Genomic DNA, 114,524 nt, shown 5'->3' with positions numbered 1-114,524 from the left:
GCATCGACGTAGAGCGTCACCGCAGTCCCGCCGGGAAGCGCTCCTCGAAGTCGGCCATGATTTCGCGGGCGTACTTCGACGCCCCCTCCACGAACCGCTGCTTCTGCCGCCGGCGCACCACGTCCTCGGTCAGTATGTCGTGCGCGAGCCGTTTGATCGCGACGCCCTGCTCCTTGGCCTCCGCGCGCAGCTCGGCCAGCTCTTCCTCGGTGAACTCGATCGTGATCCCAGGCATATGAGCACCTTAGCGGGACCACAACCGTGAGCACTACCACCTTCACTACCAAGAGGGAAGTCTCGAACTACCGAACCGGGTGCCCCGCCCCCCGCAGCGTCTCCTTCACCTGCCCGATCCGCAGGTCGCCGAAGTGGAAGACGGACGCCGCCAGGACCGCGTCCGCGCCCGCCTCGACCGCCGGGGCGAAGTGGGCGAGGGTGCCCGCGCCGCCCGAGGCGATGACCGGGACGGTCACGTGCTTACGGACCGCCGCCAGCATCTCCAGGTCGTAGCCGTCCTTCGTGCCGTCCGCGTCCATCGAGTTGAGCAGGATCTCGCCCGCGCCCAGTTCGGCGGCGCGGTGCGCCCACTCCACCGCGTCGATGCCGGTGCCGCGCCGGCCGCCGTGCGTGGTCACCTCGAAGGTGCCGGCCTCGGTGCGGCGGGCGTCGACGGACAGGACGAGGACCTGGCGGCCGAAGCGCTCGGCGATCTCGCGGATCAGGTCGGGGCGGGCGATGGCGGCCGTGTTCACGCCCACCTTGTCCGCACCGGCCCGCAGCAGCTTGTCGACGTCCTCGGCGGTGCGCACACCGCCGCCGACGGTCAGCGGGATGAACACCTGCTCGGCGGTGCGGCGCACCACGTCGTACGTCGTCTCGCGGTCGCCCGACGAGGCGGTGATGTCCAGGAACGTCAGCTCGTCGGCGCCTTCGGCGTCATACACCTTGGCCATCTCGACGGGGTCGCCCGCGTCGCGCAGGTTCTGGAAGTTGACGCCCTTGACGACCCGGCCGTTGTCCACGTCCAGGCAGGGGATGACTCGGACCGCCAGGGTCATGAATCCACGGCTCCTCTATACGCTTCCACTTCGACTGACACCAGAACCCGCGAGTCGATGAAGCCCTCCACGACCAGCAGGGTCGTGACCGGGCGTACGGAGTCGAACAGCTCCTTGTGGGCACGGCCCACCTCATCGACGTCGCGCGAATGTGCCAGGTACATACGGGTCCGGACCACGGACTCGACACCGAGTCCGAATGCGCCGATCGCCTCGACCGCGGTGCCGAAGGCCACCTTCGCCTGTTCGTACGGGTCGCCCTCGCCGTACAGCATGTCGCCCTTGAAGGCGGTCGTGCCCGCCACGACGACTCGATCACCCGCCGCCACGGCACGTGCGAATCCGAAAGAATCTTCCCAGGGACTTCCGCTCTGCACGCGCCGTACGGCTTCGGATGTCATGGCGACACAGCCTCCAAGGCTTCTTCCAGGGTGAACGCCTTCGCGTACAGGGCCTTCCCGACGATGGCCCCCTCGACACCGGCCGGGACGAGAGAGGCGATCGCGCGCAGGTCGTCCAGAGACGACACGCCGCCCGACGCCACGACCGGGCGGTCGGTGGCCGCGCAGACGTTCTTGAGGAGGTCCAGGTTGGGGCCCTGGAGGGTGCCGTCCTTGGCGATGTCGGTGACGACGTAGCGGGCGCAGCCCTCCTTGTTGAGGCGGTCCAGCGTCTCGTACAGGTCACCGCCGTCGCGGGTCCAGCCGCGGCCCCGGAGCGTGGTGCCCCGTACGTCCAGGCCCACCGCGATCTTGTCGCCGTGCTCGGCGATGACCTTGGCGACCCACTCCGGGGTCTCCAGGGCGGCGGTGCCGAGGTTCACGCGGGTGCAGCCGGTGGCGAGGGCGGCGGCGAGGGTGTCGTCGTCGCGGATGCCGCCGGACAGCTCCACCTTGATGTCCATGGCCTTCGCGACCTCGGCGATCAGCTCGCGGTTGTCGCCGGTGCCGAAGGCGGCGTCCAGGTCGACCAGGTGCAGCCACTCGGCGCCGGAGCGCTGCCAGGCGAGGGCGGCGTCCAGCGGGGAGCCGTAGGAGGTCTCGGTGCCGGACTCGCCGTGCACCAGGCGGACGGCCTGGCCGTCGCGGACGTCGACGGCGGGGAGGAGTTCGAGCTTGCTCATCTCTACCGGGCTCATCTCTTCTACCGGGCTCATCTCTACAGGGTCTCGATCCAGTTGGTGAGGAGCTGGGCGCCGGCGTCGCCGGACTTCTCCGGGTGGAACTGCGTGGCCCACAGGGCGCCGTTCTCCACGGCGGCCACGAAGGGCTTGCCGTGGGTGGACCAGGTGACCTTGGGGGCGGCGATCAGCGGGTTGTGCGTCTCCAGCGACCAGTCGTGGACGGCGTAGGAGTGCACGAAGTAGAAGCGGGTGTCCGCGTCGAGGCCGGCGAAGAGCTGGGAGTCGGCCGGTGCCTCGACGGTGTTCCAGCCCATGTGGGGTACGACGTCGGCCTGGAGGGGGCCGACCGTGCCGGGCCACTCGTCCAGGCCCTCGGCCTCGACGCCGTGCTCGATGCCGCGGGCGAACAGGATCTGCATGCCGACGCAGATGCCCATCACCGGACGCCCGCCGGCCAGCCGGCGCTCGACGACCCAGTCGCCGCGGGCGGCCCGGAGGCCGTCCATGCAGGCGGCGAAGGCGCCGACGCCGGGGACCAGCAGCCCGTCGGCGTTCATGGCCTTGTCGTAGTCACGGGTGATCTCGACGTCGGCTCCCGCGCGCGCGAGGGCACGCTCGGCGGAGCGGACGTTGCCGAAGCCGTAGTCGAAGACGACGACCCGCTTGGAGTTCGCAGAGGTCAATTCCACACCTCCAGCCTCAGGACGCCCGCGAGGAGGCACATGCCGGCGCCGATGGACAGCAGCACGATCAGGCCCTTGGGCATCTGCTGCTTCGCGAAGGAGATGATGCCGCCGATGAAGAACAGGCCGACGACGATCAGGACGGTGGACGTGCCGTTCATGGGTTACAGCGCGCCCTTCGTGGAGGGCAGGATGCCGGCCGCGCGCGGGTCGCGCTCGGAGGCGTAGCGCAGGGCGCGGGCCAGCGCCTTGAACTGGCACTCCACGATGTGGTGCGCGTTGCGCCCGTAGGGCACGTGCACGTGCAGGGCGATCTGCGCCTGGGCGACGAAGGACTCCAGGATGTGCCGGGTCATCGTCACGTCGTACTCGCCGATCATCGGCGCCATGTTCTCGGGCTCGGTGTGCACGAGGTAGGGGCGGCCGGACAGGTCGACGGTGACCTGGGCGAGGGACTCGTCCAGCGGGACCGTGCAGTTGCCGAAGCGGTAGATGCCCACCTTGTCGCCGAGGGCCTGCTTGAAGGCGGCGCCCAGCGCGAGGGCGGTGTCCTCGATGGTGTGGTGGGAGTCGATGTGCAGGTCGCCGTCGGTCTTCACGGTCAGGTCGAACAGACCGTGCCGGCCGAGCTGGTCGAGCATGTGGTCGTAGAAACCGACGCCGGTGGCGATGTCGGTCTTGCCGGTGCCGTCGAGGTCGATCTCGACGAGGACCGAGGTCTCCTTGGTCGTGCGCTCCACGCGTCCCACGCGGCTCATGTGTTCTGCTCCTTCTTGACTTCACGGACCGCGTCGAGGAACGCGTCGTTCTCCTCCGGGGTGCCGGCGGTGACCCGCAGCCACCCCGGTACGCCGTTGTCCCGGACCAGGACGCCCCGGTCGAGGATCCGCCGCCACGCCTCGTGGGAGTCCGCGAACCGTCCGAACTGGACGAAGTTGGCGTCGGACTCGGTCACCTCGTAGCCGATGGCGCGCAGTTCGGCGACCAGCCGGTCCCGCTCGGCCTTGAGCTGCTCGACGTACTTCAGCAGCGTGCCGGTGTGTTCCAGGGCGGCCAGCGCGGTCGCCTGGGTGACGGCGGACAGGTGGTACGGCAGCCGGACGAGCTGGACGGCGTCGACGACGGCCGGGTGCGCGGCGAGGTAGCCGAGGCGCAGGCCCGCCGCGCCGAACGCCTTCGACATGGTGCGGGAGACGACGAGGTTCGGGCGGCCGTCCAGCAGCGGCAGCAGCGAGGCGCCGTGGCTGAACTCGATGTAGGCCTCGTCGACCACGACCATGGACGGCTTGGCGGCCTGTGCGGCCTCGTGGAGAGCGAGGACGGTCTCGGCCGGGACCGCGTTGCCCGTGGGGTTGTTGGGGGTGGTGATGAAGACGACGTCCGGGCGGTGCTCGGCGATCGCCTTCTCGGCGGCGGGCACGTCGATCGTGAAGTCCTCGTGGCGCGGGCCGGAGATCCAGCCGGTGCCGGTGCCGCGCGCGATGAGGCCGTGCATCGAGTACGACGGCTCGAAGCCGATCGCGGTGCGGCCGGGCCCGCCGAAGGCCTGGAGCAGCTGCTGGATGACCTCGTTGGAGCCGTTGGCAGCCCAGACGCCCCGGAGGTCCACGGCGTACCCGGAGGTCTCGGTCAGGTACTCGGCGAGCCTGGTGCGCAGCTCGACCGCGTCCCGGTCCGGGTAGCGGTTGAGCCGGCGGGCGGCCTCGCGGACGCGCTCGGTGATCCGCTCGACCAGCGCGTCGGGCAGCGGGTAGGGGTTCTCGTTGGTGTTCAGCCGTACCGGCACGTCCAGCTGGGGCGCGCCGTAGGGGGACTTGCCGCGCAGCTCGTCCCGTACGGGCAGATCGTCGATGCCGAACGTCACTTGCTCTCCGGAACCTTCCACTCGAACCTCGCCTTGATCGCCGCACCGTGCGCGGGCAGGTCCTCCGCCTCCGCCAGCGTCACCACGTGGTGCGCGACCTCGGCGAGGGCGTCGCGCGTGTAGTCGACGATGTGGATGCCGCGCAGGAAGGACTGCACGGACAGGCCCGAGGAGTGGCAGGCGCAGCCGCCGGTGGGCAGGACGTGGTTGGACCCGGCCGCGTAGTCGCCGAGCGAGACGGGCGCCCAGGGGCCGACGAAGACGGCGCCGGCGTTACGGACGCGGTCGGCGACGGCGGCGGCGTCGGCGGTCTGGATCTCCAGGTGCTCCGCGCCGTAGGCGTCGACCACGCGCAGGCCGTCGTCCAGGCCGTCGACCAGGACGATCGCGGACTGGCGGCCCTTGAGGGCCGGGACGATCCGGTCGTCGATGTGCTTGGTGGCGGCGACCTGGGGCTCCAGCTCCCGCTCGACCGCGTCCGCCAGCTCCACGGAGTCCGTGACCAGGACGGCGGCGGCCAGCGGGTCGTGCTCGGCCTGGCTGATCAGGTCGGAGGCGACGTGCGCCGGGTCGGCGGTGGAGTCGGCGAGGATCGCGATCTCGGTCGGGCCGGCCTCGGCGTCGATGCCGATCTTCCCGGTGAAGTAGCGCTTGGCGGCGGCGACCCAGATGTTGCCGGGGCCGGTGACCATGTTGGCGGGCGGGCAGGACTCGGTGCCGTACGCGAACATGGCGACGGCGGTGGCGCCGCCGGCCGCGTACACCTCGTCGACGCCGAGCAGGGCGCAGGCGGCGAGGATCGTGGGGTGCGGGAGGCCGCCGGCTGGGTCATTCTCAAAAGCGGGGGCCTGCGCCGGGGAGGCGAGGGCGATCGACTCGACGCCGGCCTCCTGGGCGGGCACCACGTTCATGATCACGGACGACGGGTAGACCGACCGGCCGCCGGGCGCGTACAGCCCGACCCGGTCGACCGGCACCCACTTCTCGGTGACCGAGCCACCGGGGACGACCTGGGTGGTGTGCGTGGTGCGGCGCTGCTCGCGGTGGACGAGACGGGCGCGGCGGACGGACTCCTCCAGGGCGGCGCGCACGGCCGGGTCGAGCTCCTCCAGCGCGCGGGCGAGCGCGGCGGCGGGGACCCGCACCTGGTCGAGCCTGACCCCGTCGAACTGCTCGGCGAAATCGATCAGCGCCGCGTCGCCACGATGATGCACGGCCTCGCAGATCGGGCGCACCTTGTCCAGGGCGGCCGCGACGTCGAAGTCGGCTCGGGGCAGCAGGTCGCGCAGGGCGGGACCCTCAGGGAGGGCGTCGCCGCGCAGATCGATTCGGGAGATCACGGAACCAATTCTCTCAGACCCGCGTCGGACACCGTCCGCGCGTATCAATGGCTGATACAGAACGCGACGGCTCGGCGCGGACCGTTGCCGGACCCGGCAGTTCGTACTCACTTTGAGTGTTCAGCCGGTCACTCAGTGGGCATGAACGGTTGTACGAAGGGTGAGCGACCGGCGAGTAGTTGGGGAGGGAGTGAAGCGCCGTGACCGAGGGGGCCGGCCACCGTGACGGAGAGCTGCCGGACGACCTGACGGCCGCCGAGGCGGGCATGTGGCAGGCCTTCCGCAACGGCAGCGTGTACGACCTGTCCAGTGGCGACGCGCTCGTGGACGACCCGCACGGCGGGCACCCCTGGGGGCCGGAGCGGACCGTGCGGGCCCGCATCCTGTGCTGGCTGCTCCTCGACGGTCCGCCCGCGCTCGCCGGCCGGGTCTCCTCGCTGCAGCTCGTGGGCGTGCGGATCAGCGACACGATGGACCTCGCGGGCGGCACGGTGGAGCCGTACGTGGAGCTGCGGGCGTGCCGTTTCGACCGGGAGGTGGTGCTGCCGGAGACCCGGTTCACGACGGTGCGGCTGGTGGACTGCTCGGTGCCGCGCCTGGAGGCGGCCCGGCTGCAGACCGAGGGCGACCTGCACCTGCCGCGCTCCCGGTTCCGCAGCGGCATCCGGCTCACCGACGCCCAGATAGGCACCGACCTGCTGCTGAACCAGGCGGTCGTGCACCGGGACCGCAGCGGCCGCTCCATAGCCGCGGACGGCATGACCGTGGGACAGGACCTCCAGGCCGAGATGCTGGAGTCGCACGGCGAGGTGAGCCTGCGCAGCGCCCAGGTCGGCGTCTCGCTGAGCCTGCGCGGCGCCCGGCTCCTCAACCCGTACACCCGGCACGCGCTGAACGCCCCGCAGCTGACGGTGGAGCGCACGCTGTACATGACTCCGGCCGGGCTGGGCAGTCCGCTGCTGCGCGGCACCACCCCCGCCCAGGGCACCCGCATCCAGCGCTTCGAGTGCGAGGGCGGGGTGCGGCTGGACGACGGGCGGTTCGGCGACGCCGTCGACTTCGAGCACGCCCGGTTCACCTTCACCGACGACCAGGAGCTGTCGCTGCGCCGGGTGCAGACGCCCGAGCTGCGCTTCCTCGGCGAGCGGCCGGCGCGCGGGCGGGTGGTGCTGTCGGGGGCGCGGGTGGTGAACCTGATGGACCGGGCGGACAGCTGGCCCGGCCCCGGCCGGCTGCACATGGGCGGCTTCGCCTACGAGAACCTGGTGCCGCGCGGGCCGTTCCCGCTGGAGAAGCGGCTGCGGTGGGTGGGCGCCGCGACCGCCGAGTACAACCCGGAGCCGTACGAGCGGCTCGCCGCCGTGCTGCGGGCGGGCGGCGAGGACGAGGACGCCCGCGAGGTGCTGCTCGCCAAGCACCGCCGACGCCGCGAGAGCCTGCCCGTCGCCGCGAAGCTCGTGGGGTACGCCCAGGACTGGACCGTCGCCTACGGCTACCGGCCGGGCCGGGCGGCGGTGTGGATGGCGGTGCTCTGGGCGGCGGGCTCGCTCGCCTTCGCCCGCGCGGACCCGCCCCCGCTGAAGGCCGGCGAGCACCCGGACTGGAACCCGGCCCTCTTCGCCCTCGACCTGCTCCTGCCGGTCATCGACCTGGGCCAGGTCGGCTTCTGGCAGCTCCGCGACGGCTGGCAGTGGCTGGCGACGGCTCTGATCCTGCTGGGCTGGATCCTGGCGACGACGGTGGCGGCGGGCGCGACACGGCTGCTGCGCAGGAGCTGAGCCCTCCGGGGGTGCGGGGTGGGTCTCCGCGCCGGCCGTGGACGTCGGTCGGCGGATGTCGACGGGCGTCCCGTCCCCGGCTCGACGCCGCGCAGGGAGGGGACTCCGCAGCGCGGCGCCCGCGCGGAGGGGGGCCGACCGTCCGGACGGCGCCCCAGCCTCGCGCGGGGCACCGGCTGTAGGTTCTCGTCATCGGCGACCGTGGGCCGTGCCGGCTTGCGGCTCGGGTGACGCCGTTCGCCGCGGAGGTGGCGGCTCCGCGATACGGCGCGGGATGTGCGGTCCCTGCGGAGCCGGCAGCGGCCGTCCGCACCGTCCGGACGACCGGCACCGCACCCGGCACCAGCCCTGCACCGCCGGCCCGGCCATGGCCGCCCATCCGGCGACGAAAGCCCCGCGCCGGTACGGGCCGCACCCGAACGGCCGAAGGGGGCGCACCACCGCACAACCATCGCGAACCGTCGGCCGTCGTACTGGCCATGCTGCGCGCGTTCCTCCGGACGGCGGCCCGGACCCGCTCGCGGGCGTCCCGGCCCGCCCAAGACGACGACGTGCTCCTCGACGCCCCCGACGACCGTCTCGCCCCCGCCCTGGTCGCGGCGGCCCACGGTGAGCACGCCCCCGCGGCCGCTCTCCTCGCCGCCACCCGCGAGCGGGCCGAGTGGGAGCACCGGGACCACTACGCGACCGGGCTCGCCGCCTTCGCCCGCTCCCGCACCGAGTGGCTGGAGAGCTGGCGCGCCGCCGCCCCGGGCGACCCCGACGCACTGCTGGTCGAGGGCCGGCTGACGGTGGACCGCCACTGGGACTCGCCGGCCCGGGCGGAGCTGCTGCGCCAGGTGGCCCCCGCGGTCACGGCGGCCGCCGAGGCCGCCGGACGCGACCCGGTGCCGTGGCGGACCGCGCTGGACGCCGCGCGGGGCGCCCGCGCCGGACACGCGGAGTTCGAGCGGCTGTGGGCGCAGGCGGTGCGCCGGGCCCCGCACCACTACGGCTGCCACGTGTCCGCCCTGGAGTACCTGGCCGCCGCCTCGCCGGGCGCGCACCGCGAGTGCCTGGACTTCGCCGAGACCGCCGCGCAGGACGCACCAGGGGACTCGCTGCTGCGGGCGCTGCCCCTGCGTGCGGCCTTCGCCTGTCTGACCGCGGGCGGCGCCGACGACCCGGCCGGCGCGCACCGGGACCGCCTGGACGCGGCCGCCGACCGTGCCATCGCCCTCTCGGCGGCCCACCCGGCGGCCGACCCGTGGCCTGCCGGGCTGCGCAACCTCCTGGCGTACGTCCTGCTGCGTCTGGAGCGCCGCCGGGACGCGGCCGAACAACTGCGTCTGACCGGCCCGTACGTCACCTCCTTCCCCTGGGACCAGGACGCGGAGGACCCCCTCGGCCGCTTCCTCCAGGTGCGCGCGGACGTCCGCGCGGCGGCGGCCTCCGCACCGGGTACGGCGGGTTCAGGTCATCCACGAAGTGGGCGCGGCGGGCGCGTCCGCGCGGACGACCATTAGGCTTCTGCGTCGTGACCACCGTCCGGCTTCCGCTCTTCCCCCTGAACTCGGTTCTGTTCCCGGGGCTGGTGCTCCCGCTCAACATCTTCGAGGAGCGCTATCGCGCCATGATGCGCGAGTTGCTGAAGACTCCCGAGGACGAACCGCGCCGGTTCGCCGTCGTGGCGATCCGCGACGGCCACGAGGTGGCCCGGACCGCGCCCGGCCTGCCCGATCCGACGGCGCTGCCCGAAGTCGGCCCGGCGGCCGGGTTCGGGCCCGACCCGCTCAAGGCGTTCCACAAGGTGGGCTGCATCGCGGACGCGGCGACGATCCGCGAGCGCGCCGACGGCACCTTCGAGGTGCTGGCGACCGGCACGACCCGGGTGCGGCTGCGCTCGGTGGAGGCCTCGGGCCCGTTCCTGACGGCCGAGCTGAAGCCGCTGGACGAGGAGCCCGGCGACGAGGCGGGCGCGCTGGCCGAGGGGGTGCTGCGGTCCTTCCGGCAGTACCAGAAGCGGCTGGCGGGGGCCCGCGAGCGGTCGCTGTCGACCGGCGCCGAGCTGCCGGACGAGCCGGGCGTGGTCTCCTACCTGGTCGCCGCCGCGATGATGCTGGACACCCCGACGAAGCAGCGCCTGCTCCAGGCCCCCGACACGGCCTCCCGCCTGCGCGACGAGCTGAAACTCCTTCGCTCGGAGACCGCGATCATCCGTACGCTGCCGTCGTTGCCGTCGTCGGACCTGACGCGCGGCCCGACGAGTCTCAACTGAGGTACCGACCCGGATGGCGAAGAAGTCCAGGAAGCAGCAGCAGTCCGGTGGCACTCCGGCGACGGTGGCGCTGACGGCGGCGGGGGTGGCGTACACGGTCCACGCGTACGACCACGACCCCGCGCACCCGTCCTACGGCGAGGAGGCGGCCGAGGCGATGGGCGTGCGTCCGGAGCGGGTCTTCAAGACGCTGGTGGCGGACGTGGACGGCGCCCTGACGGTCGCGGTGGTGCCGGTGGCGGGCCAGCTGGACCTGAAGGCGCTGGCGGCCGCGGTGGGCGGCAAGCGCGCGGCGATGGCCGACCCTGCCCTGGCCGAGCGGACCACGGGCTACGTGCGGGGCGGCATCTCCCCGCTGGGCCAGCGCAAGCGGCTGCCCACGGTCCTGGACGCGTCGGCGTCGGGCCACACCACGATCTGCGTCTCGGCGGGCCGCCGGGGACTGGAGGTCGAGCTCTCCCCAGAGGACCTGACCGAACTCACGGACGCGATCCTCGCCCCGATCGGCCGCGCGTAGCGCTCGACGGCCGCGCGCAACCCCCTCGACGGACGCGCGGCCCACACCTCGACCGACAGCACACGCCCCTCCGGCGCGACCCCCACCCGATCGACCGCGCACCCCCGTCGACAAGCACGCGGCCCGTCCTCCGACCGACCGCACACACCCCCACGACGAGCACGCGCCGCCACCCGATCAACCACACACAACGTCACGACGAGCACGCGCCCTTCGCCCGATCAACCGCACACACCCCCGCTGACAAGCACGCGGCCCGTCCTCCGACCGACCGCACACACCCCCACGCAAACACGCGCCCCCCACCCGATCGACCCTCACACACCCCCACGACCAGCACGCGCCCCTCACCCGATCGACCGCGCACAACCGTCGACAAACGCGCAGGCCCGCACCTCAATCAACCGCACACGCGCCTCGACGAACACGCGCCCCTCGCCCGATCAACGCGCACAACCCACCTACGAACGCGCGCCCCCGCTCCGACCAACCGCGCACACCCCCTCGACGGACGCGCGATTCTCGGCTAATCAGACAGGACATGTCGAAGCGAACGCGCAAACGCAAGTGGCGCACCAGGAAGGGCAGGGCCAACCACGGCCGCCGCCCCGCGTGACGGTCCGCCCTACGCGGACCTCTCCCCGTACGGCGCGGGCCACGGGTCGGGCTCCGGATCGCGGGGCCCGAACAGCCCGGTCAGGCCCAGGTGGACCACCAGCGCCGCGATCGGCCACGCCAGCAGCGCGCCCTTCGCCCCCAGCTTGAGCGGCGCCGAGAAGGTCACGCCCTTGCCCACGTCCTTCGCGTGCGCGATGACGTCCTGGGTCGGCCCGAGCCAGAGCCCGAACCTCCAGGCCAGCACCGAGCCGAGCAGCCCGCCGGCGCCCAGCGCCACCACCAGCGGCACGCCCCCGCGCCGCCGCAGCAGGAACACGGCCACCGCGCTGAGCGCGCCGAACGCGAGCGCGAGCAGCGAGAAGGTGCCGTCGACGCCGACCGACTGCTCGCCCTCGGACTCCTTGAGGTAGACCAGCCACCGGTCGCCGACCACTTCACCGACCAGCGGCACGCTCGGCGCCAGCTTCCACCACAGCACGCCCAGCAGCAGCCCGGAGAGGGTCACCGCGGCCACGGTCACCGCGGCCTGCCGTACTTCGCTCAGCATTCCGGGGCCGTCCTGTTCTCCGTGCTCGCCGTGAGTGCCGTACGGGGCGCCGGGCGGGGTGCCCACCGCGTGCGCACCGACGGGCGGTGGCACCGGGCCGCCCTGGTACGACGAGCGATCGTTCGGGGGAGGTGGCGGAGTCAGAGGAGCGGTCACCCCGCCATCGTGCCAAACCCGCCTGTGCGGCGCTTCACCGGACGGCGGCCCGGCGGTACGCCCAGGTCGCGACGGCCAGCGAGATCACGCCGACCACGGCGCACACCGCGAGGTCACCGAGGACGAAGGCCCAGTCGGGCCGGTCCCCGAACGTACGCGCGAAGGCCTCCACGCCGTACGTCGAGGGCAGCAGGTCCCGCGCGAGGCGGACCACCTCGGGCATCCTCTCGGCGGGCAGCACGCCCAGCAGCAGCGCCGCCGACATGCCCAGCTGACCGAGGAGGGTGGCGAACTCGGGCCGGGGCGCGAGCAGCCCCAGGGCCGCGCCCAGCCCGGCGAGCGCGGCGCCCGCCAGCGGGATCACGGCCACCAGCACCCACAGGTGCGTCATCGGCAGCCCGAACAGCAGGCAGCCGAACACCGCCGTCACCACGGTCCCCGGCACGGTGAAGGACGCGTACGCGCCCGCCGCGCCCAGCACCACCGCGGCCGGCGGCACCGGCAGCGTCGCGTAGTGGTCGAGACCGCCGCTCGCGCGCAGTTGCCCGAAGTACTGGGCGAGGAGGTTCAGCGCGACGAAGGCCACGACTAGCACCGCCGAACCGGCGACCACGGCCCGCGCCTCGCCGCCGCCGTCCACGACGCCGCGCATCAGGATCATGATGCCGATCGACTGGAAGGTGGCCACGAACAGCAGCGGGATGCGCGCGACCCGGGCCCGGGACAGCTGCGCCCGGTACACGGCCACCAGGGAGGGCCACAGCCGTGCCTTGGGCCCGAGCTCGGCCGCGCCGACGGCGCCCTGCTCCTCGGCGGCCAGGGCACCGCCCGGCAGAACATCGGCGGGTACGACACTCACGTCGCGCTGCTCCCCTTCGTCGGGTCCTTCGAAGCTCGCTGGGGGTCGTAGGTCACGGTCGTCCTGGTGGGTACGGATGCGGCGGGCGGTGTGCTCACCTTGCGCCCGCTGCTCGCCATCGGAGTGCTCAAGCCCTCACCAGCCCCTGCCGCGCGGCGCCGCCCAGCGCCAGGTACACGTCCTCCAGGCTGGGCGTGGCGAGGGTGAAGTCGTCCAGGGCGGCGAAGGCGGCGCCGCCGGTGACGGTGGCGACGACCGCGCGGGCCTCCTCGGGGGCGAGCCGGAGCGTCCAGCGGCGCCCGGACTCGGCGGCGCGGTCGCGCAGGGCGGCGACCTCGGGGACGTTCAGCGGTGCGCGCTCGCGCCACACCAGGTCGACGCGGACCTCGCCGGCGACCCTCTCCTTGAGGCCGGAGGGCGTGTCGCAGGCGATCACGCGTCCCCGGTCGAGGACGGCGACCCGGTCGAGGACGGTCTCGGCCTCGATGACGTTGTGGGTGACGAGCAGGACGGTGCTGCCGGACTCGGCGCGCCGCCGGTCGACGGCCGCCCACACCGCGCGCCGGGCCACCGGGTCCATGCCGGTGGTCGGCTCGTCCAGGACGAGCAGCGGGCGCTCCCCCACCAGCGCGGCGGCGAAGCAGGCCAGGCGGCGCTGGCCGCCGGAGAGCTTCTTGATCGGGCGGGAGGCGAGCGGGGTGAGGCCCAGCTCGTCGAGGACGGCGTCCCGCTCGGCGCGTGCCTGCCGCACCTCCAGGCCGCGCAGCCGTCCGGTGGTCTCGGCGGCGAGCGACACGGTCAGCTCGTCCAGGGCGCTGGACTCCTGCCCGAGGTAGGCGAGGATGCGGGCGGCCCGCTCGGGGTGGCGCACGATGTCGTGGCCGAGGATCTCCACGCTGCCGCTGTCGGGCCGCATCAGGCCGGTGAGCTGGCGTACGAGGGTGGACTTGCCGGCTCCGTTCGGTCCGAGCAGTCCGAAGATCTCACCGCGGCGGATGTCCAGGGTCACGTCGTCGGTGGCCCGGACCTCGGGGGTGGCGGGAACGCCGCGCCGGCCGCGCAGGGCCGGATAGGTCTTGGTCAGTCCGCGCACCGCGCACACGGCATCGCCACGGGGTCGAAGTGCCTGTGCCGCGCGCGTACTCACAAGGGACGAGACTACGGGGTCCGTCCCCCCGCCCCGCCCTCGGGTCCGCCCATAAGTGTCGATTCAGCCGCGGGAGGCACGGGGAGGGCCGGCCGGGCGCCGGAGGGCGTCACTCCGGCGCGGGGGTGCGCTCGGTCGCCGTACGGACGTCCACCTCCCGCCAGAACCCGGCCCGGATCGCGTACCGGTCGTGCTCGTCGATCTGGTCGTCCTTGTGGGCGAGCAGCCCGAAGCGGGCGGCGTAGCGCAGCAGCTCGCCGTCGACGCGGTGCGGGATGCGGGGATACATCCCGGACAGCCGCTGCAGGTGGCCGTGGTCGCCGAGGCGCTCCAGCCAGCGGCGGGCGAAGACCTGGCCGACCTCGTACGGGTCGCCGCCGACCGTGGTGATGTCCTCCTCGCGGTCGGCCCAGCGCTGCTCGGCCGTGGTGAGCTGGGCCAGCGTCGGCATGGAGGCGGCCTCGGCCGGTTCGGCGGCGGGCCGGTCGACCCAGCCCTTGTCGGAGGACCAGCGCAGGGTGGCGGAGGTCGGGGGGTGCGGGGCGGGGTGGGCGCCGGGGGCGCGCAGGGCGGCCAGGTCCTTGGGGGTGGGGACGCCCTTGGGGGGCGCCGCGCGCTCCTCGGTGCCGTTGCGTGCGGGGGCGGGCCTCACGGGGTGCTCGGGCTCCCGGGCGGGCCGCTCGGTGGTCGCGGAGAGGGCGGATTCGGGCAGCGGCGCGGAGAGGATCGCGGCGATCTCGGGGCGGGGCACGGGCGGCGGCGCGCAGATGCCGCCGAGTTCCTTGGCGCGTACGGCCTTGGTGATCCACGTACGGTCCAGGACGCGGCGCTCGTCGGCCTCGGCGACCAGGTCCTCGGACTGGTTGTAGTCGCCGTCGGCGGCCTGGACGGCCCACAGGTGGACGGCGACGCCGTGCTCCTTGGCGGCCATCATGCCGGGCAGCAGGTCGCCGTCGCCGGTGACGAGGACGACGTCGGAGCAGGCGCGGTTGCGGGCCAGTTCGGTGAGCTCGGCGTGCATGGCGGCGTCCACGCCCTTCTGCGCCCAGCGCCCGTCGCTGCGGGTGAGGGCGCCGAGGCGGACGGTGACCCGGGGCATCACGCGCAGTCGGCGGTGCTCGGGCTGCGGGACGCGGTCGGGGGCGCCGTCGAACCAGTAGATGCGCAACAGGGGCTGCTGCGTGTCCGACTCGGCGCGGTCGCGCAGGCCCTGGATGAGGGCGGCGTGATCGACGGTGATACGGGAGCGTGAGGGCTCACCGGCGAGGAGACTGGCGGCGGCCCCCAGCAGATACCCGGCGTCCACCAGGACGATGCAGCGGTCCACGCGATCCACCCTCTTTCCGGGAGGTTTGCTTCGGGCTTCCTTCGAGTCTGCCCGACCACGCGGAGGTTAACGGCGCGAACTCGATCTTCGGCGTGGCGTTTCCGTGCCCCGCTGCGGATGCGACGCCCCGACAGGCCGCGTCACGCACGATAATTGCCCGATATGCGTTCTTTGTTGGGCTGTGTGAATCTGAAATCGGCCCTGGCCCCTAGATCCCCCTCAGGAGGTAGATCACCATGGCCAAGAACAAGAACAACCGTGACCGTAAGCAGCCCCAGTCCGCGCGTACCCCGCAGTCCGCCGAGTCCGCCGTCATGGACCGCGAGGAGCAGCACTCCCCGCAGCTGACGACGCCCGGCGACGCCGCGTCCCGCAAGCGGCAGAAGCGCTTCGGCCACAACTGACACCCGTGCGACGGGCCGTGGCGGCCCCGCACCGACGAGGGGCGCACCCGGAGACCGGGGCGCCCCTCGCTCGTTGCGGCCGCCGTCCCGCTCAACCCGCCAGGCAGGACGGGCCCAGCAGCACCTTCAGGTCGCCGAACAGGGCCGGGTCGGGCTTGACCCGGTGCCGGTCCAGCCGCAGCACGGTCGTCTTCGTCGGCCCCTGGAGCTTGATCCGCACCTCGCTGTCGCCCCGGTGGTGGGTGAGGATCTCGCCGAGGCGGCTGACCATCGGCGGGGTGACCCTGGTCGCCGGGATGGTGAGGACCACGGGCGCGTTGGTGCCCGCGTTGGACAGGTCCGGGACCATCAGCTCCATCGCGACCAGCCGCGGCACGTCCTCGCGCTTGTCCAGGCGCCCCTTGACGAACACCACGGCGTCCTCGACGAGTTGGGTGGACACCAGCTGGTAGGTCGCCGGGAAGAACATGCACTCGATGGAGCCGGCCAGGTCCTCGACGGTGGCGATGGCCCAGGCGTTGCCCTGCTTGGTCATCTTGCGCTGGAGGCCGGAGATGATGCCGCCGATGGTGACGACCGCGCCGTCGCCGAAGTCACCGCCGGTGAGCTGGGAGATGCCCGCGTCGGCCTTGTCGGACAGCACGTGCTCCAGGCCGAAGAGCGGGTGGTCGGAGACGTAGAGGCCGAGCATCTCCCGCTCCTGGGCGAGGAGGTAGGTCTTGTCCCACTCATCCTCGCCGAAGACCACGTCGAGTCCGAAGCCCGGTTCGTCGTTCGTCTCCTCGCCCATGCCGCCGAAGAGGTCGAACTGTCCCTCGGCCTCCTTGCGCTTGACCGCGACCACGTTGTCGATCATCGGCTCGTACTGCGCGGTGAGGCCCTTGCGGGTGTGGCCCATCTCGTCGAAGGCGCCGGCCTTGATCAGCGACTCGGTCGTCCGCTTGTTGCAGACGACCGCCTCCACCTTGTCCAGGTAGTCGGGGAAGGTGGCGTACTTCCCCTTGGCCTTGCGGCACCGGATGATCGACTCGACCACGTTGGTGCCGACGTTGCGCACGGCGGAGAGGCCGAAGAGGATCACGTCGTCGCCCTGCGCGGCGAAGTTCGACATCGACTCGTTGACGTTGGGCGGCAGCACCTTGATGCCCATGCGCCGGCACTCGTTGAGGTAGACGGCCGACTTGTCCTTGTCGTCCTTGACCGAGGTGAGCAGGGCGGCCATGTACTCGGCGGGGTGGTTCGCCTTGAGGTAGGCCGTCCAGTAGGAGACCAGTCCGTACGCGGCCGAGTGCGCCTTGTTGAAGGCGTAGCCGGCGAAGGGGACCAGCACGTCCCACAGGGCCTGGATGGCCTCGTCGCTGTAGCCGTTCTTCCGGGCGCCGGCCTGGAAGATGACGAAGTTCTTCTCCAGTTCCTCGGGCTTCTTCTTGCCCATCACGCGGCGCAGGATGTCGGCCTCGCCGAGCGAGTAGCCCGCGATGATCTGGGCGGCCTTCTGCACCTGCTCCTGGTAGACGATCAGGCCGTAGGTGACCGCCAGGACCTCCTGGAGGGGCTCCTCCAGCTCCTTGTGGATCGGCGTGATCTCCTGGAGGCCGTTCTTGCGCAGCGCGTAGTTGGTGTGCGAGTCCATGCCCATGGGGCCGGGACGGTAGAGCGCGGAGACGGCGGAGATGTCTTCGAAGTTGTCGGGCTTCATCAGCCGCAGCAGGGACCGCATGGGGCCGCCGTCGAACTGGAAGACGCCGAGCGTGTCGCCGCGCTGGAGCAGTTCGAAGGTCGTGGGGTCGTCCAGCGGCAGCGACAGGAGGTCGAGGTCGATGCCCTTGTTGGACTTCACCATCTTGACGGCGTCGTCCATGATCGTGAGGTTGCGCAGGCCGAGGAAGTCCATCTTCAGCAGGCCGAGCGACTCGCACTGCGGGTAGTCCCACTGCGTGATGGTGACGCCGTCGGTGTGCCGGGTCCACAGCGGGGCGTGGTCGACGATCGGCTCGCTGGACATGATCACGCCGGCGGCGTGCACGCCCATCTGCCGCACCAGGCCCTCGACGCCCTTGGCGGTGTCGATGACCTTCTTGACGTCCGGCTCGTTCTCGTACATTCCGCGGATCTCGCCGGCCTCGCTGTAGCGCGGGTGGGCCGGGTCCGTGATGCCGCTGAGGTCGATGCCCTTGCCGAGGACGTCGGCGGGCATCGCCTTGGTGAGGCGGTCGCCCATCGCGTACGGGTAGCCCAGCACGCGCGCGGAGTCCTTGATGGCGTTCTTCGCCTTGATCTTGCCGTAGGTGCCGATCATGGCGACCTTGTCGGCGCCGTACTTCTCCGTCACGTACCTGATCACCTCGACGCGCCTGCGCTCGTCGAAGTCGATGTCGACGTCGGGCATGGAGACGCGCTCGGGGTTGAGGAACCGCTCGAAGATCAGGCCGTGCGGGATGGGGTCGAGGTCGGTGATGCCCATGGCGTACGCCACGATCGAGCCGGCCGCGGAGCCTCGGCCGGGGCCGACCGCGATGCCCTGGTTCTTCGCCCACATGATGAAGTCGGCGACCACGAGGAAGTAGCCGGGGAACCCCATCTGGATGATGACGTCCATCTCGTACTCGGCCTGCTTCTGGCGGTCCTCGGGGACCTGGCCCGAGAAGCGGCGTTCCATGCCGCGGCGGACCTCCTCCTGGAACCAGGTGATCTCCGTGAAGCCCTCGGGGATGTCGAACTTCGGCATGAGGTCGCGCTTCTCGAACATGCCGGTGGTGTCGATCATCTCGGCGATCAGGCGCGTGTTGGCGCAGCCCTCCTGCCAGGCGTCGGAGGAGTCGATGGCGTACATCTCGTCCGTCGACTTCAGGTAGTAGCCCGTGCCGTCGAAGCGGAAGCGGTCCGGGTCGGAGAGGTTCTTGCCGGTCTGGATGCACAGCAGGGCGTCGTGGGCGGTCGCCTCGTGCGCGTAGGTGTAGTGCGAGTCGTTGGTGACCAGCGGCGGGATGCCGAGCTTCTTGCCGATCCGCAGCAGGTCCTCGCGCACCCGGTGCTCGATGTCGATGCCGTGGTCCATCAGCTCCAGGAAGTACCGGTCCTTGCCGAAGATGTCCTGGTAGTCGGCGGCCGCCTTCACGGCCTCGTCGAAGTGGCCGAGGCGCAGCCGGGTCTGCACCTCGCCGGAGGGGCAGCCGGTGGAGGCGACGATGCCCTCGGACCACTGGGAGATGGTCTCCTTGTCCATCCGCGGCCACTTCTGCAGCCAGCCCTCGGCGTACGCGTCGGAGGAGAGGCGGAAGAGGTTGTGCAGGCCGGTGCTGTTCGTCGCCCACATGGTCTTGTGGGTGTAGCCGCCGGAACCCGAGACATCGTCCCGCTTCTGGTGCGGCTGGCCCCACTGGATCTTGCGCTTGTTGCGGCGCGACTCGGGCGCCACGTACGCCTCGATGCCGATGATCGGGGTGACTCCGGCCTTTTCCGCGGAGTGGAAGAAGTCGTACGCCCCGTGCAGGTTGCCGTGGTCGGACATGGCGATGTGTGTCATGCCCATCTCATTGCAGGCGTTGAACATGTCCTTCAGCCGCGCGGCACCGTCCAGCAGCGAGTACTGGGTGTGGACGTGCAGGTGCGTGAACGGCGGCTTGGACACGTTCGGCCTCCTGGGAGAACTGTGGGCGACGGGCTGACGACGGGGTGCGGACAGTCCGGGGGGTCAGCGTCGAAGTCTATGCCTCGCCACTGACACTCCGGGGGCGTGTCCGCGTACCTTCGGGGGCGGGTCCGCGTGTCGGTGCGGACGCCCGGGCGCGGGCACTCCCGCACCCCTTCGAACGTTGGTCCGAGTGGAGATCCGCTCCACCAGTCACAGCACCATCCGCACCAGGAGGCACCCGGCATGTCGGTCCCGCAGCTCAACGAGGAGCACCGCGGCGAGGAGATCCTCGCCGTCTTCGACGCCGCCTTCGGCCGGCTGCTGGCCGCGGATCCCGCGGCGTTCCGCGTGAAGTTCCGGAAGATGGCCGCCTCGGCCTTCGCGTTCTACCGCGGCACCGCATGCCTCTTTTACCACGATTTGACCGAAGACAAGGAGTTCGGCTCCGAGACCGGCGGCGCGTATCTGGACGACCGGACCTCCCGGGTGTGGATCCACGGCGATCTGCACGCGGAGAACTTCGGCACGTACATGGACTCCACCGGCCGGCTGATCTTCAATGTCAACGACTTCGACGAGGCCTACGTCGGCCCCTTCACCTGGGACCTCAAGCGCCTCGCCGCCTCCATCGCGCTGATCGGGTACGCGAAGGCGCTCAGCGACGAGCAGATCACCGAGCTGGTGCGGGTGTACGCGGAGGCGTACCGGGAGCGGATCCACGCCCTGGCCACCGGCGCCAAGAGCGACGAGGTGCCGCCCTTCTCGCTGGACACCGCCGACGGGCCCCTGCTGGGCGCCCTGCGCGTCGCCCGTTCGCTGACCCGGTTCGGACTGCTGGAGTCGATGACCGAGATCCGCGACTTCGAGCGCCGATTCGCCCCGGGCGGCGGCTCCATCGAGCTGGACGCGGCCACCCGCTACAAGGTGCTGGCGGCCTTCGACGGCTACCTGGAGACCCTCCCGGAGTCCTCCCTGGCCCGCCCCGACTCCTACCGCGTCAAGGACGTCGTCGGCCGCCGCGGCATCGGCATCGGCTCGGCCGGTCTGCCCTCGTACAACATCCTCCTGGAGGGCAACAGCGACGCCCTGGAGAACGACGTCGTGATCTACATCAAGCAGGCCCAGACCCCGGCGGTCTCCCGGTACATCACCGACCAGGCCATCCGGGACTACTTCCAGCACGAGGGCCACCGCACGGTGATCTCCCAGCGCGCCCTCCAGGCGCACGCCGACCCGTGGCTGGGTTGGACCGAGCTGGACGGCGCGGGTCAGCTGGTCGCCGAGGTCTCGCCGTACGCCGTCGACCTGGACTGGGGGGACATCGACGACCCGGAGGAGATCGCCGAGGTCGTCGCCGACCTGGGCCGGGCCACGGCCGCCATGCACGCGGCGGCGGACGACCAGTCCGGGGAGTCCCTGGTGCCGTTCTCCACGGAGCGGGCCATCGACGCGGCGATCGCGGCCGACGAGGAGGGCTTCGCGCCCCTGCTGATCGACTTCGCGCACCGGTACGGGGCACGCGCGCGTGCCGACCACCAGACCTTCGTGGACCTCTTCCGCAACGGCCGGATCCCGGGTCTGTGACCATTCCGGTTCGGTAACCGTCACCCCTCTCACAGGAACCCTTTAGCGGTCCCTTACCGGACCCCGTGACACACTCTTCTATCGCTATGGACATATCCGGAACCCCGCTCAGAGCCGTACGCGCGGCGCTGTTCACGGCACTCGTCGTGACGCTCAGCACCGCGTCGCACGTGCTGCTGTCCGGGGTTCCGCTGCCGCTGCCCACGGTGGCGGCCGTCGGCGCCGCCGTGTTCCTGATCGCGTACGCCCTGGCCGGGCGGCGCGAGCGCGGCTTCGGGCGGATCGCCGCCCTGCTGATCCCGCTGGAGCTGGCCGCCGACACGGTCTTCACCACCGGCCAGCACGTCTGCTACGGCAGGGCGGGCGGCCCGGTCGCGGGTCCGCTGCGCTCGGTCGGCTTCGACGTGCTGTGCGGCGACGGAACCGGCGTCCACGCCGGCGTCGCCGCCCCGCTGACCCGGGTGACCGGCGCCGAGACCGACCGGCTGGCGACCGCGCTCGCCGACGCCGACCCCCGGACCGCCTGGCTGCTGCTCGGCGCGCACGTCGGGGTCGGGCTGCTGGCGGCGGCCTGGCTGCGGCGCGGCGAACGCGCGCTGGCCCAGCTGCTGAGCGCGGTGGCCGCGACCACCTTCCGGCCGCTGCTGCTGGCCGTCGCGGCGGTGAACGTCCGCCGGACCCCGGCGGTGCGCCGCCCGGCGGCCCTGGCCCACCGCACCGCCGACGCCCGCGAGGCGATCCTCACGCACTCCCTGGGACGGCGCGGACCGCCGTGCCCGGTCGCCCTCGTGTGACCCGCGCGCCTTCGCGCGACACACGACCGAGCACCGGCAGCCCCCCGTACACATCCCGCACACCTCCGTGTGCGCGTCCCCGGAGAGATCACCACCATGAGCAAGCGGAACAGTCAGGCGGCGAAGTCGGCGGCCCGTGAGCGGCTGCGCGTGGAGCGCGAGCGCCAGGCCAAGCGCGACAAGGTCAAGCGGCAGGTCATCGTGGCCTGCTCGATCGTCGGCGTGCTGGCGATAGCCGGCGGCATCAGCTACGCCGTCGTCCAGAGCAACCAGCCCTCGAAGTGGGAGAAGGCCGCCGACGCCAAGGTGGTGGCCCCCGCCAACACCTCCGGCAAGAACGGCACCACGGTCACCCTCGGCGAGTCCAAGAGCGACCACGTCGTCCACCTCTACGAGGACCCGCGCTGCCCGGGCTGCGCAAACTTCGAGCAGACCGTCGGCGAGGCAGTCAACAAGGGCATGGAGGACGGCACCTACAAGCTCTCCTTCACCATCGGCACCTTCCTCGACGGCAACCTCGGCGGCGAGGGCTCCAAGAACGCCCTCAGCGCCCTCGGCGCCGCGCTGAACGTCTCCCCCGAGGCGTTCATCGACTACAAGACCGCGCTGTACTCCTCCGAGTACCACCCGTCGGAGTCGACCGACGAGTTCGCCAAGGACGACTACCTGATCAAGGTCGCCAACTCGGTCGACGCCCTGAAGAACAACAAGAAGTTCCAGGACGCCGTGGAGAAGGGCACCTACGACGCCTGGGCGATGAAGATGAGCGACGCCTTCCAGAAGGCCGACGACGTCCAGTCGACCCCGACCGTCAAGATCAACGACAAGGTGATCGAGACGCCGGGCACGGACGCCGAGTGGCAGAAGGCGCTCAAGGACGCGGGCGTCACCAAGTAGCCGCGCCGAGCGGCAGGCACCAGTAGTACGCACGTCAACGAGTGGGCGAACTTTTGCGAGTTCGCCCACTCGGGCGCATACCGATCAGTAACCTGATCGTCCGTGACCAGTCGACACAGATCGTCCGAGACCCCCGTCCCGTCGTCCGCCAAGCGCACGGGCACCCGTTCACCGAGCCGCCGTACGGTCGTCAAGGCCGCGGCGGCCGGCGCCGTTCTGGCGGCCCCGCTCGCCGCCGCCCTGCCGGCCGGTGCCGCCGGCGCCGCCCCCGCCTTCCTGCACGGCGTCGCCTCCGGCGACCCACTGCCCGACGGCGTCCTGCTGTGGACCAGGGTGACGCCGGTCCCCGACGCCGTGCCGGGCTCCGGAACCGGCCCGGACACCGAGGTGAGCTGGGTCGTCGCCAAGGACAAGGACTTCACGAACGCCGTCGCCAAGGGCTCGGTCACCGCGACGGCCGCCTCCGACCACACCGTGAAGGCCGACGTCCGGGGCCTGGCGCCCGCCACGGACTACTGGTTCCGCTTCTCCGCCGGTCCCACCGACTCCCCCGCCGCCCGCACCCGCACCGCACCCGCGGCCGACGCCGCGGTGCCGGGCCTGCGCTTCGGCGTGGTCTCCTGCGCCAACTGGGAGGCCGGCCACTTCTCCTCGTACCGCCATCTCGCGGCCCGCGGCGACCTCGACGCCTGGCTGCACCTGGGCGACTACATCTACGAGTACGGCACCGGCGAGTACGGCACCCGCGACACCGTCGTACGGCCGCACGCGCCCGCCCACGAGATTCTCACCCTCGCCGACTACCGCGTCCGGCACGGCCGTTACAAGACCGACCCCGACCTCCAGGCGCTGCACGCCGCCGCGCCGGTCGTCGCGATATGGGACGACCACGAGATCGCCAACGACACCTGGTCGGGCGGCGCCGAGAACCACACGGAGGGCGCCGAGGGGGCCTGGGCGGCGCGTCGGGCCGCCGGCAAGCAGGCCTACTTCGAGTGGATGCCGGTCCGCCCCGCGATCGCCGGCACCACCTACCGCCGGCTGCGCTTCGGCAAGCTGGCCGACCTGTCGCTGCTGGACCTGCGCTCCTTCCGCTCCCAGCAGGTGGCGCTCGGCGACGGGGAGGTCGACGACCCGGACCGCAGCATCACGGGCCGGGCCCAGATGGACTGGCTGAAGACCTCACTCGCCTCCTCCGACACCACCTGGCGGCTGGTGGGCAACCCGGTGATGATCTCGCCGTTCGCCATCGGCTCGATCCCCGCCTGGCTGCTGAAGCCGCTGGCCGAGCTGCTGGGGCTGCCCAAGGAGGGCCTCGCCCTCAACACCGACCAGTGGGACGGCTACACCGACGACCGCCGCGAGCTGCTGGCCCACCTGCGCGCGAACGCCGTCCGCAACACGGTCTTCCTGACCGGCGACATCCACATGTCCTGGGCCAACGACGTGCCGCACAACGCCGCCACGTACCCGCTGTCCGCCTCGGCCGCCACGGAGTTCGTCGTCACCTCGGTGACCTCCGACAACCTCGACGACATCGTGAAGGTCCCCGAGGGCACCGTCTCGGCGATCGCGGCGCCGGTGATCCGGGCCGCCAACCGGCACGTGCACTGGGTCGACACCGACCGGCACGGCTACGGCGTGCTGGACGTCACGGCGGAGCGGACGCAGATGGACTACTACGTAGTCTCCGACCGCACCGACCCGGACGCCACGTCGAAGTGGGCCCGTTCGTACCGCACGCGCAGCGGCACGCAGCGGGTGGAGCGGGTCTACTCGCCCGTCTGAGCCGCGCTCGGGTCCGCCTCCTGGGTCTCCTGGAGCGAGTCGAGGAAGCCGAGTGCCACCCGCCAGGTGGCCTCGGCGGCCTCCGCGTCGTAGTCCGGCAGCTCGGGGTCGGTGTAGAGGTGGCCCGCCCCGGCGTATCTGTGCACCTCGACATCGGCGCCGATGCGGCCCATCTGGAGGTACCAGGCGCTGAGCCAGTCGTCGGTCTCGAAGGCGTCCGGCTCGGCGACGTGCAACTGGACCGGCAGCTCGTCGACCGAGGCGTTGGGCGCGATGTCCGACGTGCCGTGCAGCAGGAGCAGGCCGTGCGCCCGGTGGTCGCCGAGGGCGAGGGTCTGGGCGATGGAGGCGCCGAGCGAGAAGCCCGCGTACACCAGTCCCCGCTCGGAGTAGGGCGCCGCGGCCAGCACCGCGCGCTTGAGCAGCTCCTCCCGGCCGATCCCGTCCTGGTGGGCCATGCCCTCCTCGACCGTGTCGAAGGTACGGCCCTCGAAGAGGTCCGGGGTCCACACCTGGTGCCCGGCGTCGCGCAGCCGGTCGGCGGCCTGCCGCACCGCGGGCCTCGGGCCGAGGGTCGAGTGAAAGAGCACGATGTTCATGAGGCCATGGTGCCAGCCGGGTATGACAACGCGACCGGCGGCGATACCCGGGGCGGGACGGAAGTCACAGGTTCACCGCACGGCGGGTCCGGTTACGTTCGAGGGATGGAGACAATACTCCGCCCGCTGACCGTGGTCGGCGGCTCGATCCTGCTGACCCTCGTCATCGGATGGGCCACCGACCTGCTGCTGCGCAAGGCCGACGCGCGGCATCCCGAGACGCCCCTGTGGGGGCTGCTGCGCCGTGCCCGCATCCCGTACCAGGTCATGCTGTGCGCCGCGCTGCTGAGAGGGTCGTACGTCGAGGCGCAGGTGTTCCCGGAGCACCGGTCGGCGGTCGGCCGGGTGCTGACGCTGCTGCTGATCGGTTCGGTGGCCTGGCTGGTGACCCGGATCGCCGCCGCGGTCGTCGAGACGTCGTACTCCCGCTACGCCCAGGCGCACGCCCAGAGCAACCCCGCCCGGGTGCGCCGGGTGCGGACCCAGGTGTCGCTGATCATGCGGGTGGTCACGGCGGTCGTCGGTGTCGTCGCCGTGTCGGCGATGCTGCTGACGTTCCCGGCGATGCGCGCGGCGGGTGCCTCGCTGCTGGCCTCGGCCGGCATCCTCGGCATCGTCGCCGGTGTGGCCGCCCAGTCCACGCTCAGCAACATGTTCGCCGGGTTCCAGATCGCCTTCGGCGACATGGTGCGCATGGGCGACACCGTCGTGGTGGACGGCGAGTGGGGCACCGTCGAGGAGATCACGCTCACGTTCCTGACCGTGCGGACCTGGGACGAGCGCCGGATCACGATGCCGGTGTCGTACTTCACGTCCAAGCCGTTCGAGAACTGGTCGCGCGGCACCCCGCAGATGACCGGGACCGTCTACTGGCACCTCGACCACACGGCGCCCCTCGACGCGATGCGCGAGCGGCTGCGCGACATCCTGCGCGAGTGCCCCGCCTGGGACGGCCGCGACTACAACCTGACCGTCACGGACACCACCCCGAACACCATGCAGGTGCGGGCCCTGGTGACCGCGAAGGACGCGGACGACATCTGGACGGTACGGGTCACGGTGCGCGAGGGGATGATCCGCTGGCTGGCCGACGAGCACCCGTACGCGCTGCCCCGCGTCAACACGGCCGACGCGGCCCTGCGCGGCGGCCACCGCCCCCGCCGCTCCTCCTCCGACGGCAGCCCCCGCCGCTTCCCGGAACAGCCGGCGAAGACCCTGTGACGACCGGTCCGGGACGGACGCTCCGCTCCCGGCCCGACGGCCCGGACCTGTCCGGCACCGCCCACCCGGGCCACGCCCGGACCGACCGCACGCATCAAGCCGGTCCCTGCGGCACCAGCCCCGACCCGTCCGCCCCGGTAACACAGACCCACGGGCCCCAGAGCCCTTGGCCCGCACGGCACGCGGCAGCCGGTCAGCCCACACCGCATTCGGGGCACGGAGCACCCCCAGACCGACCGCACGCCCGACCCGGCCCGTCCGCCCCAGAACACCCGGCCCGCACAGCACGGCGCAACCGGTCAGCGCGGTTCCGGCGCCGTCCCGGCGGCACGGGCCATGCCCAGACCGACCGCACGGGCCACACCCGAACCGACCGCACGCGTCCCCGAGCCGGCAACACGACCCGACCCGTCCGGCCCTTCCGGCCCGGCACCACGGACTTTCGGGCCAGCCCCCAGGCCCCCCGGCCCGCACGGGACCCCGCAGCCGGTCGGCCCGGTGCCGGGGGTCGGGCCGGCGAGTGCTGCCGGGTCGCTGCGGTCCGGACACACCCCTCCGCCGTCATCCCTCCGGCCCTGCGCCTGCCTTCGCCGCCCCGCGCGAGGGCCGGCCTCACCGCATGCTCCGGACGTCCAGGTGGCGCAGTACCCGGTCGACGATCTCCGGGTCGGCGCCGGGTTCGCTGCGGGCGGCCAGCACCTCGTGGCGGGCCGCGCTCAGCATCTCGCCCTGGATGCGGCGGATCCGCTTCACCCGGCGGGCCCGCTGCTCCTGTGCCTCGCGCCGCTCCTCGTCGCCGACGTCGGGACTGATCCGCAGCCCGATGTCGAAGGCCCGCCGCAGCATCTGCTCGGACAGTTCCTCCGGCAGTTCCTCGACCGACTCGATCTCCCTGAGCCGTTGCTTGGCCGCCTTGGCCGCCCGGACGGCCAGTTCCTTCTCGTACCGTTTCTCCCGTTCGGTGTCCGCGCGGACCCCGAGGCGGCTCACCAGCCACGGCAGCGTCAGGCCCTGCAGCAGCAGCGTGACCATGATCACGCCGAAGGCGATGAAGACGATCTCCTCGCGGTGCGGGAAGGCGGATCCGTCTTCCGTCTCCAGCGGGATCGCGAGCGCCAGCGCGACCGAGGCGACGCCGCGCATCCCCGACCACCACATGACGACGGTCTCGCGCCAGGAGGTGGGGATGTCCTCGTCCTGGTCCCGCCTGCGGTGCAGCCGCTGGGTCAGCCAGGTGGCCGGCAGCAGCCACAGCAGCCGTACGAGGATCACCACGCCCACGACGGCCGCGGACCAGCCGAGCAGTTCGGTCCAGCGTCCGGAGGCCGTGCGGATGGCGTTGTGCAGTTCCAGGCCGACCAGTCCGAAGGCGACGCCGGTGACGAGCGTGTCGACGACGTCCCAGACGGTGTGCCCGGCGAGCCGGGTCATCACGTCGTCGGCGTCGAAGGCGTACTCGGCGAGGAACATCGCGGTGATGAGCACCGCCAGCACCCCGGAGCCGTGCAGTTCCTCGGCCAGCACGTACGCCACGTAGGGCACCAGCAGGGTCATGCCGATCTGCAGCGTGGCGTCGCCCAGCAGGCTCAGCAGCTTGTTGGTGGCCCAGCCCAGCGCGAGGCCGGCCGCGACGGCGACGACGGCGGACAGCACCAGGTCGAGCCCGGCCCGCCACGGCGAGAAGGTGCCGCCGACCGCGGCGGCGATGGCCACGTGGTAGAGGACGATGGCCGTCACGTCGTTGAAGAGCCCCTCGCCCTCCAGGATGGACACCAGGCGGCGCGGCAGCCCCAGTTGACCGGCGACGGCGGTGGCCGCGACCGGGTCGGGCGGCGCCACCAGTGCCCCCAGCGCGAAGGCGGCGGCGATGGGCAGGCCCGGCACGATCGCGTGGGCGACCGCGGCGACGCAGGCCATGGTGACGAAGACCAGCGCCACGGCGAGCAGGAAGATCGGCCGCTTGTTGGCCGCGAACTGCCGCCAGGACGTGCGCCGTACGGCCGCGTAGAGGAGCGGCGGCAGCAGCGCGGGCAGGATCAGCTCGGGCGGGATGTCGACGTTGGGCACGAAGTCGAGCAGCGCCAGGACGATCCCGAGGACCGTCATCAGCACCGGCGCCGGCAGCCCGAGGCGGGCGCCGACGGGGACGCTCAGCAGGGCCCCGAGCAGCAGCACGAACAACAGGCCCAACTGATCCACGGTCACCGCTCCGGTGGGGTCTCGGCGTCACACGGCGGACCACAAGCCTGTCACGTCACCGGTCCCGCCGGCCCGTACGGCACCTCCCGCTACAGGGCGCGCCGCATCGCGCGGTGGGGTATCCCGGCGTCGGGGAACTCGGGTCCGTACGCCTCGTACCCCAGTCGCTCGTAGAAACCCAGGGCGTGGGTCTGCGCGTGCAGGTCCACCGCGGCGAGTCCGCGCGCGCGGGCCGCCTCCTCGACGGCCCGCACCAGGGCGGCCCCGACGCCCAGTCCGCGGGCGTCCCGGGTCACCGCGAGCCGGCCCAGGGAGCCGACGGCCGCCTCGCCGCCGGTCTTCGCCGCGGCCGCCTCGCCGTGCAGCAGCCGGCCGGTGCCCAGCGGTACGCCGTCCGCCCGCACCGCGAGGACGTGCACGGCGACGGCGTCGTAGGCGTCGTACTCGATGTCCTCGGGGACCTGCTGCTCGGCGACGAAGACCTCCTTGCGCACGGCGAAGCACATCTCGCGGTCGGCGGGGTCCTCGGCGACGCGTACCGCGTACGACGGCGGCTGCGACGGCGCGGTCATGCGTAGGTCTCCTCGCGGACCCGGTCCAGAGCCTGCTGGAGGTCCTCGGGGTAGTCGCTGGCGAACTCGGCCCAGTCACCGGTGCCGGGGTGCTCGAAGCCGAGGCGTACGGCGTGCAGCCACTGGCGGGTCAGCCGCAGCCGCTTGGCGAGGGTCGGGTCGGCGCCGTAAGTGAGGTCGCCGACGCAGGGGTGGCGGTGGGCAGCCATGTGGACGCGGATCTGGTGGGTGCGGCCGGTCTCCAGCTTCACGTCGAGCAGGGAGGCGGCGCGGAAGGCCTCGATGAGGTCGTAGTGCGTGACGGAGGGCTTGCCCTCGGCGGTGACGGCCCACTTGTAGTCGTGCTGGGGGTGGCGGCCGATGGGGGCGTCGATGGTGCCGCTGGTCGGGTCGGGGTGGCCCTGCACGAGCGTGTGGTAGCGCTTGTCGACCGTGCGCTCCTTGAACTGGCGCTTGAGCGAGGTGTACGCCCGCTCCGACTTGGCGACCACCATCAGGCCGGAGGTGCCCACGTCGAGGCGGTGCACGATGCCCTGGCGCTCGGCGGCGCCGGAGGTGGAGATGCGGTAGCCGGCGGCGGCCAGTCCGCCGATGACGGTCGGGCCGCTCCAGCCCGGGGACGGGTGGGCGGCGACGCCGACCGGCTTGACGATGACGACCACGTCCTCGTCGTCGTGCACGATCTCCATGCCCTCGACGGGCTCGGCGACCACCTGGACCGGCGCGGGCGCCTGCGGCATCTCGACCTCGAGCCAGGCGCCGCCGTGGACGCGCTCGGACTTGCCGACCACCGATCCGTCGACCTGCACCTTGCCCGCCGCGGCGAGCTCCGCGGCCTTGGTACGGGAGAAGCCGAACATGCGGGAGATGGCGGCGTCGACGCGCTCGCCCTCCAGGCCGTCGGGCACGGGCAGGGTACGGATCTCGGGAATCGTGCTCACCCCGTCGAGTATGCCGGACGGGTCGGACACTCCCGAACGCGCGCTCAGTCCTTGTGGACGGTCCCGTCCGGGTCCAGGCCCCGGAAGGACAGGATCACGATCAGGATGCCGCCGCACACGATCGCCGAGTCGGCGAGATTGAAGACGGCGAAGTGCTTGGGTGCGATGAAGTCCACCACCGCGCCCTCGAAGACGCCGGGCGAGCGGAAGATCCGGTCGGTGAGGTTGCCGAGCGCGCCGCCGAGCAGCATGCCGAGCGCGATCGCCCACGGCAGGCTGTAGAGCTTGCGCGCGAGGCGGGCGATCACGACGATCACGGCCGCCGCGATCACCGTGAAGATCACGGTGAAGGCCTCGCCGAACCCGAACGCGGCGCCCGCGTTGCGGATCGCGACGAACCGCAGCCAGTCCCCGAAGATCTCGATGGGCTCCTGATGCTCCAGTTTGGCGACCACGATCATCTTGCTGACCAGGTCGAGGAGGTACGCGAACGCGGCGACCGCGAACAGCACGGCGATCCGCCGCTTGCCCCGGGGGCGCTCCGGGGCCCGCTCCTGCTCGGCGTCGGGCCGCTCCTGCCCGTCCCCCGCCGCGTCCGGGGTGTCCGGCGTACCGATGATGCGCTCCGCCTCTGCCACGTGAGTCCCTCAGCCTAGGTACCTGACTGAGGACGAGGGTACGGCACGCCCCGGCTCCCGGCTGCGGATCAGTCCCCGATCAGTACCGTCGCTCCTGCTTCTGCTTGCACTCGACGCACAGGGTCGCCCTCGGGAAGGCCTGCATGCGCGCCTTGCCGATGGGGTTGCCGCAGTTCTCGCACAGGCCGTAGGTGCCCGCGTCCAGGCGTTCCAGGGCGCGCTCGGTCTGGGTGAGCACCTCCCGCGCGGTGGCCGCCAGCGCCAGTTCGTGCTCGCGCGTGATGTTCTTGCTGCCGGTGTCCGCCTCGTCGTCGCCCGCGCCGTCGCCGGAGTCCCGCATCATGCCCTGGAGCGAGCGCTCGGAGGAGTCGATCTCGGTGCGCAGCCGGTCGGCCTCGGACTGGAGCTCCCCGCGCGCCTCCTCGACCTCTTCCGGGGTCCAGGGTTCCTCGCCGGGACGTACCGCGAGGTCGCCGGGGTCGGCGGCGGCGCCGCGCGCCTTGGGAACGGCGGTCTTGGCCGCCGTGGCCGTGCCAGGAGTCTTCTTCGCAACCACCGTCGTGGCTCCCGTCTGCTCCGCGGCCTGCGCCGCGCCCACCTTCTCGGACGTGCTCTTCTTCGCCGCGGTCTTCTTCGCCGCGCTCTTCGTGCTCTTCTCGGCCGCGGTCTTCTCGGCCGTGCTCTTCTTGGCCGTCGTCTTCTTGGCCGTCGTCTTCTTGGCTGCTGCTTTCTTGGCCGTCGTCTTCTTGGCGGCGGTCTTCTCCGCAGCCGTCTCCGGCTGCTCCTGGGCGGTCTTCTTCGCCACCATGGCCGCGGCCCCTTCACATATTGTGATCTTGCTCGCGAATCGTGCTGGGACGATAAATCGACTTGGGTCCCGCGGCAACGGGGCACGCCGCCCGATTCGCCCGCCCACCGCGCGCCGCGCGGCGAACATGCATGCGTTGTGCCCAGCTCCCCGCCCGGTAATCCGCCGGACGGGGGCCCGGCCGGGCCCGCCTGGAGCCGAACGCCCGGCGGCGGCATTCGGGTCACTGTCCTCCGTACGAAAACCGGTCGGCCGCTGTCCGCGGGGCGCCGTACACTGGGCGGAGCGAAAAGCTTGGATGGGGACGAGTAGCGGCGTAGGCAGCCCAGAGCGACCCGGGGACGGTGTGAGCCCGGGGGCGAGCGCGATGTGAAGATCACCCCGGAGCCGCCGGAAGAAAGCCCTGGCAGGAGCGCCAGGGCGAGTAGAACCGGCTCGCGACCCCAATGAGGGGGCCGGCCGGCGCACACGACGCACCGGGCGGCCAAGGAGGGTGGTACCGCGGGAGCACGGCTCTCGTCCCTCCGACGGAAGGCAGCACGTCCGCCGGAGGAAGCTCGTTGAATACGCAGCCGCAGTACCGCCAGGTGCCCGCCCAGGTCGACCTGCCCGCGCTCGAACACGCGGTGCTCGACTTCTGGCGTGAGCAGAAGATCTTCGCCAAGAGCCTGGAGCAGTCCGAGGGCCGCCCCGAGTGGGTGTTCTACGAGGGCCCGCCCACCGCCAACGGCATGCCCGGCGCCCACCACATCGAGGCGCGCGTCTTCAAGGACGTCTTCCCCCGCTTCCGCACCATGCGCGGCTACCACGTGGGCCGCAAGGCCGGCTGGGACTGCCACGGCCTGCCGGTGGAGCTGGCGGTGGAGAAGGAGCTGGGCTTCTCCGGCAAGCAGGACATCGAGGCGTACGGCATCGCCGAGTTCAACGCCAAGTGCCGCGAGTCGGTGACCCGCCACACCGACGCCTTCGAAGAACTCACGACACGCATGGGCTACTGGGCCGACCTCCAGAACCCGTACCGCACGATGGACCCGGAGTACATCGAGTCCGTCTGGTGGTCGCTGAAGGAGATCTTCGGCAAGGGCCTGCTGGTCCAGGACCACCGCGTCGCCCCCTGGTGCCCCCGCTGCGGCACCGGGCTGTCCGACCACGAGCTGGCGCAGGGCTACGAGACGGTCGTCGACCCCTCCGTCTTCGTGCGCTTCCCGCTGACCTCCGGCCCGCTCGCCGGCGAGGCCGCGCTCCTGATCTGGACGACCACGCCCTGGACGCTGGTGTCCAACACGGCGGTGGCGGCCCACCCCCAGGTCACCTACGTCGTCGCGACGAACGGCGAGGAGAAGCTGGTCGTCGCCGAGCCGCTGGTGGAGAAGGCCCTCGGCGAGGGCTGGGAGACCACCGGCCAGTCCTTCACCGGCGCCGAGATGGAGCGCTGGACGTACCAGCGGCCCTTCGAGCTGGTGGAGTTCCCGGCGCCCGCGCACTTCGTGGTCAACGCCGACTACGTCACCACCGAGGACGGCACCGGTCTGGTCCACCAGTCCCCCGCCTTCGGTGAGGACGACCTCAAGGTCTGCCGTTCCTACGGCCTGCCCGTGGTCAACCCGGTCCGCCCCGACGGCACCTTCGAGGAGGACCTGCCGCTGGTCGGCGGCGTCTTCTTCAAGAAGGCCGACGAGCAGCTCACCGAGGACCTGGACACCCGGGGCCTGCTCTTCAAGCACATCCCGTACGAGCACAGCTACCCGCACTGCTGGCGCTGCCACACCGCGCTGCTCTACTACGCGCAGCCGTCCTGGTACATCCGCACCACGGAGATCAAGGACCGTCTCCTGACGGAGAACGAGGGCACCAACTGGTTCCCGGACTCGGTCAAGCACGGCCGCTACGGCGACTGGCTCAACAACAACATCGACTGGGCGCTCTCCCGCAACCGCTACTGGGGCACCCCGCTGCCGATCTGGCGCTGCGAGGAGAACCACCTCACCTGCGTCGGCTCCCGCGCGGAGCTCACCGAGCTGTCCGGCACCGACCAGTCGAAGCTGGACCCGCACCGCCCGTACATCGACGACGTCACGTTCACCTGTACCCACGAGGGCTGCTCCCTCGAAGCGGTGCGCGTGCCGGAGGTCATCGACGCCTGGTACGACTCGGGCTCGATGCCGTTCGCGCAGTGGGGCTACCCGTACAAGAACAAGGAGCTGTTCGAGGCCCGCTACCCGGCGCAGTTCATCTGCGAGGCCATCGACCAGACGCGCGGCTGGTTCTACACGCTGATGGCGGTCGGCACCCTGGTCTTCGACAAGTCGTCCTACGAGAACGTGGTCTGCCTCGGTCACATCCTCGCCGAGGACGGCCGCAAGATGTCCAAGCACCTGGGCAACATCCTGCAGCCGATCCCGCTGATGGACCAGCACGGCGCGGACGCGGTCCGCTGGTTCATGGCGGCCGGCGGTTCCCCGTGGGCGGCCCGCCGCGTCGGCCACGGCACCATCCAGGAGGTCGTCCGCAAGACGCTCCTCACCTACTGGAACACGGTGGCCTTCCAGGCCCTGTACGCCCGCACCACGGGCTGGGCGCCCAGCGAGGCCGACCCGGCCCCGGCCGACCGCCCGGTCCTCGACCGCTGGCTGCTGTCCGAGCTGCACGCGCTGACCGACCAGGTCACCCAGGCGCTGGACGCGTACGACACCCAGCGCGCCGGCAAGCTGCTGTCCGCGTTCGTCGACGACCTGTCCAACTGGTACGTCCGCCGCTCGCGCCGCCGCTTCTGGCAGGGCGACAAGGCGGCGCTGCGCACGCTGCACGAGGTGGTCGAGACGGTCACCAAGCTGATGGCTCCGCTGACCCCGTTCATCACCGAGCGGGTCTGGCAGGACCTGGTCGTGCCGGTCACCCCGGGCGCGCCGGAGTCGGTGCACCTGTCGTCGTGGCCGGAGGCCGACCTGTCGGCGATCGACCCCGAACTGTCCAAGCAGATGGTGCTGGTGCGCCGCCTGGTCGAGCTGGGCCGCGCCACGCGCGCCGAGTCGGGCGTCAAGACCCGTCAGCCGCTCAGCCGCGCGCTGATCGGGGTGACCGGCTTCGACGCCCTCTCCCCCGAGTTGCGCACGCAGATCACGGAGGAGCTGAACGTCGAGTCCCTCGCGTCGCTGAGCGAGGTCGGCGGGTCCCTGGTCGACACGACCGCGAAGGCCAACTTCCGGGCGCTGGGCAAGCGGTTCGGCAAGCGGGTCCAGGACGTGGCGAAGGCGGTCGCGGGCGCGGACGCCGCGGCGCTCTCCCTCGCGCTGCGCGAGGGCACGGCGTCGGTGGAGGTCGACGGTGAGACGATCGCCCTCGCACCGGACGAGGTGATCATCACGGAGACGCCGCGCGAGGGCTGGTCGGTCGCCTCCGACTCGGGCGCGACGGTGGCGCTGGACCTGGAGATCACGGAGGAGCTGCGCCGGGCCGGTCTGGCGCGGGACGCGATCCGGCTGATCCAGGAGGCCCGCAAGAACAGCGGGCTGGACGTCGCGGACCGGATCGCGCTGCGGTGGACGGCCACGGACGAGGCGACGGTCGCCGCGCTGACCGAGCACGCGGGTCTGATCTCCGACGAGGTCCTTGCGACGGACTTCGCGCGGGGCGAGGCGGACGACGCGTACGGGGAGCCGTTCTCGGACGAGGGGTTGTCCCTGGTGTTCCGCCTGCGTAAGCAGTAGCCGCCTGGCAGCACCACCTGGGCCCGGCCTCCCTCATGCGAGGGGCGCCGGGCCCAGTGCTGTCCGTTGGTGCGGGCCAAGGGTGGGTGTCGCTCGCCGGCGCTTGCCGGGTGCCGCTGCGCCCACCCGTGCCGCCCCAGCGGCACGACTGCCCGCAGCTAGGGAGACATGCAAAAGGGCGGGCCCCGGGTCAGAAACCCGGGGCCCGCCCTGAACGCTGCCGAAGGCTACGCCGTACTACAGATCAGTTGTCGTCCTCGTCGATCAGAAACCCGCGCATCGGCGAGGGCGCCTGTCCCATCTGCGACGGCCCCTGCGGACGCACCGGCGCCATCGGCTGGGTCATCGCCGGCGACATCTGCTGCTGGCCGCCGTAGGACGGACCGTTCTGGCTCGGACCGCCGCCCATCGACTGGTTGCCGCCGTAGGACGGGGCACTCGCGCCGGCCGGTGCCATCGAGGGCGCCGGGGACGGCGGAAGCGAGGCCGTCGCGGGCGTACGCGGCGGGGCGAGCGAGTCGTCCGCCTGGGTCTCCAGCTGACGCAGCTGCGACTCCAGGTACGACTTCAGTCGCGTCCGGTACTCGCGCTCGAAGCCGCGCAGGTCCTCGACCTTGCGCTCCAGCGTGGCGCGGGCGGACTCCAGGGAGCCCATCGCGACGCGGTGCTTCTCCTGCGCGTCCCGCTCCAGGGCGTCCGCCTTGGCACGGGCGTCCCGCTCCAGACCCTCGGCACGCGAACGCGCCTCGCCGACGATCTTGTTGGCCTCGGAACGGGCCTCGGCGATCGCCTGGTCGGCGGTCTGCTGGGCCAGCGAGAGGACACGCGCGGCGCTGTCGCCGCCGGGGCCGCCCTGACCGGGCATGCCGCCGGGACCACCGGGGCCCTGCGGACCGCCCATGGGGCCGCCCATCGGGCCGGGGCCCATCTGGCCCTGCATCGGACCGGGGCCGCCCTGGCCCATCGGTCCCGGACCCTGACCCATCGGGCCGGGGCCCTGCGGGCCACCCTGACCGCCGGGACCGGCGGGCAGCTGCGGGGCACCGCTCGGCAGCTGGGGCGGACCACCCATGGGGCCACCCATCTGCTGCTGCGGCGGGCCCGATATGCCGGCGGGCACCGGAGCGCCGGGACCTCGCATGCCCTGCTGGGGCATTCCGCCCTGCTGCGGCGGGCCCTGCTGCTGCTGATGTTGCTGCTGATCCTGCGGCGGTTCCGGGGGCTTGCGCATGTTCTGCTGGTTCTGCGCGGCCGCGCGCGTCGCCGCGGCCAGTTTGGCGCGCAGGTCCTCGTTCTCGCGGAGCAGTCGGGTCAGTTCGGCTTCGACCTCGTCGAGGAAGGCATCGACCTCGTCCTCGTCATAGCCTTCTCGGAGGCGGACGGTCGTGAACTGCTTGTTCCGCACGTCCTCGGGGGTCAACGGCATCTCTTCACCTCAACGTTGTCGTCGGCATTCGGCAAGCCCGTGTCTCTCTCATCGCTCACAGCCGGCTCACGATCGCGATCAGGATGTAGACGATGATCATCAGTACGAAGAAGGACAGGTCGAGCGCCACGCCCCCGAGACGCAGCGGCGGAATGAACCGCCGCAGAAGCTTCAGCGGTGGATCGGTGACAGTGTAGGTGGCCTCCAGAACGACCACCATCGCCTTGCCGGGTTGCCACGAGCGGGCGAACTGGAAGACGTAGTCCATGACCAACCGGAAGATGAGCACGATGAGGAAGCACATCAGCGCGATGTAGACGACATCCAGGACCACGCTCATGACCCTTGCTTCCCTCTCCCCTGAACCATCTCTCGGGCCCGTTGTCGGACCCGTGTCTTGCTCACTGCCGGTGTTGCGTCTCAGCTCTGGTTGAAGAACCCGCCCTCTGCGATGCGGGCCTTGTCCTCCGCCGTGACATCGACGTTAGCAGGAGACAGCAGGAACACCTTCTGCGTCACCCGCTCGATACTGCCGTGAAGACCAAACACCAAACCGGCCGCAAAGTCGACAAGTCGCTTCGCATCTGTGTCATCCATCTCAGTGAGATTCATGATCACCGGCGTGCCCTCACGGAAGTGTTCCCCGATGGTACGGGCCTCGTTGTAGGTCCGGGGGTGAAGTGTGGTGATCCGGTAGGGCTCTCGTTCGGACACGACCTTGGGCATGATGACCGGTGCGCTCTTTTCCAGGCTTGCGCGTTCTTGTGTGATGGATGCCACGGGCGCGATACGCGCCGGGCGGCCCGATTCCGCCCCGAGCGAAGCGGATCGGGAGACCGGCTCGCGCGGCGCGGGCGGCTGGACGACTCGTACCTCTTCGTCCCTTTGGGGCTGATGTGAACCGTGCGACTGGTGCGCCGGTTCGTGCCGCCGGTGGTCCCGCTCGGGCTCCGGGTCCAGTTCGGGTTCGAAGTCGTCGTCGGGGTCGAACCCCCGGCCGTCGTACCCATCGTCCTCCACGAGGCCGAGGTAGACCGCCATCTTGCGCATCGCGCCGGCCATGCTCTGAGTCCTCCGCTCTGTGGTGGATCGGCTGACGACTGCCAAGTGCCCGCGATCCACGAGGTCGTTGCGTCCGCCTTTCGGCGGTAATGACCATATTTTCTGCTGTGGTCCGACTTCTTGGCGACGTTACCCGAGCCTGGGGCGGACTCCGAGTACCGCAGTGCCGACGCGTACATGTGTCGCTCCGGCGGCCACGGCCTGTTCGAGGTCCGCACTCATCCCTGCGGAGACCATGTTCGCAGCCGGATGGGCTCGGCGCACGTAGGTCGACAAATCCATGAGGCGCTCGAACGCGGCCTGTTGCCGTCCCGCGTACTCGCCGGTGAGCGGCGCCACCGTCATCAGCCCGTCGAGCCGCAGTCCCTCCGCCCCGGCGACGAGGTCGGCCAACTCTTCGATTCCCGCGGACGACACGCCGCCGCGGTCACCGCGCGCACCCTCCTCGGCGTCGAGGGCGACCTGGAGCAGGCAGCCCACTTCGCGCCCGGCCCGGACGGCCTCCTTCGACAGAGCTGTGACGAGCTTGGGACGGTCCACGGACTGCACGACATCCGCGTAACCGACCACCGAACGCACCTTGTTGGTCTGCAACTGACCCACGAAATGCCATGAAAGGGGCAGATCCGAGCATGCGGCGGCCTTGGGCGCGGCGTCCTGGTCGCGGTTCTCGGCGACGTGGCGCACGCCGAGGTCCGCCAGGACGCGCACGTCGTCGGCGGGGTAGGTCTTGGTGACCACGATGAGGGTCACCTCGTCGCGGGGGCGGCCCGCGGCCGCACAGGCGGCGGCGATGCGCTCCTCCACCTTCGCCAGGTTTCCGGCGAGTTCGCTCTTACGGTCCGTCATGCCCCATCAGTCCAGCCAGACATAGCCCGCGAGCCGCCCGGTGGTGCGGTCGCGTCGGTACGAGAAGTGGTCCTTCGACTCCAGCGTGCACACCGGTGACTGCGCCCGGTCGTGCACCCCGAGGCGTGCGAGCTGCGCGTGCACCCCGGCGCCCACGTCGACCGCCGGTGTGCCCCAGCTGGTCTCGGCGTGCGCCGCCGGTTCGGCGGCGGCCACCTCGGCTCGCATGTCCTCGGGCACCTCGTAGCAGCGGCCGCACACGGCGGGGCCGGTGCGGGCGGTGATCCGGGCCGGGTCGGCGCCGAGTTCGGTCATGGCGCGTACGGCGGCGGGGACGACCCCGGCGACCAGGCCGGGCCGGCCCGCGTGGGCCGCGGCGGCGACGCCGGCGACCGGGTCGGCCAGCAGGACCGGCACGCAGTCGGCGGTGAGGACGGCGAGGGCGAGACCGCGTTCGGCGGTGACGACCGCGTCGACCCGCGGGACCGGCGCGTCCCCCCAGGGGCCGTCGACCACGGCGACGTCGGCGCCGTGCACCTGGTTCATCCAGACCACCCGGGCCGGGTCGACGCCCAGCGACTTGGCCGCGAGCTCCCGGTTGGCCGTGACGGCGGCGGGGTCGTCACCGACGGCGCCGCCGAGATTGAGCTCCTCGTGCGGAACGGCGCTCACTCCGCCCCACCGGTCGGTGAAGCCGAAGTGCGCGCCGTTCACGGTGTCGCGCTGTCCTATCACTTCAGGAAGTCCGGCACGTCCAGTTCCTCGGCCGCGCTGTCCGAGTAGGTGCGGGACGGCGGGACCGGCGGCGGGGCCACCTGCGGCAGGTCGCTCACCGGCTCCGGCGCGGGGACCGGCTCCGGCTCCTCCTTCGGCTTGACGCTGCCGAGCGAGCCGAAGGACGGGCGGTTCTCGGGCTGCCGCACCGGGGTGGGCTCCTCGCGCTTGGCCGAGGAGGAGGCGCCGAGGACGTTGTCCCGCTGCTTGGACGGCGGCTGGCCGCCGTCGAAGCCGGCGGCGATCACGGTGACCCGGACCTCGTCGCCGAGGGCGTCGTCGATGACCGCGCCGAAGATGATGTTGGCCTCGGGGTGGGCGGCCTCGCTGACCAGCTGGGCGGCCTCGTTGATCTCGAACAGGCCGAGGTCGGAGCCGCCGGAGATGGAGAGTAGCACGCCCCGGGCGCCGTCGATGGACGCCTCCAGCAGCGGCGAGGAGATCGCCATCTCGGCGGCGGCCACCGCGCGGTCGTCGCCGCGGGCCGAGCCGATGCCCATGAGGGCCGAACCGGCCTCGGACATGACCGACTTCACGTCGGCGAAGTCCAGGTTGATCAGGCCGGGCGTGGTGATGAGGTCGGTGATGCCCTGCACACCGGACAGCAGCACCTGGTCGGCGGACTTGAACGCGTCGAGCACGCTGACCTGGCGGTCCGAGATGGACAGCAGCCGGTCGTTGGGGATGACGATGAGGGTGTCGACCTCTTCGCGGAGTTCCGCGATGCCGTCCTCGGCCTGGTTGGCCCGGCGCCGTCCCTCGAAGGTGAACGGGCGGGTGACCACGCCGATGGTGAGGGCGCCGAGCGAACGGGCGATGTTGGCCACGACGGGCGCGCCGCCGGTGCCGGTGCCGCCGCCTTCACCGGCCGTCACGAAGACCATGTCGGCCCCCTTGAGGACCTCCTCGATCTCCTCGCGGTGGTCCTCGGCGGCCTTGCGGCCGACGGCCGGGTTGGCTCCGGCGCCGAGTCCGCGGGTGAGTTCGCGGCCGACGTCGAGCTTGACGTCGGCGTCGCTCATCAACAGCGCCTGCGCGTCGGTGTTGATGGCGATGAACTCGACGCCCTTGAGACCGACCTCGATCATCCGGTTGATGGCATTGACACCACCGCCGCCGACACCGATGACTTTGATGACTGCGAGGTAGTTCTGCGGTGCTGCCACGTCGAAGGCCTCTCGCCTCGAGTTACGTGTCGCCGGCCGCCGAAGCACTGATGCCCCCGCGACCCGACGACTGATGCCGATTGGGACGGTCCGTAGTGCCGACCCGAACCCTAACGCTGAAGTTTAGGGTTACCAGTGTGTCTGTTCCTTGGAGTCTTCTGAACAGGACACTAAGTCGACAAGTGGCGCACGTTCAACGAACACGCCGAACCTCCCGTTTTTCTTTTCACCCTATGTGATCAGCCGTAGCGCTGCCCAACCAGGGTGCTGGCCTGCACGTATACCCGTCAACTCCCTGATGACGCAGGCGCGGTGGGAACGCTCACGTCGAAGTGCCGCGCGTCGGGGGTCGCTTTCATCAGCGCGGTGAGCGCCCGCGCTTTCCGTTCGCCCTGCTCCGAGCTGCCCCAGGCCACGGTCCGGTCACCGCTCAACTCGAGTGAGATGGCGTCGTAGGAACGGACCTTGACGGTCCGTACGTCCTTGGCGACCGCGTCCGGAAGACGGCCGGCCACCCCCACCGCCGCGCGCACCAGGCGGTCCTCGTCGAAGCGGCGCAGACTCGCCGCGGCGTTGCCGGAACGGGCGAGGTCCAATTCCAGCTCGGGCACGCCTTTCGGGGCGCGGGAAACCGTGGCGAAACGGACGCCTTCATCGTCCACTTCCACGAACTTTCCGCCCTTTTGGACAATCAGAACCGGGGTACGCTCCGTCACTTTCAGCCCGATTCCGTGCGGCCAGGAACGCTCTGCGCGAACTTCGTCGATGCGGGGCAATTCCCGGGCGAGCCGCGCCTCGATCGCCGCGGTGTCGACGGAGACCAGCGGGTCCCCGACCGGCACGTCGGCGGCCGCACGCACCTGCTCGGGCGTCAGAACACGGGTTCCGGAGACCGACACGCGTTCCACACGCGTCCAGTTCGAGCCGTAGAGCAGCCAGACGGTGCCGCCCGCGAGGAGCACCAGGACGACCGCCGCGACGACGACCGTACGGAGGCGGGGCGGGCGCAGCCGCCGGGTCCGGGGCGGGCCGGACGACTCCTGCTGGCGTTCACCGCGTTCGGCGGTGGTCGGTCCGGCCACGCTCCCTGCCCTCCGTCATACGTGCCTAGCGGCGTGCACGGGCGGCGATCGCCTCGTACACCATGCCGACGAGAAGGTCGTCGGCGTCCCGGCGGCCGAACTCGGCGGCGGCGCGGGACATCTCGTACAGCTTGTGCGGGTCGGCGAGCACGGGCAGGACGTTGTGCTGCACCCACTCGGGGGTGAGGTCCGCGTCGTCGACCAGCAGGCCGCCGCCGGCCTTGACCACCGGCTGGGCGTTGAGCCGCTGTTCGCCGTTGCCGATGGGCAGCGGGACGTAGGCGGCCGGGAGCCCGACGGCGGAGAGTTCGGCGACGGTCATCGCGCCCGCGCGGCAGAGCATCATGTCGGCCGCGGCGTACGCGAGGTCCATCCGGTCCAGGTAACTTACCGGGATGTACGGGGGCATCCCCGGCATCTGCTGGACCTGCGGCAGTTCGTTCTTGGGGCCGACCGCGTGCAGGATCTGGATGCCGGCCTGCTGGAGCCAGGGCGCGACCTGCTGGATCACCTCGTTGAGGCGGCGGGCGCCCTGCGAGCCGCCGGTGACCAGCAGCGTGGGCAGGTTGGGGTCGAGCCCGAACAGCGCGCGGGCCTCGGGGCGGGCGGCGGCCCGGTCGAGGGTGGCGATGGAGCGGCGCAGCGGGATGCCGATGTAGCGGGAGTCGCGCAGCTTGCTGTCCGGCGTGGACACGGCGACCTGGGCCGCGTACCGCGAACCGATCTTGTTGGCCAGGCCGGGGCGGGCGTTGGCCTCGTGGACGATGATCGGCACGCCGAGCCGCTTGGCCGCGAGGTAGCCGGGCAGGGCGACGTAGCCACCGAAGCCGACCACGGCGTCGGCCTTGGTGCGTTCCAGGATCTGCTCGGTCGCCTTGATGGTGCCGCGCAGCCGGCCCGGGACGGTGATCAGCTCGGGGGTGGGCTTGCGCGGCAGCGGTACGGCCGGGATCAGCGCCAGTTCGTACCCGCGCTCGGGTACGAGGCGGGTCTCGAGGCCGCGTTCCGTGCCCAGGGCCGTGATGCCCACGGTCGGATCCTGCCTGCGCAGGGCGTCCGCGAGGGCGAGCGCGGGCTCGATGTGGCCCGCGGTTCCTCCGCCGGCGAGTACGACATGCACCGAAATTCACCGCTCTCCGGACGAGCGCGCCTTCGAGGCACGCCGTCGCATCGTGTTCCAACTCCGGGGGCTCCGCTTGGCCGCGGGTCCCCTGGCTCCCCGCTTTCTACCAAAGCGAGGTTGCCGCAGCGCAAGCGCCGCCCGCGCACCGGGTTCGTCACGCGCGAAGGCGATCAGCAGACCGATGGCGAACATGGTCGGCAGCAGGGCGGAACCGCCGTAGGAGAACAGCGGGAGCGGAACACCGGCGATCGGCAGCAGTCCGAGGACCGCGCCGATGTTGATCACGGCCTGGGCCGTGATCCAGGTGGTCACGCCTCCCGCGGCATACCTCACGAACGGGTCCTCCGTGCGTCCGGCCACGCGGATACCCGCATAGCCTAGAGCCGCGAAGAGGGCGAGCACCGACAGCGTCCCCGCCAGGCCCAGCTCCTCACCGGTGACGGCGAAGATGAAGTCGGTGTGCGCTTCGGGGAGTTGGCCCCATTTCTCCACACTGGCACCCAGCCCCGATCCGAACAGCCCGCCCGAGGCCAGGGCGTAGATGCCGTGCACGGCCTGCCAGCAGGCGTCGCCGGGGCCGGGGTCGGTGGCGCCGAGGCAGCCCAGCCGGGCCATGCGGTTGGGGCTGCTCTTGATGAGGATGAACCCGAGCAGCACGGCGATCGACAGCACACCGGCGAACAGCCGGGTGGGCGCGCCCGCCAGCCACAGCAGGCCGAACAGGATCGCGGTCAGGATGATCGCCGTGCCCATGTCGCCGCCGATCATGATCAGCCCGAGCAGCATGAACGCGGCCGGCACCAGCGGCACCAGCATGTGCTTCCACTGGGTCAGCAGCTTCTTGTCCTGCTTGCGGGCGAGCAGGTCCGCTCCCCACAGGACCAGCGCCAGCTTGCCGAACTCGCTGGGCTGGACCTGGAAGGAGCCGCCGAGCGCGATCCAGTTCTGGTTGCCGTTGACCGCGACTCCTATCCCGGGGACCTGCACCAGGATCATCAGGACGACGGCACCGGCGAGGATCGGGTAGGCCAGCGCCCGGTGCAGCTTCACCGGCATCTTCATCGCGGCCACCAGCAGCCCGGCACCGATCAGGGCGGCCAGGGCCTGCTTGCGGAAGAAGTACGACCCCGGCAGCGAGAGCTGGAGCGCGGTGATCTGGGAGGCCGAGTAGACCATGATCAGGCCGAGCACGGTGATCAGGGCGGCGGGGCCGGAGATCAGGTAGTAGGCGGTCAGCGGCCGGTCCCAGGCGCGGCGGAGACGGCGGTGGACGCGGAGCACGGGATTGTCGTGCGGCGGCTTCGGCGCGGGGGGGCGTCCGGTGGCCCGCTGCACGGGCGGACGTCCGGTACGGCTCTGGGGACTACCGGGCATCACGGCCTCCGCTGTACGTCGGCATGGACCGTCCCACACGTCCTCCCGAGATCACCCGGCGCAGGAGGCGGCCGGGTCAGGCGCCGAGTTCGCGAACGGCCTGTGCGAACGCGTCACCGCGCTTGTTGTAGTTGGTGAACATGTCCATGGAGGCACAGGCCGGGGCCAGCAGCACCGTGTCGCCGGGCCCGGCGAGTCGCTGCGCCTCCTGGACGGCCTGGAGCATCGCACCAGTGTCGGTCCGGTCCAGGTCGACCACGGGTACCTCGGGGGCGTGTCGCGCCAAGGCTTCGCGGATCAGCGCGCGGTCGGCGCCGATGAGTACGGCACCGCGCAGCCGCTTCGCCGCACCCGCGACCAACTCGTCGAAGGTGGCGCCCTTGGCCAGTCCGCCCGCGATCCAGACGATCGACTCGTAGGCGGCCAGGGAGGCCTCGGTGGCGTGGGTGTTGGTGGCCTTGGAGTCGTCCACGTACGCCACCCCGTCGACGTCGGCGACGTGCGCGATGCGGTGGGCGTCGGGGGTGAAGGCCCGCAGTCCGTCCCGTACGGCCGCGGCGGGGACGCCGAAGGCGCGGGCGAGGGCGGCCGCGGCGAGGGCGTTGGCGATGTTGTGCGGGGCCGGCGGGTTCACGTCGGAGACCTCGGCGAGCTCCTGGGCGTTCTTCTGCCGGTCCTCGACGAAGGCGCGGTCGACCAGGATGCCCTCCACGACGCCGAGTTGACCCGGCGCCGGAGTGCCGAGGGTGAAGCCGATGGCCCGGCAGCCCTCCTCGACGTCGGCCTCGCGGACCAGGTCCTCGGTGGCCTTGTCGGCGACGTTGTAGACGCAGGCGACGCGGTTGCCCTCGTAGATGCGGCCCTTGTCGGCGGCGTACGCCTCCATGGAGCCGTGCCAGTCGAGGTGGTCGGGGGCGAGGTTGAGGACGGCGGCCGAGTGGGCGCGCAGGGAGGGCGCCCAGTGGAGCTGGTAGCTGGACAGCTCCACCGCGAGGACGTCGTACTCCTCGTCGCCGGTGACCGCGTCCAGCAGCGAGACGCCGATGTTGCCGACGGCGGCGGTGCGCAGACCGGCCGCCTTCAGGATCGACGCGAGCATCTGGACGGTGGTGGTCTTGCCGTTGGTGCCGGTGACCGCGAGCCAGGGCGCGGAGTCCGGGCGGCGCAGGCGCCAGGCCAGTTCGACGTCGCCCCAGACGGGGACGCCCGCCTCCCCGGCCGCCGTGAACAGCGGCTTGGTGGGCTTCCAGCCGGGCGCGGTGACGATCAGCTCGGTGCCGTCGGGCAGTGTGTCCCCGTCGCCGAGGCGCACGGTGATGCCGAGCGCCTCCAACTCGGCCGCCTGCGCCCGCGCGCGGTCGTCCGCGCCGTCGTTGACGACGGTCACGCGGGCGCCGAGGCCGTGCAGGACCTTGGCCGCCGGGACCCCGGAGACGCCGAGTCCGGCGACGGTGACGTGCTTGCCCTGGAATTCGAAAGGCACCGAGGAGTCGGTCACTTGTCCGCTGCCCATCCCGCGTAGAAGAGGCCCAGTCCGACGATCACACAGATGCCCTGGATGATCCAGAAACGGACCACGACAAGGACCTCGGACCAGCCTTTGAGTTCGAAGTGGTGCTGGAGTGGCGCCATTCTGAAGACGCGCTTGCCGGTGAGGCGGAAGGAGCCGACCTGGATGACCACCGACATGGTGATCAGGACGAACAGGCCGCCCAGGATGGCCATCAGCAGCTCGGTGCGCGAGCAGATCGCCAGACCCGCGAGCACACCGCCGAGCGCGAGCGAACCGGTGTCGCCCATGAAGATCTTGGCCGGCGAGGTGTTCCACCACAGGAAGCCGAGGCAGGCGCCCATCAGGGCGGAGGAGACCACCGCGAGGTCGAGCGGGTCTCTCACCTCGTAGCAGGCGCCCGGGTTGGTCAGGGTCAGCGCGTTGGCGCAGGACTCCTGGAACTGCCAGACGCCGATGAAAGTGTAGGCACCGAAGACCAGGACGGAGGCGCCGGTGGCCAGGCCGTCCAGACCGTCGGTGAGGTTCACGCCGTTCGACATCGCGAGGATCATGAACAGCGCCCAGATGACGAACAGCACCGGGCCGAGCGACCAGCCGAAGTCGGTGATGAACGACAGCTTGTCGGAGGCCGGGGTGTTGCCGCGGTTGTCCGCGAACTGGAGCGAGAGCACCGCGAAGCCGATGCCGACGATGAGCTGGCCGGCCATCTTCGCCTTGGCCCGCAGGCCCAGCGAACGCCTCTTGACGATCTTGATGTAGTCGTCGAGGAAGCCGACCAGGCCCATGCCCACCATCAGGCCGAGCACCAGCAGACCGGAGAAGGTCGGCGCCGCGTCCGCCTCCGGGTCCAGGTAGCTGGTGATCACCTTGGCGAGGAAGTAGGCGGCGACCGTCGCCAGGATGAAGGCGATACCACCCATGGTCGGCGTACCGCGCTTGCTGGCGTGCTCGCGCGGTCCGTCGTCGCGGATGTACTGGCCGTAGCCCTTGCGGGCCAGCAGCTTGATCAGCAGCGGGGTGCCGACCAGCGTCAGGAACAGGCCAATGACTCCCGCGAACAGGATCTGCTTCATCATCGGGCGGCAACCTCACCCTCGGCGCCGGTCTCGAGCAGCGCCGCGGCGACGCTCTCCAGACCCACCGAACGGGACGCCTTCACGAGCACGACGTCCCCCGGGCGCAGCTCGCTGCGCAACAGGTCGACCGCCGCCTGTGCGTCGGACACGTGCACCGACTCCTCACCCCACGAACCCTCGTTATATGCGCCCAGTTGCAGCCATCGGGCTTCCCTGCCCCCGACCGCGACGAGCTTGCTGACGTTGAGCCGGACGGCGAGCCGTCCGACCGCGTCGTGCTCGGCGAGCGCCTCGTCCCCGAGCTCGGCCATCTTGCCGAGCACCGCCCACGTACGGCGTCCCTTGCCCATGGCCACCAACGCACGCAGCGCGGCCTTCATGGACTCGGGGTTCGCGTTGTAGGCGTCGTTGACGACCGTCACGCCGTCCGGGCGCTCGGTGACCTCCATCCGCCAGCGGGAGAGGGAGCCCGCCTCGGAGAGCGCGGTGGCGATCTCGTCTGCGGACATGCCCAACTCGTGGGCGACGGCGGCCGCGGCGAGCGCGTTCGACACGTGGTGCTCACCGTACAGGCGCATGGTCACATCGCTTGCACCGGAGGGTGTGTGAAGCCTGAAGGAGGGCTGTCCGCTGTCCGTGAGTCGCACGTTCTCGGCGCGAACGTCCGCTTCGTCGGACTCTCCGAAAAGGATCACCTTCGCCTTCGTTCGGGAGGCCATGGCCCGTACGAGCGCGTCGTCCGCGTTGAGGATCGCGGTGCCGCCCTCCTCGGCCGGCGGCAGGGCCTCGACGAGTTCGCCCTTGGCCTGGGCGATCTGCTCCCGGCCGCCGAACTCCCCGATGTGCGCGGAGCCGACGTTGAGGACGAGGCCGACCTTCGGCGGGGTCAGTTCGCACAGGTACCGGATGTGGCCGATGCCGCGGGCGCCCATCTCCAGGACGAGGAACCTGGTCTCCTCGGTGGCGGTGAGCGCGGTGAGCGGCAGCCCGACCTCGTTGTTCATGGAACCCGGTGTGAAGACCGTGGGCGCCTTGCGGCGCAGCACCTGGGCGATCAGGTCCTTGGTGCTGGTCTTGCCGGCGGACCCGGTGAGGGCCACGAGGGTGGCGCCGAGGCGTCGTACGACGTGCCGGGCGAGGGCACCGAGGGCGGCCTGGACGTCGTCCACGACGATCGCGGGCACGCCGACGGGGCGGGAGCCGAGCACGGCCACCGCGCCCGCCTCGACGACCGCCGGCGCGAAGTCGTGGCCGTCCACCCGCTCGCCGACGAAGGCGACGAAGAGGCAGCCGGGCCCCGCTTCCCGCGAGTCCCGGACGACCGGCCCGGTGACCTGCGCGGACGCGTCCGGTATGTCGTGCATCCGCCCGCCGACGACTTCTGCGATCTCGGCGAGAGAGAGGGTGATCACAAGTTCGTCCCCTGGATCAGGATCAGGATCGGCTGGATCATTCGGGATCTCATCCCTGGGTCTTCTGGATGGCTTCGCGCAGCACCTGGCGGTCGTCGAAGGGACGCACCACCCCGGCGATGTCCTGGCCCTGCTCGTGGCCCTTGCCCGCGACCAGCACGGTGTCGCCGGGCTCGGCCCGGGCGACGGCGGCGGCGATGGCGGCGGCCCGGTCCTCGAAGACCTGGACCTCGCCGCGCTCGTGGGCGGGCACGGAGGCCGCGCCCTGGAGCATGGTGGCGAGGATCGCGAGGGGGTCCTCGGAGCGAGGGTTGTCGGAGGTCAGTACGGCGGTGTCGGCGAACCGGGCCACGGCGGCGCCCATCGGCTCCCGCTTGGTGGTGTCCCGGTCGCCGCCGCAGCCGAGCACGGCGTGCAGCTTGCCCTCGGTCACCTTGCGCAGGGCGCGCAGGACGGACTCGACGGCGTCGGTCTTGTGGGCGTAGTCGACGACCGCGAGGTACGGCTGGCCCTCGTCCACGCGCTCCAGGCGGCCCGGCACGCCGGGGACGGCGGCGATGCCGTCGGCGGCGGTCTGCGGGTCGAGGCCGGCGGCGGCGAGGGAGACGATCGCGGCGAGGGTGTTCGCCACGTTGAACGGTCCGGCCAGCGGCGACTTGGCGGCGATCCGCTCGCCCTTGGGGCCGAGCACGGTGAACGTCGAGTCCAGCGGGCCGACCTCGACCTCGTCGGCGCGCCAGTCGGCGTCCGGGTGGCCCTCGGCGGAGTAGGTGACGACCGGGACGGTGGCCTCGTTCGCGAGGCGGCGCCCGTACTCGTCGTCCACGTTGACCACGCCGAGCTTGCTGCGTTCCGGTGTGAAGAGCTGCGCCTTGGCCTGGAAGTAGTCCTCCATGCCGGAGTGGAACTCCATGTGCTCCGGGCTGAGGTTGGTGAAGACCGCGATGTCGAAGACGCAGGCGTCGACGCGGCCGAGCACCAGGGCGTGGCTGGAGACCTCCATGGCGACCGCGTCGGTGCCGCGCTCGCGCATCACCGCGAACAGCGCCTGGAGGTCGGTGGCCTCGGGCGTGGTGCGCTCGGACTTGATGCGCTCGTCGCCGATGCGCATCTCGACCGTGCCGATCAGGCCGGTGGACTTCGCCGTGCGCAGACCGCCCTCGACGAGGTACGCGGTGGTGGTCTTGCCGGAGGTGCCGGTGATGCCGATCTGGAGCAGGTCCCGGCCCGGGTGGCCGTAGATCGTGGCCGCCAGCTCGCCCATCCGCGCGCGCGGGCTGTCGACGACCAGCGCCGGCAGACCGGCGGCGGCGACGCGCTCGGCGCCCGACGGGTCGGTCAGCACGGCGACGGCGCCGAGGCCGGCGGCCTGGGTGGCGAAGTCGGCGCCGTGGAGGCGGGCTCCGGGCAGGGCGGCGTACAGGTCACCGGGGCGGACGGCGCGCGAGTCGTGGGTGATGCCCGTGACCCCGGCGGTGCTGTCCGGTGCGGTGACACCCAGCTGGTCGGCGAGTTCCGCGAGGGGTGTGGCGGAGATCCGCACCGGCCTGGGCGGTCCCGGGTAGGTCACGGGGTGGCCCTTCTGGGTGGTTTGGGACTGATCAGCGTGTGGCACGGCGGTGAGCGTACCGGGAGTACCGGCCTGCGGGCGAAGTGAGGTGGGGGCGCTGTTCTGGTTCCCGGGATCGGGGGTGATCGTTGTCACGGGTGATTCCTGGTGGCTCGGTACTGCGTCGGCGCCGGTTCGGTGGGGGCCCGGCGGGGTCAGGGTTTGAAGGTGACCGGGAGGTTCGCCGGGGCGGCCCCGGTCGGCGGGACCTGGAGGGTCTTCAGGGCGAACTCCATGACCTGCTTGTAGATGGGGCCGCAGATCTGGCCGCCGAAGTAGCTGCCCTCCGTGGCGTTCTGGATGGCGCAGTAGACGGTGACCCGCGGCTTGTCGGCGGGGGCGAACCCGGCGAACGACGACGTGTAGCCGTGGTACTTGCCGGTGGCCGGATCCACTCGGTTGGCCGTGCCGGTCTTGCCCGCCACGCGGTAGCCGTCGATCTGCGCCTTGTTGCCGGTGCCCTCCTCGTCGTCGACGACGGACTCCAGCATCCGCGCGAGGGTCTTCGCGGTCTTCTCGCTGATCACGCGGGTCTTCTCGGGCTCGGGGGCCGGGGTGAAGCGGCCGTCCTCTCCTCTGGTGCCGCGCACGAGCGTGGGTTCGACGCGGACGCCGCCGTTGGCGACGGTCGAGTAGATGGAGGCCGCCTGGAGCGCGTTCACGGAGACGCCCTGGCCGAAAGGAATCGTGTACTGCTGCGAGGTCGACCACTGGTCCGGAGGCGCGAGGATGCCCTTGGTCTCGCCGGGGAAGCCGAGTCCGCTGTAGCTTCCGAGGCCGAACTTGCGCATGTAGGAGTAGAGGACCTTGTTCGCCTCGGCCTGCGTCTTGCCGAGCTCGCCGGTGGCCATGATGGTGCCGATGTTGCTGGACTTGGCGAGTACGCCGTTGAGCGTGAGGTACCAGGTCGGGTGGTCGACGTCGTCCTTGAAGAGCCGGTCGCCGCGCTTGAGCCGGTTGGGGATGGTGAGGTGCGTCATCGGCGTGGCGACCTTCTCCTCCAGCACGGCCGCCATCGACAGCACCTTGGCGGTGGAGCCGGGTTCGAAGGCGTCCTGGAGGGCGGCGTTGCCCAGCGCGTCCGGGTCGGCGTGGGCGAGGTCGCCCGGGTCGAAGCCCGGGGAGTTGGCCATGGCGAGGATCTCGCCGGTGGCGGTGTCCTGGACGATGACGTAGCCGCCGTCCGCCTTGGACTTCTCCACCTGCTCGCTGATGGCGTGCTGGGCGGCCCACTGGATGTCGCGGTCGATGGTGAGCTCGACGTCCTTGCCGGGCACGGCGGGCGTCTCGGTGGAGCCGGCGGTGGGCACCTGGCGGCCACCGGACTGGGCGTAGCGGATCTTGCCGTCCTCGCCGGCCAGCGTCTTGTTCAGCTTCCGCTCCAGGCCGCCGCCGCCCTTGCCGTCGGCGCCGACCCAGCCGAGGATGCCGGCGGCGAGGTCGCCGCCCGGGTACACGCGCTTGCTGCTGGGGTCGGCGAAGACGCCCGCGAGGACGTTGACCACGGACTCGTCCGTCTCCGCCTTCTTGTTGAGCGCGGTCTTCAGGTCCTTGATCTGGTTCCAGACCTGCGGGGTCTCCCGCCGGGCGAGGCGGACGTAGCGCAGTTCCTTGTTCTCGGGGCGGAGCTGGGCGACCAGGTCCTTCTGCTCCTCGCCGAGGATCGGCGCGAGGAGCGCCGCGGCCTGCTCGGGGCCGTCGCCGACCTTCAGCTGCTCGCGGGTGAACATCGTGGGGTCGGCGGTGATGTCGTAGGCGTCCACGGTGGTGGCGAGGGCCACGCCGTTGCGGTCGGTGATGCCGCCGCGCTCGGCGGGCAGGGTGTGGACGACGTAGCGGTTCTGCTCGGCCTTGGCGGTGTACGTGCCGGCGTCGACGGCCTGCACCTGGAGCAGCCGTACGACGAAGGCGGTCATCACCAGGGTCAGCGCGAGGCCGATCATGCGCAGGCGCGGGCGCGGGCTGCCCAGCCGGATGGTGCTGGGCGCGGCCGGCCGGGACGGTCCGGGCCTGCGGGCGGGCCGGGCACCGGGACCGGGCTGCCGCCCTGCGCCGGGGCGGACGGGCCTGGCGGGGCCGGGCACACGGCGGCGCGGCGGTTCCCTGTCGGACACTTCCGTCACCTGCCGGTAGTCGGGGTCGGGGTGGGCGTCGCCGCGGCGGTGGGGGTGGCCGCTGGGGTGGGGGTGGCCTCCGTGGTGGGGGCCGGGGCAGACGGGTCGCCGCCGGGAGAGGCGGTGGTGGGCGGCGCGGTCAGCGCCTCGGGGGCGAGGACCAGCGGGGTGGCCGGGGTGGGCGCGGGGCTGGGCGAGCCCTTGACGGTGCCGTCGGGGGCGAGGAAGGCGGGGTCGCCGCCGGGCACCATGCCCAGCTCGCGGGCGCGGCGCTGCAGGGCGCGGGGGGCGGAGTAGGCGTCGATGTCCCGCTGGAGCGCCTGTTCCTCGTCGGTGAGCTCCTTGGTCTGCTGCTTCAGGTCGTCCAGCTGGAACGAGCCCTCGCTCAGCGCGGAGTTGAGGACGAGGAGCCCGATGAGCCCGCCGCCGAGGAGGACGACCACCAGGAGGACGAAGGGGGCCCGGGCGGCCTGGCCGCGTCTGCTCCCGGGCGGGAAGAGCTTGGCCAGCCGGGCCGCCCTCCCCTTCAGTTCGGGTTTCCGGCTCATCGGCCCTCCCCCTGCCTCACTCGTTTCACCCGATGGACTCCCTGATGCGCTCGGCTCCGCGCAGCCGCGCGGGTGCCGCTCGCCGGTTCTCGGCGATCTCCTCCTCGGTGGGAAGTTCGGCACCGCGCGTGAGCAGCTTGAGCCGGGGCGCGTAGCGTTCGGGGACGACCGGGAGTCCGGGCGGCGCGGTGTTGGCGGCGCCGGCCGCGAACACCTGCTTGACCAGGCGGTCCTCCAGGGAGTGGTACGACAGCACGGCGATCCGTCCGCCCACGCCGAGCGCCTCCACGGCGGCCGGGATCGCCCGCTCCAGGACGGACAGCTCGCCGTTGACCTCGATCCGCAGGGCCTGGAAGGTGCGCTTGGCCGGGTTGCCGCCGGTGCGCTTGGCGGCCTGCGGCAGCGCCGCGCGGATCAGCTCCACGAGCCGCGCACTGTTGCTGAACGGCTCCTTCTCGCGTTCCCGGACGATCGCGGACACGATCCTCTTGGCCTGCTTCTCCTCGCCGTACGCCCGCAGGATGCGGACCAGTTCGCCCGGCGGGTAGGTGTTGAGGACCTCGGCGGCGCTCATGCCGGTCGTCTGGTCCATGCGCATGTCGAGCGGGGCGTCCTGGGCGTAGGCGAAGCCGCGGTCGGCCTCGTCGAGCTGCATGGAGGAGACGCCGAGGTCGAAGAGGACGCCTTGGACGCGGGGGACGCCGAGCCGGTCGAGTACGTCGGGCAGCTCGTCGTAGACGGCGTGCACCAGGGTGGCGCGCTCCCCGTACGGGGCGAGCCGCTCGCCGGACAGGCGCAGGGCCTCCTTGTCCCGGTCGAGGGCGACCAGCCGGGCCTCGGGGAAGCGGGCGAGGAGCGCCTCGCTGTGCCCGCCGAGTCCCAGCGTGCAGTCGACGACCACGGCGCCCGGCTCGTTCAGGGCGGGCGCCAGCAGGTCCAGGCACCGCTGGAGCATCACCGGGACGTGTCGACTCTGGCTCAAGTGGGACGGCCTCTCAGGTCCGGCACGGCGTCACGCACCGCCGGGTCCCCTCCCGCTCGCTCGTAAAGGGGAGTCCTGCCGGCGCCGGAAGCGTCGGCCGGCCGGGAGCGGGAGGAGGCCGAGCCGTACGTACGCGCCGCGCACGTGGGGAGATCTGGCGGGACTTCGCCCAGGTCTCCGGGGTTTTCAGTCCAGCAGGGAGAGCCTCGCCTCCCGCTTCGCGTCACTTTAGTCCACCCTGTCGCCCGGTCAATCAACCGGCCTGCGCGTCGCGGAGGCGGGCGCTCACGAATCGCCGCGGGACGGTACTTCACCCGTGTGGCGGCGGCCGTGCGGGTCTGTGGAGTGGCTCACAACAAGCCGCGATGGCGTTCTTTGTCCGTCTTCCCGAGGGGTCCGGGACGACGGTGACCAGTAACGTCATGGTTATGACGACTTCTGCATCGGCTCCCACAGGCTCCGAGTCCACCGCTGCCGGCGGCGGTTCCGTCACCGACCGGCTCGTCGAGGCGAACGGGCGCTACGCCGCCGAGTTCGCCGACGCCGAGCTCGCCGGCCGCCCCGCCCTCCAGACGGCCGTCGTGGCCTGCATGGACGCACGCCTCGACGTGAGTGCCGCACTCGGTCTGCGCAACGGTGACTGCCACGTCATCCGCAACGCGGGCGGCGCCGTCACCGACGACGTGATCCGCTCGCTCGCCATCAGCCAGCGCGCGCTGGGCACCCGCGGCGTGGTCCTCCTCCACCACACGGCGTGCGGCATGGAGACCCTGACCGAGGACTTCCGGCACGAGTTGGAGCTGGAGGTCGGCCAGCGCCCGGTCTGGGCGGTGGAGTCCTTCCAGGACGTGGACCAGGACGTACGGCAGTCGATCGAGCGGGTCCGGACCTCTCCCTTCCTGCCGCACACGGACGACGTGCGCGGTTTTGTCTACGACGTGAAGACGGGCCGGCTGCGCGAGGTCACCCCCTCCTGACCTCCGGCAGCCTTGCCGCGCAAGCGCCGCAAAGGCCGTAAGGCGCGACATATCGCGGCCAGTTGTCCACAGGCGAGTGACACGAATCGGTAACGGCGGCAAGAATGCGGGAAGTGGTGTCGTGCGGAACCTTTTCCGTGCGGCGTCCGTGATGAGGGGTGGGCCGGTCCGCGGTTACGGGCCGGCCCGGCAATTGGGGTACCCCCGCTTCCCAGGGAGCGCGGGGAAAGGCCGAGGAGGGCCGGGTGACGACCTATGACGATCGAGCGAGCCTCACTGACATGACCGCGGTGGTCGAGCGCGTGCGCGGTTCGGTGGAGGACGTGATCGAGGGCAAGCCCGAGGTCGTACGGCTCTCACTGACCGTGCTGCTCGCCGAGGGACACCTGCTGATCGAGGACGTCCCGGGAGTCGGCAAGACCATGCTGGCCAAGGCGCTGGCGCGGTCCATCGACTGCTCCGTGCGCCGGATCCAGTTCACGCCGGACCTGCTTCCCTCGGACATCACCGGGGTGTCCATCTGGGACCAGCAGCGCCGGGACTTCGAGTTCAAGCCGGGCGCGATCTTCGCCCAGGTGGTGATCGGCGACGAGATCAACCGCGCCTCGCCGAAGACGCAGTCGGCGCTGCTGGAGTCGATGGAGGAGCGCCAGGTCACCATCGACGGGCAGACCTACGAGCTGCCCAGCCCCTTCATGGTGGTGGCGACGCAGAACCCGGTCGAGATGGAGGGCACGTACCCGCTGCCGGAGGCCCAGCGCGACCGCTTCATGGCACGGGTCTCCATCGGTTACCCCAGCGCGGACGCCGAGCTGCGGATGCTCGACGTGCACGGCGGGGTGAATCCGCTGGACGACCTGCAGCCGGTGGCGCACGCGGACGAGATCCTCAAGCTGATCGAGGCGGTCCGGGGCGTCCACGTCGCGGAGCCGGTCCGGCGGTACGCCGTCGACCTGGTCGCCGCCACCCGCACCCACCCGGACCTCAGACTCGGTGCCTCGCCGCGCGCCACGCTGCACCTGCTGCGCGCGGCGAAGGCGTCCGCCGCGCTGAGCGGCCGGGAGTACGCGCTGCCGGACGACGTGCAGGCCCTCGCGGTCGCCGTCCTGGCCCACCGCCTGCTGCCCACCGCCCAGGCACAGCTGGGCCGCCGCACCGCCGAGCAGGTCGTGCAGGAGATCCTGCAGCGCACCCCGGTGCCCGCGGCGCCCCAGCAGCAGACGGGCTACGGCATGGGCCGCGGCGCGTCGGCGTACGGTCAGCAGCCGCCGCGGAGGCTGTGATGGACACCGGGGGGACGGACCGGCCGGAGGACGACCGGGACCAGGGCGGCGGCATCCGCACCGCCCTGACCGGTCTGACCACCCGGGGGCGCTCCTTCCTGGCCGCCGGCGTCGCCGCCGCGGTCTGCGCGTACGTCCTCGGGCAGAGCGATCTGCTCCGCGTCGGTCTGCTGCTGGGCGTGCTGCCCCTGGTCTGCGCGACCGTGCTCTACCGCACGCGCTACCGGGTGGCGGGCAGCCGCCGCCTCTCCCCCGGGCGGGTGCCCGCGGGCAGCGAGGCCCGGGTCCACCTGCGCGTCGACAACGTCTCTCGGCTGCCCACCGGCCTGCTGATGCTCCAGGACCGGGTGCCGTACGTGCTCGGCCCGCGCCCCCGCTTCGTCCTCGACCGGGTCGAGCCGGGCGGCCGCCGCGAGGTGTCCTACCGGGTCCGCTCGGACCTGCGCGGCCGCTATCCGCTGGGCCCGCTGCAACTGCGCCTGACCGACCCGTTCGGCCTGTGCGAGCTGACCCGCTCCTTCTCGACGTACGACACCCTGACCGTGACCCCTCGGGTGGAGGCGCTGCCTCCGGTGCGGCTGAGCGGGGAGGCGAAGGGGTACGGCGAGGGGCGGCAGCGCTCGCTCGCCCTCGCCGGCGACGACGACGTGATCCCGCGCGGGTACCGGTACGGCGACGACCTGCGCCGCGTGCACTGGCGGTCCACCGCGCGGTACGGCGAGCTGATGGTGCGCCGCGAGGAGCAGCCGCAGCGCGCCCGCTGCACGGTGCTGCTGGACACCCGGGGCGGGGCCTTCGACGGCGCGGGCCCCGACTCGGCCTTCGAGTGGGCGGTGTCGGGCGCGGCGTCCGTGCTGGTGCACATGCTGGAGCGGGGTTTCTCCGTCCGGCTGCTCACCGACACCGGCGACTCGGTGCCCGGCGAGGGCGCCGACGGTTTCGCGGGCGCGAGCCAGGGCACGGCCGACGCGGCCGGGCTGATGATGGACACCCTCGCGGTGATCGACCACTCCGACGGGACGGGCCTGTCCCTGGCGTACGACGTGCTGCGCGGCGGGAACGAGGGGCTGCTGGTGGCGTTCTTCGGCGACCTGGACGAGGAGCAGGCGACGGTGGCCGCCAAGATGCGGCAGCGCAGCGGCGGCGCGGTCGCCTTCGTGCTGGACCCCGAGAGCTGGGCCCGGGAACCGGGCGGCGCACCCGGCCCGTCGGACAGGAGCGAGGAACGGCTGCGGATGCTCCGCGAGGCCGGCTGGACCGCCGTGCACGTCCCCCGGGGCGCCTCCCTGGAGGACCTGTGGCGCCTGGCGGACCGCGAGCGCACCGGCCTCGCGACGGCGAGCGGCGGGGAGGGGGCGGCGCGATGAGCACGCAGGCACGGGGAAGCCGACGGACGTGGGGGCCACCGCTCCCCGGCGGCGACGAGCGGACACGGCCGGCGCGATGCCACGCGTCACCGACCGGACGACACCACCGCCCGGCAGACCGTGAGTGCGCCGCTGCGGCAGCGGCCGGTGGCGGGGACGGGGACGCGATGAGCGGGCGGGCGCGGGAAAGCCGGCGAACGTGGGGGCCACCGCGCCCCGGCGGCGACGAGCGGACACGGCCGGCGCGATGCGACGCGTCATCGACCGGACCACACCACCGCCTGGCGGACCACGGGTGCGCCGCCGCGGCGACTTCCGGCGGCGGGGAGGGGACGCGATGAGCGGGCGGGCGCGGGTGGCGCTGTGTGCGTGGGCGGCCACCTTGATGACGGCGTGCGCGTTGCTGCCCCTGGTCGATCCGGCCACCTGGATCCTGCAGGCCGCGTTCCTGCTGGCGGTCCAGTCCGGGGTGGGCGCGGCCGCCCGCCGGGTGCCGCTGGCCCGGCCGCTGACCATCGCCGCGCAGGCCCTGGTCACGCTGGTGCTCCTGACCCTGGTCTTCGCCCGGCAGCAGGCGTTCGCCGGGCTGGTCCCCGGCCCGCAGGCCTTCCAGCGCTTCGCCGACCTGCTGCAACAGGGCGGCGACGACATCGCCCGCTACGCGATCCCGGCCCCGCTGGAGTCGGACGGCATCCGGCTGATGCTGGTCGGCGGTGTCCTCGTGATCGGGCTGCTGGTGGACACGCTGGCGGTGACCTTCCGCAGCGCCGCACCGGCCGGACTGCCGCTGCTCGCCCTCTACTCGGTGGCCGCGGGACTGTCCGAGGGCGGCGCCGACTGGCTGTGGTTCCTGGTCGCCGCGGTCGGCTACCTGATGCTGCTCCTGGCCGAGGGGCGTGACCGGCTCTCCCAGTGGGGCAGGGTCTTCGGCGGCGCACAACGCGGCCCGGGCGCGGAGCAGGGCGGCGCGGTCGCCCCGGTCCGCACCGGGCGGCGCATCGGCGCGTTCGCGCTGGGGATCGCCCTGGTGGCACCGCTCGCCCTGCCCACGATGAACGGCGGGCTGCTGGACAGCTCCACCACGGGCGTCGGTTCCGGCACCGGGGGCGGCGGCACGATCTCCGCGGTGAACCCGCTCGTCTCCCTGCGCGACAGCCTCAACGTCGACGAGAACCGGCAGGTCCTCTCCCTCGAGACCGACTCGGGCGACATATCGAACCTGTACCTGCGCATCGTGTCCCTGGACGACTTCGACGGCACCACCTGGAAGCCGTCCAAGCGGCACATCACGGCGGTGCCGGACGGCACGTTCCCGACCCCGGTCGGCCTCGGCCCGGACACCAGGCGCGCGGAGATCCGGACCACGATCACGGCCGCCGACTGGTACGCCCAGGACTGGCTGCCGATGCCGTATCCGCCGAGCGGCGTCCGCGTCCCCGGCAACTGGCGCTACGAACCCGTGGGCATGACCCTGGTCGGCGACCACGGCCAGAACACACGCGGGCTCACCTATCAGGTGCGGAGCCTCGACGTGCAGCCGACGGCGGAACAGCTCGCCGCGGCACCGCCGCCGTCGGCGGCCCTGAAGCGGGAGTACACGGAACTGCCGGACTCGCTGCCCGACGTGGTCTCCCAGACCGCCCGCGACGTCACCGCCGGCGCCGCGAACCCCTACGAGCAGGCGGTCCGGCTCCAGGAGTACTTCGCGATCAACGGCGGTTTCGAGTACGACACCCAGGTGGAGGTCGGCAGCGGCTCGCGGGCGATCGCCCGGTTCCTGAAGGACAAGGAGGGCTTCTGCGTCCACTTCTCCTTCGCCATGGCGGCGATGGCCCGCTCCCTGGACATTCCGGCCAGGGTCGCGGTCGGCTTCGCGCCGGGCTCCCCGCAGGCGGACGGTTCGGTGTCGGTGGGGCTGCGGGACGCGCACGCCTGGCCGGAGGTGTACTTCGAGGGCGTGGGCTGGACCCGCTTCGAGCCGACGCCGACGCGCGGCTCGACGCCGTCGTACACCGTGACCGACACGCCGGGCAGTTCGGTGCCCGACCCGGCCCTGCCGTCCCGGAACCCGCAGACGGAGCCGTCGGCGGCTCCCTCGGTCAGCGAGAGCTGCTCGGCCGAGCTGAAGAAGGTGCAGGGGTGCGCGAGCGAGTCCGCCGCCGCGGCGCCGGTCACGGGTGGCAACGGAACGAAGTGGTACACGGTGCTCGCCTGGGCCGTCGGCGGCCTGGCGGTCCTGCTGGGCCCGCTCGCCCCGCTGCTGTGGCGGCTGCGCACTCGGTCGGTGCGGCTGGGGGCGCACGGCCGGACCGAGGCGGACGCGGGACCGCACATTCTGGCGGTCTGGCAGGAACTGACCGACACGGCGTGGGACCACGGGATCCTGCCGGAGGAGTCGCAGACCCCACGCAAGGCGGCGGCCCGGATCGTGCGGCTCGGACACCTCGACCCGGAGGCAGCCGCCGCGGTGCACCGGGTGGCGGACGCGGTGGAGCAAGTCCTCTACGCTCCCCGCCCGCGCCTGACAGCGGGCCTCACGGAGGACGTCCTCCTGGCGAGCGCCGGTCTGCGGGCCGGGGTCGGGCGCCGCACGCGGTTGCGCGCACGGTTCGCCCCGCGTTCGACCGTACGGGTGGCCTGGGCGGTGTCGGCCCGGTGGGCGGCCGCGAAGCGGCGGGTCGTGGCGGCCCGGCCGACGTTGCGGAAGACCTCGGGGCAGCAGAGCTGAGCTGAGCCGACGGGACAGGTGCCCCGGTCCAGACGATTCCGTCTGGGCCGGGGCATCGGCCCACACGCACGTGTGAGGGGGTGACCACCGATTCGGTGGTCACCCCCTCACACGGATGTCCTGGTGAGCGGTTGCCCGCGGCTACTGGCCGCCCTGCTGCTCATCCCGGCGCCGCTGCCAGCGCTCGTCGATGCGATCCATCATGGAACGCTTCTGTTTTCCCTGGTGGCGCGCCTGCGGTCCGGCGCCTGCCGCGGGCTGCTCGCCCGGCTTCGGGGCCTTGCGCCAGCCGGTCACGGCGAGAACCGCACAGCCCAGCATGACCAGGAAGCCCACCACACTGAGCCAGACCTGCTGGGCGACCATACCGGCCATGAGGAGCGCAATACCTACAAGGAAGCCCGCGACCGCCTGGTAGACCCGTCGCCGGGTGTACGTACGCAGCCCGCTTCCCTCGAGCGCTGTCGCGAACTTGGGATCTTCGGCGTACAGCGCTCGCTCCATCTGCTCGAGCATGCGCTGCTCGTGCTCCGAGAGCGGCACGGAGTCCTCCTCATCGTGCAGTCGCCGGGGCGACCCGGGGGGGTCCCTTCAGGATAGGCAGGGAATCGCCCCCGTGAAACCCGCCCCTCTACGCCAATTGGCCAACCGGTCTCCGTCATGGCCGTGCCGGCTCGCTGAAGTTCCCATTCCCCAGCGGCCGACCCGTCATGCCGGGCGGTCTCCCTCGATCATACGGCGACTGGCCCCCGTTCGGGGGGCCTGTGGCGTACTCCATGTGCAGTCGCGCCCCTGATCAGCGCCGTACCCCACCGGGCGGCTCAGTCCTCCTGGGCCCCTGGCGTCTCACCGAGCACGTGGAGTTGGGTGGCCACGGAGTGGAAGGCGGCGAGTTCGGCCGCCGCGGCCTCCAGTTCCAGGAGCGCGTCCATGGCACCGGGCTCGGTGTCCACCAGCACTCCGGGCACGAGGTCGGCGAAGACGCGGACACCGTGCACGGCGCCCACCTTGAGCCCCGCGGCCTCGACCAGGCCGGTGAGCTGTTCGGCGGTGAACCGGCGCGGCACCGGGTCGCCCTCGCCCCAGCGGCCGTCCGGGTCGCCGAGGGCCTGCCGGGCCTCCGTGAAGTGGCCCGCGAGGGCACGCGCCAGCACGGCTCCACCGAGACCCGCGGCGAGCAGGCTGAGGACGCCCTCGGGACGCAGCGCCGCGACCACGTTGCGCACGCCCTCGGCGGGGTCGTCCACGTACTCCAGGACGCCGTGGCAGAGCACGACGTCGTAGCCGCGGCGTTCGACCACGTCGAAGAGGCCGCGGGCGTCTCCCTGGACGCCTCGCACACGGTCGGCGACGTCGGCCTCGGCGGCCCGGCGTTCCAGGGCGAACAGGGCGTTGGGGCTCGGGTCGACGACGGTGACGCGGTGGCCGAGGCGGGCGGCGGGCACCGCGAAGTTGCCGCTGCCGCCACCGGTGTCCAGGACGTCCAGCGCCTGGCGGCCCGTGGCCTTGACCCGGCGGTCCAGGGCCGCTTGGAGGACGTCCCAGACCACGGCGGTCCTCAGGGCGGCGCGGGAACGGGAGGGCTCGGAGCGCGGCGACGCCGTGTGAGGGCGGTGGGGGGAGACGGGCGGGCGCATCGGGTCCGACACGGCAGTTGACTCCTCGGCGCGGCACCGCCTCGGGCACGGGCGGAGCGAACGGGCTGCCGCCCCGGCCCGGGAGCGGGGCGGGGCAGGCTTCAGGCGTCTCCCACCCTATTGCCTCTGGTGCGGCGACCAGTCACCCCGTACCGTCCCCGGCCTCGCGGACGGGCACGCGCGGCATGGCGGGCACGCACGGCATCACGGGCACGCACGGCACGCGGCCGGGGAACGCCCGGCGGGCCGGGCCGCCCGGCGCAGGCCGCTGCGCGACGGCCCACGGCCGGGTGCCCCGGCGGACGCCCCGATACGCGGCCGGATGGGCACCCTGCGGGCCGTGACTCCGGCGGACGCGCCGACCCCTGGCCGGCGGTGCTCACCCCGCGAGCCGCTCCACGAGTCCAGGCCTGCCCGGCCCCACCCGGCACGGGTATGTGAACCCGACGCCGCGAACGACGAGCCTCGTGCCCCGGCGGACACACCTGACGCGGGCCCGACCGGGCCCACCCGCGAGCCGCCCCACCAGCCCACGCCCGCCCGGCCCGCCCCCGGCACAGACTCGTGAACCCGACGGCCGCGAACGGCGAGCCCCCGTGCCCCGGCGGACACACCCGTCGAGGTGTGAGTCGCGGCCCGGCGGATGCGTCCGGTGTGGGACGGGGACTGCTCAGCCCGCGTCCGGCAGGGAGCGGCCCGGGCCGGTGTCCCCGGCGCGGGGCGGGGGGCCGGAACCCGGCCGGTCCGAACCGGGGGCGTCGGCACCCGTGCCGTCCGGGCCGGGGCCGTCCGTGTCGGGGCGGGGCTGGGGCAGTACCGGCTGGAGGGCCAGCATCCGCTCCACCAGGCGCAGGAACATCGCCGCGTCGCGTATCAGGTCGTCGGCGTCCCGGCTGCCCGCCGCGCCCTGGATGCCCGCCTCGGCCCGCGCGCGGCGTGCGGCGCCGGAGGCGAACAGCGCGCTCCAGTCGGCGAGCTCGGGCGCGATCTCGGGCAGGACTTCCCAGGCGCTCCGGATGCGGGCCCGGGCCCGCGGGGTGGTCTCGGGCCGACCCCGGGCGGCGAGCACGGCGGCTGCCGTGCGCAGGGCGGCGAGGTGGGCGGTCGCATAGCGCTCGTTCGGTGTCTCGAGGACGGTGGCTTCCTCGAGGCCGGCCCGGGCCTGGGCGAGCAGGCCGAGGGCGGCGGGCGGGGCGGACGTCCGGCGGAGCACGGGGTGCACGTCGCTCGCCGGGCCGGTCAGTGAGGGTGCAGGGCCGGCTGCGCGGGGCCGCCGGGCGGCGGCTGCGGACGAGTGGGCCATGACGATCCTCCTGTCGTCTCCGTGACGGCACGCTCTGTGACGAGGTGCCGTATGTGCCCATCGTGAGGTATGCCACTGACAATCCGTTCTGACCTGCGCTTTTGCCTCGATCGTAGGTTCGGGTTAGTTTTTGCACTGACCAGTCAGTTCAAAAATGGTGAGGGGTGAGGCGGCGTGGACGGTCCGCACGGGCTCGCGGTGGAGGCCCGCGACTTCGGGCTGAGGGGACCACGCGGCTGGGTGTTCCGCGGCGTCCGCGTCGACGCGGAGCCCGGCTCGCTGATCGCGGTGGAGGGGCCGTCCGGGTCGGGCCGCACCTGCCTGCTGCTCGCGCTCACCGGACGGATGAGGCCGACCGACGGCACGGCGGTCGTGGGCGGACTGCGACTGCCCCGGCAGATGTCCGCCCTGCGCCGGGCCAGCGCCCTCGCGCACGTACCGGGTGTCACCGATCTGGAGCCGGCCCTGACCGTCGCCGAGCACCTGCGCGAGCGGGCGCTGCTGCAGCGCCGCTTCGGCGACTCGGTGCGCGGCCTGCTGCTCCCGCGCGCGGAGCGGGCGGCGAAGGGACGGCTCCTGACCGACGCGGCACTGGCGGCGGCCGGTCTCGACCTGGAGACGCTGCCCAAGGGGCCGCGTACCGCCGTACGGGACATGGAGCGCACGGAGGCACTGCGGCTGTCGATCGCCCTGGCCTTGATCGGCCGCCCCCGGCTGCTCGGTGTCGACGACACCGATCTCAAGCTGTCGGCCGCGGAGCGGGGCGAGGTCTGGTCCCTGCTGGCATCGATCGCCGCGTCCGGCACGACGGTCGTGGCGGTGTGCAGCGAGGCGCCCGCGGACGCGGTGACCCTCTCCACCGGCCCGGACACCGAGACGGACGGCGACACCGAGACGGACGGCCCCGGGACGGACGACACCGCCGACGACAACGCGACGAAGGAGGACGCCGATGCGCTCGCCGAAGCTGGCCGCGCTTGAGCTCAGGCGCTTCGGGCGCGGACGGCTGCCGCGGGCCGCCCTGGTGGCGCTGCTGTTGCTGCCCCTGCTGTACGGCGCCCTGTACCTGTGGTCGTTCTGGGACCCGTACGGCCGTCTGGACCGCATACCCGTGGCGCTGGTCAACGACGACCGGGGAGCCACCGCGGACGGCCGCACGCTCACGGCGGGTGACGACATCACCGCGGGGCTGCGCGAGAGCGAGGTCTTCGACTGGCACGAGGTGAGCGCCGCCGAGGCCCGGCGCGGCGTCGAGGACGGCACCTACTACCTGTCGCTCACCATGCCCGGGGACTTCAGCCGCCGCATCGCCTCCAGCGGGGGCGACTCGCCCGAGACCGGCGCCCTCCAGGTCCGTACGAACGACGCCAACAACTACATCGTCGGGCAGATCTCGCGGACCGTCTTCGCCGAGGTGCGCGAGGCGGCGTCCAGCAAGGCCTCGCGGTCGTTCCTCGACCGGATCTTCATCTCCTTCTCCGACATCCACGGCGAGACCGTGAAGGCGGCCAAGGGCGCGGACGAGCTGAAGGGCGGCATCGGCAAGGCGGAGAAGGGCGCCCAGGACCTCGCCGACGGTCTCAAGGACGCCGAGGACGGCAGCGGCGACCTGTCCAAGGGGCTGAAGAAGCTCGACACCAAGGCGGGCGACCTGGAGAAGGGCGCCAAACAGGTCGCGGACGGCACCGAGAAGCTCGCCGAGAAGGTCAACGGCGCGGCCGGCCGGGTGGGCCCCTTCCTGGAGGACAACGAGAAGACCATCGGCGAGACCGCCCGGTTCGTCGCCGACTCCTCCGGCGCGCTCCGCGAGAACCTGGACGCCCTGGTCGAGAAGGCCCCCGCCGCGGCGAAGGACGCCCGCGCGGAGTCCGACACGCTGGCCGAGGTGTACCGGACGCGCTGCGAGGACACGGCGCTGCCCGACGCCGCCTGCCCCGACCTCGAGAAGGCCAGGGACGCGGCGGCCGCCGTGGCGACGGTCGCCGAAGACGTCAGCGGCCTGGTCACCGACCGCGAGGAGGAGCTGAAGAAGCTCGACGGGAACCTGTCCGCCCTCGAGAAGCAGGCCCAGGCCCTCGCCGAGCGCGCCCCGAACCTCTCCGAGGACCTCGACGACGCCGTCAAGAAGGTCAACGACCTGAACACGGGCGCGGGGAGGGTCGCCGACGGCGCCGAGAAGCTCCACAAGGGCATCGGCACGGCCAAGACCGGCGCGAAGGACCTGGACGAGGGCGTCGGCAAGCTCCGCACCGGCGCCGACGACCTGAACGGCGGCATGTTCAAGCTGGCCGACGGCTCCGAAAAGCTGGCCGGCGGCCTGCACGACGGTGCCGGGCGGATCCCCGACTACGACGAGAAGGAGCGCGACGAGCGCACCGGGGTGATGGCGGACCCGGTCCGGCTGGCCTCCGAGTCCCTGCACCAGGCGCCCAACTACGGCACCGGTTTCGCCCCGTACTTCATCCCGCTGTCCCTGTGGGTGGGCGCCATGGTGGCGTACATGCTGATCCCGCCGATGAACCGGCGGGCGCTCGCCGCGGGGGCGTCGGCCTGGCGGATCGCCCTGGCGGGCTGGCTGCCGGTGGCGGCGCTCGGGGTGCTGCAGACGGCGGCCCTGATGTCGGTGCTGCACTGGGCGGTCGGTCTGCAGATGGCCCGGGCGGCCGGGACGGTGGGCTTCCTGCTCCTGGTGACGGCGTGTTTCGCGGCGATCGTGCAGTGGCTGAACGCGCGCTTCGGGGCGGCGGGCCGCATCCTGGTGCTCGCGCTGCTGATGCTCCAGCTGACGTCCGCGGGCGGCACGTACCCCGTGCAGACCAGTCCGGGCTTCTTCAACGCGCTGCACCCCTTCCTGCCGATGAGCTACGTCGTCGAGGCCCTCAGGAGGCTCATCACGGGCGGCGGTCTCGAACCGGTGTGGCACGCGTGCGTGGTGCTCGCCGCGTTCACCGCGGCGGCGCTCGCGCTGACCGCCCTGTCGGCCCGCCGCCGTCAGGTGTGGACCGTCGACCGGCTGCACCCGGAGCTGACCCTGTGACCCCGGCGGGCCCTGCGGTGACGTACCGGGGGCGGGTGCTGTGACAATCGGGACCATGGAAAGCAGCAGCGCCACCTCGCACGGCAGCGGCCGCCGCGAGGCCACCCGGCAGAAGCTCTACGAGGCGGCCGTCACCCTCATCGCCGAGCAGGGCTTCTCCGCCACCACCGTGGACGAGATCGCCGAACGCGCCGGGGTCGCGAAGGGCACGGTGTACTACAACTTCGCCAGCAAGTCCGTCCTCTTCGAGGAGCTGCTGCGGCACGGTGTCGGTCTGCTGACCGCATCGCTGCGGGAGGCGGCCGAGCAGGCGGCGCGCGAGGGACGGGGCCGGGTCGACGCCCTGGACGCGATGATCCGCGCGGGGCTCGTCTTCATCGACCGCTACCCGGCCTTCACCCAGCTGTACGTGGCCGAGCTGTGGCGCACCAACCGGGCCTGGCAGTCCACCCTGCTGGTGGTCCGCCAGGAGGCCGTCGCGGTGGTGGAGGGCGTGCTGCGCGACGGCGTGGCGGGCGGAGAGTTCAGCGACGAGATCGACGTGCCGCTGACCGCCGCCGCCCTGGTCGGCATGGTCCTGGTGGCCGCGCTGGACTGGAAGTCGTTCCAGCCGGAGCGCTCCCTGGACGACGTGCACTCGGCCCTGTCCCGGCTGCTCCAGGGGCGGGTGAGCGGCCGCCCCTGAGGCGCCGCGCACGAAGAGCGCCGGTCCGTGGTGGCCGCGTCCCCCGCGGGCCGCCGTCGGACCGGCGCCTTCTCGTACTCCCCCGTACGTCCCCCCGTCGGAACCCCCGTTCTCGGTCGTTCCCCCCGGGCTCCCCCGTGCCTCGCTCCCGCCGACCGCGGCCGGCGGAAGGAGCGGATCGCGGGCCCGGCTCCGTTCCGGCACCCCGTGTCGCCGGTGCCGGAGCCGTGCCCCTCTCCGTGCCTCCACTCTCTCGTTCACGCAGGTCGGCCCCCATCCGCGCGGGTACTCATCTGATGGAGTAGGTACACGTACTCAGACGTGCGCACCCCGGCTCACCGCGGCGGTCCGCCGACCGGTCACGCGCGCGCCCGTACCGCTACTCAGGGGACGGACCCTCGGGCCGGGATTGTCGGTGGCGGCGGATAAAGTCGCCGGCATGGCACGGATTGCGGTGATCGGCGCCGGGATGGGCGCGATGGCGGCCGCCGCCCGGCTGGCCGTCGCGGGCCACCGGGTGGCGGTGTACGAGCGGACGGCGACGTACGGCGGGGCCCTGCGCCGCTTCGAGCGGGACGGGTTCTCCTTCGACACCGGCCCCGGTCTGCTGCCGCTGCCCGCGGTCTGGCGCGATCTGTTCGTCAAGACCGGCAAGGAGCCGCTGGAGTCCCGCGTCGAGCTGGTCCAGGTCGACCCGTCCGCACGTCACGTGTTCGCGGACGGCACGGACGTCTCGCTGCCGAATGCCTCGCGGGCCGGTGTCCTCGCGGCCCTGGACGCCGCGCTCGGCCCGGACGCCGGGCGGCGCTGGGGCGACTTCCTGGTGCGGGCCCGGGAGACCTGGGACCGCACGCGCCGCCCGCTCCTGGAGGAGCCGCTCTGGCCGAACTGGGAGGTGCTGGCCGAGCGCGAGCCCTACCCCGCGGTCCCGCACAAGCGGCTGCTGCGCACCCGCCGGGCCGGCACGCTCGCCGAGGTCGGCGCCTGGGAGCTGCGGGACGCGCGGCTCGCCGCACTGCTGGAGAGCCACGCCCTCGCCCACGGCCTGGACCCCAGGACCGCCCCGGCCAACACCGCGGTGCTGCCGTACATGGAGTACGCGTTCGGCGTGTGGTACGTGCGCGGTGGCGGTCTGCGGGAGCTGGCGCGGGCGGTGTACGAGCGGTGCCTGGCCCGCCGCGTCGAGTTCCACTTCGGCGCCGAGGTCGCCGGAGTCGTCGAGAAGGACGGCCGGGTGGCGGGCGTGGAGCTGGCCGAAGGCGGCGTGGCGGAGGCGGAGTTCGTGGTCGCCGGGGTGGCGCCCGGGGTGCTGGAGAGCCTGTGCGGGGGATCGCCGGTGCGGGGCGACGGGGAGGTGCCGGCGCAGCGCGGCGGGGCGAGCCGGCTGACGGTGCTGCTGGCGCTGCGGGGTGGCCGCCCGGAAGGGACGGCGCACCGGACGGTGCTGCACGCCCCCGACCGCGAGGCCGAGTTGGAGGCGCTGTTCGGCACCACGCCCGGTATGGCCGCGCGGCCGACGGTCACGGTCCTGCGGCCCGAGGACCCGGCGCTGGTGCCGGGCCCGGACCACGAGGCGGTCACCGTGACCTCGGTGGTGCCCGCAGGCACTGGGGCGGACGCGGGCAAGCACCAGGAGCACGCCGAGCGCCTCGTCCAGGCCGCCGAGCGTGCGATACCGGACCTGCGCGACCGCCTCCTGTGGCACGAGGTGCGCACCCCGGCCGACGTGGCGGCGGCCACCGGCGCGGCGGACGGCGCGGTGCCGGTGCCGGCCCTGGCGGGCGTCGGCGGGCGCCTGCTGCACCCGGCGAACAGCACGCGCATCGAGGGCCTGTTCACGGTCGGCGGCTGGTCGCACCCCGGCGGCGGCCTGCCGCACGCGGGCATGTCGGGCGCGCTGGTCGCCGGACTCGTCGTGGAGGGACCGGAGTTCCGGGGCTCCCAGTGAGCGGCCGGCGCCCGGTCGCCGGGCGCCGAAGGCACCGTCAGAAGCGGTACTGCTCGTCGTAGCCCTGGCTCTGGCCCTGACCCTGCGGCTGCTGGCCGTCGCCCTGGTACGGGTACGTCTGCTCCGGCGGGAGTTCGCCGCCGTAGGGGTCGTCGGTGCTGCGCTGCTGCGGCACCCAGACCCCGCCGGCCGGGGTCTCACCGCCGTAGCCGCCGGTCGTGCCGGTGGCGTACGGATCCTGCCCGTAGCCCTGCTGGCCGTACTGCTGCCCGCCCGACGTGTCATAGCCGCCGGTGTCGTACGACGCCTCGCCGTAGGTGTGGGTGCCGATGTACGGGTCGGAATAGGCGGCGTACTGCTGCTGGCCGCCGGTGTCGTACCCGTAACCCTGCTGGGGGTGGCCCGAGTAGTCGTAGGCGTAGGACGGGTCGGCGCCGGGCGCGGCGGCGGCCGGGGTCTGCTGGTCGTGTCGGTAGCCGGTGTCGCCGTACACACCGTAGGAACTGGTGTCGTCCGGCATGGGCAGCGGCTCGTAGACGGCGGTGGTCTCCGCCGCGCTCGGGTCGGCGGGGCGGGCCGGGGTGAAGACGTCGTCGCGGTCGTAGTCGTCGTGGCCGTACGAGGGGCCGCCGTCGCCCTGCGCGTGGTCGTCGTCGTAGGCGTCACGGTCGCCGTAGGCGTCGTGGCCCGGACCGGCCGCCTCGAGGCCGGAGACCTCCAACGTCGGTTCCTGGCGGCCGCGTTCGGGACGGGCGCGCCTGCCGACCAGGCTCGCCGGGGCGTTGACCGCCCAGCCGGCCTCGAAGCCGCGGCGGAAGGACAGGGTCACGTAGGTCTGGCCGACCGCGAAGGCGGCGGCGCCGAGACCGATGACGATCACGTTGGACAGCAGCACACCGGCGACGACGCCGACGAAGCCGCCGAAGGCGAGCAGCCGCCAGCGCAGCCGCGCCTTGTACTGCAGCAGCACCTCACCGAGCAGCCACAGCGCGACGATACCGAACGCGATGTAGAGGACCGTCCAGCCCATGTACGCCCCTCTCCCAGTGGCCGCAAGGCAGTGTGTCGTAAGTATGTGCGGCCGGTCTAGGCCCGCGGTGGGTGGTGCAGGCCCAGGTTCTCGTAGATTTCCAGCGTCGCCGTGGAGTTGTTGAGCGTGATGAAGTGCAGTCCGGGGACACCCTCGGCCAGCAGCCGCGCGCAGAACTCCGTGGCGAAGTCGATCCCGATCGAGCGTACAGCCGCCGGATCGTCCTTGGCTGCGAGGATCCGCTCTTTCAGCTCGGCCGGGAACGAGGCGTTGCTGAGCTTTGGCAACCTCTCCAGCATCTTCACACTGGTCACCGGCATGATCTCGGGGATGACCGGGGTGTCGCAGCCGGCCGCGCCGACGCGGTCGCGCAGGCGCAGGTACGACTCGGGCTGGAAGAACATCTGGGTGATCGCGTAGTCCGCGCCGGCCCGGCACTTGTCGACGAAGCGCGCCACGTCCGTGTCCCAGTCGGCGGAGCGCGGGTGCATCTCCGGGAAGGCCGCGACGCCGACGCAGAAGTCGCCGGACTCCTTGATGAGTTCGACGAGTTCGGCGGCGTAGGTCAGGCCCTCGGGGTGCGGGACCCACTCGCCCATCGGGTCGCCGGGCGGGTCGCCGCGCACGGCCAGCATGTTGCGGATCCCGGCGTCCGCGTACTGGCCGATGATGTTGCGCAGCTCAGCGATGGAGTGGTTGACCGCCGTGAGGTGGGCGACGGGGGTCAGTGTGGTGTCGGCGACGATCTGCTGGGTCTCCTTGACCGTGCCCGCGCGCGTGGAACCGCCGGCGCCGTAGGTGACGGAAACGAAGTCCGGGGCGACCGCCTCGACCCGCCTCAGCGCGCTCCACAGGTTCTTCTCGCCCTTGGGCGTCTTCGGTGCCGAGAACTCGAACGAGTACGTCGTCTTGCCGGTGGCGAGCATGTCACGCACGGTGCGTGCGCGATCAGTCCTGGTGGATGCGGTTCCGAGGGCCATACGGGCAGGTTAGCCAGGGGGTGGCGGTCACCCAACCGGATGCGGGATATTTGTCCGCATTGTCGAGTTGTTGTCCACCCCTTGGACACATGCCCGCGGCACCCACAGCACACCTAGGCCTCCCGCAGCCGCTTGGCGAACTCGGCCGCCGCCGCGCCCGGGTCGTCCGCCGCGGTGAGCGCCCGGACGACGACGACGCGGCGGGCACCGGCCTCCAGCACCTCGTCGAGGTTGCCGAGGTCGATGCCGCCGATGGCGAACCAGGGGCGGTCGGTGCCCAGGGACGCGGTGTACCGGACCAGGTCGAGGCCGGGTGCGTGGCGGCCGGGCTTGGTGGGGGTCGGCCAGCACGGGCCGGTGCAGAAGTAGTCCACACCGTCCTGGACGGCCGCGGCGGCGGCCTCGGACTCGGCGTGGGTGGAGCGGCCGACGAGCACGTCGTCGCCGAGGATCGCGCGGGCGGCGGGCACCGGGAGGTCGCCCTGCCCGAGGTGCAGTACGTCGGCGCGGGCAGCGTGGGCGACGTCCGCGCGGTCGTTGACCGCGAGGAGCTTGCCGTGGCGGGCGCAGGCGTCGGCGAGGACCTTCAGGTGCTCCAGTTCCTCGGCCGCCTCCATGCCCTTGTCGCGCAGCTGCACGATGTCGACGCCGCCGGCCAGCACCGCGTCGAGGAACTCGGGCAGGTCGCCCTGGTCGCGGCGGGCGTCCGTGCACAGGTAGAGCCGGGCGTCGGCGAGCCGGGCGCGTGCGGTCGCGGCGGTGTCGGGCATGCGGGTGTCCCCCCAGGTGTGCGGTGTGCGGCCCGCGGTGGGCCGCACACCTCGGCTAACGGACTGCGACGCCCTGCGACTCCCGGACGGAGCTTCGCAGGGATACGCCGCCCAAGGTACGACGCGGCGGTGGCGCCGCCACGAGGCGGACCCCCGGCGCCCGGGGTATCAGATCAGACGGCGAGCGCCTGGGCGCGGCGCTTCACCTCCGTGCCACGGTTCTCGCTCAGCGCCTGCGCGGGGGTGCCGGGCAGGGACTCGTCGGGCGTGAAGAGCCACTCCAGCATCTCCTCGGCCGTGAAGCCGTCGTCCCGCAGCAGCGTCAGGGTCCCGACCAGGCCCTTGACGACCTTGTCCCCGTCGATGAAGGCCGCCGGGATGTGCAGTGCGCGGTTCTCGCCGCGGCGTACGGCGATGAGCTGGCCTTCCTTGATCAGCTGGCGCACGCGGGTCACCTCGACGCCGAGCATCTCGGCGATGTCGGGAACGGTGAGCCAGGCAGGCACGAGAGCATCGATCTTTGCGTCAATCTCGGTCACGCCTCAAGCCTGCCATCTGGCACTGACAGTCGGAAACCGGACTACGCCGTGGCCGCCTTCAGCGGCTTCGCCGGGTCGGTCAGCAGCCGCGGATCCATCGCCGTGCCCGCCTGGATCAGCCTCCTGCCCTGCGCCAGGTCCCGGGGGCGGCCCACCGCCAGCAGGGCGACCAGGTGGTCCTCGCGCAGCCAGCAGACCGTCCAGGCGGCGGACGCCGGGTCGCCGCGCCACAGGGTCGCGTCGGCGGCCGTGTGGTGACCGGCGTACTGCACGAAGCGGCCGAACTGCTCGGACCAGAAGTACGGCACCGGATCGTAGGCCTCGGGGACCTCGCCGGCGGCGGCGCCGACGATGTCGGCGGCGACCGTGCGCGGGCCCTGGAGGGCGTTGTCCCAGTGGTGCACCAGCAGCCGCTCCCCGTAGCGGCCGGAGGGGAAGGACGCGCAGTCGCCGACCGCGTACACGTCCGTGGCGGACGTGCGCAGGCGGTCGTCGGCCACGACCTCGCCGTGCGCGCCGAGGGCGATCCCGGAGCCGGCCAGCCAGGCGGTGGCGGGCCGGGCGCCGATGCCGACGACGACCGCGCCGGCGGGCAGCCGCGAACCGTCGTCCAGGACCACCACGTGACCGGACTCCCCGGGTCCTTCGCCGGGCTCGACGCGCTCCACGCGCGCGTGCGTGCGCAGGACGGCGCCGGCTTCCGCGTACCACCGCGCCATCGGGGCGGCGACCTCGGCGGGCAGTGCGCCGGCCAGCGGCCGGTCGGCGGCCTCCACCACGGTCACCGCGCAACCCGCCTCCCGCGCGGCGGTCGCGAACTCGGCGCCGATCCAGCCCGCGCCGACGACCACGATGTCGTGCTGCCGGGCGAGCACCGGGCGCAGCCGTTCGGCGTCGTCCAGGGTGCGCAGCAGGTGCACGCCGGGCACGCCCTCGGCGCCGGGCAGCCGCAACGGTTCCGCGCCGGTCGCCAGGACCAGGCAGTCGTACGGCAGGGGTCCCTCGGACGTGTCGAGGACGTGCTCGGCGGGGCGGACGCCCAGGGCCTCGCAGCCGAGCCGCAGGGTGATGCCGAGCGCCTCGAAGTCGACGTCGAAGGCGGAGCCCTCGGCGGTCCCGAGCAGGACGGCCTTGGACAGCGGGGGACGGTCGTAGGGCTGGTGCGGCTCGGCGCCGATCAGCGTGACGGGGCCGGTGAAGCCCTGCTCGCGCAGGGCGACCGCGGTCTGCACCCCCGCCATGCCCGCGCCCACGACGACCACGCGGCGCTCCGGGGTCCGCTCCTGCGTCTGCTCGCTCACCTGATCACCTTAGACACCCGGCACATCGCCGGTCAGTGCTCGTGCGCGGTGACCTGCTCCACAACGCTCGTCCCGCTGCCCCGCTGCGACTCCCACTCCCAGGTCTCGTCCAGCCGCACCCGCCCGTCCGACAGCTCCACGACGGTCGACACGCAGTGCCCCGACGACGTGCTGCCGTCGGCCTTGAGCTGCACGTACCGGAAGTCCAGGCGGTCGCCCTCCCGGGTGCCCACGAGGTGGCCGCGCACGACGTCACCGCCCGCGTACTCGGCCCACACGGCGCCGTCCTGCTCGTGGTAGGTGAAGCGGGTCCGGGTGCCCACCTGGCCGGGCGCCTGGTCGGCGACGGGGGCGAGGACCAGACCGTCGAGCGAGCGTGCCACGGGCGGAGGCTCCCTTACGAGTGCGATGTGCTGCGGGCTAGGGTGGCCAACGTAAGGCACTCGCGGGAGCCCGGACGCACCGGGCTGAGAGGGAGGCTGGCGGCCTCCGACCGTACGAACCTGATCCGGGTCATGCCGGCGAAGGGAGGGGCTGGACGCCCATGTCGTCACCACCGCACTCGTCGTCCCGTACACCTGACGTCCTCGTCGTCGGGGGTGGGATCATCGGCCTGGTCACGGCGTGGCGGGCCGCGCAGCGCGGGCTCGCCACCGCCCTGGTGGACCCCGAACCGGGCGGTGGCGCCGCCCAGGTGGCGGCCGGAATGCTGGCCGCCGTCACGGAACTGCACTACGGCGAGCAGACGCTGCTCGCCCTGAACCTCGCCTCGGCCCGCCGCTACCCGGAGTTCGCCGCCGAGCTGGCGGACGTCACGGGCCATGACCTCGGTTACCGCCGCTGCGGCACCCTCGCCGTGGCGCTGGACGCCGACGACCGCGCCCACCTGCGGGAGCTGCACGCGCTCCAGCAGCGTTCGGGCCTGGAGTCCGAGTGGCTGTCGGGGCGTGAGTGCCGGCGCCTGGAACCGATGCTCGCGCCTGGCGTGCGCGGCGGGCTCCGGGTGGACGGCGACCACCAGATCGACCCGCGGCGCCTGGCCGCCGCGCTGGTCGCCGCCTGCGAACGCGCGGGCGTCGTCCTCCACCGGGTGTGGGCCGACCGGCTCACCGTCGGGCACGGCGGCGAACGGGCCACGGGGATCGTCACCGCCGACGGCACCGTGCTGGCGGCCGGGCAGGTGGTGCTGGCGGGCGGCAGCCTGAGCGGACGGCTCACGGGCGTGCCTCAGGACGTACTGCCGCCGGTGCGGCCGGTGAAGGGGCAGGTGCTGCGGCTGACGATGCCGCGGGCGCACGGGCCGCTGCTGAACCGGACGGTGCGTGCCGTGGTGCGCGGCAACGCCGTCTACCTGGTGCCCCGGGAGAGCGGCGAGCTGGTCGTCGGCGCCACCAGCGAGGAGCTGGGCTGGGACACGACGGTCACCGCGGGCGGCGTCTACGAGTTGCTGCGCGACGCCCACGAGCTGGTCCCCGGCATCACCGAGCTGCCCCTGACGGAGACCCGCGCGGGTCTGCGCCCCGGCTCCCCGGACAACGCCCCGCTGCTCGGCCCGACCGCCCTGGACGGCCTGCTGCTGGCCACCGGCCACTACCGCAACGGCGTCCTGCTGACTCCCGTCACCGGTGACGTCATGGCGCACGCCCTGGCCACGGGGGAGCTCCCGGAGGAGGGCCGTCCCTTCACGCCCCGCCGCTTCGGCGCCGACCCCGCGGTTCCCGCACTCCCGCAACTCTCGGAGCAGTCCGCATGAACATCTCCGTCAACGGCGAGCCGCGCGAGGTGGCTCCCGGCACGGCCCTGGACGCCCTGGTGGGCACGCTCACCACGGCGCCGTCCGGAGTGGCCGCCGCACTCAACGAAACCGTCGTCCCGCGCGCGCGGTGGGCCGCCACCGCGCTGGCCGACGGCGACCGCGTCGAAGTCCTCACCGCTGTGCAAGGAGGCTGACCATGGCCGACGATCCCTTCGTCCTCGGCGGTACGACCTACGGGTCCCGCCTGATCATGGGTACGGGCGGGGCGCCCAGCCTCGACGTCCTGGAGCGGGCGCTGGTGGCGTCCGGCACGGAACTCACGACCGTCGCGATGCGGCGCGTGAACGCCTCGGTGCACGGGTCGGTGCTGTCGGTGCTGGAGAAGCTCGGCATCCGGGTGCTGCCGAACACGGCAGGCTGCTTCACCGCCGGGGAGGCCGTGCTCACCGCGCGGCTCGCGCGCGAAGCGCTCGGGACCGACCTGGTGAAGCTGGAGGTCATCGCCGACGAGCGCACCCTGCTGCCGGACCCGATCGAGCTGCTGGACGCGGCGGAGACGCTGGTCGACGACGGGTTCACGGTGCTGCCGTACACCAACGACGACCCGGTCCTCGCGCGGAAGCTGGAGGACGTCGGGTGCGCGGCGATCATGCCGCTCGGGTCGCCGATCGGGTCGGGGCTGGGCATCCGCAACCCGCACAACTTCGAGCTGATCGTGGAGCACGCGCGCGTGCCGGTGATCCTGGACGCGGGGGCCGGTACGGCGTCGGACGTGGCGCTGGCGATGGAGCTGGGGTGTGCGGGGGTGATGCTGGCGTCGGCGGTGACGCGGGCGCAGGAACCGGTGCTGATGGCGGAGGGGATGCGGTTCGCCGTGGAGGCGGGGCGCTGCGCGCGGCGGGCGGGGCGGATTCCGCGGCGGCGGTTCGCCGAGGCGTCGTCTCCTGCGGAGGGCCTTGCGGTGCTGGATCCGGAGCGGCCCGCTTTTCAGTGAGCCTGCGCTGTCCTGGGGTCTTGGTCTCCCACCCGCGCACCACCCGTTTCCAGTCGGGCAAGAGGTGGGCCTCGCCCGTGGGGGTCGAGCGCCGTCGGCGGCCGACCGTGCGTGGGCGGCTACTCGAGTGCTCGTGCGTGGGAAGCGTCACAGGTGCGCTGCAGTACCGGGGCCGATCGGTGACGGCGGCGTCGGGTGTCCGTGGTGGCTCGTAGACTCGCTGCGTGGACACGACCCTTCAGGACCCTCTCGTCGGGCAGGTGCTCGACGGCCGGTACCGCGTAGAGGCGCGGATCGCGGTCGGTGGGATGGCCACGGTCTACCGGGCCGTGGACACCCGCCTGGACCGCGTGCTCGCGCTGAAGGTGATGCACCCTACGCTCGCGACCGACGCCACCTTCGTGGAGCGCTTCATCCGCGAGGCGAAGTCGGTCGCCCGGCTGGACCATCCCAATGTCGTGCAGGTGTTCGATCAGGGAGCCGAGGGGGCGTACGTCTACCTGGCGATGGAGTACATCGCCGGCTGCACCCTGCGTGACGTGCTGCGCGAGCGCGGGGCGCTCAGGCCGCGGGCCGCGCTGGACATCCTGGAGCCGGTGCTGGCCGCGCTGGGCGCCGCGCACCGGGCCGGCTTCGTGCACCGGGACATGAAGCCGGAGAACGTGCTGATAGGGGACGACGGCCGGGTCAAGGTCGCCGACTTCGGACTGGTCCGGGCCGTGGACACGGTCACCAACACCACCGGCTCCGTCCTCGGCACCGTCTCCTACCTGGCGCCCGAGCAGATCGAGCAGGGCGCGGCCGACCCCCGGGTCGACGTGTACGCGTGCGGCGTCGTGCTGTACGAGATGCTGACCGGCGGCAAGCCGCACGAGGGCGACTCCCCGGCCCAGGTCCTCTACAAGCACCTGCACGAGGACGTGCCGCCGCCGTCGGCCGCGGTGCCGGGGATGGCGTACGAGCTGGACGAGCTGGTCGCCTCAGCGACCGCGCGCAACCCGGAGATCCGGCCGCACGACGCCGTGGCGCTGCTCGCGCAGACCCGTGAGGCCCGAGCCGCGCTCACCGAGGAGCAGCTGGACGCGGTGCCGCCGCAGGCGCTCGCCGGGGAGCACGACAACGCGGAGGACCGCACGAGCGTGATCCCCCGCGCGCTGACGATGCCCCGGCCGCTGCCCGTCAACGAGGACGACGGCGACGGCGACGGCCCGGACGGCGCCTTCCCCGCGGACGCCGACGGGATGCACCGCACCAGTCGGCTGACCGCTCCCCCGGCGGCCCCGCCCGGGCGCCGACGCCCTCAGCTGCGGCGCGGCCCGCTGGCGATCGTCATCGCCGTCCTGCTGGTGCTCGGCGTCGGCACGGGCGTCTGGTACATCAACTCCGGCCAGTTCACCAAGGTGCCGGCGCTGGTGTCCAAGACGGAGGCGCAGGCCCGGGACCGGCTGGAGGACGCCGGGCTGGACGTCGGCAAGGTCGAGCACGCCTACAGCGACACCGTGGAGCGCGGCAAGGTCATCAGCACCGACCCCGGTGTGGGCACCCGCATCCGCAAGAACGACTCGGTGTCGCTCACGGTCTCCGACGGCCCCGACACCGTGAAGCTGCCGGACGTCGAGGGCTACAAGCTGGACCGGGCGCGGACCGTGTTGAAGGACGAGGGGCTGGAGCCGGGCATGGTGACCCGGGCGTTCAGCGGGGAGGTGCCGAAGGGCTTCGTGATCTCCACGAAGCCGAGGACGGGCACCACCGTGCGCGCGGGCTCCGCGGTCGCGCTGGTCGTCAGCAAGGGCAGCCCGATCGACGTCCCGGACGTCACCGGCGACGACCTGGCCGACGCGCGGGCCGAGCTGACCGAGGCCGGGCTGAAGGTGAAGGTCGCCGACGAGCAGGTGAACTCGGAGTACGACAAGGGCCAGGTCGCCCGTCAGACGCCGGGTTCGGGCAGCCGGGCCGCCGAGGGCGACACGGTGACCCTCACGGTCTCCAAGGGCCCCGAGATGATCGAGGTGCCGGACGTGGTCGGCGACAGCGTGGACGACGCCAAACGGAAGCTGAAGGACGCGGGCTTCGACGTGGAGGAGGACCGCGGTCTGCTCGGGCTGTTCGGCGACACGGTGAAGGAGCAGTCCGTGGACGGCGGGGACACCGCTCCCAAGGGATCCACCATCAAGATCACCATCAGGTGACGCACGCAGGTGACGCCCTCAGGTGACGGCACTCACGGTCCGGGGGCGTGACCAGTCATGACACCCTGAATGGGTGAACAGTGAACGGTCCGCCTCCTCCCCCTCCCCCGCCCCCGCGCTCCCCCGCAATCCCGTCGGCGGCCACGTCCCCGTGGCCGGCGGCCTGCACTCGGTCGGCCTGTCCTACGCCCGTGACCTGAAGGCGGAGACCGTGCAGGTCTTCGTCGCCAACCCGCGCGGCTGGGCCACGCCGGCCGGCAACCCGAAGCAGGACGAGGCGTTCCGGGAGGCCTGCGCGGCCGGGTCGATCCCGGCGTACGTGCACGCGCCGTACCTGATCAACTTCGGCTCGCACACCGAGGCGACGGTGGAGCGGTCGGTCGAGTCGCTGCGGCACTCGCTGCGGCGCGGGCGGGCGATCGGGGCGCTCGGCGTGGTCGTGCACACCGGCAGCGCGACCGGTGGGCGGGACCGGGCGGTGGCGCTGAAGCAGGTGCGGGAGCACATGCTGCCGCTGCTCGACGAGCTGACCCACGACGACGCCCCGTACCTGCTGCTGGAGTCGACGGCGGGCCAGGGCGCCTCCCTGTGCTCGCGGACCTGGGACTTCGGGCCGTACTTCGAGGCGCTGGACGCCCACCCGAAGCTGGGCGTGTGCCTGGACACCTGCCACATCTTCGCGGCCGGGCACGACCTGACCGGGCCGTCCGGCATGCACCAGACCCTGGACCTGCTGGTGGACACGGTTGGCGAGGGCCGGCTGAAGCTGATCCACGCCAACGACTCCAAGGACGTGGCCGGCGCACACAAGGACCGGCACGAGAACATCGGCGCCGGACACATCGGCGAGGACCCGTTCCGCGCGCTGATGACCCACCCGGCGACCGAGGGCGTGCCGCTGGTCATCGAGACCCCGGGCGGCAAGGAGGGGCACGCGGCGGACGTGGAGCGGCTGAAGAAGCTGCGCGACGGCTGACCCGGAAGACCGACCGGTCCGACCGTCCGACCGGTCAGAGCCCGGGACCGTCCCCCGGCTCCTCCTGGTAGGAGTAGCGCTGCTCCTTCCAGGGGTCGCCGATGTTGTGGTAGCCGCGCTCCTCCCAGAAGCCGCGGCGGTCGGCGGTCATGTACTCGATGCCGCGGACCCACTTCGGGCCCTTCCAGGCGTACAGGTGCGGCACGACCAGCCGCAGCGGGAAGCCGTGCTCGGCGGTGAGCAGCTCGCCGTCCTTGTGGGTGGCGAAGAGGGTGCGCTCCGCGGCGAAGTCGGACAGCCGGAGGTTGGAGCTGAAGCCGTACTCGGCCCACACCATCACATGGGTGACGGCCGGCCCGGGCGGAGCCAGGTCCAGGATCGTGGCGGCCGGGACGCCGCCCCACTCGGAGCCGAGCATGCTGAACTTGGTGACGCAGTGCAGGTCGGCGACGACCGTGGTGTACGGCAGGGCGGTGAACTCGTCGTGGGTCCAGCCGTGCTTCTCACCGTCGGCGGTGGTCCCGAAGACCCGGAACTCCCAGCGCTCGGGGCGGAACTTGGGGACCGGTCCGTAGTGCGTGACCGGCCAGCCGCGCTGCAGTCGCTGTCCCGGCGGGAGCTCGAACCGCGGCGCTCCTTGCGAACCGCCTTCTCCCGATTCGTGTTCCACCGGCTGACCCATGCCTCCATCCTGACAGACCCGGACCGATGCCCCGGACCCGCCCCACTTACATTCGGGCAATCGACAACAAAATGGACTAAGCCTGTACTTACTTACTAAGTCTAGACTTACTGGACGATCTTGGAAGCCGGTGCAATCATGCGGCGCAACACGCCAGTTCCCGTTCGAAGGAGCGTCAAGCGATGCAGGGCGACCCCGAGGTCATCGAGTTCCTGAATGAGCAGCTCACCGCCGAGCTCACGGCGATCAACCAGTACTTCCTGCACGCGAAGCTGCAGGACCACAAGGGCTGGACCAAGCTCGCGAAGTACACGCGCGCGGAGTCCTTCGACGAGATGCGCCACGCCGAGGTGCTCACCGACCGCATCCTGCTCCTGGACGGCCTGCCGAACTACCAGCGGCTCTTCCACGTGCGGGTCGGCCAGAGCGTGACCGAGATGTTCCAGGCCGACCGGGAGATCGAGGTCGAGGCGATCGACCGGCTGCGCCGGGGCATCGAGGTGATGCGGGCCAAGCACGACATCACGTCGGCGAACGTCTTCGAGGCGATCCTCGCCGACGAGGAGCATCACATCGACTACCTGGACACCCAGCTGGAGCTGATCGAGAAGCTCGGCGAGTCGCTGTACCTGTCCACGGTGATCGAGCAGTCCCAGCCGGACGCGTCCGACCCCGGCTCACTGTAGCCGGGTCTTGCCCTAGGCGGCCTCGGGAAGCTCCGCGAGGACCGGCTCCCCCTGGTCGGCCAGCTGACGGCGGGGGCAGGCGCCCCGGCCGAGCAGCGCCTGGATGCGGCGTACACAGCCGCCGCAGTCGGTGCCGGCCTTGCAGGCGGAGGCGATCTGCCGGGGCGTGCAGGCGCCGGCTTCCGCGTGGCTCTTCACCTGTTCCTCGGTGACACCGAAGCAGCTGCAGACGAACACGCGGTTCACCTCCCGAGCGGGGTACAAGGTCGTGCCGTACCGACGACGACCGGAGGGCCCGACTGATCGGTGAGGCAAACCTAACCTTACCCATCACGCAAGATCGACAAAAGGGAAGGGGGCGCGGATCGAGTGTGACCCGCGCCCCATTCACCGACCCCCAGCGGGGTCGTCCGTCACTGGTCCCGGTACATCTCCGCCACCAGGAACGCCAGGTCGAGCGACTGGCTGCGGTTGAGCCGCGGGTCGCAGGCCGTCTCGTAGCGCTGGTGCAGGTCGTCGACGAAGATCTCGTCGCCGCCGCCCACGCACTCGGTCACGTCGTCGCCGGTCAGCTCCACGTGGATGCCGCCCGGGTGGGTGCCGAGCGCCTTGTGGACCTCGAAGAAGCCCTTGACCTCGTCGAGCACGTCGTCGAAGCGGCGGGTCTTGTGACCGGAGGCCGCCTCGTAGGTGTTGCCGTGCATCGGGTCGGTGATCCAGGCGACGGTCGCGCCGGAGGCGGTGACCTTCTCCACCAGCTCGGGGAGCTTGTCGCGGATCTTGTCCGCGCCCATGCGGACGATGAAGGTCAGCCGGCCGGGCTCGCGCTCCGGGTCGAGGCGCTCGATGTACTGCAGCGCCTCCTCGGCCGTCGTCGTCGGGCCGAGCTTGATGCCGATCGGGTTGCGGATGCGGGAGGCGAACTCGATGTGCGCGTGGTCCAGCTGCCGGGTGCGCTCACCGATCCACACCATGTGCCCGGAGACGTCGTACAGCTGCCCCGTGCGCGAGTCCACGCGGGTGAGCGCCGACTCGTAGTCGAGCAGCAGCGCCTCGTGCGAGGAGAAGAACTCGACGGTCTGGAACTCGGCCGGGTCCGTCCCGCAGGCCCGCATGAAGTTCAGCGCGTTGTCGATCTCCCGGGCGAGCTGCTCGTAGCGCTGGCCCGACGGGGACGACTTCACGAAGTCCTGGTTCCAGGCGTGCACCTGGCGCAGGTCGGCGTAACCGCCGGTGGTGAAGGCGCGCACCAGGTTCAGCGTGGACGCCGACGCGTGGTACATCCGCTTGAGCCGCTCGGGGTCCGGAATCCGGGCCGCCTCGGTGAAGTCGAAGCCGTTGACGGAGTCGCCGCGGTAGGTCGGCAGGGTCACGCCGTCGCGGGTCTCGGTCGGCTTGGAGCGCGGCTTGGAGTACTGGCCGGCGATCCGGCCCACCTTCACCACGGGCACGGAGGCGGCGTACGTGAGCACGGCGCCCATCTGGAGCAGCGTCTTGAGCTTGTTGCGGATGTGGTCCGCGGACACCGCGTCGAAGGCCTCGGCGCAGTCGCCGCCCTGGAGGAGGAACGCCTCTCCCTTGGCGACGGCCGCCATCCGGGCGCGCAGCTGGTCGCACTCGCCCGCGAAGACGAGCGGCGGATACGACTCGAGGTCCGCGATCACTGCGCGCAGAGCCTCGGTGTCGGGGTACTCAGGCTGCTGCGCCGCGGGCAGGTCTCGCCAGGTGTTGCCAGCGCTCGGGCTGGTCTTAGCGTTCACGGTCACGGCCTCAACATTACGGGGTCGGAACGGGGCCCCCGCCCCGTGCCCAGGGAATGAGACGCACGGAATGCTCCGTGGACACCGGGGCGGTGGGGTACGCTGCGCCGTATGTTCGCGCACTCGACCCAGAACTGGTGGTGGACCGCTCATCCGGCGGCCCACTGACTGCGCGTACGCAAGACTTCGCGAAGGCCGCCCGAGGGGCGGCCTTCGGCGTTTGTGCGACCGGGACCGTTCCTCTCCGACGAACCGAGAAGGACACGGATCACCCATGACACCGCTCGACGGCCTCCTGGCCGACTCCCGCCCGTTCGCCCTGCTGCGCCGCCGCACCCCGGGCCACGACCACGACACCGTGGAACTGCTGCTCGGCCCGGTGACGGAGCACGACAGACTGGCCGACCTGCCCGGCGAGGGGCTGGCGCTCGTCCCCTTCCGGCAGATCCGCGAGCGCGGCTTCGACGTCCGCGACGACGGCACGCCGCTGCTGGTGCTGACTCCCGAGGAGCGGTACGACGTGCCGCTCGCCGACGTCCTCGCCGCCCTCCCCGCGCACGACGTCCGCGTCGAAGGCGGTGGCTTCGACGTCGGTGACGAGGAGTACGCGGAGATCGTCGGACGGGTGCTGGACGAGGAGATCGGGGCCGGCGAGGGCGCGAACTTCGTGATCCGGCGGACGTACGAGGGCATGATCCCCGGGTTCGGGCGGGCCGACGCGCTGGCGCTGTTCCGGCGGCTGCTGGAGGGCGAACGGGGTGCGTACTGGACGTTCGTCGTGCACACCGGGGACCGCACGCTGGTCGGGGCCAGCCCCGAGGTGCACGTGCGGATGTCCGGCGGCACGGTCGTCATGAACCCGATCAGCGGGACGTACCGCTATCCCGCCGAGGGGCCGACCCCGGAGCACCTGCTGGGCTTCCTCGCCGACGGCAAGGAGATCGAGGAGCTGTCGATGGTGGTCGACGAGGAGCTCAAGATGATGTGCACCGTCGGCGACATGGGCGGCGTCGTCGTCGGGCCCCGGCTGAAGGAGATGGCGCACCTCGCGCACACCGAGTACGAGCTGCGCGGCAAGTCCTCGCTGGACGTGCGGGAGGTGCTGAAGGAGACGATGTTCGCGGCGACGGTCACCGGATCGCCGGTGCAGAACGCCTGCCGGGTCATCGAGCGGCACGAGACCGGCGGGCGCGGCTACTACGCGGGGGCGCTGGCGCTGCTCGGCCGGGACTCCGGCGGCTCCCAGACCCTCGACTCCCCCATCCTGATCCGTACCGCCGACATCGACGCGGGCGGGCGGCTTCGGGTGCCGGTCGGCGCCACGCTGGTGCGGGGCTCGGACCCGGCGGGCGAGGTCGCGGAGACCCACGCCAAGGCGGCCGGGGTGCTGGCGGCCCTCGGCGTACGACCGTCCCGGCCGCGTACGGAGGCCGGGCGGCCGAAGCTCGCCGACGACCCCCGGGTGCGGGCGGCCCTGGACGGGCGCCGCTCCTCGCTGGCGCCGTTCTGGCTGCGGATGCAGGAGCCGTCCGACGCGCTCACCGGGCACGCCCTGGTCGTCGACGCCGAGGACACCTTCACGGCGATGCTCGCGCACGTACTGCGCTCCTCGGGGCTCGCGGTGAGCGTGCGCCGGTACGACGAGGAGGGGCTGCGCGAGGCGGTGCTCGGGCACGAGGGACCGGTGGTGCTGGGCCCCGGTCCCGGTGATCCGTCCGACCCCGCCGACCCCAAGATGCGTTTCCTGCGCGCCCTGACCGCCGACGTGATCCGGGAGAACCGGCACGGCGTCCTCGGCGTCTGCCTCGGGCACGAGCTGATCGCGGCGGAGCTGGGACTGGACGTCGTCCGCAAGGAGGTGCCGTACCAGGGGGCGCAGACGGAGATCGACCTGTTCGGACGGCGCGAGACGGTGGGCTTCTACAACAGTTTCACGGCGCGCTGCGACGACGAGACGGCCGCCGAGCTGGCCGCGCACGGCGTGGAGGTGAGCCGCTCGGCGGGCGGCGAGGTGCACGCGCTGCGCGGCCCCGGTTTCGCGGGCGTGCAGTTCCACCCCGAGTCCGTGCTGACGCTGAACGGCGCCGCGATCGTGCGGGAGCTGGCCGGTCAGCTGCGGGGCACCAGCACGTTCTCCGAGCGGCGGCCGGCCAGGTAGTCGAGGACGTTCTTCGCCGTGGTGTCGACGATCTGGCCGACGGCGTCCTCGGTGTAGTACGCCTGGTGCGAGCTGACCAGGACGTTCGGGAAGGTGACGAGGCGGGCCAGGGTGTCGTCGGCGATGGCCTCCAGGGACTTGTCGAGGAAGAACAGGCCCGCCTCCGCCTCGTACACGTCCAGGCCCACACCCGTGAAGCGACCCGCGCGCAGCTCGGTGACCAGGGCGGCGCTGTCGATCAGCCCGCCGCGGCTGGAGTTGATCAGGATCGCGTCGTCCCGCATCGACTTCAGGGCGGGCGCGTCGATCAGGTGCCGGGTCTCGGGCATCAGGGGGACGTGCAGGGAGAGCAGGTCGGAGCGGGCGAGCAGCTCGTCCTTGGGGACGTAGCGCATGCCCAGCTCCATGCACGCGGGGTTCTCGGCGACGTCCCAGCCCAGCAGCCGCATGCCGAAGCCGTGGGCGATGCGGGCGAAGGCCTCGCCGATCTTGCCGGTGCCGATCACGCCGGCGGTGCGGCCGTGCATGTCCCGGCCCATCAGACCGTCCAGGCGGAAGTCGAAGTCGCGGGTGCGGGTGGAGGCGCGCACGATCCGCCGGTTGACGGCCATGGCGAGGGTCCAGGCGAACTCGGCGACCGAGTACGGGGAGTAGTACGACACCCGGGCGACGGTCATGCCGAGCCGCCCGGCCGTGTCGAGGTCGATGTTGTTGAAGCCGGTGGAGCGCTGGGCCACCATCCGGGTGCCGCCGGCCGCGAGGATCTCCAGGACGGCCGCGCCGAGGTCGGCGTTGACGGAGGTGGAGACGATCTCGTGGCCGGCCGCGATGGGGGCGGTGTCCTCGTTGAGGAAGACGTCCAGGCAGCGGATCTCGTCGTGGCCGTGGAAGGCCCGCTCGATCAGGGGCCGCTCGTCGGCCTGGACGCCGAAGGCCAGGATCTCCATGACCGCTCCCGTTCTGCTGGGCTCGGGCTTCTGCCGGACTCCGGGCCGAATATACGGCGCGGGGCGCACGGCCGCCGGTCAGCGGTCAGCGGTCAGCGGTCAGCGGTCAGCCGAAGAAGACGCCGACCTCCTCGTACAGCTTCGGGTCGACCGTCTTCAGCCGGGCCGTGGCGTCGGCGATCGGGACGCGGACGATGTCCGTGCCGCGCAGGGCGACCATCTTGCCGAAGTCGCCGTCGCGGACGCAGTCGATGGCGTGCAGCCCGAACCGGGTGGCGAGCCAGCGGTCGAAGGCACTGGGCGTGCCGCCGCGCTGGACATGGCCGAGGACCGTCGTCCGGGCCTCGTTGCCGGTGCGTTTCTCGATCTCCTTCGCCAGCCACTCACCCACGCCGGACAGCCGGACATGGCCGTAGGAGTCCAGCGTCTCGTCCTTGAGCACCATGTCGCCGTCCTTCGGCATCGCCCCCTCGGCGACGACCACGATCGGCGCGTACGACGCCCGGAACCGGGAGGTCACCCAGGCGCACACCTGCTCGGTGTCGAAGCGTTGCTCGGGGATGAGGATGACGTTGGCGCCGCCGGCCAGGCCCGAGTGCAGCGCGATCCAGCCGGCGTGCCGGCCCATGACCTCCACGACCAGGACCCGCATGTGGGACTCGGCGGTGGTGTGCAGCCGGTCGATGGCCTCGGTGGCGATGCCGACGGCCGTGTCGAAGCCGAAGGTGTAGTCGGTGGCGGACAGGTCGTTGTCGATGGTCTTGGGGACGCCGACGCAGGGCACGCCGTACTCGTCGGCGAGGCGGGTGGCGACGCCGAGGGTGTCCTCGCCGCCGATGGTGATGAGGGCCTCGACGCCGAGCTTCGCGAGGTTCTCCTTGATGCGCCGGATGCCGTGTTCGTGTTGGAGCGGGTTGGTGCGCGAGGAGCCGAGGACGGTGCCGCCGCGGGGCAGGATGCCGCGGACGGCCGGGATGTCGAGCGGGACGGAGTCGCCCTCCAGCGGACCGCGCCAGCCGTCCCGGAAGCCGACGAATCCGTAGCCGTACTCCTGTACGCCCTTGCGGACGACGGCCCGGATGACGGCGTTGAGCCCGGGGCAGTCACCGCCTCCGGTCAGTACTCCGACCTTCATCGCGAACTCCCTTGCCACAGCGGGTGGTTCAGGCCACCGCCACTGTCCCGCGCGGACTCACGCGTCGTCCAGACCCCGTTCTATCGCGTACCGCACCAGTTCCACCCGGTTGTGCAGCTGGAGCTTGCCGAGGGTGTTCTGGACGTGGTTCTGCACGGTGCGGTGGGAGATGACGAGGCGTTCGGCGATCTGCTTGTAGCTCAGGCCCTTGGCGACCAGGCGCAGCACCTCGGTCTCGCGGTCGGTGAGCCGAGGCGCCCCGGGGTCGCCGGTCTCCGCCGCCGGCGCCGGCTCGGAGGCTAGGCGGCGGTACTCGCCGAGGACCAGTCCGGCCAGCCCCGGGGTGAACACCGGGTCGCCGACGGCCGTGCGGCGCACCGCGTCCTGCAGTTCCTCCGTGGAGGCCGACTTCAGCAGGTAGCCGGTCGCGCCGGACTTCACGGCTTCCAGTACGTCGGCGTGCTCGCCGCTCGCGGAGAGCACGAGGACGCGCAGCTTGGGATCGGTGCCGACGACCTCCTTGCAGACCTGGACGCCGGGCTTGCCGGGCAGGTTGAGGTCGAGGACGAGGACGTCGGGGGCGGCGGCCCGGGCGCGGCGCACGGCCTGGTCTCCGTCGCCGGCGGTGGCGACCACGTCGAAGCCGGATTCCGCCAGGTCCCGGGCGACGGCGTCGCGCCACATGGGGTGGTCGTCGACCACCATGACCTTGATCATCGGGTCCTGTCGTTCACTCACGGTCGGCCGCCTTCCCCCGTGCGGCGGTGCCGCCGGTTTCCTTCGGTGTCCTCAGTTCGACCTCCGTGCCCTGCCCGGGCACCGAGATCAGTTCGGCCGTGCCGCCGAGGTCGCGCAGCCGGCCCCGGATCGACAGGGCCACGCCGAGCCGTCCCTCGCCCTCGGCCTCGGCGAGCCGCCCTTCGGGGATGCCGGGGCCCTCGTCGCGGACGGTGACGATCACCTCGCCGGGCTCGTCCTCGACGAGGATCCACGCGCGCGCGTCCGCTCCGACGTGCTTGCGTACGTTGTCCAGGGCGGCGCCCACCGCGGCCGCGAGCTCCCGGGCGGCGGGCGGCGCCAGCAGCACCGGGGCGCCCGGCTCGGCGAGGTTCACCAGGGAGCCGGCGTACGGGGTGAGCAGGGCGCGCAGGTCGACCGGGCCGTCGGTGTCCGTGCCCTCCGGTTCGTCCACCGCGCGGACGAGCGCTCCCTCGGCTGCGTCCTCCGACACGCGGGAGACGGGCACCAGGCCGCCGGAGACCAGGGTGCGCAGGGCGACCTCCTGCTCGCCGGCCAGCCGGCCCAGCTCGGCCGCCTCGCCGCCGATCACGGCGCCGCGCCGCTGCACCATGGCGAGCACCTGGAGCACGCTGTCGTGGATGTCGCGGGCGAGCCGCTCCCGTTCCCTGGTCGCCGCCTCGATCTCCAGGGCGCGGGCGAGGGTGCGCTCGGAGGCGCGGGCGACCTCGACGACGTAGCCGATGGCGATGGAGGCGACCCAGACCAGGATGACGTTGTGGACGGTGTCGCGGGCCGGGGAGCCGCGTTCGATGAGGTTGGCGACGGCGACGAGGGTGGAGGCGACGGCCGCCCAGCGCCAGCCGCCCTTGATGGCGAAGGCCAGGACGGAACCGGCGGTCCATATCGACGGCAGGGTCGGGCCGCCGTCCGCGACCCGCTCGGGCGCGTCGGCGAGCGGGGTGATCAGGATTCCGGTGAGCGCGATGGTGAGGTCGGCGGCGAGGAACCGCTTGGTGCAGCTCGCCGCGCCGGAGACCTTGGGCAGGGTCGCCAGGGTCCAGACGAAGAGGACGGCGTAGTAGGCGACGGCGAGCCAGGGGCGGACGAAGCCGGAGTGGGCGGTGGTGAAGAAACCGATCGCGTACACCATGGTGAGCACGCGGTAGCCGGCGAGCGCGCGCCACAGCGGCTGCTCGACCGACATCCTCATGACTCTCTCGCGCCTGGCCATGTCCCCCCGTCCCCGGCCCGTACGTCCGTCCGTCGGACCGGCCCTCGCCGGCCGGTCCGGCCGTTACCGGTCTTCGGCCCGGTCCTGCTCGGCCGCCGCCTTCTCCTTGGCGGCCTGCTCCTTCTCCTTGGCGGCCTGCTCCTTCTCCGCCTGGGCGAGCGCGGCCTTCGCCGCCTTGCCCGCCTCCTTCTCGGCCTTCGCCGCCTCCGCGATCTGCCGCTTCATGGCGGTCGCGTACATGTCGACGTACTCCTGGCCGGAGAGCTTCATGATCTCGTACATGACCTCGTCGGTCACCGCGCGGAGCACGAAGCGGTCGTGCTCCATGCCCTGGTAGCGGGTGAAGTCCAGGGGTTCGCCGATGCGGATGCCGGGCCGCATCAGCTTCGGCATCACCTGGCCGGGCGGCTGGATCTTCTCGGTGTCGATCATGGCGACCGGGATGACGGGCGCGCCGGTGGCGAGCGCCACGCGCGCGAGACCGCCGGGCTTGCCGCGGTAGAGCCGGCCGTCCGGGGAGCGCGTGCCCTCCGGATAGATACCGAACAGCTCACCGCGCTCCAGGACCTCTATGCCGCTCTTGATGGCCGCCTCGCCCGCGCCGCGCGCGCCGGAGCGGTCCACCGGGAGCTGGCCGACGCCCTTGAAGAAGGCCGCGGTGAGCCGCCCCTTCACTCCGGGCGTGTTGAAGTACTCGGCCTTGGCGATGAAGGTCACCTTGCGGTCGAGGACCGCGGGCAGGAAGAACGAGTCGGAGAACGACAGGTGGTTGCTCGCCAGAATGGCGGGGCCGTCGGCCGGGATGTGCTCCAGGCCTTCCACCCAGGGCCGGAAGGCGAGCTTCAGCGACCCTCCGATGGTGAGCTTCATCGTGCCGTACAACAACCGAGTGCCTCCTGGTATCTGTGGCTCTGACCTTAACCCGGGGCACCGTCAATGGCTCCGACGGCCCTGGTCGGTGTCAGTGCGGTCGCGTACGGTGAAGTACCCGCGAGTACCGCACACGCGTCCATCGCATACGACGGTCCGGCTGCGCCGGCCCCCTGACGACAGGAGACCGAGACGTGCCGGTCCTGCCCGGAGCCGAGCCGTTCCGCCATGAGGGCGGGGAGGTCGGCGTCCTCCTCTGTCACGGTTTCACCGGTTCCCCGCAGTCCCTGCGCCCCTGGGCCCGCCACCTCGCCGAGCGGGGTCTGACCGTCGCGCTGCCGCTGCTGCCCGGGCACGGCACCCGCTGGCAGGACATGCAGGTCACCGGCTGGCAGGACTGGTACGCGGAGGTGGACCGCGAGCTGCGTGCCCTGCGGGAGCGCTGCGCGCGCGTCTTCGTGGCCGGCCTGTCCATGGGCGGCGCGCTGGCGCTGCGGCTCGCCGCCAAGCACGGGGACGCGGTGTCGGGCATCGTGGTCGTCAACCCGGCGAACCGGATGCACGGCGTGGCCCAGCACGCCCTGCCGGTCCTGCGCCACCTGGTGCCGGCCACGAAGGGCATCGCCAGCGACATCGCCAAGCCGCTCAGCACCGAGCTGGGGTACGACAGGGTGCCGCTGCACGCGGCGCACTCGCTGCGCGCGTTCTTCCGGCTGGCCGACCGTGATCTGCCCCAGGTGACGCAGCCGCTGCTGCTGCTGCGCAGCCCGCAGGACCACGTGGTGCCGCCGGCCGACTCGGCCCGCATCCTCGGCCGGGTCTCGTCGACGGACGTGACGGAGGTCCTGCTGGAACAGAGCTACCACGTGGCGACGTTGGACCACGACGCGGACCGGATCTTCGCTCAGAGCGTCGAGTTCATCGGCCGGCTCGCGCCCGGTTCCGTCGGGGAGCCGGAACCCGGTCTCGGCAAGGAAGGGACGACCACAGGTGGCTGAGCACGAGTCCGGCCGCGCGGACCGCGAGGAGCACGGCGAGCGCGAGGACCGGGACCTGGAGCGGACGCCGGGTCACGAGGAGGGACGGGAGCGCGCGGCCGAGCGCACTCCCGCGGACGCGGCCGTCCCCCTGGACGAGGACGCCGCCTGGGCCGCGATCGTGGCCGGGTACGGGGACGAGCCGCCGGACCCGCCGGGCGCCAAGCCGTTCAAGTCGGTGGAGGACCTGGCGCTGCTGGAGGCCGAGACCAACGACGACCGGCCCGAGGCCGACCGGACCACGCCGGACCAGCCCGCCTCGGCCCGGCCGCTGGGCAGCTCGGTCGCCTTCGCCCCCGGAGTGGCCGGCCCGCGCGACCACAGCCTGGCCGAGCCCTCGGAGGAAGACCTCGGCGAGGACGACGAGGGCCACTTCGTACCGCCCGAGCCGCCGCCGCTGCCCGAGGGCGACACCACGGCGAAGTTCGCCTGGCTGGGTGTGCTCGGCGGGCCGGTGCTGCTCCTGCTGGCGGTGGTGCTGGGCTGGGACATGACCTGGTGGCTGACGACGGCGAGCGTCGGCGGCTTCCTCGGCGGCTTCGCCACGCTGGTGATGCGGATGCGCACGGGGGACGAGGACGACGACGATCCCGGGCGGGGCGCGGTGGTCTAGTTCCAGGGGCCGTCGTTCGGATCAGGCCTCGGACGCGGGTACGCGGAGGGCGGTCAGGACCGGGAGGTGGTCCGTGGCCGCCCTCAGGTCGTCCTCGGCGACGCCGGTGAGTCCGAGTGGCACTCCGCAGCCCAGCACCTCGACGCCTTCCGTGACGAAGACCGCGTCGATGCGCCGGTCGGGGTCGGTGGCGGGGAAGGTGTACTCGTTGCCCCAGGGCACGGCCGTCCAGCAGTCCCGCAGCCCGTCGCCGAGCCTCCGGAAGGTGCGGCCACCCGGGCGCTCATTGAGGTCGCCGCCCGCCACGGCGTGGGTCACGCCCATGCCGGCCAGTCGGTCGAGGAGCAGGCCGGCCTGCTCGTAGCGCTCTTCCGCCTCGAGGGAGAGGTGGCAGCTCAGGACGCCGAGGCGGGCCCCGCCGATCCGGACGACGGCGGTGGCGAGGCCGCGGCGGTGCCGGCCGGGGGTGAGCGGGAGCAGCACGTCATCGGTGCGCTCGACGGTGGCGCGCAGGGAGCACAGCAGCGCGGGGCCGGCGGCGGTGGCGCCGCCGGAGAGGAGCACGAGGTCCGCGGCGCGGGCCAGGCGGGTGAGCTTCTTGCGCCAGCGGAAGAAGCGGGGGGCTTCCTGGAGGAGGACGAGGTCGGGGTCGCAGGCGGCGATGACGCGGGCGAGGGCGTCGGTGTCGTCGCGCATCGAGCGGATGTTGTAACTGAGGACCCGGATGACGGCGGAACCGTCGGGTTCGGTGCGGGAGTTGGGGAGCGGCTCCATGTGGATCAATGTACGCCCAAGAGCTCGGGGCGCGGGGAGTGTGGGCGACTGCCGGTTCGTCGTGGCTGGTCGCGCAGTTCCCCGCGCCCCTGAGGTCGGCGCAGTCCCCGGCGCCGGGAAGTGATCGTCACATGATCGGGTCGGGCTCCCGGGCCAGGTCGGCGGCGCCGACGAGGCCGGCCTTGTTGCCGAGCTGGGCGGCGACGACGTCGGCGACCGGGCGCCAGTTGCCGCCGACCAGCCACCGCTTGTAGGACTTGCGGATCGGGTCGAGGACCAGGTCGCCCTCGTCGGAGAGGCCGCCGCCGACGATGAAGGCGGACGGGTCGAAGAGCGAGGCCAGGTCGGCGAGTCCGGCGCCGGCCCAACGGGCCAGCTCCCGGTAGGAGTCGACGGCGACCGGGCAGCCCTGGCGGGCGGCGACGGAGATGTGCTTGCCCTCGATGCCGTCGGGGGTGCCGTCGCCGAGCGCGAGCAGCACCTCGGCGCGCTCCGGGGTGGCGTTGGCGCGCTGCTTGGCGTACCTCACCAGTGCCCGGCCCGACGCGTACTGCTCCCAGCAGCCCTGCGAGCCGCAGCCGCACAGCAGGCCGTCCGGCACCATGCGGATGTGGCCGAACTCGGCGGCCACACCGAAGTGGCCGCGGCGCAGCTTGTTGCCGATGATGATGCCGCCGCCGAGGCCGGTGCCGAGGGTGATGCAGATGACGTTGCGGTGGCCCTTGCCGCCGCCGAACTTGTACTCGCCCCAGGCCGCGGCGTTGGCGTCGTTCTCCACGACGACCGGGAGGCCGACGCGGGCCTCGACCTTCTCCTTCAGCGGCTCCTGGCGCCAGTCGATGTTGGGCGCGAAGTAGACCGTGGAGCGCTGGCGGTTGACGTATCCGGCGGCACCGATGCCCACGCCGACGATCTCGTGCCCCACGCGCGCGCCCTCCACCGCCGAGGCGATGGCGTCCACGATGGCCTCGGGCGTGGTGGGGGTCGGCACCTTGTGGGTCGAGAGGATGTTGCCTTCCTCGTCGACCACGCCGGCCGCGATCTTCGTGCCGCCGATGTCGACGCCGATGGTGAGTCCCATGAATCCCTCAGTTCGGTCGAGCCCCGCTATGGCCAACCGTACCCGAGGCAGGGCTCAGTCCAGGTCGATGCGCTGTCCCGGGCCGGTGCCCTCGTCGCCGTCGTCCCGGCCGTCGTCGCGGCGTTCGTCCTGGTCACGGGGGTCGCTCGGGTCCTTCGAGCCGGTGTCCCGGGTGGTCCAGCGGCGCTCCTGGTCCTGGACGGCGGAGCGGTAGGCGGCGAGGAGTTCACAGCCGGCGGCCGCGAGGTGGTCGAAGACGTCCGGGTTGCGCTCGATGACCGGTTCGACGGCGGCCTTCGCCTGCTGGACGACCTGCCGGACCACCTGCTGGGCGGCGGGGCCGGCGACCTGGCCGAGCAGCGGGTTCTGGAGGCCGGACAGCTTGTCCGCGACGGTGTCGACGAGCCGGCGCAGCTCCTCGGCGGCCGAGCCGGGGGGCGGGCCGTACTCGGCGCGGCGGCGGGCCTTCTCCGCCTCCAGGTCCTCGGCGCACGCCGTCGCCCAGGCGTCGGCGTCGGTGGCCCGCACCTCGTCGACCGCGTCGGCCTCGTCGGGGCGGGCGGCCTCGGACGGGGGGAGCTCTTCGCTCATGACGGACTCCTGACTACGGTTCGTCCTTACGACGTTACCCGAACGGGCGGGACGGATCAGCGTCCCTGCGGCCACAGCCTTGGGTCCGGCGCGAACCGTACGGCGAGGGTGCCCTCCCGCAGGGCGGCCCCGTCGACGGTGCAGCGGCGCAGCGCCGACGGCAGCGGGACGATCCGGCGGAACGGTCCGGCGGTGACGACCAGTTCGTCGCCCCGGCGGACCAGGTCCAGCTCTTCGCGTACGGCGCCGGGCAGCGGGATGTGCCAGACGAGGACGCCGTCGTCGGCCAGCCGGTCGGTGACGGGCCACTCGACCGGGGAGGCGTCCTCGTTGACGGCGGGGGCGTCGAGCTCGGCGAGGTCGTCCGTGCCGCGCGGGTCGCGTCCCAGGTGGGCGACGGTGCGGACGTCGTACGCGCCCTGCCACTCCGCCAGCGTCTTGCGCTGCTGGGCGAGGGGTCCGGCGAGCCAGCTGCCGGCCGGCGCCTCCTCCTCGGGCAGGGCTCGGTTGGCGACCAGCAGGTCGGGGCGCAGACCGCGCAGGGCGAGGCCGAGGGCGGCCGTGCGGACGGCGTCGGCGCCGGCGGGGCCGGGCTCGGCGACCAGCCGGACGACGGTGTGCCGGTCGGCGACGACGGCCTCGGCGGCGGCGAGTTCCAGGTCCCAGCGGGCGGCGGCCTCGTACAGCGCCTCGGCGGGCATGGGCACGCCGGCCAACCGGCCGAGGACGGGGCGCAGGGCGCGGGCGGCCTGCCGCTCGGGCGGGAGCAGGCGGCGCAGGTAGCGGCGCAGTTCCTCGGGGAGGGCGAGCAGGGCGAGGGCGCGGGGCGCGGGCGGGAGGTCGACGACGAGGAGGTCGTGGGCCTCGGCCAGGGCGGCGTCGCGCAGGGCACGCAGCAGGGCGAGTTCGTCGGCGCCGGGCAGGGGGGTCAGTTCTTCGGGGTCGAGGCGGGAGGCGCCCAGCAGGTCGAGGGCGGAGGCGGCGCGGTCCTGGAGGGCGGCGAGGTCGTCGCGGAAGCCCTGGGCGGGGTCGGGGCGGCGGGCGGTGAGGCCGGGTTCGACGGTGACCGGTTCCGGGCCGGTGCGCACCCCGAGCGCGGCGCCGAGGGTGTCGTCGCGGTCGGCGCCGAGGAGGAGCGTGCGGGTGCCCTGGCGGGCGGCGGCGAGCGCGGTGGCGGCGGCGACGGTGGTACGGCCACTGCCGCCGGGGCCGGTGATCAGGATGGTGCGCATGGGGGTGAACGGTACCGGTGCCGGCGGCGCTGCGGGGTTGGCGGCGTCTTGGGCACCGCACGGCACTGCGCGGCCCGGCGCTGCGGGGTGCCGCTGCGCCCACCCGTGCCGCCCCAGCGGCACGATTGCCCGCAGCTCAGTGGCTCGACTCGACGCGCTTCTTCAGGCCCGCCAAGGCCCGGTCGATGATGACCTTTTCCGCCTTGCGCTTGATCATGCCGAGCATCGGGATCTTGACGTCGACCGTGAGGCGGTAGGTGACCTCCGTGCCCGTGCCCGCCGGCTTGAGCAGGTAGGAGCCGTCGAGGGAGCGCAGCATCTGGGACTTGACCAGGGTCCAGGAGACCTCGTGCTCACCGGCCCAGGTGTAGGCGAGAGTCTGGTCGTCCTTGATCGCGCCGGCGTCCATGACGAGCCGGACCTGTTCGGCACGTCCCTGCGCGTCCGAGGCGAGCACCTCGGCCTCCTTCACCTCGCCGGTCCAGTCCGGGTAGCGGGCGAAGTCGGCGATCACCGCCATGACGTCGGCCGGTGCCGCCTCGATGGTGATGCTCGAGCTGGTGTGTTCCGCCATCGCCGTGGCTCCTCCGGATGCGGGCCGCTACTGAGGTCGTCGTGCGCCCGTGGCGCGCACGTGTGTGCCGCGTGAAGGCTATCGCGCACGGACGGCGCGGTTGTCACCACCTGCCCGCGCACCGCTGGTCACGGACCCTCACCACTCCAGCGCCCACGGCCTCCCCGTCGAAGCGAAGTGGCCGACGTTCACGCACTCGGTCGCCCCGATCCGCATCCGCCGCGCCAGCGGCTGGTGCACGTGCCCGAAGAGGGCGTACCGGGGCCGGGTGCGGCGGATCGCGTCCAGCAGCGCGCGGCTGCCCCGCTCGAAGCGCCGCGCCACCGTGTCGTAGACCAGTTCCGGGACCTCCGGCGGGATGTGGGTGCACAGCACGTCCACCTCGCCGACCGCCTCTATCTTGGCGGCGTACTCCTCGTCACTGATCTCGTACGGCGTGTGCATCGGGGTGCGCAGTCCGCCGCCGACGAAGCCGAAGACCCGGCCGCCGATCTCCGCCCGTCCGCCGTCGAGCACGGTGGTGCCGGGCCCGGCGTACTCGGGCCACAGGTCCGGCATGTCGACGTTGCCGTAGGTGGCGTACGTCGGTGTGGGGAACGCGGCGAACATCTCGGCGTACTGCCGGCGCACCGCCCCCTCGATCAGCGCCACCCGGTCCCCGCCGACGCCGGCCCACAGCCGCGCCCCGAACTCCCGTGCCTCGGCGAAGCGGCGGGCGGTGCGCAGCTCGACGATGCGGTCGGCGTTCACGACGCCGAAGAGGTCGGGGAAGATGCCGCGCGAGTGGTCGGCGTAGTCGAGGAAGAGGACGAGGTCGCCGAGGCAGATCAGGGCGTCGGCGCCGTCGCCGGCCCTGGCCAGGTCGCGGGCGTTGCCGTGGACGTCGCTGATCACGTGGACGCGTGTCCTCGTGTTACCGGGCGGTGTGGGTGCCATGGCGATCAAGCGTAAGCAGCGCGTGCCTCTTGTGAACAGTGGCGGTCGGACCTGCGGTTACTGGCTGGTCGGTCGGTATGTCGACTACTGTGCGCGAAGGAAACCCCATCCGTGTGACGCAGCGAACATCTCGCGGGGACCCCCTGTCGGAGAGGCCATACCGGCGGGTAACGTCCGGGCAGTCCAGTCGTGCTCTGGATTTCAACATGTGAATTCCGCAAGGAATCCCGCATGAGTCGTCCGGAGCGCTTGCCCGAGCCTTGGACCGCACCGTCGCATCACACAGTGTCGTGGCGCCGGCGCCCTATGAGGAGCAGCAGTCTTGCGCGAGTTCAGCCTTCCGGCTTTGTACGAGGTCCCTTCGGACGGAAACCTGACCGACATCGTCCGCCGAAACGCCGCGCAGCACCCGGACGTCGCCGTCATCTCCCGCAAGGTGGGCGGCGCCTGGCAGGACGTGACCGCCCGCGACTTCCTCGCCGAGGTGCAGTCCGCCGCCAAGGGCCTCATCGCCTCCGGTGTGCAGCCGGGCGACCGGGTCGGGCTGATGTCCCGTACGCGCTACGAGTGGACGCTACTGGACTTCGCGATCTGGAGCGCGGGCGCGATCACCGTGCCGGTGTACGAGACCAGCTCGCCCGAGCAGGTGCAGTGGATCCTCAGCGACTCGGGCGCCACCGCGTGCGTCGTGGAGTCCGTCGGGCACGCCGCCTCCGTCGAGTCGGTGCGCGAGCAACTGCCCGCCCTCAAGAACGTCTGGCAGATCGACGCCGGTGCCGTGGAGGAGCTGGGGCGCCTGGGCCAGGACGTCACGGACCGGGCCGTCGAGGAGCGCGGCTCGATCGCCAAGGCCGACGACCCGGCGACCATCGTCTACACCTCCGGCACCACCGGCCGCCCCAAGGGCTGCGTGCTCACCCACCGCAGCTTCTTCGCCGAGTGCGGCAACGTGGTGGAGCGGCTGCGTCCGCTCTTCCGTACCGGTGAGTGCTCGGTGCTCCTCTTCCTCCCGCTCGCCCACGTCTTCGGGCGCCTCGTACAGGTCGCGCCGATGATCGCGCCGATCAAGCTGGGCTGCGTCCCGGACATCAAGAACCTCACCGACGAACTGGCCGCCTTCCGGCCGACGCTGATCCTCGGTGTGCCGCGCGTCTTCGAGAAGGTCTACAACTCGGCGCGTGCCAAGGCGCAGGCCGACGGCAAGGGCAAGATCTTCGACAAGGCCGCGGACACGGCGATCGCGTACAGCAAGGCGCTGGACACGCCGTCCGGCCCGTCCCTCGGTCTGAAGATCAAGCACAAGGTCTTCGACAAGCTCGTCTACGGCAAGCTCCGCACGGTCCTCGGCGGGCGCGGCGAGTACGCCATCTCCGGCGGCGCCCCGCTCGGCGAGCGGCTCGGTCACTTCTTCCGCGGCATCGGCTTCACGGTGCTGGAGGGCTACGGCCTGACCGAGTCCTGCGCGGCCACCGCCTTCAACCCCTGGGACCGGCAGAAGATCGGCACGGTCGGGCAGCCGCTGCCGGGCTCCGTGGTGCGCATCGCGGACGACGGGGAGGTGCTGCTGCACGGCGAGCACCTGTTCAAGGAGTACTGGAACAACCCGGGCGCGACCGCCGAGGCGCTGGCCGACGGCTGGTTCCACACCGGGGACATCGGCACCCTCGACGAGGACGGCTATCTCTCGATCACCGGGCGCAAGAAGGAGATCATCGTCACCGCCGGCGGCAAGAACGTCGCCCCGGCCGTCATAGAGGACCGCATCCGCGCGCACGCGCTGGTCGCGGAGTGCATGGTCGTCGGCGACGGGCGGCCGTTCGTGGGCGCGCTGGTCACCATCGACGAGGAGTTCCTCGGCCGCTGGTGCGCGGACCACGGGAAGCCGGCCGGTTCGACCGCGGTGTCGCTGCGGGAGGACGCGGAGCTGCTGGCCGCGATCCAGGACGCGATCGACGACGGGAACTCTGCGGTGTCCAAGGCGGAGTCGGTGCGGAAGTTCCGGGTGCTGGGGGCGCAGTTCACGGAGGACTCCGGGCATCTGACGCCTTCGCTGAAGCTGAAGCGGAGTGTTGTGGCGAAGGATTACGCGGACGAGATCGAGGCGATTTACGCCAAGTAGGGGCGCCTTATGGGGTGCCGGGTTCGGTTCGTCGGCGGCTTTCCGTGCGTGGTGGCTGGTCGCGCAGTTCCCCGCGCCCCTGAGGCTCCGCCCAGCCCCCTGCGTCCAAAAGGTGCCCGCGTTACAGCAGTGCCTTCAGGTGCTCTGCGAGCAGGTCCCAGCGCCACTTCTCCTCCACCCAGGTGCGGCCCCGCTCGCCCATCCTGCGGCGCAGTTCCGGGTCGGCGAGGAGGGTGGTGACGCGGTCGGCGGTCTGCTCCTCGGAGTCGCCGCGGACCACCCACCCGGTCTCGCCGTCGAGGACGGCGTCCGGCGCGCCGCCCGAGTCGCCGGCGACGACGGGCAGGCCGGTCGCGGAGGCTTCCAGGTAGACGATGCCCAGGCCCTCCACGTCGAGTCCGTTCCGGCGGGTGCGGCAGGGCATGGCGAAGACGTCCCCGGCGCCGTAGTGCGCGGGGAGTTCGGACCAGGGGACGGCGCCGGTGAAGTGGACGGAGGCGGCGACGCCGGTGTCCTCGGCGAGGCGGCACAGTTCCTTCTCGTAGGGGCCGCCGCCGACGATCAGCAGGACGGCGTCCGGCTCGGCGGCGAGGATGCGCGGCATCGACCGGATCAGGGTGTCCTGGCCCTTGCGGGGGACCAGCCGCGAGACGCAGACGACGACCGGGCGGTCGGTCAGGCCCAGCCGGGCCCGCACCTCGTCGCCGCCGCTGCCGGGGTGGAAGGTCTTCTCGTCCACGCCGGGCGGCAACTGCACCATCCGTGCGGCCGCCTCGGGCGTGAGCGCGCCCGCGATCCGGGAACGCGTGTACTCGCCGAGGTAGGTGATCGTGTCCGTGGACTGGCCGATCCGGCGCAGCAGTTGCCGGGCGGCGGGCAGCTGGGCCCAGCCCGCCTCGTGGCCGTGGGTGGTGGCGACGAGGCGTTCGGCACCGGCCTTGCGCAGTGCCGGGGCCATCAGGCCGAGGGGCGCCGCCGCACCGAACCACACCGAGGTGCACCCGTGCTCGCGCAGCAGCCGGACGGCCGTACGGGTCGCGCCCGGCGTCGGCAGCAGCATCGTCGTGCGGTCGCGTACGACGGTGAAGGGCTGCTCGGCGTCGAAGGCGGCGGTGGCCTCGACGCCCTCGCGGCTCCGTTTCCAGGTGGAGGCGTAGACGACGAGCCGCTCGGGGTCCAGCCGTAGCGCCATGTTGTGCAGGAAGGCCTGGATGCCGCCCGGGCGGGGCGGGAAGTCGTTCGTCACGATCAAGGTCTTGCGCACGCCGCCGACCCTACCGAACCCGCCGGGCGGGCCCGGGCCCGCCCGCGTACTGTGGCATCCGCACAGGTGTCCGGGTCATCATGGCCGCACGGCAGGGCACGCGAAGGACCGGGGACCGGGCAGGGAGCACGTGGAGACGACGGATACGAGGCGGTCCGCGGTGTGGCTGCTCACGGCCTGGGGTGCCACGCGGCTGGTGCTGCTGCTGTTCGTGCTGAAGGTGTGGGTCTTCCCGGGGCCGGACGTCACCAGTGACGTGTCCGTCATCTACCGGAACTGGTACGAGATCCTGCGTACCGGAACGTTTCCTCTGGACGACGTCACCTGGCAGTACCCGCCGGTCGCGGCCCTCGCGATCCTCTCCCCCGCGCTGCTGCCCTTCCTGGAGTACGCGACGGCCTTCTTCGTCCTGGCCTGCCTCGCCGACCTGGCCGTGCTCGCCCTGCTGCGGCACGCGGGCCGTGGGTCCGGGCGTTCGCCGCGCGGGGCGTGGGTGTGGGTGGTGGGCGTACCGCTGCTCGGTCCGACGGTGTACGCCCGCTACGACGTGATGGTGACGGCCGTCGCGGTGGCGGCGCTGCTGGCCGCGGGCCGGCATCCGCGGGCGGCGGGTGTCCTGGTGGGGCTGGGGGCGATGCTGAAGGTGTGGCCGGCGCTGGTGCTGCTCGGGATGCGCGGGCGTGCGCGGTGGGCCGCCGCGGCGCTGAGCGCGGCGGGGCTGGCGGTGGTGTTCGCCGTGTCGATGCCGGGGGCGTTCGCGTTCGTCACGTTCCAGCGCGACCGGGGCACCGAGGTGGAGTCGCTGGGCGCGCTGGTCTTCCACGTGGCCCGGCAGTTCGGCTGGGACGGCGAGGTGCTGCTGAACTACGGCTCCGTCGAGTTCCTGGGCCCGTACGTGGGCACGGTGAGCAAGGTGGCGCTGGCGCTGACCGCCCTGGCGTTCGGCTGGCTGCTGCTGTGGCGGCTGGCGGCCTCGCGGCGCTCGCGGTTCGCGGCGCACACGGCGGCGGACGCGGCGTTCGTGGCGGTGCTGATGTTCACGGTCACGAGTCGGGTGATAAGCCCGCAGTACATGGTGTGGCTGATCGGTCTGGCGGCGGTCTGCCTGTGCTTCCGGGCGAGCCGGATGGCGGTGCCGGTCGTCCTGGTGTTGGTGGCGAGCCTGGTGACGGTGCTGGAGTTCCCGCTGTACTTCGGGGAGGTCGTGGCGAGCGATCCGCTCGGTGTCGCGCTGCTGTTCGTCCGCAACGGCCTGCTGGTGGCCGCCGCGCTCCTCGCGGCCCGCATCCTGTGGCGCGACACGGTGTCGCGCGGGCGGGCCGAGGAGAAGGTCCGGCTCAGCCGAGCTCCGTCCGCAGATACTCCCGCCACCGCGCCGTGAACTCCTCGGGCGTTGTGCCGAGCACCTCGTGCATCGCGTCCTCCACGGCGCCCGCCCGCCGGTCGTGCGCGCCGACGGCGCGGTAGAAGGCGTCCAGCCGGTCCTCGCCCCACTGGTCGGCGATCATCAGGCAGGCCAGCCAGCCGCCCTCGTAGGCGCGGGCCAGTCGGTCGGCGTCGGCGGTGAAGCCGAAGTCCTCGTCGGCCGGCAGGTCCGCGGGCATCCGGCCCTCGGACACCGCGCGGGCCAGTTCGGGGGCGGCCTGGGCGGGGGTGCGGCCGCTGTCGCGGTAGCCGGCCCAGTCGGCGTAGCCCTCGGAGAGCCACAGCGGCGTGGCGGCGGTGGTGTCGGCGCGGGTGGCGACGTGGGTGGTCTCGTGGGTGAGGACGACCTGTTTGCCGAGGGTGCCGAGGAGCCCGTACGCGTCGGGGTTGACGATGATCCGGTCGGCGGGGGCGTGCTCCCGGCCGCCGGTCTCGCCGGTGGTGACCGCGGCGATGCCCCGGTAGGAGGAGGCCGGTGAGCCGAGCAGGCCCGCCATCGCCTCCAGCGAATCGGGGACGAGTACGACGACCCGCCGGGCCCAGTCGCCGTCCCAGGCCTCCGACACGGCCGGTACCGCCCGGTCGGCCAGGTCCGCGAAGCCGCGCAGCGCCTCGGTGGACTGGCCCACGCCGAGTACCAGGCTGTGGGTGCCCCGCACGACCCGGACCGTCCCCTGGTCCCACGGCTGCTGGCCGGACTTCTCCGCGGGCCGGTCGGACTCGACGGACCACCGGTCGTCCGCGCCGTCCCGGTCCAGCCGCACGGTGCGCCGGGTGGTGACGGGGCCCCGGTCGTAGCCGTCGAGCCGGTAGTTCAGCTCGACGTCCGCGGTGGCCGTGTCGCCGGTGCGGTCGACGTCGGTGACGCGGTACGACCACGCGGTGAGCGGCACCGCGGCGAGGTTGTCGAAGGAGTCGGCGGCGCCGGTGCGGGCGTAGGCGGACCGGTCGTGGCCGAGGACGGCGGCGGCCCGCCGGTCCAGCACCCGCTGCACCTCGGTGCGGACCGGGTCGGCGGTGGTCCGGCCGCCGCAGGCCACGAGGGACACGAGCAGCAGGCACAGCGCCACCACCGAGGAACCCGACACCCGCCTGCGACCAGCCACCTGCCCGATCGTACGGGTGGCGGGCCGCGGGGGTCGGGGGGCGAGGGAAATGGACGGACGGTTGCCGCCGGACGCAACACCGCACGGAGCCGCCCCCCGGACGCGACACCGCACGGGCGGTACGGACGCGCGTCACCGAAGCGCCGGTCAGGACGGTGGGTCGCCGAGACGACCGCCCCCGCCCGCGCTCCCGCCGCCTCGGCCGGAGGGCTCTCGGCCGACCAGGCCCCGCGCCCCGGCGCCTCGGACCGGTGGCCCCCGACCCGCTTCACCGGCGCGACCGGCGGAACCGCCAGACCAGTGGCCCGCCGAACCTCCGGTGCCTCCGGCGCAGAAAGCTCCGCCGGCCCGGCCCCGCGGCGTCCGCGGTCCGGACCGGTGGACGCCCGGCCGACCCGGAACGCCACCAGCGGAACCCGCGGCCCGGAACCGTGGCCAGACCGGCCCGCGGCCCCTCGTCCTCGTCGAGACCGGCTCCGCTCCCGCCGGGTCACGCCGCGCCGCCACCGAGGACCGGCCGGTCCGCCGGTACCCGCACACGCGCCGACGCCGGCGCTCGGCGGCGCCGCCCGGCGGACCCGCGGACCGTCCTGGAGCCGGGCTCCGCGCCCGGCCGGACGAGAGCCGGACGTCTCCGCCCGCCCGGATCAGACCCGCGTCACCGAAGACACCGGCATCATGCCCACCGGGTCGTAGCGGACGGGGGCGCCGGGGTAGGGCGCGTGGATGACCTGGCCGTTGCCGACGTACATGCCGATGTGGCTGGCGTCGTCCCGGTAGGCGACGAGGTCGCCGGGGCGGGCCTCGGAGAGGGAGACGCGCTGTCCGGCCCCCGACTGGGCCTGCGAGGTGCGCGGCAGGCCGACGCCCGCCTGGGCGTACGACCACTGGGTCAGGCCGGAGCAGTCGAAGCCGCTGGGCCCGTTGGCGCCCCAGACGTACGGCTTGCCGAGGGCGGAGCGGGCGGCGGCGAGGGCGGCTGCCGCGCGGCCGGAGGCGGGGGCGGCGCCGCCGAGGACGGCCAGGTCGGTGCGGCCGGAGCGGGAGCCGCGGTCGTGGGCGGCACGCTCCTCGTCAGGGAGGGAGTTGAGCAGCTCGCGGGCCTCGGCGAGCTTCCTCTCCACCGTCTTCTTGTGGGCGGCCACGGCCTTGCGGCCCTTCTCCAGCTCGGCGAGCTTGCCGGCGGCCTCGGCGCGGTCCTGGGCGAGGTCGCGCATGGCCTCCTGGAGCTCCTTGAGCTGACCCGCCTGGTGCGTGGTGACCCGGTCGAGCGCGGAGGCCTTGTCCAGGTAGTCGTCCGGGTCCGCGGAGAGCAGCAGCGCCAGCGACGGGTCGATGCCGCCGGAGCGGTACTGGGCGCCGGCCAGCGAACCCAACGCGTCCCGCATGGTGTTGATCCGTCCCTGCTGGCGGGCGATGGCGTCCTGCGCCGTGCTGACCTCCTCGCGCAGCGCGTCGGTGCGCGCGTCGGCCTTGTTGTAGGCCTCGGTCGCCCGCTCCGCCTCCGTGTGGAGCCGGTCCACCTCCGCCCGCCGGTCGTCCTGCGGGGCGGCCGTGGCCGGTACGGCGCCCAGGAGCGCGGCGGCGACGGAGAACAGGCCGACGGCGGCGGTGGCGCCACGGTCGAACCCGGATGGTGCAAGGCGGCGATGGGACCCCACGGGAAGCCGCACTCCTTCCGCTGGCGGACAGGGAAACGCGGCAGACAGTAACCCCGTGGCGGGGCGCCGACCAACGACCTCGAAGGGCGCGCGACGCCGAACCCCGCCGCTGACGCAGGTCAACGGCGGGACGGGGTTCAGAACGCGGTCCCGTGATTCGCCCGAACGGGCGGCACGGCGAGGGTCGCTGGGGGAAGGTGCGGGGCCTCGGTCAGACCCGCACGCCGAACATGAACGGGCCGCCGATGGTGCCCATCGACTCGTAGCGGACGTTCGTGCCGGTGCGCGGGGCGTGCAGGACCTGGCCGTTGCCGGCGTAGAGGCCGACGTGGTGCAGGTCGCTGAAGAAGAAGACCAGGTCGCCGACCTGGAGGTCGCTCATCGAGGAGATGCGGGTGCCCGCGCCGGTCTGCGCCTGGGAGGTGCGCGGGATGCCGACGCCGGCCTGGGCGTACGCCCACGACGTCAGGCCCGAGCAGTCGAAGGACGAGGGACCGGTGGCGCCGTAGACGTAGGGCGTGCCGATCTTGCTCTGGGCGGCGGCGAAGGCGGCGGCGGCCCGGCCGGAGGCGGGGGTGGAGGTGCCGGAGAGGACCTGGCGCTCGCTGCTGCGGGTGGCGCGCTGCTCCTCGGCCTGGAGGGCGGCCTTCTCCTTGGCGGTGAGCGAGTTGAGCAGCTTCTGCGCGGAGGAGAGCTTGCCCTGGACTTCCTTCTTCTTCTTGCCCAGCTCGGTGCGGGTGGCGGAGAGGTCCTTGAGCTTCTCGGACGCCTCGGCGCGCTGCTGGGCGAGGTCGCGCTGCTTCTCCTGGACCTTCTTCAGCGTCTCGACCTGCTGACCGCTGAGCTGGTCGAGGGTGGAGGCCTTGTCCAGGTAGTTGTCCGGGTCGGCGGACAGGAACAGCTGGAGGGAGGGGTCTATCCCGCCGGAGCGGTACTGGGAGCTGGCCATCGAACCGAGGCCGTCGCGCAGGTCGTTGAGCTCCTCCTGGCCGCGGGCGACGTTGTCCTGGATGGTGGAGATCTCCTTCTGGAGCTTCTCCTGCTTCTCCTTGGCCCCGTTGTACTTCTCGGTGGCCTGCTCCGCCTCCTGGTAGAGCTTGTCGACCTTGGCCTTGACCTCGTCCTTGCTCGGCTTCTCGCTCGGGGCGGCGTTGGCGGCCTGGGAGCTGAGAGCGACAGCGGCGGCGGCAGCGGTGGTGAGCACGGTCACGCGCGTGCGGCTCGGCTGCTTGGGACGACGGTGGGACGCCACGGAGACGAGCTCCTTCTTGAGAGGGATCACCCGTTCGAGGGTTCGATGGGTGACCCTAGTGACCCACTCGTGATCAGTTCAAATCCTCCACCCGAAAAACCCTGTTACTCACCGCATTCTTTGCCACAACTCACCTGCTGTGACTCCAGGTTGACGCTACGTTGCGTGACGGTTCCGTCAATACGGGCATACAACTCCGACGTTACGGTTGGCACGAAAGTGGCGCAGGGGCTAGGAAAGCCGCTTCAGGAGCACCACGGACGCCACCGGGCGTGCGCCGGCGCGCGCGACCCCGTCGGCCACCTCGCGGTCGGTGGAGACGACGATGACCGGACGGCCCGGCGGTTCGGCCCGCACCAGCTGGCGGATCAGCTCGTCGGCGGTCACGCCGGGCTTGGAGAACAGCACCCGCACGCCGCGCGGCGGCGCGAGCAGCACCGGCGCCGCCAGTTCCGCCCCGTCGAAGACACAGGTGGTCTCCGCGCCGGTCTGGGCGGCGAGCTGGGAGAGCTGGCCGAGCAGGCGCAGCCGCTGCTTCTCCAGCGGCATCTGGGGATAGCCGGTCTTGGTGACGTTGTAGCCGTCGACGACGAGGTGCGCCTGCGGCAGCGCGAGCAACTGGTCGAGGATGGCGGGATCGTGCTCGGACAGGGCGCGGTTGGCGATGTCCTTCGGCGTCATCCGGCCGGGCTCGACGGCGTCCACCGTCTCGGCGGGCCGCACGGACACCGGCGGCAGCGCCAGCTCGCGGCGCAGCCCCTGGGTGGCGTCCAGCAGGGTGTCCAGGAGCAGCCGTACCCGCATGTCCTCGACGCTGCGGCCCTCGCGGGCCGCCTTGCGGGTGGCCTCCAGCGCGGCCTCGGCCTCGCCGAGCCGGGACTTGAGCCGCCGGGTCTCGCTCTCGGCGGCGGACACCTGGGTGTGCCCCTCGGCGCGCACGGCGTCGATCTCGGCCTGGACCTTGCGCAGCGCCGCCTCGCCGCGCTTGACGTCGCTGAGGGCGGAGCGCAGCTTGCGGTGGAGCGACTCGGTCTCCCGCTTGGCCGCGTCCAGCTCGGCGCGCAGCCGCTCGGTCTCGGCCCTGGTGTGCTCGCGGGCCCGGGCCAGCTCCTCGTGCAGCCGCTCCAGCTCGGCGCGGCTCTCCTCGTCGGCGCGCTCGGCGTCCGCGCGCTGCGCCTCCTCGCCGGCGGAGGTCACCAGCTTCACCCAGCCGTGCGGCCGCAGCACATAGGCCGCCGCCGCCACGTCGAGCGGGTCGGCGGCCGGGGGCGGGGTGCCCGCGTCCAGGGCACCGGCCAGCTCCGGCTGGGCCTCGCGGAACTTCTCGCCGACGCGCTGGCGGAACAGGGCGTCGGTCTCGACGGCGGCGGCCATGGCGTTGCCGGCGAACTTGGCCCGGCGGTTGGGGGCGAAGCGGGCGTACTGTCTCAGCTGTGCGGGCAGTTCGCCCAGGGTGAGCCCGCCGAAGCCGTCGGAGACGATCTGCACGACCCTGCGGCGCACGCCGTCGGGCAGCGGACGGTCGAGCACCTCGGCGGCGCCGTCGCCCGGCCCCCCGCCCTGTGTCTCCGCCATCCGTCACCCCAATGCCTGTGCGTGATCCCGCCCGGGATCACCTCATGCGGGGCCGCTCCCGTGATCAGGAGTCGGCACCCGGCCTGTCCACGAGTTCCACCTGGTCCACGGCGTTGCACCAGCGGCACCGCACCGACTCGATGGTCTCACTGAGCACCTCGCGCTCCTCGACCTTCGGCTCGCCGGCCAGATCGAGGTGCACGTACTCGACGACCTTGGAGGCCCGGGTGACGTCGAAGCGGGTGAGGTTGCCGCACAGGGTGCAGCGCCACCGCGTCGTCTCGGTCGGCAGGGGAACCGTCATCGTGGCTGTCCGCTCTCTTCCAGTGTCGGTGACAGTGTCGGTGACGCGCCGGGCTCCGCCCCGGTGCGTGTGGCTCGTAACCCTACGGCCTGGCGGGTACCCGACGCCCGCGTGTCCACGGCGGCGAGGCGACCTGGGCGGTTGCGTCCCGTTACGTCATGCTCTGTGTTCATGATCCGCAACTGGAGCACGGCGGTCCGCAGAACGGTCGGAGCGGTCAGGGCGCCCGGCACGGCCCGCACCACCCGTGGCCGGGCCGCGCCCGTGACGTACACGCTGATCACGATGTGCTGCCTGTTGTTCCTGCTCAGCCCGGCGGCGGGCCTGAACCCGGTGTACGGCACCGGCGAGGAACTGCTCGCCGCGCAGCGCGCCTACTTCCGGCGCTGGGGCGTGATCCCCGCAGAACTGTTCGAGGACTCCCCCGGCTCCGCGCTCACGCCCGCCACGGCGCTGTTCGTCCACGGCAGCTGGGTGCACCTGCTGGGCAACATGCTCTTCCTGTACGTCTTCGGCGCGCTGACCGAGGAACGGATGGGCCGGCTCCAGTTCGCCCTGTTCTACCTCGGCTGCGGCTACCTGGCCCTGCTCGGCTACGCGGGCGCCAACGCCCACTCCCAGCAGTCCCTGGTCGGCGCCTCCGGGGCGATCTCCGCGATCCTCGGCGCGTTCCTCTTCCTGTTCCCGCGGGCCCGGGTGACCAGCCTGCTGCCGTTCCTCTTCTTCCTGCCGCTGCGCTTCCCCGCCTGGATCGTGCTGCCGTTCTGGGTGTGGTTGCAGTGGACGGCGGCGGGCCGGGCGGGCGACGGACCCGGGGTGGCGTACCTCGCGCACCTGGTGGGCTTCGGGCTGGGCTTCGTCTTCGCGTGGGTGCGGTTCGGGCGTACGACTACAGTTGAGAGCGTTCCAGTGGCGGCGCCCGAGGGAGAGAACCAGCCGTGATCAGCGCGATCGTCCTCATCAAGACCAGCGTGGACCGCATCCCCGAGATCGCGGAGCAGATCGCCGCGCTGGAGAACGTCAGCGAGGTCTTCTCCGTCACCGGCACCTACGACCTGATCGCGATGGTGCGGGTGAACGAGCACGAGGACCTGGCCGAGGTCATCCCCGGCCGGATCAGCAAGATCCCGGGCGTGGAGGGCACGGACACGCACGTGGCGTTCCGGACATACTCGCAGCACGACCTGGAGGCGGCGTTCGCCATCGGGCTGGACAACTGAGGCGCCGAGTCCCGGATGAAGAGTTCTTCATCCCGGGCTCATGGTGAGTGCCGGGTAGCGGGCGCAGTATCGAAGGCATGGTCTTCTCACGCCGGATGGCGGCCCTCGCGGCCGTCGTCCTGATCCCGCTCGGCATCGCCGCGACGAGCTTCGCCCTCACCGACAGTCCGCAGGAACCGAAGGTCCCGTCCAAGGTGGAGCTGGAGAGCGGCTCCCCCACCCCGACGCCCACCTCCTCCTCACCCGAGCCGACGCCCAGCGACCAGGTGGTGACCCGGCCGCCGGTGACCGACAGCCCCGCGGATGACGACGATGACGACGACCGAGGCCAGGGAACCGGGGACGACTCGGGCGCCGACGGAACCGCCGACGACGGACCCGGCGACGACGGCTGACCGTGAGCGCCGCCGGATCTCGGCCCGCGTCCGCATCCTGCTGTGGCTGCTGCTCGTGATGGCGGTCGCCCTCGCCTCGGTGGCCACGACCACCCGCTCGATCCTGCTGCACGACACCGACCAGCGGATCAACGGGCTGCTCGCGCAGGAGGCCGGGGAGTTCGCCAACTTCGAGGAGCAGGGCTTCGACCCGGAGACCGGCCTGCCGTTCACCGACCCGGAGCGGCTGCTGAAGGTCTTCCTGCAACGGCAGTACGCCGACCTGGACGAGGAACTGATCGGCCTGGTGGGCAAGGTGGGCGACCGGCCGGCCAAGTTCTTCCAGCAGCGCGAGATCCCGGTCGCCCTGCCCCTGCACAAGGACGGCGACGCCCTGCGCAGCATCTACGCCTCACCCGACTCCACCGGCACCCTGCACCGGCCCGAGGGCGAGGTCCGCTGGGCCAAGGTCACCGTCGCCCGGTACGGCGGCGAACCGGCGGCGGCGTTCGTGGTCGCGTTCCACCCGGGGCGGGAACAGGAGCGCGCCGACGAGGTGTTCCGCGTGCTGCTCGCCATCTCGGGCGTCGCCCTGCTGATGACGACGGGCATGGCCTGGGTGGTCGCGGGCCGCATCCTCAAGCCGGTGCGGCTGGTGCGCACGACCGCCGCGCAACTCACCGAGCAGGACCTGACCCGGCGCATCCCGGTGCACGGCAACGACGACGTGGCCGCGCTCGCCGAGACCTTCAACGCCATGCTCGACCGGCTGGAGCGCGCCTTCGCCGCCCAGCGCCGGTTCGTCGACGACGCGGGCCACGAGCTGCGCACCCCGATCACCATCGTGCGCGGCCACCTGGAACTGATGGGCGACGACCCGGCGGAACGGGAGGAGACCGTCCGCCTGGTCACCGACGAACTGGACCGGATGAGCCGCATCGTCGAGGACCTGCTGCTGCTCGCCAAGACCGAACGCCCCGACTTCGTCACCCCCGAGCCCGTGCAGCTCGCTGAACTCACCGCCGACGTCTACGTCAAGGCCCGCACCCTCGGCGAGAGGGACTGGGTGCTGGACCAGGTCGCCGACCGCGAGGCCCGCCTCGACCCCCAGCGCATCACGCAGGCCATGGTGCAGCTCGCGCAGAACGCCGTGCAGCACACCACCACCGGCCAGACCATCCGCATCGGCTCCCGCGCCGACGGCACCCGCATCGAGCTGTACGTCGCCGACTCCGGCCCCGGGGTGCAGGCGCAGGACGCCGAGGTCATCTTCGAGCGCTTCCGGCGCGGCACGGCACGGCGCGGTGCGCGCGGGACCGGTGCCGGGCTCGGACTGTCGATCGTGAAGGCGATCGCCGAGGGCCACGGCGGCCGGGTCGGCCTGCGCACCACCGAGGGCGGCGGCGCCACCTTCGTACTCACACTGGACTGATTCCGGAAGAGGCACGTCCATGAACCGCATCCTCATCGTCGAGGACGAGGAGCGCATCGCCTCCTTCGTCGAGAAGGGCCTGCGCGCCAACGGCTTCACCACCACCGCCGTCGCCGACGGCGATTCCGCCTACGAGTACGCCCTCACCGGCGGCTTCGACCTGGTCGTCCTGGACATCGGACTGCCCGGCCGGGACGGCTTCACGGTCCTGCGCGAGCTGCGCGAGTCCCGGGTGACGACCCCCGTGATCGTGCTGACCGCGCGGGACTCCGTACGGGACACGGTGGCCGGCCTGGAGGGCGGCGCCGACGACTGGATGACCAAACCGTTCCGCTTCGAGGAACTGCTCGCCCGGGTGCGGCTCAGGCTGCGTACGGCGGCCAGGGCGCCCGAGGTGACGGTGCTGAAGTCGGGGGCGCTCAGCCTGGACCTGCGCACCCGCCGGGCCCGCGCCGGAGAGCGCACCGTCGACCTGACGGCCCGTGAATTCGTGCTCCTTGAGCTGTTCCTGCGCCACCCGGGCCAGGTACTGTCCCGCGAGCAGATCCTGTCGCACGTGTGGGGCTACGACTTCGACCCCGGTTCGAACATCGTGGACGTGTACGTGCGGGCGCTGCGCAAGAAGCTCGGGGCGCAGCAGGTCGAGACCGTGCGCGGGATGGGATACCGGCTGCCGGCCTGGTGAAGTTTCCTTCATGTGACGCTCATCGATGACTCACCGCCCCCGTGAATCCTCGATGACGTGACGTTGAACCTCCGCCTCGCGGCGGCCCTCTGCGTGGCGCTGTCCCTGTGCGCGCTGCTGGCGGTACCCGGCAACTTCCCGGCCCTCGGCGGCGACGCGCGCCTCACCCTCGCCGTGTTCGCCCTGGCGACCTGCGCCTGGATCGGCACGCCGATCGACGACACGTACATCGCGCTGGGCGCCGGTCTCGCGCTGACCGCGACCGGTGTGATCAGCAGCGACACCCTCTTCGGCACCCTCGGTGACGACACGGTGTGGCTGCTGATCTGCGCTTTCGTGCTGGCGGCGGCGGTGGCCCGGACCGGGCTCGCCGGGCGGGCGGCGGCGTTCTTGGTGGGCGGGGCGCGCAGCGTACGGCAGTTGGTGCACCTGACGACGGCCGCGCTGGTCGTCACCGCGTTCGCGGTGCCGGCCACGTCGGGGCGGGCGGCGCTCGCGCTGCCGGTGTTCCTCGCCCTCGCCAAGGCCCTCGCGGACCGCAAGCGGCTGGTGGTGATGCTGGCGCTGCTGTTCCCGACGGTGATCCTGCTGTCGGCGGTGGCGACCCTGATCGGCGCGGGCGCGCACCTGATCACCGTGTCGGTGCTGTGGGAGGCGACCGGGGACCGGATCGGCTTCACCCAGTGGCTGCTGCTCGGGCTGCCGCTGGCGGTGGCCTCCTCCCATCTGGCCGCCGAGACCGTGCTGCTGACGACCACTCGGCGCGCGGACCGCAAGGGCCCGGTGCACATCACCGCCGAGGAGATACAGCGGCACGCCGAGGACCCGGTCACCGGCCCCTGGACGCAGGCGGAGAAGCGCTGCGCCCTGCTGCTGGCCACGGTGGTGGCACTGTGGTGCAGCGAGCCCCTGCACCACGTCCCGCCCGCGGTGGTGGCGCTGATCGGCGCCGTCGTCGCCTCCTCCCCCGCGCTCGGCACCGTACGCCTCAAGGACGCGCTGAAGACCGTGCCGTGGTCGCTGCTGCTGTTCATGGCGGCGACCATGGCGATGGGCGTCGCGCTCGCCGACTCCGGGGCGGCGAAGTGGCTGGTGTCCGGGCTGCCCGCGGACGTGACGCCGGCCGTTTTCCTCGGGGTCGTGGTCGCGGTGAGCACGGCGGCCCACCTGGTCCTCCAGTCCCGCTCGGCCCGCTCCTCCGTCCTGGTGCCGCTGGTGATCGCCGCGGCCGTGGGCGCGGGCGTCAACCCGGTCGCCGCCGCGCTCGCCTCCACCGCCGCGGCCGGCTTCTGCCACACGCTCCCGGCCTCCGCCAAGCCGGTCACGCTCTTCTCCGACATCCCCGGCACCCCCACCTACACCCCGCGCGACCTGCTGCGGCTGTCCGCCGTCCTGGCACCGCTGACCGCCGCGCTCGTGCTGTTCTTCGCCGCCGCGGTCTGGCCGCTGCTCGGCGTACCCGTGACCCGTTAAGGAGCCTCCTGTGCCGAACGTACCGAACGCACCGAACGTCCTGAACCGGGTCGCCGTGGCCCCCAGCGGCTTCAAGGAGTCCCTGTCCGCCCAGGCCGCCGCCGACGCCATCGCGGCGGGCGTCCGCCGGGTGCTGCCGGACGCCGAGATCGACCGCATCCCGCTCGTCGACGGCGGCGAGGGCACCGCCTGCGCGCTGGCCGCCGCGACCGGCGGGCGGCTGGTCGCGCTGGCCGCCACCGGCCCGGTCGGCGAACCGGTCGGCACTCACTTCGCACTGCTCGGCGGCCAGGACACGGCGGTGGTGGAGATGGCGGCCGTCGCGGGCCTGTCCCTGGTCCCCCGCGCCCTGCGCGATCCGGGCGCCACCACCACGTACGGCGTCGGCGAGCTGATCCGCGCCGCGCTCGACACCGGCGTACGGCGCATCCTGATCGGCTGCGGCGACTCGGGTACGTCCGACGGGGGCGCGGGGGCGCTCCAGGCGCTCGGCGCCCGGCTGCTGGACGCGGACGGCTTCGAACTCCCGCACGGCGGACGGGAACTGGTCCGCCTCGCCCGCATCGATCCGGCAGGCCTCGACCCCCGCCTGAAGGACACCGAGCTGCTGGTCGCCTGCAACCCGTTCAACGTGCTGTGCGGGGAGCGGGGCGTGGCGCGGGTGTTCGGCCCGCAGAAGGGGGCGACGCCCGCGCAGGTCGAGGAGTTGTCGGCCGGGCTGGAGAACTGGGCGCGCGTCCTCACCCGCGACCTGGGTGTGATCGGCGCCGACCTGCGCACGGGCCCCGGTACCGGCGCCTCCGGCGGGCTGGGCGCGGGTCTGGCCGCCGTCGGGGCCCGGCTGCTGCCCCGCTTCGACGTCCTCCTCGACCACCTCGACCTGGACGCCCGGCTGGCCCGCGCCGACCTCGTGCTCACCGCCGAGGGCGCCCTCGACCACCAGACGCCGCGCGGCAAGGTCCCGGCCGAGGTGGCCCGGCGTGCCAAGCTGCACGGCCGTCCCGTCCTGGCGCTGGCCGGCACGCTCGGCGAGGGCGCGCACGAGGTGCCCGGGGTGGACGCCTTCCACGGCATCATGCCGGCGCCGATGGCGTTGGCGGACGCGCTGGTGCGCGCCGCGGAACTCCTCACGGACGCCACCGAGCGGGCCCTGCGGATGGTCCTGCTCGGCTCGCGGCTGCCGGGCCGGGCGGCTCAGACCGTGGAGGTCCCGGCGGCGGTGTCGGCGGTGGACGTGTCGGGCACGCAACGGCCGTCCTCGGTGCGGTAGTTCCAGCGGGCGCCGTCGCTCACCAGCTCCTTGACGGCGTCCACGAACCGCTCGACGTGCTCGTCCGGGGTGCCGGCGCCGAAGCTGACGCGGATGGCGTTGAGGGACTTCTCGCCGGGCGCCGCCTCGGGGGCGCCGCACTCGCCCTGCGTCTCGGGGTCGCTGCCGAGCAGGGTGCGCACCAGCGGGTGGGCGCAGAAGAGACCGTCGCGCACGCCGATGCCGTACTCGGCGGAGAGCGCGGCGGCGAAGTGGGAGCTGTTCCAGCCCTCGACGACGAAGGAGAGCACGCCGACGCGGGGGGCGTCGTCGCCGAAGAGGGACAGCACCCGCACCTCGGGCACCTCGGCGAGCCCTTCACGCACCTTCCCGATCAGGTACTCCTCGCGCGCGACCAGTGTGTCGAACCCGGCCTCGGTGAGCGCCTTGCAGGCGGAGGCGATCGCGTAGGCGCCGATGACGTTGGGCGAGCCCGCCTCGTGCCGGGCGGCGCTGTCGTGCCACCGCACGTCCACGCCGCCGTCGGCGCGCCGGGAGACGCTGCGGCTGGCGCCGCCGCCCGCGAGGTACGGCTCCGCCTCGCGCAGCCAGTCGGCGCGGCCGGCCAGCACGCCGGAGCCGAAGGGGGCGTACAGCTTGTGCCCGGAGAAGGCGACCCAGTCCACGTCCAGGTCGGCCACCGAGACGGGGTGGTGCGGGGCGAGCTGGGCGGCGTCGAGCACGATCCGGGCGCCGTGGGCGTGCGCGGCGGCGGCCAGTTCCCGCACCGGCCACAGCTCGCCGGTGACGTTGGAGGCGCCGGTGACGCAGACCAGCGCGGGTCCGTAGGGCTCACGGGCGGCGAGGGCGCGCTCCAGGGTCTCGACGGCCTGCGCCGGGGTGCGCGGGGCGTCGAGGTAGGTCACGTCCGCGTCCCGCCAGGGCAGCAGCGAGGCATGGTGCTCGGTCTCGAAGACGAAGACCCGGCAGCCGGCCGGCAGCGCGGCGGCGAGCAGGTTGAGGGAGTCGGTGGTGGACCGGGTGAAGACCACCTGGTCGGTGTCCCGACAGCCGAGGAACTCGGTGACGGACCTGCGGGCGTTCTCGAACAGGTCGGTCGACAGCTGCGACAGGTACCCGGCCCCGCGGTGCACGCTGCCGTAGTAGGGGGCGTAGGCCGCCACGTCGTCCCAGACCCGCTGGAGGGCGGGCGCGCTGGCGGCGTAGTCGAGCGCGGCGTAGGTGACCTCTCCGCCGGTGACGAGCGGGACGGTGACATCGCGGCCGAGAACGGGCAGCGGGGTGGCGACAGCGGTGGGTACGGACATGGCGGACTCCCGTGAGGACCAGCGCGCAGCAGGGCGCTGTGAAAGAGAAGAAGGTGTGTGCGGAAGCGGGGCTCTGCGGCCCTATCGCATTCGCTGGTTCACGGAAGACTCCCTCGGACGACCCAGGACCCCTGGTTTCGCGAGGGGTCCGCGCTTGCCGTGAACCTTGCTGTCCACGGCCTGGTCTTCACCCGGGGCACCCCGCCACGGACGGAGGGTTGCCGGACAGTCGGCCGGGGCCTCATGACTGTCACTCATGACCTGTCGAAAAACCTATGGGAAGTGATCGGCGCCCCGCAACCCGAGTCCGGATCGCGGGACGCACGTCACACGTCGCAC

105 protein-coding genes and 2 riboswitches (1 of these 107 cut by a window edge) are annotated in these 114,524 nt (G+C 72.4%); of the genes, 38 read left to right on the top strand and 67 right to left on the bottom strand.

Annotated features, from left to right (window positions below; all coding sequences use genetic code 11):
* The 10 genes from KUM03_RS28930 to hisD form a co-directional block, all read right to left on the bottom strand.
* Positions 1-20, bottom strand: partial view of a hypothetical protein gene (locus KUM03_RS28930; RefSeq protein WP_217252921.1) — the 5' end (the start) only. Its footprint begins 355 nt before the window's first position; 20 of the gene's 375 nt are visible here — the first part of the coding sequence; it begins with the start codon at positions 18-20; the stop codon falls past the left edge of the window.
* The gene (locus KUM03_RS28925; RefSeq protein WP_030186025.1) at positions 17-235 is read right to left on the bottom strand and encodes a hypothetical protein; all 219 of its coding nucleotides are present in this window, start codon (positions 233-235) and stop codon (positions 17-19) included. Before KUM03_RS28925 ends, KUM03_RS28930 begins: the two co-directional genes overlap by 4 nt.
* 67 nt (positions 236-302) lie before the next feature.
* Positions 303-1,058, bottom strand: a complete 756-nt coding sequence (gene hisF / locus KUM03_RS28920) for an imidazole glycerol phosphate synthase subunit HisF (RefSeq protein WP_073721899.1) — start codon at positions 1,056-1,058, stop codon at positions 303-305.
* Positions 1,055-1,459 (bottom strand): RidA family protein, encoded by a 405-nt coding sequence (locus KUM03_RS28915; protein ID WP_073721900.1) that lies wholly within the window; start codon positions 1,457-1,459, stop codon positions 1,055-1,057. Before KUM03_RS28915 ends, hisF begins: the two co-directional genes overlap by 4 nt.
* Positions 1,456-2,181 carry a bifunctional 1-(5-phosphoribosyl)-5-((5-phosphoribosylamino)methylideneamino)imidazole-4-carboxamide isomerase/phosphoribosylanthranilate isomerase PriA gene (gene priA, locus KUM03_RS28910; RefSeq protein WP_073721901.1) on the bottom strand — a complete coding sequence of 242 codons (726 nt, stop codon included), beginning with the start codon at positions 2,179-2,181 and terminating at the stop codon, positions 1,456-1,458. Before priA ends, KUM03_RS28915 begins: the two co-directional genes overlap by 4 nt.
* A gap of 35 nt (positions 2,182-2,216) precedes the next feature.
* The gene (gene hisH, locus KUM03_RS28905; RefSeq protein ID WP_217252919.1) at positions 2,217-2,870 is read right to left on the bottom strand and encodes an imidazole glycerol phosphate synthase subunit HisH; all 654 of its coding nucleotides are present in this window, start codon (positions 2,868-2,870) and stop codon (positions 2,217-2,219) included.
* A complete protein-coding gene (locus tag KUM03_RS28900; protein ID WP_217252917.1) occupies positions 2,861-3,025 on the bottom strand; it encodes a hypothetical protein in 165 nt (54 codons plus the stop codon). Before KUM03_RS28900 ends, hisH begins: the two co-directional genes overlap by 10 nt.
* Before the next feature lie 3 nt (positions 3,026-3,028).
* Positions 3,029-3,622, bottom strand: a complete 594-nt coding sequence (gene hisB, locus KUM03_RS28895; RefSeq protein WP_007448566.1) for an imidazoleglycerol-phosphate dehydratase HisB — start codon at positions 3,620-3,622, stop codon at positions 3,029-3,031.
* Positions 3,619-4,728, bottom strand: coding sequence for a histidinol-phosphate transaminase (locus KUM03_RS28890; protein ID WP_217252915.1), 1,110 nt, complete (start codon positions 4,726-4,728; stop codon positions 3,619-3,621). The genes hisB and KUM03_RS28890 overlap by 4 nt, the downstream gene beginning before the upstream one ends.
* The gene (gene hisD, locus KUM03_RS28885; protein ID WP_217252914.1) at positions 4,725-6,068 is read right to left on the bottom strand and encodes a histidinol dehydrogenase; all 1,344 of its coding nucleotides are present in this window, start codon (positions 6,066-6,068) and stop codon (positions 4,725-4,727) included. Before hisD ends, KUM03_RS28890 begins: the two co-directional genes overlap by 4 nt.
* 200 nt (positions 6,069-6,268) lie before the next feature.
* Between hisD and KUM03_RS28880 the strand changes: the two genes are divergently transcribed.
* The 4 genes from KUM03_RS28880 (at position 6,269) to ybaK (ending at position 10,620) form a co-directional block, all read left to right on the top strand.
* Positions 6,269-7,846, top strand: a complete 1,578-nt coding sequence (locus KUM03_RS28880) for an oxidoreductase (protein ID WP_217252912.1) — start codon at positions 6,269-6,271, stop codon at positions 7,844-7,846.
* Positions 7,847-8,325: 479 nt separating this feature from the next.
* Positions 8,326-9,351 carry a hypothetical protein gene (locus KUM03_RS28875; protein WP_217252910.1) on the top strand — a complete coding sequence of 342 codons (1,026 nt, stop codon included), beginning with the start codon at positions 8,326-8,328 and terminating at the stop codon, positions 9,349-9,351.
* Positions 9,352-9,362: 11 nt separating this feature from the next.
* Complete coding sequence (locus tag KUM03_RS28870) at positions 9,363-10,103, top strand: LON peptidase substrate-binding domain-containing protein (RefSeq protein ID WP_217252908.1); 741 nt, start codon at positions 9,363-9,365, stop codon at positions 10,101-10,103.
* A 13-nt stretch (positions 10,104-10,116) separates the two neighbouring features.
* On the top strand, positions 10,117-10,620 hold the full coding sequence (ybaK, locus tag KUM03_RS28865; protein ID WP_217252905.1) for a Cys-tRNA(Pro) deacylase: 504 nt from the start codon (positions 10,117-10,119) through the stop codon (positions 10,618-10,620).
* Positions 10,621-11,245: 625 nt separating this feature from the next.
* Here the strand turns inward: ybaK and KUM03_RS28860 are convergent.
* The 4 genes from KUM03_RS28860 to KUM03_RS28845 form a co-directional block, all read right to left on the bottom strand.
* Entirely contained in the window at positions 11,246-11,941 is a 696-nt protein-coding gene (locus KUM03_RS28860; RefSeq protein ID WP_217252903.1) for an AAA family ATPase, read from the bottom strand.
* Between the two features lie 34 nt (positions 11,942-11,975).
* Complete coding sequence (locus KUM03_RS28855) at positions 11,976-12,800, bottom strand: ABC transporter permease (protein ID WP_217252901.1); 825 nt, start codon at positions 12,798-12,800, stop codon at positions 11,976-11,978.
* A 127-nt stretch (positions 12,801-12,927) separates the two neighbouring features.
* Entirely contained in the window at positions 12,928-13,902 is a 975-nt protein-coding gene (locus tag KUM03_RS28850) for an ABC transporter ATP-binding protein (protein WP_217253066.1), read from the bottom strand.
* 154 nt (positions 13,903-14,056) lie between these two features.
* Positions 14,057-15,274, bottom strand: a complete 1,218-nt coding sequence (locus KUM03_RS28845) for an NYN domain-containing protein (RefSeq protein ID WP_217252899.1) — start codon at positions 15,272-15,274, stop codon at positions 14,057-14,059.
* Between the two features lie 236 nt (positions 15,275-15,510).
* Between KUM03_RS28845 and KUM03_RS28840 the strand changes: the two genes are divergently transcribed.
* A complete protein-coding gene (locus KUM03_RS28840) occupies positions 15,511-15,678 on the top strand; it encodes a hypothetical protein (RefSeq protein ID WP_079187155.1) in 168 nt (55 codons plus the stop codon).
* A gap of 91 nt (positions 15,679-15,769) precedes the next feature.
* On the opposite strand, the gene dnaE is transcribed toward KUM03_RS28840, so the two are convergent.
* Positions 15,770-19,309, bottom strand: coding sequence for a DNA polymerase III subunit alpha (gene dnaE / locus KUM03_RS28835; RefSeq protein ID WP_217252897.1), 3,540 nt, complete (start codon positions 19,307-19,309; stop codon positions 15,770-15,772).
* Positions 19,310-19,555: 246 nt separating this feature from the next.
* Here dnaE and KUM03_RS28830 point away from each other — a divergent pair, with 246 nt between their 5' ends.
* The 4 genes from KUM03_RS28830 to KUM03_RS28815 all read left to right on the top strand — a co-directional run bounded on the left by KUM03_RS28830 (position 19,556) and on the right by KUM03_RS28815 (position 24,375).
* Positions 19,556-20,896: a DUF2252 domain-containing protein gene (locus tag KUM03_RS28830; protein ID WP_217252894.1), complete on the top strand. Its 1,341-nt coding sequence runs from the start codon at positions 19,556-19,558 to the stop codon at positions 20,894-20,896.
* 86 nt (positions 20,897-20,982) lie between these two features.
* Positions 20,983-21,690, top strand: coding sequence for a hypothetical protein (locus KUM03_RS28825; protein WP_217252892.1), 708 nt, complete (start codon positions 20,983-20,985; stop codon positions 21,688-21,690).
* A 96-nt stretch (positions 21,691-21,786) separates the two neighbouring features.
* Positions 21,787-22,587 (top strand): DsbA family protein, encoded by an 801-nt coding sequence (locus tag KUM03_RS28820; RefSeq protein WP_217252890.1) that lies wholly within the window; start codon positions 21,787-21,789, stop codon positions 22,585-22,587.
* Between the two features lie 102 nt (positions 22,588-22,689).
* On the top strand, positions 22,690-24,375 hold the full coding sequence (locus KUM03_RS28815; protein WP_217252888.1) for an alkaline phosphatase: 1,686 nt from the start codon (positions 22,690-22,692) through the stop codon (positions 24,373-24,375).
* Here the strand turns inward: KUM03_RS28815 and KUM03_RS28810 are convergent.
* Positions 24,360-24,974, bottom strand: a complete 615-nt coding sequence (locus KUM03_RS28810) for a dienelactone hydrolase family protein (RefSeq protein ID WP_217252885.1) — start codon at positions 24,972-24,974, stop codon at positions 24,360-24,362. The two genes, KUM03_RS28815 and KUM03_RS28810, sit on opposite strands and share 16 nt — an antisense overlap.
* Positions 24,975-25,079: 105 nt before the next feature.
* Between KUM03_RS28810 and KUM03_RS28805 the strand changes: the two genes are divergently transcribed.
* Entirely contained in the window at positions 25,080-26,195 is a 1,116-nt protein-coding gene (locus KUM03_RS28805; protein WP_217252882.1) for a mechanosensitive ion channel family protein, read from the top strand.
* A gap of 612 nt (positions 26,196-26,807) precedes the next feature.
* On the opposite strand, the gene KUM03_RS28800 is transcribed toward KUM03_RS28805, so the two are convergent.
* The 5 genes from KUM03_RS28800 to KUM03_RS28780 form a co-directional block, all read right to left on the bottom strand.
* Entirely contained in the window at positions 26,808-28,394 is a 1,587-nt protein-coding gene (locus tag KUM03_RS28800; RefSeq protein ID WP_217252880.1) for a Na+/H+ antiporter, read from the bottom strand.
* 89 nt (positions 28,395-28,483) lie between these two features.
* Positions 28,484-28,966, bottom strand: coding sequence for a GNAT family N-acetyltransferase (locus tag KUM03_RS28795; RefSeq protein ID WP_217252878.1), 483 nt, complete (start codon positions 28,964-28,966; stop codon positions 28,484-28,486).
* Positions 28,963-29,907: an RluA family pseudouridine synthase gene (locus KUM03_RS28790; RefSeq protein ID WP_073723840.1), complete on the bottom strand. Its 945-nt coding sequence runs from the start codon at positions 29,905-29,907 to the stop codon at positions 28,963-28,965. Before KUM03_RS28790 ends, KUM03_RS28795 begins: the two co-directional genes overlap by 4 nt.
* Before the next feature lie 44 nt (positions 29,908-29,951).
* On the bottom strand, positions 29,952-30,545 hold the full coding sequence (gene lspA, locus KUM03_RS28785) for a signal peptidase II (RefSeq protein WP_217252875.1): 594 nt from the start codon (positions 30,543-30,545) through the stop codon (positions 29,952-29,954).
* Positions 30,546-30,624: 79 nt separating this feature from the next.
* A complete protein-coding gene (locus KUM03_RS28780; protein ID WP_217252873.1) occupies positions 30,625-31,353 on the bottom strand; it encodes a TraR/DksA family transcriptional regulator in 729 nt (242 codons plus the stop codon).
* 560 nt (positions 31,354-31,913) lie between these two features.
* Here KUM03_RS28780 and ileS point away from each other — a divergent pair.
* The gene (gene ileS / locus KUM03_RS28775; RefSeq protein WP_217252871.1) at positions 31,914-35,060 is read left to right on the top strand and encodes an isoleucine--tRNA ligase; all 3,147 of its coding nucleotides are present in this window, start codon (positions 31,914-31,916) and stop codon (positions 35,058-35,060) included.
* A 244-nt stretch (positions 35,061-35,304) separates the two neighbouring features.
* On the opposite strand, the gene divIVA is transcribed toward ileS, so the two are convergent.
* The 16 genes from divIVA to rsmH all read right to left on the bottom strand — a co-directional run bounded on the left by divIVA (position 35,305) and on the right by rsmH (position 53,170).
* Positions 35,305-36,486 (bottom strand): apical growth/hyphal branching protein DivIVA, encoded by a 1,182-nt coding sequence (divIVA, locus tag KUM03_RS28770; protein WP_217252869.1) that lies wholly within the window; start codon positions 36,484-36,486, stop codon positions 35,305-35,307.
* Between the two features lie 55 nt (positions 36,487-36,541).
* Positions 36,542-36,826 carry a YggT family protein gene (locus tag KUM03_RS28765; protein ID WP_019328007.1) on the bottom strand — a complete coding sequence of 95 codons (285 nt, stop codon included), beginning with the start codon at positions 36,824-36,826 and terminating at the stop codon, positions 36,542-36,544.
* An 80-nt stretch (positions 36,827-36,906) separates the two neighbouring features.
* Complete coding sequence (locus KUM03_RS28760) at positions 36,907-37,548, bottom strand: cell division protein SepF (RefSeq protein ID WP_217252867.1); 642 nt, start codon at positions 37,546-37,548, stop codon at positions 36,907-36,909.
* 129 nt (positions 37,549-37,677) lie between these two features.
* On the bottom strand, positions 37,678-38,397 hold the full coding sequence (locus KUM03_RS28755; protein ID WP_217252865.1) for a YggS family pyridoxal phosphate-dependent enzyme: 720 nt from the start codon (positions 38,395-38,397) through the stop codon (positions 37,678-37,680).
* 6 nt (positions 38,398-38,403) lie between these two features.
* Positions 38,404-39,132, bottom strand: a complete 729-nt coding sequence (gene pgeF, locus KUM03_RS28750; protein WP_217252863.1) for a peptidoglycan editing factor PgeF — start codon at positions 39,130-39,132, stop codon at positions 38,404-38,406.
* Complete coding sequence (gene ftsZ / locus KUM03_RS28745) at positions 39,129-40,337, bottom strand: cell division protein FtsZ (RefSeq protein WP_217252861.1); 1,209 nt, start codon at positions 40,335-40,337, stop codon at positions 39,129-39,131. The genes pgeF and ftsZ overlap by 4 nt, the downstream gene beginning before the upstream one ends.
* A 287-nt stretch (positions 40,338-40,624) precedes the next feature.
* Positions 40,625-41,419: a cell division protein FtsQ gene (gene ftsQ, locus KUM03_RS28740; RefSeq protein ID WP_217252859.1), complete on the bottom strand. Its 795-nt coding sequence runs from the start codon at positions 41,417-41,419 to the stop codon at positions 40,625-40,627.
* Positions 41,420-41,444: 25 nt separating this feature from the next.
* On the bottom strand, positions 41,445-42,539 hold the full coding sequence (gene murG, locus KUM03_RS28735) for an undecaprenyldiphospho-muramoylpentapeptide beta-N-acetylglucosaminyltransferase (RefSeq protein WP_217252857.1): 1,095 nt from the start codon (positions 42,537-42,539) through the stop codon (positions 41,445-41,447).
* A gap of 6 nt (positions 42,540-42,545) precedes the next feature.
* Positions 42,546-43,916: a putative lipid II flippase FtsW gene (gene ftsW, locus KUM03_RS28730; RefSeq protein ID WP_217252855.1), complete on the bottom strand. Its 1,371-nt coding sequence runs from the start codon at positions 43,914-43,916 to the stop codon at positions 42,546-42,548.
* A 76-nt stretch (positions 43,917-43,992) separates the two neighbouring features.
* Complete coding sequence (gene murD / locus KUM03_RS28725; RefSeq protein WP_217253064.1) at positions 43,993-45,399, bottom strand: UDP-N-acetylmuramoyl-L-alanine--D-glutamate ligase; 1,407 nt, start codon at positions 45,397-45,399, stop codon at positions 43,993-43,995.
* An 11-nt stretch (positions 45,400-45,410) separates the two neighbouring features.
* Complete coding sequence (gene mraY / locus KUM03_RS28720; RefSeq protein WP_217253062.1) at positions 45,411-46,502, bottom strand: phospho-N-acetylmuramoyl-pentapeptide-transferase; 1,092 nt, start codon at positions 46,500-46,502, stop codon at positions 45,411-45,413.
* Entirely contained in the window at positions 46,502-47,917 is a 1,416-nt protein-coding gene (gene murF / locus KUM03_RS28715) for a UDP-N-acetylmuramoyl-tripeptide--D-alanyl-D-alanine ligase (protein WP_217252853.1), read from the bottom strand. The genes mraY and murF overlap by 1 nt, the downstream gene beginning before the upstream one ends.
* A 49-nt stretch (positions 47,918-47,966) precedes the next feature.
* The gene (locus KUM03_RS28710) at positions 47,967-49,487 is read right to left on the bottom strand and encodes a UDP-N-acetylmuramoyl-L-alanyl-D-glutamate--2,6-diaminopimelate ligase (RefSeq protein WP_217252851.1); all 1,521 of its coding nucleotides are present in this window, start codon (positions 49,485-49,487) and stop codon (positions 47,967-47,969) included.
* Positions 49,488-49,681: 194 nt separating this feature from the next.
* Positions 49,682-51,649 (bottom strand): penicillin-binding protein 2, encoded by a 1,968-nt coding sequence (locus tag KUM03_RS28705; RefSeq protein WP_217252849.1) that lies wholly within the window; start codon positions 51,647-51,649, stop codon positions 49,682-49,684.
* On the bottom strand, positions 51,646-52,188 hold the full coding sequence (locus tag KUM03_RS28700) for a septum formation initiator family protein (RefSeq protein ID WP_217252847.1): 543 nt from the start codon (positions 52,186-52,188) through the stop codon (positions 51,646-51,648). The genes KUM03_RS28705 and KUM03_RS28700 overlap by 4 nt, the downstream gene beginning before the upstream one ends.
* 25 nt (positions 52,189-52,213) lie before the next feature.
* Positions 52,214-53,170: a 16S rRNA (cytosine(1402)-N(4))-methyltransferase RsmH gene (rsmH, locus tag KUM03_RS28695; RefSeq protein WP_217252846.1), complete on the bottom strand. Its 957-nt coding sequence runs from the start codon at positions 53,168-53,170 to the stop codon at positions 52,214-52,216.
* 428 nt (positions 53,171-53,598) lie between these two features.
* On the opposite strand from rsmH, the gene KUM03_RS28690 reads away from it, so the two are divergent.
* The 4 genes from KUM03_RS28690 to KUM03_RS28675 all read left to right on the top strand — a co-directional run bounded on the left by KUM03_RS28690 (position 53,599) and on the right by KUM03_RS28675 (position 59,525).
* Positions 53,599-54,147: a carbonic anhydrase gene (locus KUM03_RS28690; protein ID WP_217252844.1), complete on the top strand. Its 549-nt coding sequence runs from the start codon at positions 53,599-53,601 to the stop codon at positions 54,145-54,147.
* A 245-nt stretch (positions 54,148-54,392) separates the two neighbouring features.
* Complete coding sequence (locus KUM03_RS28685; protein WP_217252841.1) at positions 54,393-55,430, top strand: MoxR family ATPase; 1,038 nt, start codon at positions 54,393-54,395, stop codon at positions 55,428-55,430.
* The gene (locus KUM03_RS28680; RefSeq protein WP_217252839.1) at positions 55,430-56,797 is read left to right on the top strand and encodes a DUF58 domain-containing protein; all 1,368 of its coding nucleotides are present in this window, start codon (positions 55,430-55,432) and stop codon (positions 56,795-56,797) included. Before KUM03_RS28685 ends, KUM03_RS28680 begins: the two co-directional genes overlap by 1 nt.
* Before the next feature lie 337 nt (positions 56,798-57,134).
* A complete protein-coding gene (locus tag KUM03_RS28675; protein ID WP_217252836.1) occupies positions 57,135-59,525 on the top strand; it encodes a DUF3488 and transglutaminase-like domain-containing protein in 2,391 nt (796 codons plus the stop codon).
* Between the two features lie 141 nt (positions 59,526-59,666).
* On the opposite strand, the gene KUM03_RS28670 is transcribed toward KUM03_RS28675, so the two are convergent.
* The 3 genes from KUM03_RS28670 to KUM03_RS28660 form a co-directional block, all read right to left on the bottom strand.
* On the bottom strand, positions 59,667-60,068 hold the full coding sequence (locus KUM03_RS28670) for a spore wall synthesis complex protein (RefSeq protein WP_217252834.1): 402 nt from the start codon (positions 60,066-60,068) through the stop codon (positions 59,667-59,669).
* A gap of 278 nt (positions 60,069-60,346) precedes the next feature.
* Positions 60,347-61,174, bottom strand: coding sequence for a methyltransferase (locus KUM03_RS28665; RefSeq protein WP_217252831.1), 828 nt, complete (start codon positions 61,172-61,174; stop codon positions 60,347-60,349).
* A 658-nt stretch (positions 61,175-61,832) separates the two neighbouring features.
* Positions 61,833-62,465, bottom strand: a complete 633-nt coding sequence (locus tag KUM03_RS28660) for an SAV_6107 family HEPN domain-containing protein (protein ID WP_217252828.1) — start codon at positions 62,463-62,465, stop codon at positions 61,833-61,835.
* A 174-nt stretch (positions 62,466-62,639) separates the two neighbouring features.
* On the opposite strand from KUM03_RS28660, the gene KUM03_RS28655 reads away from it, so the two are divergent.
* The 4 genes from KUM03_RS28655 to KUM03_RS28640 all read left to right on the top strand — a co-directional run bounded on the left by KUM03_RS28655 (position 62,640) and on the right by KUM03_RS28640 (position 68,135).
* The gene (locus KUM03_RS28655) at positions 62,640-63,446 is read left to right on the top strand and encodes an ATP-binding cassette domain-containing protein (RefSeq protein ID WP_217252825.1); all 807 of its coding nucleotides are present in this window, start codon (positions 62,640-62,642) and stop codon (positions 63,444-63,446) included.
* Positions 63,418-65,502: a YhgE/Pip domain-containing protein gene (locus KUM03_RS28650; protein ID WP_217252822.1), complete on the top strand. Its 2,085-nt coding sequence runs from the start codon at positions 63,418-63,420 to the stop codon at positions 65,500-65,502. The genes KUM03_RS28655 and KUM03_RS28650 overlap by 29 nt, the downstream gene beginning before the upstream one ends.
* 55 nt (positions 65,503-65,557) lie before the next feature.
* Positions 65,558-66,187, top strand: coding sequence for a TetR/AcrR family transcriptional regulator (locus KUM03_RS28645; protein WP_217252820.1), 630 nt, complete (start codon positions 65,558-65,560; stop codon positions 66,185-66,187).
* Positions 66,188-66,626: 439 nt separating this feature from the next.
* Positions 66,627-68,135 (top strand): NAD(P)/FAD-dependent oxidoreductase, encoded by a 1,509-nt coding sequence (locus KUM03_RS28640; RefSeq protein ID WP_217252818.1) that lies wholly within the window; start codon positions 66,627-66,629, stop codon positions 68,133-68,135.
* A gap of 37 nt (positions 68,136-68,172) precedes the next feature.
* Here KUM03_RS28640 and KUM03_RS28635 read toward each other — a convergent pair whose 3' ends face one another.
* The 6 genes from KUM03_RS28635 to KUM03_RS28610 all read right to left on the bottom strand — a co-directional run bounded on the left by KUM03_RS28635 (position 68,173) and on the right by KUM03_RS28610 (position 73,138).
* Entirely contained in the window at positions 68,173-69,165 is a 993-nt protein-coding gene (locus tag KUM03_RS28635; protein ID WP_217252816.1) for a hypothetical protein, read from the bottom strand.
* A 56-nt stretch (positions 69,166-69,221) separates the two neighbouring features.
* A complete protein-coding gene (metF, locus tag KUM03_RS28630) occupies positions 69,222-70,145 on the bottom strand; it encodes a methylenetetrahydrofolate reductase [NAD(P)H] (protein WP_217252813.1) in 924 nt (307 codons plus the stop codon).
* A gap of 113 nt (positions 70,146-70,258) precedes the next feature.
* On the bottom strand, positions 70,259-70,915 hold the full coding sequence (gene thiE, locus KUM03_RS28625) for a thiamine phosphate synthase (protein ID WP_217252811.1): 657 nt from the start codon (positions 70,913-70,915) through the stop codon (positions 70,259-70,261).
* Between the two features lie 173 nt (positions 70,916-71,088).
* Positions 71,089-71,454 carry an Rv2175c family DNA-binding protein gene (locus tag KUM03_RS28620; protein ID WP_073722049.1) on the bottom strand — a complete coding sequence of 122 codons (366 nt, stop codon included), beginning with the start codon at positions 71,452-71,454 and terminating at the stop codon, positions 71,089-71,091.
* Positions 71,455-71,495: 41 nt separating this feature from the next.
* A complete protein-coding gene (locus tag KUM03_RS28615) occupies positions 71,496-72,755 on the bottom strand; it encodes an NAD(P)/FAD-dependent oxidoreductase (RefSeq protein WP_217252809.1) in 1,260 nt (419 codons plus the stop codon).
* 32 nt (positions 72,756-72,787) lie between these two features.
* A complete protein-coding gene (locus tag KUM03_RS28610; protein ID WP_217252806.1) occupies positions 72,788-73,138 on the bottom strand; it encodes a hypothetical protein in 351 nt (116 codons plus the stop codon).
* Between the two features lie 52 nt (positions 73,139-73,190).
* Positions 73,191-73,302: riboswitch (TPP riboswitch) on the top strand.
* On the opposite strand from KUM03_RS28610, the gene thiO reads away from it, so the two are divergent.
* The 5 genes from thiO (at position 73,300) to KUM03_RS28585 (ending at position 78,670) form a co-directional block, all read left to right on the top strand.
* Positions 73,300-74,508 (top strand): glycine oxidase ThiO, encoded by a 1,209-nt coding sequence (gene thiO / locus KUM03_RS28605; RefSeq protein WP_217252804.1) that lies wholly within the window; start codon positions 73,300-73,302, stop codon positions 74,506-74,508. It overlaps the preceding riboswitch by 3 nt.
* Positions 74,505-74,705 (top strand): sulfur carrier protein ThiS, encoded by a 201-nt coding sequence (thiS, locus tag KUM03_RS28600; protein ID WP_217252801.1) that lies wholly within the window; start codon positions 74,505-74,507, stop codon positions 74,703-74,705. The genes thiO and thiS overlap by 4 nt, the downstream gene beginning before the upstream one ends.
* A gap of 2 nt (positions 74,706-74,707) precedes the next feature.
* Positions 74,708-75,505 carry a thiazole synthase gene (locus tag KUM03_RS28595; RefSeq protein ID WP_217252799.1) on the top strand — a complete coding sequence of 266 codons (798 nt, stop codon included), beginning with the start codon at positions 74,708-74,710 and terminating at the stop codon, positions 75,503-75,505.
* Positions 75,506-75,729: 224 nt separating this feature from the next.
* Complete coding sequence (gene pknB / locus KUM03_RS28590) at positions 75,730-77,694, top strand: Stk1 family PASTA domain-containing Ser/Thr kinase (RefSeq protein ID WP_217252797.1); 1,965 nt, start codon at positions 75,730-75,732, stop codon at positions 77,692-77,694.
* Positions 77,695-77,767: 73 nt separating this feature from the next.
* On the top strand, positions 77,768-78,670 hold the full coding sequence (locus tag KUM03_RS28585; RefSeq protein WP_217252795.1) for a deoxyribonuclease IV: 903 nt from the start codon (positions 77,768-77,770) through the stop codon (positions 78,668-78,670).
* Positions 78,671-78,704: 34 nt separating this feature from the next.
* Here the strand turns inward: KUM03_RS28585 and KUM03_RS28580 are convergent, their stop codons facing one another.
* Complete coding sequence (locus KUM03_RS28580; RefSeq protein WP_217252792.1) at positions 78,705-79,352, bottom strand: sulfite oxidase-like oxidoreductase; 648 nt, start codon at positions 79,350-79,352, stop codon at positions 78,705-78,707.
* Between the two features lie 182 nt (positions 79,353-79,534).
* On the opposite strand from KUM03_RS28580, the gene bfr reads away from it, so the two are divergent.
* Positions 79,535-80,038 (top strand): bacterioferritin, encoded by a 504-nt coding sequence (bfr, locus tag KUM03_RS28575; protein WP_217252790.1) that lies wholly within the window; start codon positions 79,535-79,537, stop codon positions 80,036-80,038.
* A gap of 12 nt (positions 80,039-80,050) precedes the next feature.
* Here bfr and KUM03_RS28570 read toward each other — a convergent pair whose 3' ends face one another.
* Together KUM03_RS28570 and KUM03_RS28565 are read right to left on the bottom strand one after the other, a co-directional pair.
* Positions 80,051-80,284: a bacterioferritin-associated ferredoxin gene (locus KUM03_RS28570; protein WP_073723846.1), complete on the bottom strand. Its 234-nt coding sequence runs from the start codon at positions 80,282-80,284 to the stop codon at positions 80,051-80,053.
* A gap of 167 nt (positions 80,285-80,451) precedes the next feature.
* Positions 80,452-81,804, bottom strand: coding sequence for a class II 3-deoxy-7-phosphoheptulonate synthase (locus KUM03_RS28565; RefSeq protein WP_217252787.1), 1,353 nt, complete (start codon positions 81,802-81,804; stop codon positions 80,452-80,454).
* Between the two features lie 105 nt (positions 81,805-81,909).
* On the opposite strand from KUM03_RS28565, the gene KUM03_RS39345 reads away from it, so the two are divergent.
* A complete protein-coding gene (locus KUM03_RS39345; protein ID WP_071528813.1) occupies positions 81,910-81,966 on the top strand; it encodes a trp operon leader peptide in 57 nt (18 codons plus the stop codon).
* A 106-nt stretch (positions 81,967-82,072) separates the two neighbouring features.
* A complete protein-coding gene (locus tag KUM03_RS28555; protein WP_217252785.1) occupies positions 82,073-83,956 on the top strand; it encodes an anthranilate synthase family protein in 1,884 nt (627 codons plus the stop codon).
* On the opposite strand, the gene KUM03_RS28550 is transcribed toward KUM03_RS28555, so the two are convergent.
* The 5 genes from KUM03_RS28550 to KUM03_RS28530 form a co-directional block, all read right to left on the bottom strand.
* Complete coding sequence (locus tag KUM03_RS28550; RefSeq protein ID WP_217252782.1) at positions 83,908-84,903, bottom strand: 2-hydroxyacid dehydrogenase; 996 nt, start codon at positions 84,901-84,903, stop codon at positions 83,908-83,910. The two genes, KUM03_RS28555 and KUM03_RS28550, sit on opposite strands and share 49 nt — an antisense overlap.
* A gap of 106 nt (positions 84,904-85,009) precedes the next feature.
* Positions 85,010-86,038: a 6-phosphofructokinase gene (locus tag KUM03_RS28545; RefSeq protein WP_217252780.1), complete on the bottom strand. Its 1,029-nt coding sequence runs from the start codon at positions 86,036-86,038 to the stop codon at positions 85,010-85,012.
* A 57-nt stretch (positions 86,039-86,095) separates the two neighbouring features.
* The gene (locus tag KUM03_RS28540; protein ID WP_217253060.1) at positions 86,096-86,743 is read right to left on the bottom strand and encodes a response regulator transcription factor; all 648 of its coding nucleotides are present in this window, start codon (positions 86,741-86,743) and stop codon (positions 86,096-86,098) included.
* Positions 86,744-86,768: 25 nt separating this feature from the next.
* Positions 86,769-88,010 carry a MacS family sensor histidine kinase gene (macS, locus tag KUM03_RS28535; RefSeq protein ID WP_217252777.1) on the bottom strand — a complete coding sequence of 414 codons (1,242 nt, stop codon included), beginning with the start codon at positions 88,008-88,010 and terminating at the stop codon, positions 86,769-86,771.
* 63 nt (positions 88,011-88,073) lie between these two features.
* Positions 88,074-88,880: a 1-acyl-sn-glycerol-3-phosphate acyltransferase gene (locus KUM03_RS28530; protein WP_217253058.1), complete on the bottom strand. Its 807-nt coding sequence runs from the start codon at positions 88,878-88,880 to the stop codon at positions 88,074-88,076.
* Between the two features lie 194 nt (positions 88,881-89,074).
* Between KUM03_RS28530 and KUM03_RS28525 the strand changes: the two genes are divergently transcribed.
* Positions 89,075-89,878: a carboxylesterase gene (locus KUM03_RS28525; protein WP_217252774.1), complete on the top strand. Its 804-nt coding sequence runs from the start codon at positions 89,075-89,077 to the stop codon at positions 89,876-89,878.
* Complete coding sequence (locus KUM03_RS28520) at positions 89,871-90,530, top strand: hypothetical protein (RefSeq protein WP_217252772.1); 660 nt, start codon at positions 89,871-89,873, stop codon at positions 90,528-90,530. Before KUM03_RS28525 ends, KUM03_RS28520 begins: the two co-directional genes overlap by 8 nt.
* Positions 90,531-90,551: 21 nt before the next feature.
* On the opposite strand, the gene KUM03_RS28515 is transcribed toward KUM03_RS28520, so the two are convergent.
* From KUM03_RS28515 to KUM03_RS28490, 6 genes are all read right to left on the bottom strand, one after another.
* Positions 90,552-91,304 (bottom strand): endonuclease/exonuclease/phosphatase family protein, encoded by a 753-nt coding sequence (locus tag KUM03_RS28515; RefSeq protein WP_217252769.1) that lies wholly within the window; start codon positions 91,302-91,304, stop codon positions 90,552-90,554.
* A 127-nt stretch (positions 91,305-91,431) separates the two neighbouring features.
* A complete protein-coding gene (locus tag KUM03_RS28510; RefSeq protein ID WP_031035803.1) occupies positions 91,432-92,385 on the bottom strand; it encodes an ROK family glucokinase in 954 nt (317 codons plus the stop codon).
* Positions 92,386-92,439: 54 nt separating this feature from the next.
* Positions 92,440-92,976, bottom strand: coding sequence for a DUF5304 domain-containing protein (locus KUM03_RS28505; RefSeq protein WP_217252767.1), 537 nt, complete (start codon positions 92,974-92,976; stop codon positions 92,440-92,442).
* Positions 92,977-93,032: 56 nt separating this feature from the next.
* Positions 93,033-94,208: an ArsA family ATPase gene (locus KUM03_RS28500; RefSeq protein WP_217252764.1), complete on the bottom strand. Its 1,176-nt coding sequence runs from the start codon at positions 94,206-94,208 to the stop codon at positions 93,033-93,035.
* Between the two features lie 136 nt (positions 94,209-94,344).
* Positions 94,345-94,782, bottom strand: coding sequence for an SRPBCC family protein (locus KUM03_RS28495; RefSeq protein ID WP_217252760.1), 438 nt, complete (start codon positions 94,780-94,782; stop codon positions 94,345-94,347).
* Positions 94,783-94,920: 138 nt separating this feature from the next.
* A complete protein-coding gene (locus KUM03_RS28490; RefSeq protein WP_217253056.1) occupies positions 94,921-95,676 on the bottom strand; it encodes a metallophosphoesterase in 756 nt (251 codons plus the stop codon).
* Between the two features lie 364 nt (positions 95,677-96,040).
* Between KUM03_RS28490 and KUM03_RS28485 the strand changes: the two genes are divergently transcribed.
* Positions 96,041-97,837, top strand: a complete 1,797-nt coding sequence (locus KUM03_RS28485) for a long-chain fatty acid--CoA ligase (RefSeq protein ID WP_217252758.1) — start codon at positions 96,041-96,043, stop codon at positions 97,835-97,837.
* A gap of 121 nt (positions 97,838-97,958) precedes the next feature.
* Here the strand turns inward: KUM03_RS28485 and KUM03_RS28480 are convergent, their stop codons facing one another.
* Complete coding sequence (locus KUM03_RS28480) at positions 97,959-99,101, bottom strand: glycosyltransferase family 4 protein (RefSeq protein ID WP_217252757.1); 1,143 nt, start codon at positions 99,099-99,101, stop codon at positions 97,959-97,961.
* 130 nt (positions 99,102-99,231) lie between these two features.
* On the opposite strand from KUM03_RS28480, the gene KUM03_RS28475 reads away from it, so the two are divergent.
* Entirely contained in the window at positions 99,232-100,482 is a 1,251-nt protein-coding gene (locus tag KUM03_RS28475) for a glycosyltransferase family 87 protein (RefSeq protein WP_217252755.1), read from the top strand.
* Here the strand turns inward: KUM03_RS28475 and KUM03_RS28470 are convergent.
* From KUM03_RS28470 to KUM03_RS28450, 5 genes are all read right to left on the bottom strand, one after another.
* A complete protein-coding gene (locus tag KUM03_RS28470) occupies positions 100,439-101,632 on the bottom strand; it encodes a hypothetical protein (protein WP_217252753.1) in 1,194 nt (397 codons plus the stop codon). The genes KUM03_RS28475 and KUM03_RS28470 overlap by 44 nt on opposite strands.
* Positions 101,633-102,279: 647 nt before the next feature.
* A complete protein-coding gene (locus KUM03_RS28465) occupies positions 102,280-103,293 on the bottom strand; it encodes an NlpC/P60 family protein (protein WP_217252750.1) in 1,014 nt (337 codons plus the stop codon).
* Positions 103,294-103,504: 211 nt separating this feature from the next.
* The gene (locus KUM03_RS28460) at positions 103,505-104,545 is read right to left on the bottom strand and encodes a C40 family peptidase (protein ID WP_217253054.1); all 1,041 of its coding nucleotides are present in this window, start codon (positions 104,543-104,545) and stop codon (positions 103,505-103,507) included.
* Positions 104,546-104,776: 231 nt separating this feature from the next.
* A complete protein-coding gene (locus tag KUM03_RS28455; protein ID WP_217252748.1) occupies positions 104,777-106,120 on the bottom strand; it encodes an NYN domain-containing protein in 1,344 nt (447 codons plus the stop codon).
* A gap of 64 nt (positions 106,121-106,184) precedes the next feature.
* Positions 106,185-106,424 (bottom strand): hypothetical protein, encoded by a 240-nt coding sequence (locus tag KUM03_RS28450; RefSeq protein ID WP_019327945.1) that lies wholly within the window; start codon positions 106,422-106,424, stop codon positions 106,185-106,187.
* 171 nt (positions 106,425-106,595) lie between these two features.
* Here KUM03_RS28450 and KUM03_RS28445 point away from each other — a divergent pair, with 171 nt between their 5' ends.
* The 7 genes from KUM03_RS28445 (at position 106,596) to KUM03_RS28415 (ending at position 112,878) form a co-directional block, all read left to right on the top strand.
* Positions 106,596-107,366: a rhomboid family intramembrane serine protease gene (locus KUM03_RS28445; protein ID WP_217252745.1), complete on the top strand. Its 771-nt coding sequence runs from the start codon at positions 106,596-106,598 to the stop codon at positions 107,364-107,366.
* The gene (locus KUM03_RS28440) at positions 107,363-107,644 is read left to right on the top strand and encodes an Lrp/AsnC family transcriptional regulator (protein ID WP_055416531.1); all 282 of its coding nucleotides are present in this window, start codon (positions 107,363-107,365) and stop codon (positions 107,642-107,644) included. Before KUM03_RS28445 ends, KUM03_RS28440 begins: the two co-directional genes overlap by 4 nt.
* Positions 107,645-107,721: 77 nt before the next feature.
* Positions 107,722-108,039: a small secreted hydrophilic protein gene (locus KUM03_RS28435; protein ID WP_217252743.1), complete on the top strand. Its 318-nt coding sequence runs from the start codon at positions 107,722-107,724 to the stop codon at positions 108,037-108,039.
* Positions 107,957-109,450, top strand: a complete 1,494-nt coding sequence (locus KUM03_RS28430) for an ATP-binding protein (protein WP_217252741.1) — start codon at positions 107,957-107,959, stop codon at positions 109,448-109,450. Before KUM03_RS28435 ends, KUM03_RS28430 begins: the two co-directional genes overlap by 83 nt.
* 19 nt (positions 109,451-109,469) lie before the next feature.
* Positions 109,470-110,135, top strand: coding sequence for a response regulator transcription factor (locus tag KUM03_RS28425; RefSeq protein ID WP_073722113.1), 666 nt, complete (start codon positions 109,470-109,472; stop codon positions 110,133-110,135).
* Between the two features lie 57 nt (positions 110,136-110,192).
* Entirely contained in the window at positions 110,193-111,608 is a 1,416-nt protein-coding gene (locus tag KUM03_RS28420) for an SLC13 family permease (protein ID WP_217252738.1), read from the top strand.
* 10 nt (positions 111,609-111,618) lie between these two features.
* Positions 111,619-112,878 carry a glycerate kinase gene (locus KUM03_RS28415; protein ID WP_217252735.1) on the top strand — a complete coding sequence of 420 codons (1,260 nt, stop codon included), beginning with the start codon at positions 111,619-111,621 and terminating at the stop codon, positions 112,876-112,878.
* On the opposite strand, the gene KUM03_RS28410 is transcribed toward KUM03_RS28415, so the two are convergent.
* Positions 112,803-114,185: an aminotransferase class V-fold PLP-dependent enzyme gene (locus tag KUM03_RS28410; RefSeq protein ID WP_217252733.1), complete on the bottom strand. Its 1,383-nt coding sequence runs from the start codon at positions 114,183-114,185 to the stop codon at positions 112,803-112,805. The two genes, KUM03_RS28415 and KUM03_RS28410, sit on opposite strands and share 76 nt — an antisense overlap.
* Positions 114,186-114,330: 145 nt before the next feature.
* Positions 114,331-114,447: riboswitch (SAM riboswitch) on the bottom strand.
* Positions 114,448-114,524: the final 77 nt, after the last annotated feature.

The organism is Streptomyces sp. AC602_WCS936, from assembly GCF_019049125.1.
In the GTDB taxonomy this organism is placed as follows: Bacteria; Actinomycetota; Actinomycetes; order Streptomycetales; family Streptomycetaceae; genus Streptomyces.
This window is presented reverse-complemented; position numbering and strand designations above follow the sequence as displayed.

What these genes read in the sequence shown, in the direction of transcription:
- KUM03_RS28635 (WP_217252816.1), bottom strand. Translation starts at nt 69,165, where the DNA reads ATGGGCTGGACGGTCCTCTACATCGCGTTCGGTATCGTCGCGCTGTGG.
- KUM03_RS28700 (WP_217252847.1), bottom strand. Translation starts at nt 52,188, where the DNA reads ATGAGCCGGAAACCCGAACTGAAGGGGAGGGCGGCCCGGCTGGCCAAG.
- KUM03_RS28765 (WP_019328007.1), bottom strand. Translation starts at nt 36,826, where the DNA reads ATGAGCGTGGTCCTGGATGTCGTCTACATCGCGCTGATGTGCTTCCTC.
- KUM03_RS28810 (WP_217252885.1), bottom strand. Translation starts at nt 24,974, where the DNA reads ATGAACATCGTGCTCTTTCACTCGACCCTCGGCCCGAGGCCCGCGGTG.
- KUM03_RS28660 (WP_217252828.1), bottom strand. Translation starts at nt 62,465, where the DNA reads ATGGCCCACTCGTCCGCAGCCGCCGCCCGGCGGCCCCGCGCAGCCGGC.
- KUM03_RS28530 (WP_217253058.1), bottom strand. Translation starts at nt 88,880, where the DNA reads ATGAAGCTCACCATCGGAGGGTCGCTGAAGCTCGCCTTCCGGCCCTGG.
- KUM03_RS28690 (WP_217252844.1), top strand. Translation starts at nt 53,599, where the DNA reads ATGACGACTTCTGCATCGGCTCCCACAGGCTCCGAGTCCACCGCTGCC.
- KUM03_RS28760 (WP_217252867.1), bottom strand. Translation starts at nt 37,548, where the DNA reads ATGGCCGGCGCGATGCGCAAGATGGCGGTCTACCTCGGCCTCGTGGAG.
- metF (WP_217252813.1), bottom strand. Translation starts at nt 70,145, where the DNA reads ATGGCCCTCGGAACCGCATCCACCAGGACTGATCGCGCACGCACCGTG.
- KUM03_RS28455 (WP_217252748.1), bottom strand. Translation starts at nt 106,120, where the DNA reads ATGGCGGAGACACAGGGCGGGGGGCCGGGCGACGGCGCCGCCGAGGTG.
- thiS (WP_217252801.1), top strand. Translation starts at nt 74,505, where the DNA reads ATGAACATCTCCGTCAACGGCGAGCCGCGCGAGGTGGCTCCCGGCACG.
- KUM03_RS28540 (WP_217253060.1), bottom strand. Translation starts at nt 86,743, where the DNA reads ATGGTGGTCGACGACCACCCCATGTGGCGCGACGCCGTCGCCCGGGAC.
- KUM03_RS28425 (WP_073722113.1), top strand. Translation starts at nt 109,470, where the DNA reads ATGAACCGCATCCTCATCGTCGAGGACGAGGAGCGCATCGCCTCCTTC.
- hisB (WP_007448566.1), bottom strand. Translation starts at nt 3,622, where the DNA reads ATGAGCCGCGTGGGACGCGTGGAGCGCACGACCAAGGAGACCTCGGTC.
- KUM03_RS28495 (WP_217252760.1), bottom strand. Translation starts at nt 94,782, where the DNA reads ATGGCGGAACACACCAGCTCGAGCATCACCATCGAGGCGGCACCGGCC.
- KUM03_RS28840 (WP_079187155.1), top strand. Translation starts at nt 15,511, where the DNA reads ATGGCCAAGAACAAGAACAACCGTGACCGTAAGCAGCCCCAGTCCGCG.
- KUM03_RS28500 (WP_217252764.1), bottom strand. Translation starts at nt 94,208, where the DNA reads ATGCGCACCATCCTGATCACCGGCCCCGGCGGCAGTGGCCGTACCACC.
- KUM03_RS28555 (WP_217252785.1), top strand. Translation starts at nt 82,073, where the DNA reads ATGACACCGCTCGACGGCCTCCTGGCCGACTCCCGCCCGTTCGCCCTG.
- KUM03_RS28545 (WP_217252780.1), bottom strand. Translation starts at nt 86,038, where the DNA reads ATGAAGGTCGGAGTACTGACCGGAGGCGGTGACTGCCCCGGGCTCAAC.
- KUM03_RS28795 (WP_217252878.1), bottom strand. Translation starts at nt 28,966, where the DNA reads ATGACCGCGCCGTCGCAGCCGCCGTCGTACGCGGTACGCGTCGCCGAG.
- KUM03_RS28830 (WP_217252894.1), top strand. Translation starts at nt 19,556, where the DNA reads ATGTCGGTCCCGCAGCTCAACGAGGAGCACCGCGGCGAGGAGATCCTC.
- divIVA (WP_217252869.1), bottom strand. Translation starts at nt 36,486, where the DNA reads ATGCCGTTGACCCCCGAGGACGTGCGGAACAAGCAGTTCACGACCGTC.
- KUM03_RS28430 (WP_217252741.1), top strand. Translation starts at nt 107,957, where the DNA reads ATGACGACGACCGAGGCCAGGGAACCGGGGACGACTCGGGCGCCGACG.
- KUM03_RS28755 (WP_217252865.1), bottom strand. Translation starts at nt 38,397, where the DNA reads ATGACGGACCGTAAGAGCGAACTCGCCGGAAACCTGGCGAAGGTGGAG.
- KUM03_RS28825 (WP_217252892.1), top strand. Translation starts at nt 20,983, where the DNA reads ATGGACATATCCGGAACCCCGCTCAGAGCCGTACGCGCGGCGCTGTTC.
- KUM03_RS28580 (WP_217252792.1), bottom strand. Translation starts at nt 79,352, where the DNA reads ATGGGTCAGCCGGTGGAACACGAATCGGGAGAAGGCGGTTCGCAAGGA.
- KUM03_RS28505 (WP_217252767.1), bottom strand. Translation starts at nt 92,976, where the DNA reads ATGAGCGAAGAGCTCCCCCCGTCCGAGGCCGCCCGCCCCGACGAGGCC.
- KUM03_RS28780 (WP_217252873.1), bottom strand. Translation starts at nt 31,353, where the DNA reads ATGGTGGCGAAGAAGACCGCCCAGGAGCAGCCGGAGACGGCTGCGGAG.
- thiE (WP_217252811.1), bottom strand. Translation starts at nt 70,915, where the DNA reads ATGCCCGACACCGCCGCGACCGCACGCGCCCGGCTCGCCGACGCCCGG.
- macS (WP_217252777.1), bottom strand. Translation starts at nt 88,010, where the DNA reads ATGGCCAGGCGCGAGAGAGTCATGAGGATGTCGGTCGAGCAGCCGCTG.
- KUM03_RS28445 (WP_217252745.1), top strand. Translation starts at nt 106,596, where the DNA reads ATGATCCGCAACTGGAGCACGGCGGTCCGCAGAACGGTCGGAGCGGTC.
- KUM03_RS28595 (WP_217252799.1), top strand. Translation starts at nt 74,708, where the DNA reads ATGGCCGACGATCCCTTCGTCCTCGGCGGTACGACCTACGGGTCCCGC.
- thiO (WP_217252804.1), top strand. Translation starts at nt 73,300, where the DNA reads ATGTCGTCACCACCGCACTCGTCGTCCCGTACACCTGACGTCCTCGTC.
- KUM03_RS28900 (WP_217252917.1), bottom strand. Translation starts at nt 3,025, where the DNA reads ATGAACGGCACGTCCACCGTCCTGATCGTCGTCGGCCTGTTCTTCATC.
- hisF (WP_073721899.1), bottom strand. Translation starts at nt 1,058, where the DNA reads ATGACCCTGGCGGTCCGAGTCATCCCCTGCCTGGACGTGGACAACGGC.
- KUM03_RS28650 (WP_217252822.1), top strand. Translation starts at nt 63,418, where the DNA reads ATGCGCTCGCCGAAGCTGGCCGCGCTTGAGCTCAGGCGCTTCGGGCGC.
- mraY (WP_217253062.1), bottom strand. Translation starts at nt 46,502, where the DNA reads ATGAAGCAGATCCTGTTCGCGGGAGTCATTGGCCTGTTCCTGACGCTG.
- KUM03_RS28915 (WP_073721900.1), bottom strand. Translation starts at nt 1,459, where the DNA reads ATGACATCCGAAGCCGTACGGCGCGTGCAGAGCGGAAGTCCCTGGGAA.
- priA (WP_073721901.1), bottom strand. Translation starts at nt 2,181, where the DNA reads ATGAGCAAGCTCGAACTCCTCCCCGCCGTCGACGTCCGCGACGGCCAG.
- KUM03_RS28645 (WP_217252820.1), top strand. Translation starts at nt 65,558, where the DNA reads ATGGAAAGCAGCAGCGCCACCTCGCACGGCAGCGGCCGCCGCGAGGCC.
- KUM03_RS28925 (WP_030186025.1), bottom strand. Translation starts at nt 235, where the DNA reads ATGCCTGGGATCACGATCGAGTTCACCGAGGAAGAGCTGGCCGAGCTG.
- KUM03_RS28450 (WP_019327945.1), bottom strand. Translation starts at nt 106,424, where the DNA reads ATGACGGTTCCCCTGCCGACCGAGACGACGCGGTGGCGCTGCACCCTG.
- ybaK (WP_217252905.1), top strand. Translation starts at nt 10,117, where the DNA reads ATGGCGAAGAAGTCCAGGAAGCAGCAGCAGTCCGGTGGCACTCCGGCG.
- KUM03_RS28410 (WP_217252733.1), bottom strand. Translation starts at nt 114,185, where the DNA reads ATGTCCGTACCCACCGCTGTCGCCACCCCGCTGCCCGTTCTCGGCCGC.
- ftsW (WP_217252855.1), bottom strand. Translation starts at nt 43,916, where the DNA reads ATGCCCGGTAGTCCCCAGAGCCGTACCGGACGTCCGCCCGTGCAGCGG.
- KUM03_RS28875 (WP_217252910.1), top strand. Translation starts at nt 8,326, where the DNA reads ATGCTGCGCGCGTTCCTCCGGACGGCGGCCCGGACCCGCTCGCGGGCG.
- KUM03_RS28820 (WP_217252890.1), top strand. Translation starts at nt 21,787, where the DNA reads ATGAGCAAGCGGAACAGTCAGGCGGCGAAGTCGGCGGCCCGTGAGCGG.
- KUM03_RS28510 (WP_031035803.1), bottom strand. Translation starts at nt 92,385, where the DNA reads ATGGGACTCACCATCGGCGTCGACATCGGCGGCACGAAGATCGCGGCC.
- KUM03_RS28550 (WP_217252782.1), bottom strand. Translation starts at nt 84,903, where the DNA reads ATGGAGATCCTGGCCTTCGGCGTCCAGGCCGACGAGCGGCCCCTGATC.
- KUM03_RS28805 (WP_217252882.1), top strand. Translation starts at nt 25,080, where the DNA reads ATGGAGACAATACTCCGCCCGCTGACCGTGGTCGGCGGCTCGATCCTG.
- KUM03_RS28680 (WP_217252839.1), top strand. Translation starts at nt 55,430, where the DNA reads ATGGACACCGGGGGGACGGACCGGCCGGAGGACGACCGGGACCAGGGC.
- KUM03_RS28515 (WP_217252769.1), bottom strand. Translation starts at nt 91,304, where the DNA reads ATGGAGCCGCTCCCCAACTCCCGCACCGAACCCGACGGTTCCGCCGTC.
- KUM03_RS28435 (WP_217252743.1), top strand. Translation starts at nt 107,722, where the DNA reads ATGGTCTTCTCACGCCGGATGGCGGCCCTCGCGGCCGTCGTCCTGATC.
- KUM03_RS28640 (WP_217252818.1), top strand. Translation starts at nt 66,627, where the DNA reads ATGGCACGGATTGCGGTGATCGGCGCCGGGATGGGCGCGATGGCGGCC.
- bfr (WP_217252790.1), top strand. Translation starts at nt 79,535, where the DNA reads ATGCAGGGCGACCCCGAGGTCATCGAGTTCCTGAATGAGCAGCTCACC.
- KUM03_RS28675 (WP_217252836.1), top strand. Translation starts at nt 57,135, where the DNA reads ATGAGCGGGCGGGCGCGGGTGGCGCTGTGTGCGTGGGCGGCCACCTTG.